This is a genomic window from Leifsonia psychrotolerans, assembly GCF_013410665.1.
Taxonomy (GTDB): Bacteria; Actinomycetota; Actinomycetes; order Actinomycetales; family Microbacteriaceae; genus Cryobacterium; species Cryobacterium psychrotolerans_A.
The window spans coordinates 2414761-2530103 of sequence record NZ_JACCFM010000001.1 but is presented as its reverse complement, the minus strand read 5'-3'; the positions used below and the strand labels follow the sequence as shown (position 1 = coordinate 2530103).

The window sequence follows — 115343 nt, the reverse complement described above, 5'->3', positions numbered from 1 at the left end:
GACGACTCGGATGCGGCAGCCGTGCACGAGATCGAGGCCTTCGGTCCGGTCGCCTCGGTGATCGGTTACGACAGCGTTGCCGACGCCGTGCGCCTGGCGAATCGGGGCGGCGGCTCGCTCGTTGCGACGATCGCGAGTGCTGATCCGGCCGTGGTGGCGGAGCTTTTTGCGGGCATCGCGCCGTTCCACGGTCGGGTGCTCGTGCTTGACCGGCATAACGCGCGCACGAGCACCGGGCATGGTTCGCCCGTGCCGCACCTCGTGCATGGAGGACCGGGGCGCGCCGGCGGTGGGGAGGAGCTGGGCGGTATCCGTTCGGTGTTGCACTACATGCAGCGCACGGCCGTGCAGGGAACGCCGGCCTCGCTCACCGCGTTGACCGGTCAGTGGCGGGCGGGGGCGCCGAGTGTGACGGACGGGGAGCATCCGTTCCGGAAGACGCTGGCGCGACTGAAAATCGGCGACGCGGTCGCCTCGGGACTGCGCGAGGTAACGCTCGACGACATCGCGCACTTCGCTTCATTCACGGGTGACACGTTCTACGCACACACGGATGAGGCGGCCGCCGCGGCGAATCCGTTCTTTCCCGGCCGGGTGGCGCACGGGTACCTGCTGCTGTCATTCGCGGCCGGACTCTTCGTCGACCCCGAGCCGGGGCCGGTGCTGGCGAACTCCGGCCTGGAAAATCTGCGGTTCATCACTCCCGTGTCGCCCGGCGACAGCGTGCGTGTCACGCTCACAGCCAAGCAGATCACCCCGCGTGAGACGGAGGAATACGGCGAGGTGCGCTGGGATGCCGTGCTGCAGAATCAGCGTGACGAGATCGTGGCGACCTACGACGTGCTGACCCTGGTGGCGAAGGAGTAGCCACCCTGCGACCACGGCGGCGCGTGCCCTGACCGCGGGGTGCTGACTATCCGCTGAAGCTCACGTCTTTCGTCTGGGAGACGCTGGCGATCCGACCGGGCGCGTCTTGGTATTGCCAGTAGAGATTGATGTGTGCGATTGTCACCTCGGGCGGCGGGGCGCCCCAGGCGGTCAGATCGTTCGTCGTGTGCGCGTCGCCGACGAGGATGACGTCGAAACCGCGGGTAAACGCGCCGTGGATGGTGGAACGGATGCAGGCATCCGTTTCAGCGCCGGTCACGATCAACCGGCCCACGCCGGCGTCGGCCAGCACGTCCGCCAGGTCGGTGCCTTCGAATGAATTGCCGTACTGCTTGTGCACCAGGGGCTCCGGTTCGTGGCGGGCAAGCTCGCTCACGTACTGCCACGCTTCGCTTCCCGGTTCCATCTCTTCGGACGAGTGTTGCACCCAGACGATCGTCACGCCCTCGTCTCGTGCCTTCTCAACCAGTGTGCTGATATTCGCAACGACCGCATTCCGTCGATAAGCCTCACCGACGACACCGTTCTGCACGTCGATGACGACGAGTGCGGTGTTCGGCCGGTCGTGCAGGGTAGTCATGACGGTCTCCGTGGTCGGGGCGGTAACTCTGCCCCGTCACGATATGCCGATCCACCGCACTCTGCCACAGGTTGTGCACAGAGGGTCAGTGCCGGTCGTGCACCCGCAGGCCGTTGAAGGCGACCGTGATGACGTCGTCGGCGAGTTGGTCGGCGGTGAGTGGGCCTCCCGGCTTGTACCACTCCACGATCGAGTTGATCATGCCGAAGAGCAGGCGCGTGGTCGTGCGCGCATCGACATCCGCTCGCAGCGTGCCGTCGGTGCGGGCCTGCTCGACGAGTGTCGAGATCGCGTTGTCGAACGCGCGGCGGCGGGCGAGGGCATGCCGTTCCAGTTCGGTGTTACCGCGCAAGCGCAGCAGCAGCGTCACGTAGGGCAGTTCGGCGGTCAAGACGCGCACCGCACCGCGCAGCACGAACGTGAGACGCTCGTCGGCGGCGCCCTCCCGGGCACCGGGCAGGGCCAGGATGCCTTCCAACTCGCCCAGCGCACGCTCGAGTGCCAACCGCAGCAGGTCTTCCTTGCCGCTGACGTGATAGTAGACAGCCGACTTGCTGGTGCCGAGTCGCTCGGCCAGGAGCCCCATCGATGTGGCGTCGTAGCCGTAGTCGTTGAAGGCGGCGACCGCAATTTCGAGCACGGCGGGTAGGTCGTAGGGGGAGCGGCCGGCGCGTCCGTTGCCGCCGCCGACAATGCCCGTGCCGGTCCCTGTTCCGGGGGCCAGTCCTGATTCTGCTGAGTGTTTCATTTGCACCCGACTCTAGTCGACCGCACTGCTTGCCTCGGTTAGAGTGGCGTGGTAGTTTTACTGAACGATCGGTAAGTATGCGTTGACGGCGGAGGCTCCTCGAGGGCCTCCCGGTGGCAGGGAGGCCCCATGGACATCCGCTCATCTGGTGAGCCTGAACTGACCCGGGCTGCTCCTGAAGACGTTGCCGCGGTTGAGGGCGCTGCCGCTGCTGAAGGCGCTGCCGCTGCCGAAGATGCTGCCGCGGGCGAGCGCGCCTTTGACGCGATCATCGCCGCCGACAGCCGGGTCGAACCGACCGACTGGATGCCGGAGGGCTACCGGAAGACGCTCGTGCGGCAGATTTCGCAGCACGCACACTCCGAGATCATCGGCATGCAGCCCGAGGGCAACTGGATCACGCGCGCACCCAGCCTCAAGCGCAAGGCGATTCTGATGGCCAAGGTGCAAGACGAAGCCGGCCACGGGCTCTACCTCTATTCGGCCGCGCAGACCCTCGGGGTCGATCGCGAGACCATGTTCGACCAACTGATCACGGGTAGCGCCAAGTACTCGTCGATCTTCAACTACCTCACCCCGACCTGGGCCGACATGGGCTCAATCGGTTGGCTCGTCGACGGTGCCGCGATCTGCAATCAGGTGCCGCTGTGCCGGGCTTCGTATGGTCCGTATGCGCGGGCGATGGTGCGCATTTGCAAGGAAGAATCGTTCCACCAGCGCCAGGGCTTCGAAATTCTGCTCACACTGTCGAACGGTTCGGCCGCGCAGAAGGCGATGGCCCAGGAATCCGTGAACCGCTGGTACGCCCCGGCGCTGATGATGTTCGGGCCGCCCGACGGGGATTCTCCGAACTCTCGCCAGAGCATGGCCTGGAACATCAAGCGCTTCAGCAACGATGACCTGCGGCAGCGTTTCGTCGACATGATCGTGCCGCAGGCCGAGATCCTCGGCCTCACCCTGCCCGATCCGGCGATCGCCTGGAACGAGGAGCGCGGGCACTACGACTTCGGCGAGCTGGACTGGGCCGAGTTCCATGAGGTTCTCGCCGGCCGCGGCCAGGCCAATGCGGTGCGGGTTGCCCGCCGCCGCGCCGCCCACGAGGGCGGGGCGTGGGTGCGCGAGGCCGCGCGGGCGTATGCCGACAAGCAGGCTGCGGCATCCGTGAATGACACCGAGTTTGAGGCCGCCGAAACCCGGCACGTCGCAGAGAGGATCGCCTCATGACCAGCCCCGGAGATTCCGGCACGCGCGAACAATGGCCACTGTGGGAGGTCTTCATTCGCTCGTCGCGGGGGCTGTCCCACGTGCATGCCGGTTCGCTGCACGCGCCCGACGAGATCATGGCCGTGCGCAACGCCCGTGACCTCTACACCCGTCGCGGCGAGGGCGTCTCAATCTGGGTCGTGCCAGCCTCGGCTATCACCGCGTCGGACCCGGATGCGAAGGGTCAATTTTTCGAGTCGGCCCAGGGCAAGGATTACCGTCACGCCACGTATTACACGGCCTCCGAAACGGTGCCACACCTATGAGTGCCCCCGTCTCGCACCTCAGTGACCGGGCGGTTGTCACACCCGAGTCCATCGCGGACCGCGTCTCGCAGTCCACTCTCGTGGCGTCGGATGCCGTTGCCGAGTATGCACTGGGCCTCGGCGATGATGCCCTGATTCTCGCCCACCGGCTCGGTGAATGGATCGCCAACGCCCCCGAGCTCGAAGAGGATGTCGCGCTCGGCAACATCGGCCTCGACCTGCTCGGGCATGCGCGCAGCCTGCTCACGTATGCCGGATCGGCCGGGGGTCACAGCGAAGACGACCTGGCCTACTTTCGCGGCGAGAGCGAGTTTCGCTGCCGCCAACTGTTCGAACAGCCCATCGGCGATTTCGGGCAGACGATCGCGCGCCAGTTCATCGCCTCGATCTATTTCGACCTGCTCTATCGGCAGCTTGTTGGATCGACCGACGAGATGCTCGCGGCGATCGCCGCCAAGGCCGTGAAAGAGGTCGACTATCACCTTGACCACAGCATCCAATGGTTGCTGCGGCTGGGGCTCGGCACCGAGGAATCCCGCTTTCGAATGCAGCGCGGGCTCGACGCGATGTGGCCGTTCGTCGATGAACTTTTTCGTTCGGATGCCGGTGTGGCCGGCGTCGATGCTGCTGCCGGAGCCGATTCGGCACGTTCGGACACGGTACGTTCCGACTCGGCACAGGGAGACCCCACCGCGCTGGTCGGCATCGCCGCCGACCTCGAGGGGATGCGCGCCGAATTCGAGACACGATCTGTGTGGCATATCGAGCAGGCCGGTCTCAGCGTTCCCCGCACTCCTCCGGCCCGCGGAGGTGGCCGCCGGGGAGTGCACTCCGAAGCGTTCGGGCCGCTTCTCGCCGAGATGCAGGTGCTGGCTCGCGCTCACCCCGGAGCATCATGGTAGCCACCGACACACGCATGGCCGTCGACCAGTCAGCGACTGAGAAGTCATCGACTGAGCGCGCCGAGGCTGAGCGCGCCGAGGCTGAGCGCGCCGCCCGGCCGATCCCGGTCGACGCGGCATCCCGCGCGGCCTGGGAGATCGCGGCGACCGTCTGCGACCCCGAAGTTCCGGTACTCACAATCGAAGACCTCGGCGTCTTGCGCCGGGTGACCGTGCTCACTGATGCGGTGGGGCTGCCCACTGCGGTCGAGGTCGAGATCACCCCCACCTATTCAGGCTGTCCGGCAGTCGATGCCATCCGTGACGACGTCACCGCTGCGCTCACCCTGCACGGCTACCGGAACGTCACGGTCACCATGGTGCTTGCTCCGGCCTGGACCACGGACTGGATGAGCGAGGCCGGCCGCACCAAGCTCGAACAGTTCGGCATCGCGCCGCCCCAGCCCCGCGACGCGGGGGGACCGGTCAGTCTGGGGCTCGGCATCCGGTGCCCGCACTGCGGCTCGCTGCACACGCGCGAACTCTCCCGTTTCGGATCGACCTCGTGCAAGGCGCTCTATGTCTGCCAGCGCTGCCAGGAACCGTTCGACTACTTCAAATCCCACTGATCGAGGAACACCCACGATGCCCCTCCCCAGCACCCCTTCCGCACAGCCCGCAACGGATGCGGCGGCCTCCCCGGCAACGGATGCCGCGGCATCCGCCGGCACCCTGACTCCCGTCCTCACGACTCGGCGTCGCGCCCGCTTTCACAGCCTGCAGGTGGCCCGGGTGCGTGCGCTCACGACCGACTCGATCGAGGTCACGTTTGCGGTGCCCGACGCGCTCGCCGGCAGCTACGACTACGCGCCGGGTCAGTACATCGCGATTCGCACGTCGCTCGGCGGTGAGGAACTGCGGCGCAGCTACTCGATTTGCCAGGCGCCTGTGCAGGGCGAGCTCAAGGTCGCCATCAAACGTGACCTCGGCGGACTCTTCTCAACCTGGGCGATCGAGAACCTCGCACCCGGAATGTCGATCGATGTGATGAGCCCCGAAGGCGCGTTCACGGCGCAGGTGCGTGTGCACGCGCATCCGCACTATGTGGCGATCGCGGCCGGCTCGGGAATCACTCCGGTGATGGCTCTGATCGAAAGCACGCTCGCCGCCTCACCCCTCTCACAGTTCTCACTCGTCTATTCCAACCGCACCGCCATGGACACGATGTTTGTCGATGAGCTGGCCGATCTGAAGGATCGTTACCCGACACGGCTCGCGCTCTATCACGTGCTCACGCGGGAACGCCGCAGCTCAGAATTGCTCTCGGGCCGGTTGGATGCCGACAAGGTGCGCACCATTCTCGATGCGCTGATTCACCCGAGCGACGTCGACGAATGGTTCATCTGCGGTCCGTTCGACCTGGTGCAGCTCTGCCGCGACACCCTCGCCGACCTCGGCGTCGATGTGTCGGCCATCCGTTATGAGCTGTTCACAACCGGTCGTCCCGAGAACCCGGGCGGGCAGTCCGGACGCCCGGTCGTCGTCAACGCCGACGACGAGGTGCACACCATCACGTTCCGACTCGACGGCACCACGGCCACCGTCACGAGCCCGGTGCACAGCAACGAGAGCGTGCTCAACGCTGCGCTGCGGGTGCGCGGCGACGTGCCGTTTGCCTGCGCCGGCGGTGTCTGTGGCACGTGCCGTGCCGTGCTCACCGAGGGCACCGTCGAGATGGTCGAGAACTATGCACTCGAGCCCGACGAGCTCGCGCGCGGTTTTGTGCTCACCTGTCAGGCCATTCCCACCAGTAAGAGGGTGAGCGTGAATTACGACGCTTAAGCTTCAATCACGTGGGCATCGGGCGTCTCCTTCACATTGGGCGCTGTCGTCTCTAGAACTGTCGTTTTCGCCGCCCCGACCGCCCGGGGCAGGCACCACCGTGATTCACATTCTCGTCCGACCCACCGACACAGCCAGGAGACCACATGCCCGTCGAGCTCACCCTCACCGGCGACACCGCCGAGATCGTGCTGAACAACCCGTCGAAGTTGAACGCGCTCGACGAGAGCGCGATCGCCGAGTTGTCGGCGGCGCTCACCCGCGCCGAGCAGGCCGGCGTGCGGGCGGTGCTGCTGCGCGGCGAGGGCCGGGCGTTCTGCACGGGGCGTGACATCTCGGCCGTAGATCCTGCGACGGATGACGCGCGCGGCTACCTCGACACCGTGGTCACCCCACTGTTGCGCCAGCTCGCCGCGTTCCCTGCGCCGACGTTCGCCGCGGCATCCGGGGCCTGTCTCGGCGTCGGCCTGGGGCTCTTGATCGCCACGGATGTTGTCTATCTCGGCGAATCGGCCAGGATCGGTTCGCCGTTCGCCACCCTCGGCGCCACCCTCGACTCGGGCGGTCACGCACTGTTTGTGGAGCGTCTGGGCGCGCACCGCACACTCGACCTCATCTACACGGCCGAGCTGATGCGCGGGACCGAGGCGGTGGCGGCCGGGCTTTTCAGCAGGGTGGTTGCGGATGCCGAGCTTCTTGAGTTCACTCGGGAGCGTGTGACCCGGGCGGCACAGGGCGCGACTGAGGCGTTCCTCGCGAGCAAGCGGCTCGTCGCCCAGGTGCGGGATGACCGCGTCGGACTCTGGGAGTCACTCGCAGCCGAGAATGCAGCGCAGGGCGAGCTCAGTGCCAGTGCCGACTACAGCGAGGGCTTCGCAGCGTTCCAGCAGAAGCGCCGCGCGGTTTTCACCGGCGGTCGCGCGGATCGCACGTAGCCGAACCGGTACCGTCGCCGAACCGGTACCGTCGCCGTTGCCGAAACAGGCTGAGGTGCCGGTTTGTACAACACAGGCCGGATTGCAGAGTGGTGGAGCAGAATGCTTGTTTTCGCTGCGTGAACGGATGCGTCGCCGCGCCGGACGCCCGTTTGCCTGGAGCCTACGCGACCGGATGCGCCTGGTCGGCCTCCGCCAGCTCGACCGGCTGCCCCGAGGCGATCGACTCGAGGGCGGCGCGCGCGATGCGCACGGCGATTACGCCATCCGCTGCGCTGACCCGGGGCACGAGCTCGCCGCGGATGCCCTGCACGAATTCGCGCAACTGGGTGAGGTAGGGGTCTTCGGACGCGACGGAGCCAGACGGTGATTCTGACGACGAGCCGGGCTGCGCCTCGTGCCGAGAGTCGTGTTGGATCGCGCCCGTCGTTCCGACGAGTGAGAACGTCGTGCTGAAGGGGGTTCCCGGCGCCCCCCAGATTCCGGTGACCGAGCTGATTGCGCCCGAGGCATGCGTGAGAATGACCTGTGCCGAGGTGACCGACGAACCAACGATTGCCGGTGAGCGGACGGCGTACACGCGCGTGACCGGCCCCGAAATCCAGGTCGCGGCATCGAAGTCATGGATCATCAGATCGAGAACCACGCCGCCCGAGCGTTGCTCGTCGGCGAACCATGGCGCCCAGCTCGGAAATTCACCCACGCGACTGAAACGCGCGAGCGAGACCTGGCCGATCGCGCCCGCATCCACCGACTGCTTGGCCTGCAGATATTCGGGGAAGAACCGCACCACGTGTGCCGGGTAGAGTGGCACCCCCGCCGCGGACGCTCGCGCGCTGATCTGCTCGGCCTCGAGTGCGGTAAGCGCGAGTGGCTTCTCGCAGATGATCGCGACGCCCGCGTCGATGCCGGCAGTGATCAGCTCCGGATGCGTCGGCGTCGGGGAACAGACGTCCAGCACGTCGCAGGAGGCGAGCAGCGCCTCAACACTGTCGCAGGCCGTCGCGCCGAAGTCGTCGACGAGATTCTGGGCTCCGCGCGGCGAATAGGCGAAGAGCTGCACGCCGAGCTCGCGCCAGGCTGCGGCGTGCGTCTGGCCCATGCCGCCGGATCCGACGATGCCCACGCGAAGGTCTGGAAAGTTCATTGTTGAACCCTAGTCCCGAATGCCGCGCGTGGTGGAGACGTGTAGTCGTGCGTGAGGTCGCGCAGATGACCCCTCGCGGGCCGGGGGAAGGGTCATCTGCGCGACCTCACGGATGATGCCGCACCGCGATCGCGACGCCGGCCGACGAGCGGATGCCCGGGGTCGGCTCGACTCAGACGGTGCCGAGCAGCAGCAGCGGCTCCTCGATACAGCGCGCGACGTACGTGAGAAAGCCCGACGCCACGTCGCCGTCGCAGACCCGATGGTCGAAGACGAACGAGAGCTGCACGACTCGGCGTACGGCCAGCGCGCCGTCGACGACCCACGGCCGCTCGATAATGCGGCCGATGCCGAGCATCGCCACCTCGGGATAGTTGATGATGGCCGCAGAGCCGTCGACCCCGAATCCGCCGTAGTTGTTGAGCGTGAATGTGCCTCCGGTGAGGTCTGCGGGCGGGAAGTCGCCGCGCTCGCTCGTGGCGACAAGGGTGGCGATCGCATCCCGTAATTCCCGAGTCGTGAACGTGTGGGCGTTGTGTACGACCGGCACCATCAGTCCGCGCCGGGTTTGCGCGGCCAAGCCCAGGTTGATGCCGCCGTGCTGGATGATCTCCTGCCCGTCAGCGCTGAGCGACGAGTTGAGAATGGGGTACTGCTGCAGCCCCGCCACGACGAACCGCGCGATGAGCGCGGTGATGCTGAACCGCTCACCCGTGGCCTTTGCCAGGCGATCCTTCGCGACGAACAGCTCGGTCGCGTCGACGTCGAGCCAGATCGTCGCCTCGGGAATCTCCCGCCGCGATTGGCTGAGCCTGGCCGCCACCACCTTGCGCAGTCCGGTGAGCGGAATGCGCAGGTCAGTTGCGCCGCTCGTGCTCGCGACGGGCATTCCCCCAACGGATGCTGCGGGGCCGGCTGGTGCGTCCCCGTTCGTCGGCTCCGCGGCGCGGGCCGCGATGGCCGCGTCGACGTCGGCCTTGAGCACGAGGAAACCGGTTCCACTACCGAGTAGCTGGCTGGCCTCGAACCCGTGATTCTTGGCCAGCTTGCGCACCAGCGGCGAGACCACGGGGGAGCGCCGGGTCTCCTCGAGCAGCAGCGCGCCCGCTGCCGGTGGCGGTGCCGGTACCTCTGCCGAATCCGTTCCCGTCCCGAGCCCGCGATTGCCGAAGCGACCGCCGGCCGGGCGCGTGAGCCGCACCGTGGATTCCATGGTGCCATAGCCGACGAGCACCGCGCCCGAGCCGACATTCACGGCCAGGCCCGTGTCGGGCAGACGGTCATCGGCTCGCCCGGCATCCGTGGCTCCGGCAATCCCGCCTCCGACAATCCCGCCCGCGGCGGCACTGCCCGCTTCAGCGGGAACCACGGTGATCAGCGGCATGCCCGCATGCACAACCTGGCCGAGGGCGGCGTGCAGAGTTACCACGCGTCCGCCGTAGGGGGAGGGCAGCTCGACGACGGACTTGGCCGACTCCACCTCGACCACGATCTGGTCGATGGCGATCACATCGCCCGGGGCCACACGCCAGGCCACGACCTCGGCCTCGGTGAGACCCTCGCCAAGATCGGGCAGCAGAAAGTCGTTGCGCAGCGCGTCATTCGGCGCAGGGGGAGGGGTCGCGGATGTCGCGTGCATGATCACCATTCCCAGGTGTCGAGCGCGGCGAGCACGCGTTCAGCGGTGGGCAGGTAGTGCTCTTCGAGCTTGGGGGCCGGATAGGGGATGTCGAAGCCGGCGATGCGCAGAACGGGGGCCTCAAGAAAGAAGAAGTTGCGTTCGGTCACACGGGCTGCAACTTCGGCACCGTAACCGCCGAATTGCGCCGCCTCATGGATGACCGCCGCGCGACCGGTCCTACGCACCGAGGCGCTGACCGTCTCGTCGTCAAACGGCGACAGGCTGCGCAGATCGATGACCTCGATAGAGAGGCCTTCCTGGGCTCCGAGATCGGCCGACTGCACCGCCGTCTTCACGGTCGGACCATAGGCCAGCAGTGTGACGTCGCTGCCCGTGCGCACGACCTGCGCGCGTGTCATCGGGAGGGTCTGCGCGGGCAGTGTGACGGCATCCTTCACCCAATAGCGGCTTTTCGGCTCGAGAAAAATCACCGGGTCGTCGCTGCGGATTGCTTCGCGCAGCATCGAATAGGCGTCGGCCGGGTTCGACGGGGTGACGACGGTGAGGCCGGGGGTGTGCGTCCAGTAGGCCTCCGACGAATCCGAGTGGTGCTCGACGCCGCCGATGCCGCCCGCGTAGGGGATGCGGATCACAATCGGCAGCGCAATGCGGCCCTTCGTACGGTTGCGCATCTTCGCTAGGTGCGAGGTGATCTGCTCGAAGGCAGGGTAGCTGAAGGCGTCGAACTGCATCTCGATCACCGGGCGCAGGCCGTAGATGGCCATGCCGATGGCGGTTCCGACGATGCCGGATTCGGCCAGGGGCGCATCCCAGACCCGCTCGTCGCCGAATCGGGCGTTGAGGGCATCGGTCACACGGAAGACGCCACCGAGCGGGCCGACATCTTCACCGAACACGACGACGGATGCGTCCTCCGCGAGGGCGTCGCGCAGCGCGGCGTTCAGCGCTCCGGCCAGGCTGAGAGAGGCGGGAGCGTCGCCCGGACTGGACGCCGGTGAACTGGCCGGCTGCTCGGCCGGGTCGCCTGTGGGCACGACATCCGCGGGGGCGGTATCGGTGCGCTGGCGTCGAGCCGCCGATGCGCCGGGCTCCGCCGTGACGGGCGTGGAATGGTGGAGCATTGTCATGCCGTCCCTCCTGCTGGGGTTGTGCCTGCTGGGGTTGAGCCGGACTCCGTGTCGACGGAGGCCAGCTCGCGGGACAGGAACTCCCGCTGTTCGCGAAGTGCCGGGCGCGGTTCGGCGTAGACGTGGTCGAACAGTTCGAGTGGGTCAAGAACCGGTGTCTCGTTCATGGCGTCGCGCGTCGCGGTGGCAAGATCCTCGGCGGCGGAGGCGATGCCCAAGCGCACCTCGTCGCTGAGCGCTCCTGCGTCGGCGAGGTACTTTTCGAGCCGAGCGATGGGGTCGAGGCCGCGCCAGTGATCGACCTCGGCCGCATCGCGGTAGCGGGTGGGGTCATCCGAATTGGTGTGCGATTCCATGCGGTAGGTGAGGCCCTCGATCATCGTCGGTCCACCGCCGGAGCGGCCCCGTGTGACGGCGGCGCTGATGACCGCGAACATCGCCGCGACGTCATTGCCATCGACATAGAAGCCGGGCATGCCGTAGCCGATTGCGCGGTCGGCCAGAATTCGCGCGTGGGACTGCTTTCGAACCGGAACGCTGATCGCGTACTGATTGTTCTGAATCACGAACACCACGGGCGCCTGCCAGACCGCCGCAAAGTTGAAGGCCTCGTGCGCGTCGCCCTCGCTCGTGGCACCGTCGCCGAGAAAGGTGAGAGCCACGGTGTCGTCCTGCTTCAGCGTGGCGGCTGTGGCCAGGCCCACCGCGTGCAGTGCCTGGGTCGCCAGCGGCGTGGACTGCGGTGAGATGCGGTGGACGTGCGGGTCGAATCCGGTGTGCCAATCGCCGCGAAAGAAGGACAGAATCTCGACTGGGCTCACCCCGCGGGTCAGCAGTGCGATGGTGTCTCGGTAGGTCGGAAACAGCCAGTCCTGGTCACCGAGCGCGGCAACGGCGGCAATCTCGCAGGCCTCTTGGCCGAGTGCCGAGGGGTACGTGGCGAGGCGGCCCTGGCGCGTGAGCGCCGTCACCTGGGTGTCGAAACGGCGGGCCAGAACCATCTGGCGGTAGAACCCGAGCAACGTTTCGATCGAGGGAAGTTCGAAGCCCGCAGTCTGCTCCCCGATGACCGCAGCGCCACTCTCGTCGATCAAACGGATCGGTATCCGTGTCGGCACAATCGGGGTGCCCACCGGGCCAGCATCATTGCTCATACAGCCCATCGTGGGACAGACGGATGCCTTCTGCTAGCGGGTGAGTACGGCTGGCAACAGATGGCTCGGTTCACCCGAATCGGGTGCCATCTGTAGCGCCAGGGTGGGGTTAATCGGGCCAAACGTCCGCGGGCCCGGGCAGGCGCAGGCAGCCGAGCGGGTCAGGCGGGCCAGCGAGTCAGGCGACCGGGCAGGCGCAGGCGGCCCAGCGGGTCAGGCGGGCCAGGCGTTGGGGTTCGAGCCGGGCGCCGATCCGATTCGCTCGTCGAGCACGAGATGGGAACGGGTCGAGACAACGCCGGGCATCTCGTGGATCTGCTGCAGAATCACCGCGCTGAGCTGTTCGTTGTCGGGGGCGCTCACGGTGACGAGAAAGTCGATGTCGCCGCTCAGCGCCAGCACGGATTCGACGAACGGCAGTGCGGCCAGCGCCGATGCGATGCCGGGCCAGGGGGCGTCGCCGATTGTGACGATCACGAGGGCTGTGACGTTCAACCCGATGGACTTGCGGTCGACGTTGACCGTGAACCCCGTGAGCACGCCGGTGGCGATGAGGTTGTGCACGCGCTTGTGGGCGGAGGTGCGGGAGACGTGCACACGTTCGGCCAACTGGCGCATCGAGAGACGGGAGTCACCGCTCAGCTGCGCGATGAGAGCACGATCCACGCTGTCGACGTTCATCCGCTCAGCGTACCGCTCGACGTTCGGTGGGCCGTCCGTCTGCCCCGGCCCGAGTTCAACGACCGGCCCGATCCGCCTGGCCTGCCCGACTGGCCCGGCCGGCCTGAAGCGCATCGCGAATCGAGACTTTGCGCGAATACTCGATCGAGCCGTAGCGGAACAGACGCACGGCCAGGCGCAGCACGATCGCCGACAGGAGCCAGAGCTCGGCGATGATGATCACCGCCTGCCAGAGCGGCAAAGTGCCGAAGGCATTACGCAGCAGTGCCGTGACCGGCGCCGAGAAGGGGAAGAACGAGAGCAGCTGCACGATCCAGGCGTCGGGGTCGCTGATGATCAACGCGATTGTGTAGAACGGCACGAAGATGAGCACCATGAGGGCGCCGTAGATCGGGCCTGCATCCTTCACGGTGGGCATTGCGGCGCCGAGAGCGACCAGTGTGCCCGTGAACAGGGCGAAGCCGCCCAGCAGAACGAGCGCGCCGACGATCATCTGTTCCGGTTCGAACCGCAGGTCGGCGAGGTCGAGGTTGGGCAGGTTCAACTCGTTGCGAAAGAACAGATAGCCGAGCGCGAACGGAAGCGCGAAGACCAGCATCTGCACCACGCCGATGAGCAGCAGCGAGATGATCTTGCCGAGAATCAGACTGGTTGGATTGATGGTCGTCAGGATCATCTCGGTGACCCGGTTCTCTTTCTCTTCCAGCGTCGCGCTCAGCATCTGATTGCCGAGCAGCAGAATGACGGCGTAGAAGATCGCGAGAAACACGATCGGCGGAATCGCGGCGTCGATGCCACCCGAGATCTGTCCGTTCGAAAAGGTCACGGTATTCGTCGTGAAGTTGGCCTGATTCAAGGCGACCAGTTCGGGCGAACCGATTGCCCGGCCCGCGCTTTCCTGCAGGATCGCCTCCGCCACCGAGGAGTACTTGCCATTCGCGAACAACCCCACGTCGACGCCGTACACCTGTATCGTCTGGGTCGCCGGGTCCTTCGGATAGACGAAGAAAGCCTCGATCGTCTCCGCTCGAACGGCCTCGATCCCCGCCTGCGCACTGGGTGCCCGGGTGCCGCCCAATCGGGCGACGACGCTGGGCGACACGAAACCGGATGCGTCGGTGTACTCGAACGAGAAATGCGCCTGCTTCTGGGCCTCGCTCGCCTTGTCGGTCGAGGAGTTCGACGCGAGCACCAGGCCGAAGACCACGAGCACCACGACGGGCACGAACAGGGTCGCGACCCAGAATCGACGCTTGGTGATGGTGCGGAAGAACTCAAACCGCACGACGATGCGCAGGTTGTGGGAGGCCATGATCAGCGTTCCTTCCCGGCCGGTTCTTCGCCGTACACCTCGATGAAGATGTCTTCCAGCGAGCGTCGCACGGGCGTGAACAGGCTCACCCGCACGCCGGCGTCGATGAGGGAGTGCAGGATGTCGGCGGCATCCGCCCCGGGCAGGGGGTCGAGGGCAGCGCGCCCGTGCTCGTCGCGCACCAGGCGGTACTGCTCCGATGGCGGGATCGCGCCGACGTGTTCGACCAGCAGCACGGTTGCGCCAAACTGTTCCTGCACCTCGGAGACGGTGCCGTATGCGCGCGAGACGCCGTCTTTCAGCAGCAGCACACGGTCGCAGAGCCGTTCGACCTCTTCCATCTGATGCGTGACCATCATCACCGTCGAGCCGGCGCGCTTCTGATCTTCGATGATCTCCATCAGCAGGCGGCGGTTGACCGGGTCGAAGCCCTTGGTGGGCTCGTCGAGAATAAGAAGCTCCGGCTCGTTCATGATCGTCACCCCGAGCTGCACCTTCTGCTGCTGCCCGCTGGAGAGCTTGTCGAGCCGGGTCTTTTCGTGTTCGGCGAGGCCCACGCGCTCAAGAAATCCGCGCGACCAGATTCGCGCGGCCTCGCGCCGCAACCCCTTGAGCGTGCCGAAGTAGACCATGACGTCGATCACCGACTCCTTCTTATAGAGTCCGCGCTCCTCAGGGAGGTAGCCGAGCCGGCTGGTGTTCTCGGGCTTGAAGGTGCGGCCGTCGATGTGCAGCACGCCGCCGGTCGGCTGGTAGATGCCGAGGAGCGCCCGGATCGTGGTGGTTTTACCCGAGCCATTGCTGCCGAGAAAACCGAAGGTCTCGCCCCGGCGAATCTGAAATGACAGGTCGCGGATGACGGTGCTGCCGCCGAAGTCCATGCGAAAGTGACTCACATCGACGAGGGGTTCGGCGGCGGTGGTACTCACGGCCTCACGCTACTCCCGGGCCTCGAGGCGGGGAAGTGGGTGCGGCGGGGTGGACCGGATGCTGGGCGCAGGGTGGCCCGGATGCTGGGCGCAGGGTGGCCCGGATGCTGGGCGCAGGGTGGCCCGCGGGGCGCAGGGTAGAGCGCGCGCCCAGCGGGATAACCTGCGCGCAGCGTCGCGAACGAGCTATGGACTCGGCAGCGGGCTCGGCAGCAGGCTCGGCGCTCGGCAGGGCTGGCCGCCGGTCAGGTTGAGACAATCGTCGAAGAAAGCCGGGAACGGACCCTCCACGGAGGGACCGAACCAGGCCGTGTAGAACGTCCAGAAATTCAGGTTGCCGAAGGTGGAGCATCCGTCGCCGTCGCTGCCGGCGCTCGCCAACACCGCGGCGTTCGGCTGGTACGGCGTGTAGTTGTAGAGGTTCGCGGTGGCCTGGTTGCGAATGGTGACCGGCGCCGAACCGCAGGTCGCATTCGGGTGAAAGCCGACCGTGACGGTGCCAATCGCGTAGGCCCGGTCAGGATGCTCGGTGTACTGCCGGAACTGCCAGGCTGCGTTGTAGAGCTGGTTGAAGAAGCCGAAGTATGTGGTGTCGCAGTCGGCCGTGTCGGGGCAGCCGTAGCCCGTGGCCCGCAGATAGCCGGATGCGCTGGGCCGGGTCAGCAGGGACTGCTCCTTCTGTAACAATACGAGCAGCACCCGGGGGCTGATTGTGCAGGCCGCGGCGACCTTCGCGATGATGCGGCTGGCCGACTCATGGCGGGCACCACGATAGGCGGCACAGTGTCCGTCGCCCTGTGCGGGCTGGGTCGTCGTGGTTTGCCGGTAGTCGGTCAGACAGAGGGAGCCGTCTTTCGGGCGGCAGTTCTGGCCGCGCAGGAACGCCTGAATGTCGGCCTGCGTCATCGCATACGGGTTGTAGAAGTCGTAGTCGCTGATGATGAGACCCGGGTCGAAGTCGGCCGGGTCGATTTTCGACGGCGATGTGGGGGATGCCGCGCGGGCGTTCATCGTGAGGGCGCTCGCTGGCTGGGCCAGGCCGATTCCGCTCACTGCAAGCGTGAGAACGACGGCGACCGCTGCAAGCCGCGGGGAGAGCCACGGGGTGTGTCGATGGGTGAGTCGAGTGAACGTCTTCATCACAGTCGACCCTAGCCGCCTCGGTCACTCCGAGCCTGGGAAGCGCGGTGGGGAGTCGCCGCGTCGACTACCCGCGTCGACTACCCGCTTCCGGACCCGGTGGCGGCACTCGCCTGCTGCGTCACGAAGGCCTGAAACGCTGCCGCGTCATCCAACGCTCCCGTGTACTTGACGCCGTTGACGAGCACGGTCGGCGTGCCCTCGACCTTGGGCACTGACGTGTTCGGAAGCGGCCCGTTCAGGGCCCGGGTGGTCGCTGAGGCGACCCAGTCGGTGAAGGTGCCGTTTGAGATGCAGTCCGGAATGCTCGAATCTCGAGCCCCGGCATCCGTCACCAACGTTGTCAGTTGGGCGTTGGTGAGTCCCGTGCTGTCTTCCTTCGGTTGGTTGGTGAAGAGCGCCGTGTTCACGTCGAGAAACTTCGCCGGCTCGAAGTTCGCGACGCAGGCGGCGGCGTTGGCGGCCCGGGTGGAGTATTTGGTGCCGAGCGATCCGCTGTCGAGGAGCGAAATCGGGTGCACCTCGAGGGTGGCGTTGCCGGCCGTCAGCCAGCTCGAGATTTGAGGCCCATTCGTCGATTCAAATTGGCCGCAGTAGGGGCAGAGATAGTCGACATAGGTCACGATGTTGACGGTGTTGGCCGGCGCCGATTCAGGTGTGGCGATGGGTTTCTCGTTCGCGGTCAGGGCCGGGGTCGCAACGACGCTCACCGTCGTGCCGTCACCGGTGAACAGAATGCCGTCACTGGCCATATTGAGCGGGCCGCTCGACGAGCCGGGAGCGGCATTGTTCACGATCACGAGCGCAATGACGGCGACGATGGCGACGAGGACCACCGTGATTCCGCCGCGCCAGGCCCACTGCCTGCGCTGCTCCTTCTTCTGTGCGGCCTTCAGCTGAAGCCGGGCCTTCTCCCGCGCGGCCTCCCGCAGATCTTTGCGTGGGGGGCGAGGCTCGCCGGGGCTCGTACCGTTCATTCTGCGCATCCGCCGTTTCGTCGACACAACCTGTGCCCTCGACGGTAGGCAGGCTTTCTTCGAGCCGGTTGGCTGTCAGCTTGGTGTGCGCTGTGAACGACCCGTGTGCTCCGGAGCAAATTCTCACTAAAACCAGGTGCTGAGCCACGGGGTGTCGACGGAACGGAAGGCCTGATCGACACGGATGGCGGCGTCAGCGCTGTGCGCAGTGACCCGGCCGGCCCGGCGCAACTGCTCGGCGCTGGTATCGCCCAGGTACACGGAGGCGAGGTCGGCGGCCGAGAGCTCGACGTGCGCGGCGCCGTCCCGCACTGCGTTGGCGAGGTCGGCGGCCGAGAGCTCGACGTGCGCGGCGCCGTCCCGCACTGCGTCGTCGAGGGCGTCGTCGTCGAGGGCGGCGTCGGCGAGGCGCAGCGTCGCACCCCGGCCCGAGGAGTCGACGCTCAGCAGATAGTCGCCCGTCACCAGGCCGAGGGTATCCGTCACACTGAAGACGATGTCGCCGGGCGCAGAGAAGGTGCGTGCGGCGAATGCGGCGGGAATATCGAGCAGGCGCAGCCAGAGATGATCACGCTCATCCGTTTTGACCAGGGCGCGCGGGTCTGAGATCTGCCAACCCACGGTTTCGCTCACTCGTCGCAGCGGTGCCCGCACTTCGCTGACCAGATCCATTTCGATCAGGAAGCGCCAGAGTGCGGCCGCGGCGTCGTCGGTTGCCGCGATCAGGTCGAGCAGTTCCAGCCGGGCCGGGTAGGAGTCGTTGGGGAGCGTCACGCGGTACAGCGCGAAGCCGGCCGGGTCGCCGTCGGCGTCGTCATAGCGCACCGCACGGATGCCGCGGGCCGACTCATTCCCACCCTCCGCCGCGGGCGAGAGTCCGAGGAGGTGCCGCCATCGGATGTCGCTGCGGTCGACTTCGCCGGGCGCGGCGAGTCTGGCGCGTTCGAACAGGGCGGGGCCGTCGCGGAGCAGTGACTCCCGGGTCACGAACTGCACCCGGCCGGCCGGGATGGGGCCGATCCAGCCGGCGCGTGCCGTTCGGATCGTGTAACCGGCTTGACGGGCCGCCGGCCCGAAGCCATACCGGCCGTAGATCGTTGCCTCTGACACGGTGAGCATGGCCAGCGGCAGGCCGAGGGCGGCGGCGGCACGCAGCTCGGCGGTGAGGAGTGCGCGGGCGATGCCGCGGCGGCGGTGCGTGGGCGAGACAGTCACCGAACTGATGGCCCAGGCTGCAACCGAGGCGCCGCCGGGCACCGTCAGCCCCATCTCCCAGGACTGCACCGTGGCGATCGGGGTGTCGGGATCCGCGCCTGAGCGATCCCAGACGCCGGTGATGCGGTCGGTGCCGAGCTCGGCCACGTGGGCCTCGAGCGCGGCGGCTTCGGGGGCGCTGTCCAGAAAGCCGCGCTGGTCGGCTGAGATCCAACGACGGGCGGCGTCGGAGTCCGTTGGATCGACGAGTCCGAGGTGCAGCCCGTCGGCGGCCAGAGCAGCGTGCGAGGTCGGGTCGAGGGGCAGGCGTGCGGTGTCAGTCACGGCCTCAGAGTATCCGGGCCGGCGATCGTGGCACAGTGCGGAGTTCGTGACCGACGGGATGAACCTTTCCCAGACCTGGCATGCTGAAGCCATGACCCGGCGTCGAATCCTGATCGCACCCGACTCTTTTAAGGGAACAGCCACCGCTATCGAGGTGGCACGCGCGCTCGCCGCCGGGTGGGCCTCGGTGCATCCGCTCGACGATCTGGTTCTTCTTCCCATGGCCGACGGGGGTGAGGGAACCCTCGATGCCTTCGAGGTCGCGTTTCCGGGCGCCCGGCGCATGCCGCTCACGGTGCAGGGTCCCGACAACCGGCCGGCCGACGCGCACTGGCTACTGCTGCCCGATGGCACGGGAATCGTCGAGCTCGCCAACACGAGCGGCATCACCCTGCTCGAGGCGTTGCTGCCTCTCGACGCCCACACTCTCGGCTTTGGGCAGGCAATCGCCGCAGCGCTCGACCACGGCGTCGACCGGTTGCTGCTCGCACTCGGGGGCAGTTCATCGAGCGATGGCGGGGCCGGCGCGCTCACCGCTCTCGGCGCGCTGTTCCTCGATGCGATGAATCGTCCGGTGCGACTCGGCAATCGGGGGCTGGGGGCCCTCGCCACGACCACGTTCAGCAGCCTGCGGTCGCTGCCGCCGCATGGCGCGCAGATTCTCAGCGATGTGACGAACCCGCTGCTCGGGGAGCAGGGCGCGGCGGTCGTGTACGGCCCGCAAAAGGGCGCGAACCCGGCACAGGTCGCCGGGCTTGAATCGAATCTGCGTCGCCTCGCCCGTCTGATTCCGGTCGACCCGACCCTGCCCGGAACCGGTGCGGCCGGCGGCACGGCGTTCGGGATGCTGGCCTGGGGCGCCCGGCTCACCTCGGGGGCGAGGGCGGTGGCCGACGTGCTCGGGGTGCCTGCTGCGCTCGCCGGGGCATCCGTTCTCATCACGGGTGAGGGGCGTTTCGACGCCCAGTCTGCGGCCGGTAAGGTTGCGGCCGTGCTGGCGGCGCTGTCGACGGATGCCGGTGTGCCCGCCCTGCTCGTCGCCGGGAAAATCGAGGCAGAACCGACGGGTTTCGTGGCTGCGCAGTCGCTGACCAAGGTGGCGGGCAGCAGTGCTGCTGCGATGGCGGATCCGCTGCGCCATCTGCATACCGCGGGGGCGGCGCTCGCCCGGGCACAGCTGCCGCAGCATTCTCGATAGGCTGGCGATTTCATCACTGTGTACTACGACTGGAGAGCGCATGCTCAAGGGAATTGACCCGCTACTCAACGGCGAACTGCTGAAGATCCTCGACGAGATGGGGCACGGCGACGTGCTGCTGCTCGTCGACCGCAACTTTCCGGCCGCAGCGTCGGGTCGCCCGGTCATTCGGCTGGGGGAGGCTTCGGCCGTGCGTGCGATGAACGCGATTCTCAGTGTCTTCCCGCTCGACGTCTACGTTGAGACGCCGCTGGAGCGCATGGAGGTCGACGACGACCCGAGCATCGTGACCGAGTCGCAGGCCGCCGTGCTTGAGCTCGCGCGCGAGGCGCACCCCAAGCCGCTCGAGTTCGGAATCGTTCCCCGCCTCGAGTTTTACGAGCGTGCCAAGAAGGCCTACGCCGTGGTGCACATTCTCGAGACCCTGCCGTACAGCTGTTTCCTGCTGCAGAAGGGCGTCGTCTTCGTCGACGACTAGCGGATGCTGAGCGGAGGCTGGGTCAGATGCGATGCGCCGCATACTGCGCGCGGATGACCGGGTGAAAGTCGGGCGCCGGCCGGCCGGCGAGCGAGACTGACCAGCTCGGACGAGCGCCGCTGTGCGCCCACGCCGCCTGGGCGGCTGCGCCATCCGCCACATATTCGCCAGGCGTCGGCACGAACACGGGCACGTCGAAGACCTGCGCGGCTATTGCCTGCACGGCCGGGTTCTGGGCGGCTCCGCCGATGAGCAGGATGCGATCGGCGCGCACTCCGAGTGCGAGCACGGCGTCGAGGCCGTTGGCCAGACCGCAGAACAGTCCCTCGATCGCTGCTCGGGCCAGGTTGGGCCGGGTCGTGGAGCCGAGGGTCATCCCGAACAGTGACGCCGTGGCATCCGGCAGGTTGGGCGTGCGTTCGCCCTCAAAGTAGGGCTGCAGGACGAGTCCGTCTGCGCCGGGTGTCGCGTCGAGGGCGAGGCGGCCCAGCCCGTCGAAGTCCACGCCGAGCAGATCAGAGACGGAGTCGAGCACGCGTGCGGCGTTGAGAGTCGCGACGAGGGGCAGGAAGCGCCCGCTCGCGTCGGCGAACCCGGCGACGGTGCCCGTGGCATCCGTTGTGGGCTGATCGGTGACGGCGAAGACCGTGCCGCTCGTGCCGATCGAGACGATGATGTCGCCCGCGCTGGCACCCAGGCCGAGCGCGGCTGCGGCGTTGTCGCCCGCCCCGGCGCCGACGATCAGGCCGCCCGGCGTGGTGCCCGCGGGCTCCTCGGCGCCCCGCACACGCGGCAGAATGGCGTCGTGGCCGAGGGCGCGCGTCAGCAGGTCACGGTCGTAGTCGTTTGTGACCGATGAGAAGTAGCCGGTGCCGCTGGCGTCGGAACGGTCGGTCGTCAGTTCTGTCAGCACGGGGCCGAGCGGGCTGCCGGTGAGTGTGCCGCCGGTGAGTGTGCTGTCGCCGGCCGGGCCGTAGCCGCGCAGTCGCCAGGTGAGCCAGTCGTGGGGGAGCGCAACGGCGGCAACCCGCGCCGCGTTCTCGGGCTCGGCATCGCGCAGCCAGCGCAGCTTGGTGATGGTAAACGAGGCGACCGGCAGCGAACCCGTGCGTTGGGCGAACTGCACGGCGCCCACCTCGGAGATCAGATCGGTGGCGGCGGCGGCACTGCGCGTGTCATTCCACAGCAGGGCCGGACGGATGACGTTGCCGTCGGCATCCAGAACCACCATGCCGTGCTGCTGTGCCGCGACAGAAATGGCGGACACACCGCCGAGCCCGCCGGCATCGACGATGGCCGCCTGCAGCGCATCCCACCAGGCGGCGGGATTGACCTCCGTGCCGACCGGGTGGGCGGCACGACCGCGGCGCACGACGATGCCGGTGGCGGCATCCGAGATCACGATCTTGCAGCTCTGGGTCGACGAGTCGATGCCGGCGACGAGTGTCATGCGTTGCTCATTCTCTGTGGGGGTGACGGGGTGACGGGGCGAGGGGGCGCGCAGCGCCTCTCTAACGCGCGCCCATCACGTGCTCGAGGGCGAGCTGCTGCAGGTGCACGAATCCAAAGCCCTTGCCGCCCAGGTACTCGGCCGTGTCGAAGTCCTCGTAGGCGGAGCGGTCCGCGATCAGGTCGTCGTAGCTCTCGCCCGCGGCGAGGGTGGGCACGGCCAGCTCGGGCACGCGTGAGGCGGCCAGGGCCGCCTGCACTTCGGGGTCCGCGCGGAACGCCGCGGCGCGCTCCTTGAGCAGCAGATAGGTGCGCATGTTCGCGGCGGCCGAGGTCCACACGCCGGCAGTGTCTTCGGTGCGCGACGGCTTGTAGTCGAAGTGGCGCGGGCCGGTGTAAGCCTGGCCACCGTTCGGGCCACCGTTTTCGAGCAGGTCGACCAGCGAGAACGCGTTCTGCAGGTCGCCGTGACCGAACACGAGATCCTGGTCGTACTTGATGCCGCGCTGACCGTTCAGATCGATGTGGAACAGCTTGCCCGCATCGAGTGCCTGAGCAATGCCGGCGGTGAAATTCAGCCCGGCCATCTGCTCGTGCCCGACCTCGGGGTTGACGCCGACCAGTTCGGGGCGCTCCAGCGTGTTGATGAACGCGATCGCGTGGCCCAGCGTCGGCAGCAAGATATCGCCGCGCGGCTCGTTGGGCTTGGGCTCGATGGCGAAACGAATGTCGTAGCCCTTGTCGGTGACGTAATCGCCGAGGAGGTTCACTGCTTCGCGGTAACGGCTAAGTGCGCTCCGGATATCTTTGGCTGCGTCATATTCGGCACCCTCGCGTCCGCCCCACATGACGAACGTCTGGGCTCCGAGTTCGGCGGCCAGGTCCAGATTGCGCATGACCTTACGCAGGGCGAAACGGCGCACGGCACGGTCGTTCGACGTGAAGCCGCCATCTTTGAAGACCGGAGCGCTGAAAAGGTTGGTGGTGACCATCGGAACGATCAGGCCGGTGTCGGCAAGCGCCTGCTTGAGGCGGTCGATCTCGGTCTGCCGCTCGGCGTCGGTTGAGCCGAACGCGAAGAGGTCGTCGTCGTGGAAGGTGAGCCCGTACGCTCCCAGCTCCGACAATCGGGTGACGGCCTCGACGACATCGAGGTGGGGGCGGGTCGGCCCACCAAATGGGTCGGTTCCGTTGTAGCCGATGGTCCACAGCCCAAAGGAGAATTTATCTTCGCGGGTTGGCGTCAGCGTCATGATTCTGTTCCTTCAGCGTCGTTGATGATTTGTTGTGATCTAGAACATATTATCGTGAGGGTGCACAATTGGGAAGGGTCGGGTCGTTGATCTCGGGACTGGCCGGCATGCAGAACCGTATCTGAGGCCCGCCGGTACGCTTGATGAATTCGACGCACCGCGTCTAGAGAGGCACCAGTGCAAGGATCCAGCCATGACGATGTGCGGCGACACAATCTGTCGACCATCCTCCGCCTGGTTCACCGCAACGGCGCTTCACCCCGGTCGCAGCTCACTCGACTGACCGGCCTGAACCGTTCAACGGTGGCCGCGCTCGTCTCCGAGCTCGTCGATTTGGGCCTCGCAATCGAACGCGATCCGGACCCCACCAACCAGGTCGGCCGCCCGAGCCCGATCGTCGCGGTGAGCAAGCGCGTCGTCGCGCTGGCCGTCAACCCCGAGATCGACGCCGTCACCGTGGGGGTCGTGGGACTCGACGGGGTCGTTCACCGCCGCATCCGTTGTGCCGTCGAGGCTGCCCCGAGCGCCGCCGCGGCCGTGGCGATCGCAACCGGCGTCATCGACGGGCTGCGGGTCGACATCGAATCGAACCTCAGAATCGTCGGTATCGGAGTCGCAGTGCCGGGCCTCGTGCGCGCCCAGGATGGTCTGGTGCGGCACGCTCCGCACCTGGGCTGGGTTGACGAACCGCTTGTCGAAATGCTTGAAGCTGCAACCGGCTACCCGGTCTTCGCGGCCAACGACGCGAGCCTGGGCGTGCTGGCCGAACGCGATTTCGGAGCCGGGATCGGCCTCAGTGACGTCGTCTACCTCAATGGGGGATCGAGCGGCATCGGCGGTGGCCTGATCGCCGGGGGTGCGGTGGTTGGTGGCGCCGATGGATTCGCCGGTGAGTTTGGGCATGCGCCCGTGTCCAGTAGCATCCGCACAGACTCGAGCGGGGTGAGCGGCACGCTCGAGGCTGAGGTGACCCGCAGCGACCTGCTCGCTGTCTTGGGGCTCAGCAGCGCGGATGCCGATGAGCTGGAACACGCGCTGCTCGCGTCGACCTCGCTCACTGTGCGCGCCGAAGTCAATCGCCAGCTCGACTGTCTGGGTAGCGCGCTCGCCGGAATCGTGAATATTGTGAATCCGCAGCGCATTGTGCTCGGCGGATTTTTGGCATCCTTGAGGGCCGTTGACCCCGAGCGGCTGCTCGCAGCCGTGCGGGCGCGGGCGCTACCGGCCGCGTTCGGCAGCGTGACGATTGCGCCGGCGCTGCTCGGGTCGAACCTGCTCATGATCGGGGCGGCCGAGCTGGCATTCGAGCGGCTTTTGGCTGACCCCGGTGCCTTTCGCGATGCGGAATCGAACCGCAGCTAGAATTACTCCGGCCCTCATCGAATCGATTCGAGCGCGGGAAGGATGTGCGGGACCAGCCTGAACCGTTGGCGGTCCCCTCAATCCCACAGTTCGCCCACCACATCAAGGGATTCGCTCCGTGAGCATTACGCATCACCCCGGGGACGCGCTTTCGCGCGGACAACGCCTCGTCTACATCCTCGTTCTCGGCGCGCTAACCGCTCTCGGTCCGCTCACCGTCGACCTGTATCTCCCCGCATTTCCGGCGCTCGAAAGCGACCTGGGGGTGTCGGCTGCGGCGATTCAGCTCACGTTGACCGGCACAATGCTCGGTTTCGGCTTCGGGCAACTGGTCGTGGGCCCCTGGAGCGACAAGGTCGGGCGCCGTCTTCCTCTGCTTCTGGCGACGGTCTTTCACGTGCTCGCCTGTGTGGGCGCCGCGTTGGCTCAGGATGTCGAGTGGCTGGGCCTATTCCGCGTGCTTCAGGGCTTCGCCGCCGCCGCGGGCGGAGTCGTCGCGATGGCCATGGTGCGTGACCTGTTCGGCGGCAAGCCGCTCGTCAAGATGCTCTCCCGGTTGGCGCTCATCAACGGACTCGCACCCGTTCTGGCCCCCGTGATCGGTTCGCAGCTGTTGCTCGTGACGAATTGGCGGGGAATCTTCTGGGTGCTTGCCGCCTATGGCACGTTCGTGATCGTGGCGGTCAGCGTCTGGATCGTCGAGACGCTCCCCGCATCCGAACGAAACAAGTCGGTCAGTCGCACGCTCGGGCAACGCTACAAAGCGGTGCTTAGCGACCGCGTCTTCGTGGGGGTTGCCATCGTCGGGGCGATGACCTTCACCGGCTTATTCGCCTATCTTTCGGCATCACCCTTCGTCTTTCAGGGGATCTACGGGTTTAGCCCGCAACAGTTCGGCGTGCTGTTCGCGGTCAACTCGGTCGGTGTCGTGTTCGGTGTGCAGGCGAGCGCGTGGCTGATGCACCGCAAGAACGTGGGACCGCAATGGATCCTTGTCGGTTCGACACTGACCATGGCGGCCGCAGCCACGGTCATCGCAGTGCTCGACCTCGCCGGAGTCGGCCTGTGGGGAACACTGGTGCCGCTCTGGATCTTCGTCGCAGCCTGCGGATTCTGCTTTCCCTGCACTCAGGTTCTGGCTCTCAGCGCACATGGCCACGAGGCAGGAACGGCGGCCTCGCTGCTCGGCGCCGCGAACTTCGGTATCGCCGGCCTGATCTCGCCACTGGTGGGCGTGCTCGGCGTTGGCAGCGTCTTTCCAATGGGGGCGATGATGGTCGCTACCTCGGTGGTCTCGATCACTGTGCTCTGGGTGATCGTGCGGCCACGCACGGTGCCTGCACTCTCTCACTAGCGCGCTGACTGAGTTGGTCCTGGGGCTTCGGGGGTGTTGGCTCGTTGTGCTTGGCGCCGGCGGATCGCGGCGAGTAAGGCACGCGGATGCGCCGTTGAGAGTTGGTAGCGGCGGATCGGTCGCGGCAGCGGCTGGTCCGTCGCGGCCGTGGGCGGCAGCCCCGGCGGGTTCAGTCGCAGCGGTTCTGTCGCGGCGGTTTAGTCGCGGCGGTGGGTGTCGGTGCGGTGGCGGTTGGCGTCGCGCCAGGTGCGGGTCGGGTCGATCCAGGCCGGGGCTTTCACTTGGGGGCGGCCGTTGACCATGAGGATCTCCCAGCCGGACGTTTCGATGGTGTGATGATGTCGCCAACACAACGCCACACCATTGTCGACCTCAGTGACGCCGCCTTTGCTCCAGGGGATCACGTGATGAAATTCGAGCCACTGTGCTGGGGCATCGCAGCCGGGAACGCCGCAGCCGCCGTCGCGGGCGAGGATCGCCCGGCGTTGGGCACGGTTGAACAGTCGTTGCGGATCGGTCAGCGTCAGAACCTCACCGTTCTGGCCAAAGAGAACCATTTGGGTGCCTCCGGCACACATCATCTGATCCACCGTGCGAAGGGAGATGGGGGCGTCGACGCCGTCGATCCAGCCGACACCGCGCCCGGCTTCAATATCGTTCACGTTCACATGCACCACCACCGTCGGCGGTGCACCACCAATGCTGGGAGTGTTATCGGCCTGGGCCAACTGGGTGAACATGCCGCGCAGAATATCGGCCCGCTTCTCACCGGCGGTACGGGTGTCGACGTCATCGAACTCATGCCCGGCCGACCCGGGAAGAGGAGCCTCGGCTGAGGCTGAACCCTGACCGTGGTCGTCATGGTCACGGTCGTGCTCACGGTCGTAGTCGTAGTCGTGGTCGTGGTCGCGCTCGTCGTGCTCGTCGTGCTCGTCGCGGTCGTCCGCGTGGTCGTCCTCGCGGTCGTCCTCGCGGCCGTGCTCGTCGCTCAGGTTGTGGTCGTCGTTCAGGTCTTGTCCGTTTAGCTCGGCGCGGTCGTCGCGTGCCTGGTCGCGGGCTTGCTCGGCGGCGGTCGGAAACGCGGGGGTTTTGCGGGCGGCAATGAAGGCGTCGAAGGTGAGGTTCATGATTCCGTACAGATCAGGAGTCACCCCGCCTCGCACCGGGTAGATGCCGTCTTTGAAGCGGCCGAAACTGATCGTGCTCGTCGCCTCACCCTCGACCTCATTCGGCGCCACCCCGTCGGGGTCCAGCGCCGCCTGCCACTGCAACATCTGCACCCGCAGCGAGTCCGCCGAGAACGCAAAGCCCGCGCCCGGCTCACCCTCATTCTCGGCCGTAATCGTTCCCGTCGCCGCAGACACCAGAGCGCGTTCCGCAGCCGCAAGATCATCGGGGGCGACGCGCGGGGAGATCTCGGCCAGACCGGACATGATCACCTCCGCCGCATCCACCCCCAGTGAGCCGTCGGCGACCGCGGCACCGACCGTGGGGAACAGTGCGGGGATGATCGTGCCGACGTGTTGCGTGTCCTGCATTCGCAGGCCGAGCGCGCTGCGCCGTTTCGCTTCACGGCCGGAAATGCGGGTGACCCGGGTGATCAGGTCGATGCCACTCGTGCAGCCCCGCTTCGCCGCGAGGGAGTCCCGGCCCAGCCACCGGCCGGAGCGTTCCTCGACCGTCGCCGCCACAGCCACCCGGCCCGCATCGACCAGCCGGCCGACACCTTCGAACGCACCGAGCACACCGAGGAGGTCGTCGTCGGTGAACCGGTCGGGGCTGACGGTGCCGAGCCCGGCCCACAGTGCCTGCGTCTGTTCGAGAACCGCCAGCACCGCGGCCGCGGTCGGTGCCGACGCACCCGAGGCGGGTGTCGGCTCCGAGGCGGAGACGGGGGGTGGGGAGGTGATTGACATAGCTCTATTCTCCCAAAGAACGAACATGATTACGAGCTTTTCTCAGTATCTGTGCATAACTTCTCGTACCTGTGTCTGTGGAGGGATCGAGAACTTGACCCGGTCGAGACCCCGGCCACGGCCTCGAGGGTGGCGCGCGGGATCTCGACAGGCTCGATCAACGGAAGGGTACGGACTCGAACGCCGAACCGTGGGTCGAGCGTGTCGAGACCGCGGCCCCCGGTCTCGAGGGTGGCTTACGGGATCTCGACAGGCTCGATCAACGGGAGCGCTCGATCAACGGGAGGGTCGAGCTTGTCGAGACCGCGGACACGGTCTCGAGGGTGGCTCACGGGATCTCGACAGGCTCGATCAGCGGTGTGGGCTCGATCAACAGGAGCGCTCGATCAGCGGTGTGGGCTCGATCAACGGTGTGAGCTCGATCGGCGGGAGCGGTCGATCGGCGGGAGCGTGCAGGTCGATCACGGAACCGTCGGTCGAGCTTGTCGAGACCGCGGACACGGTCTCGAGGGCGGCTCGCGGGATCAGCGACGATCGGAGATCTACCATGGGGTAATGAAGACACCTCGACAGCGCTGGGCTATCGCAGGCGGCGCCACCGCAATCTTGCTGTCGATTCTGCTCGGCGCTTTGATCGTGGGAGTCGACCACGGTCATCCCCCGGTGATCGATACGGCCTGGATGAACGTAATGCTCAGCATCCGCACGGAGGTGCTCACCGTTCCGGCCCTCGCGCTGAACTACCTCGGCGGCGGCGTGCTTGGCATTTTCGTGGTTCCACTCACGATCATCGCCGTGCTGCTGATCGCCCGACGCCCGTGGGCTGCGGGCTACTTCCTTGTTGCCACGGTGCTCGGCGCCGCACTGGTGCAGCTTCTCAAGCACTTGTTCGGTCGGGCGCGGCCCACGGAATTTCTCGTGCACGCCGACTACGGTTCATTCCCGTCGGGGCATGTGACGAACGCCGCGATCATGGCGGTCACCCTCGCAGTCATCTTTCCGCGCGTGTGGGGTTGGTGCGCCGGCGCGGTTTACACCGTCATGATGATGCTCAGCCGCACCTACCTCGGCGCCCATTGGCTCACCGACACGATCGGCGGTCTGCTCGCCGGAGCGGGGCTTGCCGTGCTGCTCGGGGCGATCGTCGCCGGCCCTCTCCAGCGTGAGAGCGCACGAGCGGCTGAACGCCGAAAGCAGAGACGGATGCAGTCCTCAGTCTGAGCAGCCTGGTCACGTCGGTCGGCCTGACTACGTCAGATTACGGACGACCACGCCGCCACGAGCGACATAGCCTTGCACCTGACCTCGGACAAAGGAGAACGTATGGTGACCTGGCCAGAAGGTCGCTCTTTCGGGGCGACGATCAGTTTTGACTTCGATGCCGAAGAAGTCTGGATCGGAGAAGACCCCGAGAACGAGCACCGGCCAGGAGTGCTCTCCCAAGGTGCATACGGCCCCAAGGTCGCGATCCCGCTTCTGCTCGCACTGCTCGAACGCCACCAGATCACCGCAACGTTCTATGTTCCTGGCAAGGATGCTGAGCGTCATCCCGACAGCGTGCGTGCGATCATCGCGGCCGGTCACGAAATCGGCCACCACGGCTACACACACCGCTCTCCGAGCGCGCTGACCCCGGCCGAGGAAGAAGCTGAATTGGTGCGCGGACTCTCGGTCTTACGTGCCCTCGGCGCGGATGTCGTCGGTTACCGCTCCCCATCGTGGGACTTCAGCAGGACCACACTCGACCTGCTCATCAAGTACGGTTTCGAGTACTCGTCGAACCTGATGGACGACCTCAAGCCGTACCGCCATCAGAATCACGACCTCGTCGAGGTGCCCGTCTCATGGCTGCTTGACGACGCTCCGCATTTCTGGTTCGCGGGGGACACCTGGACCAAGACCATCCGCTCTCCTGAGGAGGTCTACCAGATCTGGCTCGCAGAACTCGAGGGCATTGCGCTCCTCGGCGGGCACTTCATGCTGACAATGCATCCGCAAATCATTGGCCGACCGTCCCGGCTCGCCATGCTCGACCGTTTGCTCGGCGATATCGAGGCTCGTGGCGCGTGGATCGCCCCGGCACGCCAGATCGCATCCCTCGTATGAGCTCGCGCAGCGTGGCCCCGAACGACACCGGCTCGATCAGCACATGCCCAATCATTGAGGCCCCAGTTGCGATCGTCACGGGCGCTGCCGCCGGCCTCGGCCGCGACATCGCCGAGCGGCTGCACTCCGAGGGATACCGCATTGTCGCGAGCGATATCAGCCCCCGCGTGCACGAGGCATTCGGCCAGGCCGCCACGGCTGGCACTCTCGTGACCATCGAAGCGGATGCCGGCGCTGCAGACTCGGGAACAGCCCTCGTCAACGCGGCACTGGACGCATTCGGGCGCATCGACGCCATCGTCAACAATGCCGGAGTTGGGGGGCCCGGAAGTTTGCTGGAAGACACTGCCGTGGCCGACATCGAAGCGACGTTCAACGTGAACGTGCTCGGCGTCATCCGTCTCTGCCAAGCCGCGATCCCGCATTTGAAGAGCCACGGCGGAGGGCGCATTGTGAACATCGGCTCGCTCTTCGCTACGCAGCCGGTCGTTGAAGGCAGTGCCTACTGTTCGTCGAAAGCCGCCGTGCATGTGCTCTCACAGTGCCTCGCCCTGGAACTCGGCCCGTTCGGCATTACCGTCAACACCGTCGCGCCCGGGTTCATGCTCACCGCAATGCATCTCGACGAGGTGGGATTGCAGGCCGACAGGCTCGGTATCAGCGCCGAGCAGCGCCTGGAACAGTTGCGTCAGAGCGTGCCGGTGCGACGTCATGGCACGGGGGGCGACGTTGCGGGCTCTGTGCTGTGGCTGCTCTCGGACGACGCGTCATACGTCACCGGTCAGACGATCGGCGTCAACGGTGGCATACGGCTCAGCTAAGTCGGCCCAGCTGAACAGGACTGGCGAGCCGTTCGGCGGCCATCCGTCATTTGACGCATGACAGCCGATTGCCGTTCCGCTCTACTGATAGCACAGCACTGCGACATCCGTGTGACGTCGCGAGCCCCGTACGATCCCCCCAACACGAAGGAGTGTTCATGAGCGACAACACTGAAAGCGAGCCGCGCGGTATCTCCCGGCGCAATCTGGTCACCGGTCTCGGCATCGCCGGAATCGGCGGACTCCTCGTCGGTGGAGGCGCAGGCTACGCCATCAAACCTTCGGCAGAAGCGACAAGCTCGACCACGGCTGGCTCGGGGGAGCCGATCAAGATCGGCAGCGTCGCTCCGATCACCGGACCGTACTCGGGTGACGGCCAAGAAATGGTGCGTGGTGCAGAGATGGCTGTCGCAGAAATCAACGCGGCGGGTGGAGTTGCCGGTCGAAAGCTCACTCTTGTGACGGCCGACATCTCAGATCAGGCACCGGAGAACTTCATTCAGGCCGCGCAGCGTCTGGTCTCGCAGGAGAAGGTCGCCGCAGTCTTCAGCGGCTACACGACAACGACATCCGTCGAGTTCCAGACCTATGCCGACGCGGGCATCCCGCTGCTGCACACCAACACGTTGCAGGCCAACACCGATTACGTCGTCGACAACAAAATCAACAACATCTTCCAGTGCTGCCCGACCGAGATCTGGTACGCCAAGGGATTCGTCTCGCTCATGCAATCCTGGATCGACGCCGGCACCTGGACGCCGTCGTCGAAGTCGGTTGCCGTGATCAGCAGCAACGACTCGTACAGCACCTCTATCGCGAAGGTTTTCCAGGATGAGGTCAAGGCGCTCGGCTGGCGCGTCACGTTCTACGAAGAGGTCAGCGTTCCGAACGCCGACTGGGGCCCTCAGCTCGCCAAGGTGCGCAACGACCCTCCCGGACTGATCTTCGTCACCGACTACCTGGCCGGTGACCTGGCCAGCTTTGCCACGCAGTTTGCGTCGTCTCCCACCAACTCGCTGCTCTACCAGCAGTACGGGCCAAGCGTTCCCGAGTACCTCGATCTGGCGGGCGCTGCCGCGAACGGCGTCGTCTGGTCGACCACCATCGGCACATTGCCCGACACGATCGGCCAGAACTTCGCCGCTGACTACGAGAAGCAGTTCAACTCCAAGCCAGGACTCAGCCAATCGGGGGCGCAATACGACATGGTGCGTCTTTGGGCGCGTGCCGCAGCACAGGCTGGCAACCCGGCCGACTTCGCTGCCGTCAATAAGTTTCTGACCGGCACGAACTTCCGTGGCGTCGTCGGCACCTACGCTTTTGATCAGAAAGAACTCACTGCGGTGCCGTTCCCTGACGTCGTGAGCGACCCGAGCCTCGGGATGCCTCACCTCACCTACCAGATCCAGGACGGCAAGCAGGTGCTCATCTCTCCGGCGCCGTACACCGGCGGCGACTTCAAGCTGCCCAGCTGGATGGTGTAGTCGACTCATGGCTGAAGTGCTCCTCGACGCGCGTGGCGTCACCAAGAGATACGGCGGGCTCACTGCGGTCGACGATGTCTCGTTCCACGTGCGACAAGGGGAGACCTTCGGTATCGCTGGACCGAACGGCGCGGGCAAGACCACGCTGTTCGACATCGTCACCGGCATGACTCGGTTGAGTGCGGGCGAGATCAACCTCGACGGCAAGCCCATCCACACCAAGAGTGTGAATGAGATCTGCCACCGCGGAATCGCCCGCACCTTTCAACTGCCGTCGGTGTTCGATACCGAAACGGTTCTGGCCAACGTTGTGGTCGGGGCCCATTTCGGTGCCGGCAACCCCTGGTGGTCAGGCTTCCGCTCGGACACGCGGACTCTGGCCAGGGCAGAAGCCGAGCTGGACTTCGTCGGGCTGTCAGATATCGCCGGTGATGAAGCCGGTCCGCTCGCCGTGTTCGACAAGAAGCGACTCATGGTCGCCTCCGCCCTGGCGAGCGCGCCGAGCATGCTGTTCCTCGACGAGCCATTTGGCGGGCTCACTCCTGCTGAGGTCGACGAACTCGTCGACTTGTTGCGCCGGGTGCGCGAGCGCGGCATCACACTGGTTCTGATCGAGCACGTGATGCGCGCCCTGATGGCGCTCTCCGATCGGGTGCTCATCATGAACCAGGGCAAGACCCTCTTCGAGGGTCTGCCTGAAGAGGTGCTCTCACACGAAGAGGTCATGCGCGTGTACCTCGGCGGCATGGCACCCACATCGAAAGCGAAGCCTCATGACTGAACCCCACAGCGCGGGTGACCCCACCCCCACGGTGCTCCTTGACGTCGTCGACCTGCATGCGGGATACGGTCTGACCGAGGTGCTGCGCGGCATCAACCTGCGGGTTGCCGAGGGTGAATTCTCTGTCGTCATCGGCCCGAATGGTCACGGTAAGAGCACTCTCCTGCGCGCTATCAGCGGCCTCGTCGCACCCCGGAGCGGCAGCATCCGTTTTGCTGGCAGCCGCATCGACACCATGCGCACCGAGACCATTGTCGGGCAGGGCCTCATTCACATTCCGCAGGGCGACATGCTATTTCCGGACATGACGGTGAGCGAGAACCTGGCACTTGGTGCCTTCGTGAAGTCGGCGCAGAAGAACCGTGCGGCCAAACTGGAACGCGTCTACGATATTTTCCCTCGGCTTGCCGAGCGAGCCACTCAACGAGCGCGTACCCTGTCGGGCGGCGAGCGACGGATGCTGGCCATCGGGCGAGGCCTCATGGGCGACGCCCGCATGCTCATGATCGACGAACCGAGCCTCGGCCTCGCGCCCGTGCTCGTCGAAGAGGTCTACCGCCAAATCGCTCGCATCGCGGCAGAGGGAATGACAGTGCTTCTCGTCGAGGAGGACTTCTCCCGCGTGCGTGATGTGGCCGACCACGTCACCCTTGTCGAGAACGGCAGCGTCGTGCTGTCCGGCTCGGTCGATTACGTACTCTCTCACCCGGCCATCGCGGCCACCTATCTCGGGATCGACACATGAACCTGATTCTGCAGACACTCGTCAGCACTGTCGTGCAGGGCTCGATGCTCGCACTCATCACTGTGGGAATGAGCCTGATTTACGGCACACTGCGCGTGCTGAACATGGCGCAGGGCATCATGGTGATGGTGGGCGGTATCGCGGCTTACACGTTCCTGCAACGCTTCGATTGGCCGGTCTGGACGGCACTGCTCGTGGCGGCCGGCATCACCTTCCTGCTCGGGGTGCTGACGTTCTACGTCGGGGTGCGGCCGTTGCTCGGACGACTGGGCGTCGACTTCGAAATGACAGCGTTCATTTCGACGTTCGCGATCGCCACAATCGTGCAGAGCGTCGTGCTCTGGATCTACGGCCCACGTCAGAAGCCGTTCCCCTTTCTGATCGACGGAAAATTCAATCTCACCCCCGAAGTGTCGATCACCTACCACTCGCTCTTCATGGCCGTCTTCGCGATCGGGCTGCTTCTGCTTCTCGGCTTCTTCCTCGTGCGATCCCGCTACGGGCTCGCGATCACCGCGGTGGCCCAGAACCTCGATGCGTCCCGGCTGATGGGCATTCCTGCCCGCAGGGTGTACGTCGTGGCGATGGGGATCGCCTCGGCACTCGCGGGTGTGGCTGGTGTGCTTCTGGCGCCGATCTACTTCGTCTACCCGAATGCCGGCGACCTGCCGCTTCTGCAAGCACTGATCGTCGCGATCTTCGCCGGCTTGGGCAGCATCAGGGGCACAATCATCGCCGCTTACATCATCGGATTCATCCAGGCCGTGGTCTCGATCTATTGGAGCGCTACCTACGCGTTGCCGGTTTTGTACGGGGTCATTCTGATCGTGTTGGTCGTTCGGCCGTACGTTATCGCCGGTAAACCGCAGGAGGCCCGACTGTGAGCACAATACTGAAAGCCGACCCGGCGCTCGTGAAGCCCGCTGCGCGATGGTCACCCGAACGGATGGGGTGGCCGCGTCCGCAGCCGATTTCGCTTGCCCTGCTCGCGGTGGCGGCAGTGCTCCTTCCCTTCGTCGTTCCCGACTCGAGTTGGATCGGGATTGCGACCCTCGGCCTGATTTGGATGACCCTCAACCAAAGCTGGAACCTGGTGCTCGGGTTTGCCGGTGTGTGGAACTTCGGCCAGCTGGCGATCTATGCCGTCGGTGGATATGTCGCCGCACTCCTGAGCCTCCACACATCTCTGCCCCCGCTGCTGTCGCTGCTGATCGGCGGGGTGGCCGCCGCGCTCTTGTCGCTGCTCATTGCCATTCCGGCGCTGCGTCTGCGAGGCATTTACGTGTCGCTTCTGACCTTCGGGTTCGCCGAGGTGGTGCGTCTGCTGATCATCTCAGACCAGTCGAATGTCACAGGAGGGTCGTATGGACTCTCGGGCTTCTCCGGCTTTGGCCTCGAGGCGTTGGATTCGCTCACCCGGCAGCGGATGTTCTATTGGATCGCGCTTGGCGTTGTCGTGATTACGGCCGTCGCCATCTATCTCGTGATTCGCTCCCCGCTCGGCAGCGGACTGATTGCGCTGCGAGACAATCCGGCGCTCGCCGCGGCTCGTGGCATCAACCCGCGCACCTACCAGCTCGTGGTGTTCGGAATTTCCGGCTTCTTCGCCGGGATTGCCGGTGGTCTCTACGCGTTCGTGTTCGGCGTCATCTCACCCACGCTGATGGGTCTAGGCCCGATGACGCTGCTTGTGACGATGCTTGTTGTCGGTGGCCTGGGCACGCTGATTGGGCCAATCGTGGGCACCATCGTAATCACGTTCATTCAGGCCAGGTTGCAGGAGTGGCCCGACATCCGTCTGCTCATCCTGGGGCTGATCCTGCTGGTGATGGTTCTTGCGATGCCGCGCGGGCTGGTGCCCGTCTTCTCGAAGCTGAGTCGTCGTCTCAAAGACTGGATTGCGGCAGGCGATCGCTAGAGCCAGCTGGGTGCTCTATGCCCGAATCCGGCGACACGGCGCGAGCTGTAGAGGTCAACGGGCTGGGCGTGTGGCCCACGACGGGAGCTGGAAGTTCGACGCCGTGCCGAACGGCTCCGGGCCGAGCACCCGGTGGCTGCCCTCTTGAATTTGGTAGACCATGTGTGCCTGACCCATCGACGGATCGAGCGTCACATCTGGGTAGGACAGTGGGGCCTGATCGTGGCCGCCGAGAAAGTAGACTCCGTTGATTCCGCGGTAGGCCGAGCGACGCAGGTACTGCGTGACATCCTTCGTGTGACGTGAATTCGTCGCTGACCATGCGGAGGCCAGCAGGTTCACCTGGTCATAGGATGCACTGGCCTGCGACCAGCCTGGAGCCGCACCGAAACGGGCACCGTAGTGTGCGCGGAAGCGCTGGCCGAGCAGATCGTCGTAGGTGCCGGTGGTCGTCGACCAGATCACCCCGTCGGCGGCTGAGCCGAGGTCGTCCTGGAACCGCGGGATCGACGCCCCATAAATGCAGTACACCAGCGCCGGCAGTCCAGCAGCGCTGAACGCTCGCTGGAAGGCCGCGAGTTCCTGGTCGAGAAAGTGCGTGATCATGACGACGTCCGGATCGAGCCTGGCGATCCGGGCGATGACGGCATCCCAATCGGTGCTGCCGATGGGAGCTCGAATGAGTTCATCCATCGACCAGCCGGCCTTATCGGCCGTTGCGACGAAATCGGCCGTCGTCACGCGGGTGCTGTATGAATCGGCTTCGATACTGACGATGCGGTGCGAACGCGGCTTCCAAAGTTGGCGCGCCTCCAGGTCGGTGAGCAAACGGATCAGCCCGGCCCCGTAGTAGGTCTCCGACGGGCAGGTCTGAAAGATCGCGCCATAGCGGCCGCGGTCCGAACGCACAAGCTGTACCTGCTCGTCGAACGTCGCTGTGTGCAGGAATGGCCGCCCGTAATCGGCGATCAGTTCAAGTGCCGGAGTGTATTCGGCGCTCGTGTAGCTCGTCGTGATGGCGTCGACATCCTGATCGAACAGCAGATCGAGCGCACGCTCGACGCTCGTGCGATCGAACAGGTCGACCTTCGCTGTGACATGTTCGACGCGGCGGCCAGAGATTCCACCGAGGTCATTGAGCTCCTCAACGGCCAACTGTGCGCCGTTCTGCATCTCGACACCGTCGGCGTCGGCGAGCCCGGATGGCACGAGTGTTCCGATCAGGATCGGGCGGCGACGTGGGTAGGCCGGGCGGGGGGTGGCCTGCCGGGTCGGAGCCCCACCGAGCACTGCGGTCTGAAGCTCGACGATGCCGATCGCTGTCACGGCCGCGCCGTCAACGCCGCCGGGCAGCGGAAGGCGCAGCAGCCCGGAGTCGACGGCGAGGGCGGCGAGTCCGCCGCGGGTCTCCTGGTCGAGCTTGGTGAGCAGGCGCTCGATCTGCGTCGACACGGTGCGCGCACTCGTGCCGAGGCGTTCTGCGATCGCGCCGTTCGTCAATCCGAGGGCGACGAGGGTAATAACGTCGATCTCACGCACGGTGACGCCGCGCGGAACGTCGATCTCGGCCACACGCAGAACCACCTGGCCGGCGGCATCGGTGCGAGCCCTGTGCGACGGCGAACGGTCCAGAAACGTCGCCGTCGATTGTGGGCTGTGTCGAGCGCCGTCTCGCAGTAGGTGCACGGCGAGCCAGCGGGTGTCATCACGCCAAAGAAAACGCAGAGAGTCACGCCCGGTGCCGAACATCGCGTGGGCGTAACTGAGCAAGACTTTCGGAATGCCGTCGCGGTCACTGACCGTTGAACGGCCGTCGGAGTGGACGGTAATTTCAGCTGTCAGTTTCGACACGTGGTTCTCCCAGTGGTTCAAGAGCCGCGTTGCGCTCGATCTGTTTCGTTATTGTAGGTCGCTTTCGAAGGCCGTAGAGAAATCGATGACTTGCCAGGTGCTTGAGCACGGCGGGCCGATCGTGAGATGCACCAGGCTCTTCGCCGGGTCGAAAATGACACCGGTCACGGTCGCCCCTTGATCCATCGGGTGGGAGTCCGGATTCGGGTGACAGCACAACGAATCAGGAAAGCCCTCGTGATCGGCCAGACTCTGTTTCCACCAGTTCAGATCACGGGCCGCGGGGCCCGCTGCCCCAGCGGAGAGGTCGGCTGCCCGGCGCAGGCGGTGGGGTGAGTCGGGCATGACGCGCAGGCCGACATCCGTCACGTCGGCGGGGAACGGAACAGTGTCAGAAAAATGATTGGCGTGCAGCAACGGTTCGGCGTGGCGCGGGGTGCTCCAGGTGATCCGGTCGGCGCCTCCGGGACGTGACTCGGCATCGATCGCCCAGCCGTCGCGCGCAGCGATCATGTAGTTCGCCGACGACGATCGGGTGGCCCGTGACAGAGTGGCGACGGCATCGTCGGCGCTCGTGCTGTCAAGCAGCGCGCGCAGCATCACATGGTAGGGAACGCCGGGCTCGCCCGCATCCCCCGACGTCACGAGTGCATTCGTCGTGACGGCGAGGCCGGCGGAGTTCATCCCGAACTTCGCGAGGAGCCCCGCCTCGACGACGGTCATCCAGCGGGGGCCGTCGTCGGGGACCGCATCGATCAGCACTATCGTGTCGGCCGCGAACGGCATCCAATCCCAGTTCTGGCCGAGCAGTTGACCATCGGCCGAGCCGCTGTCGGCGAACGCCGTGCATTCGCCAACGGAGGGCACCGATGCGCCGGGCTCGCGTGCCCGGGCAGCGAAGAGAATCTCTGTGCGCAGGTTCAGAGCCAGCACATCGAGAAAATCAAGGCCGCTGCCGACCGCGATGCCACGCATCTCCTCGAGGTACTGCGGGCCGAACGCACGGATCGGCTCGACGAACAGAGCCGATTCTGCGAGCACCTGGTCCCAGTCCCACCGTGCAAAGTGTGCGTAGACCTCGGCGTACGCAGCACGTGAACGAAGAATGCGTTCTTTGGCTTGACGGCCGTACTGCTGGCCGCGCTCGAAAGCGCTGCCGCGCAATTCGAGAACGGGGACACCCTCCATCTGGGCTGCGGGGCGAAGCGGAATGGTGTCGGTCATGAGACGAGTATCCCTCCGTCGACCGGGAGGACGACTCCGTTGATGTATGTCGCGGTCGGGCCGACTAAGAACAGGCATGTCGCCGCGACCTCGGCTGCCCGCCCGAGCCTACCGAGCGGCACGCGTGCGAGAAAAGCCTCGGTTTCAGCCGGGTGCTGGGTGAGGGTGGTCATCGGAGTGTCGATGACACCGGGGGAGACGGCATTGGTGCGGATGCCGCGCGGTCCCCATTCGGCGGCGAGCTGGCGCGTCAATGAAATGACGGCGCCCTTGCTGGCCGAGTAGTGCACCCCCGGCTCGAACGCATCGCCGCGGTCGGAAGCCACCGAGGTGAGCAGCACGATGCTGCCGCCCCGCGCCACCGCCGACTCATCGATGCCAGCAGCGAGCATCGCCCGACCGACAGCCTGGGCCATCAGGAAGGTTCCGCGGGCGTTGACCGCGAGCAGTCTGTCCCAGTCCTCGACGGCCAAATTTTCGGTGGGCGTCGAGCAATACATCCCGGCACAGTGCACGAGTGCGGTCGGTGGTGCACCCCAGTGCTCGGAGATCGCGGCCATCGCCTGGTTGACGGCAGCCGCATCTGTGACGTCGCAGACATACCCGCTGACGGACGCCGCAGCCTCCGTCACGGGGACGCGGTCGACGGCGGCCACGAGTGCCCCCGCCAAGCGGGCCTGCCGCACGACCTCCGCGCCTATGCCAGAAGCCGCGCCGGTCACGACGATGCGTTGCTGGCTCACAGGCGGTCGTTCCTAATGTCGAACTCGCGTAGTTCGGCGGAGCGGTCGGCGGGATTTCCGTAACCGCCACCGCCGGCGGTTTCGACTCGCACGATAGTTCCAGGCTGCAGGGTCATCGACGTTTTGCTCGGCACATCGAGTTCGTTGCCGTCCGGGCCGACCACGGTAATGGTCGTGGCTGCGGCGTCGAAACCGCCGGCCGCGCCGCGTGGCGCGAACTCCTCACGGGTCTGCTCGGCATAGAAAGTGGCGCGCTGCGGGTGGGAGAGGATCTCATACTCGCGGCGCAGGCCCAGCCCGCCATTGAACTCGCCGACCCCCTGCGAACCGGGCAGGAACTCGCTGCGAAGCACCCGGATCTGATAGTTGGTCTCGACGACCTCGGCGGGCATAACGCCGACGTTGGACATGTAGGTGTCGACGCCGTCGATGCCGTCGCTGTGCGCTGTCGCACCGGTGCCGCCGCCAACGACGTCTGCCATTACCGAGGAGCGACCGGTGAGTGGGGACGAACTGCCGACGTTCATACAGAAGAAGCTGACGGTGCTGCTGGCGACGGCCTTGTCCGGCCACAGCTCGGCGAGGGCGCGAATGAGAGTGTCCGCGAAACGCTGGCAGGTGTTGTGCCGCACCGAGACCGCGGCCGGGGCAACAGGGTTCAGCACACTGCCGAGCGGTGCGTTGACCTCGACGGCACGCATGAGGCCGTCATTTGAACCGAGACCCGGCGCGACCATTGCGCGCACGGCGTAGACGATGCCGGCACGGGCGCTCGCCCACGGCACGTTCATGGCACCGCCCACCTGAGGGTCCGACCCCGAGAGGTCGATGAACAGGCGCTCTCCACGCTTCTCGACTTGGGCGTGCACACGCGTGGGTGGCCCGTCACGGCCGTCATCGTCGAGGAAGCCCTCGGCCTCGCCCACGCCGTCAGGCAGCGCGCGGAGTGCGTTCTTCACTCCGGATTCAACGACATCGAGCATGCGCGCCATGACCAATTCGACGACGTCGAGCCCATAGAGCGTCGCGAGTTCTTGCATCCGCTCGTCGCCCAACCGGCAGGATGCGCGTTGCGCCCGAAGATCACTCACCGTGCTGAGCGGGTCGCGGATATTCTCGGTGATAAGCAGCACGAGGTCGCGGTTCTCGACGCCCGCGATCGACAAGCGGGTCGGGGGCAGAATGAGGCCCTCACCGAAGATGTCCTCGAGCTCGGGCCCTTCGCTGCCGGGGTTCGCTCCGCCGACGTCAATGTGGTGTGCCGCGGTGCCGCTCCAAGCAACGAGCCGATCGTCGATGAAGATCGGGGAAACCACGTTGATGTCCGGCAGATGCATCGCACCCATGAATGGGTGGTTGCAGATGAAGGCGTCGCCGGGGTTCAGCTGATCGCCCCAGGTCGTGAGGATCGATTTGACAACGAGTGACATGGCGCCGAGCTGCGCAGGAATGTAGTCGGCCTGGGCGACGAGGTCGCCGTCGGCGGTGAATAGGGCGCAGGAGAAGTCGTCCATGTCGCGAATGATCGGGCTGTAGCTTGAACGTTTGAGGACACTGCCCATCTCCTCTGCTGCTGACTGCAGTGCAGAGGCGATGACTTCAAAACTGACCGTGTCGACGGTGGTGCTGCTGAGTGACATTTCTTAGTCCTCCGTGATGATCAGGTCGCCGGTGGGCGAAACGACGGCGCTCTGGCCGGAAAGAATGACGGTTGTGGCATCCATCTGCTGAATGATGGCCGGCCCGGCAAACTGGTTGCCAGGAATCAGGCGAGCACGGTCGTAGACGGCGGTCGGCGCGAGGCCACCCGAGCCAGGAATATGCACATCGCGGTGAGCGATGAGTGCCGCGTCAGCAGCCGCCGGACCGCTTTCGGCCAGTGGGGTCTGACTCGGCCGGTCAAACGCACCCACAACGGCGAGGCGCACCGTGACGAGTTCGACGGCTTCTTCACGGTTGGCGTGACCATAGAGCGTCTCATGAATGGCATGGAAGCGGTCGGGCAGATCCGCCAAGCCGGCGGCATCCCAGCTGTCGAGCGGAACGTTGAGTTCGAACCCCTGGCCGAGATAGCGACAGTCGATCGAGCCGGTCAGAGTGATGTTCTCCTCGGCGATGCCGTCGGCGAGCAGCTGGGAGATGGCGGTGGCGGATGCCGATTCGAACCAGGCACCCCTCTCCGCGAGGCCACTCTCAGAGAACGTCTTCAGCACGGTCTGTGAGTCGTCGACCCGAAGACCAGCCACGAGAAGACCGTCGGCCGAGAACAGGCCGGGCTGCTCTGGAATCAGCGCGCTTTTCAGGCCGAGGTGGCGCAGCAGAAGACCGGCATGCAAGGGGCCGGCGCCGCCGAATGGCACCAGAGTGAACTCGCGCGGGTCGAGGCCGCGTTCGACGCTGACCTTGCGCACGGCACGCACCATGTGTGCGAGCGAAATGGCGAGAATGGCCTCTGCAGCCTCGATGGTCGTCATGCCGAGCTTCTCCCCGATTCGGTCGACGGCCGCGATGGCTGCCGGGCGGTCGAGCACAAGGTTTCCGGCCAGTTCGCCGCAGCCAAGCGTGCCGAGCACAACATGCGCGTCAGTCACGGTGGGCTCGACGCCGCCGCGCAGATAGCTGGCTGGGCCGGGAACAGCCTTCGCTGACTGAGGGCCAACACGGAGACGCCCGGTCGGGTCGACCCAGGCGATGCTGCCGCCGCCCGCGCCGATGGTGTGGATGTCGACGGTCGGGGAGAGCAGAACGTGGTCTTGAATGGTCTGGGTGGCGGCGAAGGGCGCCTTCGATCCGCGCACCAGACAAATGTCGGCGCTCGTACCGCCCATGTCGAGGCTGATCACGTTGGCGAGTCCGTTGGCTTCGGCGATGGCGATGAGTCCTGACACGCCGCCGGCCGGGCCGGACAGCACCAAGCGGTGGGCCTGCGCCTCGGCGCGGCCGGCCGGAACGCAGCCGCCGTTCGATTGCATCACGACGAAGGGAGCGTTGAGGCCGCTCGATTCGACGGCCGACACGGCACGCTCGAGATAACCGCCGACGACCGGACGAAGCGCCGCGTTGATGGCTGTTGTCGCGGTGCGCGGGTACTCACGAAACTCGCGCGCGACCTCGCTCGAGAGCGTGACCGGAGTGTCGGGGAGGGCCTGTCGGAGGGCCTTGCCGAGCTGGCGTTCGTGAGCGTCGTTCAGGTAGCTGAAGAGCAGGCTCACCGCGATGGCCTCGGGTGCCAGGGTGACGGCTTGGGCCACGACCCGGTCGATCTCAGCTTCGGTGAGCGCTTCGAGCACGGTGCCCGCGCTGGTCAGGCGCTCGCTTACCTCGAGGCGGTATTCGCGTTCGACGAGCTCGCTGGGGCGCTTCGGCGTGAGGCTATAGACGTCGGGGCGGTTCGATTGGCGGTAGCCGAGCACGTCACGAAAGCCGCGGGTCGTGAGCAGCGCGACGGTGGCCAGATTGCCGGTCAAGGTTGCGTTCGTGGCGACGGTGGTGCCGTGGCACAGCAGTGACACTGCATCGATCGGCAGGCCCTGTTCAACGAGTGCCACGACAGCATTGCTCAAGCCGTACGACGGATCATGTGGGGTTGACGCCACCTTGGCCACAACCGAGCGGCCGTCGCTCGAGCGAGCGATCGCATCCGTGAATGTGCCGCCGGCATCGATGCTGACAGTCCAAGTGGGACTACTCACAGGTCACTACCTTTCGAAACGTACCGCGCACGGGGTACACGGTCGGAGCACAGCGTTGTCTTCCGTGTAGCCCAGTACAAACGATGGAGGGTGCTGCCGTCATGCGTCAGATGACGGATGGGCGCAAATCGGCCCGAGAGCTTCATAACAAATTGACACCAGTACTTGTCTGACATCCGGTTGGGGGGTTATATTTCTAACTCCGAGTGAACAAAGTGTTTGATGAGGTCAAACACGACGTTCACTAATTTCCCAGACGAAGGAGTCCGGATGACCGAGGTCGAAGTGCACTTGGGGCGTCGAATCGCGGAGTTTCGCGAGCTGCGTGGGCTGACCTTGCGCGGCCTGGCCGCAAACGCGGGCGTGAGTTCCAGCTTTCTCAGCCAGTTGGAGAACAGCCGGGCAAGCGCGAGCATCTCATCGATGCGCAAGATCTCCGAGGCTCTCGGTGTCTCTGTCGCCGACCTGCTGGGCAGCCACAACGGCCACGCACGTGGCGTCGTGCGCGCACAGGACCGCCCCGAGTATCCGTCGGGCGCCGGTTCGACGAAGTTCGTCATCGCGCAGCCGCCGATGCGCAACCTCGAGATCTACAAGGGCGTCTTCGAACCGGGCGGATCCACCGGAGACGACCTCTACTCACACGGCAAGTCGCAAGAGATCTTCATCGTGTTGCACGGAACCGTCGAACTTTCTCTTGGCACCGAGGTCATCCGGATGAATGCGGACGACAGCATCGAATACCTCAGCTCGGTGCCGCACCGAGTGATCAACGTTGGCGACGGCCAAGCCGAAGTCATGTGGGTCACGAGCCCGCCCACCGCCTAATTTTCCCTCTGAAATACCGAGCGACCCCCGCTCTCCGAAAGGACACAATGAAAAAGAACACCCCCGTGCGCGGACTCATGCTCAGCCTCGGCGCCGTTGCCGTTGCCGCATCGATGATCGGATGCAGCGGCGTCGGCGGAGGCGCGGTCACAGTCGACCTCGGCAGCGGCCCGGCCCAGGCCGGCACCGTCAAGGCCGGCGCTCTTTCGGGAGTCACCCTGACTCTCTCGTCGTACGGCGGTGCCTATCAGGACGGTCAGGTCTCAGCGGCATCCGATCCCTTCGCGAAGGAATCGGGCGCCACCATGCTGAGCGATGGCCCCACCGAATACTCCAAGATCAAAGCGCAGGTCGACAATAAGAACGTCACCTGGGATGTCGTCGACACGGATGCCATCTGGGCTGCGACGCAGTGCGGAGACGATGGCCTGCTGATGAAGATCGACACCACAATCGTCGACACCTCGAAGATTCCCGATGGACTCGCCGGTGACTGCTATGTGCCTGCCATGCAGTATGGCTACACCATCATGTACAACACCGAGAAATACCCGGTCGCTCCGACCGGTTGGAACGACTTCTTCGACACCACGAAGTTCCCGGGCTCCCGTGCCGTCGTCGGCTTCGACGATGTCGGACCCGGACTCCTGGAGGGCGCCCTCCTCGCCGACGGCGTTGCGCAGGACAGCCTCTACCCACTCGACACCGAGCGTGCCTACGCCAAGCTCGACACGATTCGCAAGAACCTCATCTACTGGACCACCGGTGCTCAGTCGCAGCAGATGATCGAGTCTGGCGAGGCCGACATGGCATTCGTCTGGGCGGGACGAGGCTACGGGGCCGCCGCGAACGGCGCACCGTACAAGCCGATCTGGAACCAGGCCTTCGTGGTCATGGACTCGCTGGCCGTTCCGAAGAACAGCAAGAATCCCGACGCGGCATTTGCGTACATCAACTACTACCTGGGTGCGGCCCAGCAGGCGAAGCTCACCGAGCTCACCTCCTACTCGCCCGTCAACGTCGACGCCCAGCCGGAGCTGGACGCACTGGCGAAGGGATATCTGATCACGGACCCGGCCATCGCGACGCAGCTCGTGGTCCCCGACACCGCATGGTGGGGAACGAACTACGACGTCCAGCTGGAACGTTGGATGAAGTGGCTGCACGGTTAACATGAGCTCCTCCCGAACTGTCGGGCGAGTTGTGGAGAGGGGGCGTATCGGCCAGCGGCTGGTGCGCACCCCCCTTCGAACCCTCGTCCTCGTGTTGCCGGCGCTGGCCATCCTGATCGGCGTCTTCGCGTATCCACTGGCCCAGAGCATGTGGCTCAGTGTGAGCGATCCGAGCCTGGACTTCTCGAACTACGTGTGGGTGTTCGGCACCGCCGGAAACGTCGCCGTCATCCTGCGCACGTTCGGGATCGCCCTCGCGACCACCGTCATCTGTCTGGCCCTCGCCTATCCGTATGCCTACCTGATGACCATCGCCGGCCCCCGCGGCCGGGCGGCGCTCATCATCATCGTGCTGATCCCGTTCTGGACGTCGCTGATGATTCGATCGTTCGCCTGGATCATCCTGTTGCAAGACAACGGACTCGTGAACCAGCTTCTCGGCGTTTTCGGAATGGGCCCGTTCCAGCTCATCCGCACCCCGACAGGCGTGCTCATCGGTATGGTGCAGGTGCTCCTCCCCTTCATGGTGCTTCCGCTCTACGCGGTCATGAGCGGGATCGACAGCAGGCTCTCGGATGCCGCGCGCAGTCTCGGCGCCCGTCCCGTCACGGCCTTCCTGACCGTCTTCGTGCCGCTGTCGATGCCCGGCGTGCTGGCCGGTGCACTCATGGTGTTCATCCAGTCGCTCGGCTTCTACATCACCCCGGCGCTGCTCGGATCGCCCTCGGAGAGCATGATCTCGCAAAGTATTTATGGGCAAGTGAATGGGCTCCTCCAATGGGGCAGGGGTGGCGCACTCGGGGCTGTCCTGCTTCTGCTCACCCTGCTCCTGCTCGGCGTCCTCGCGCTCATCATGCGCGCGACCCGCCGCACGACCGGAAAGGACATGTTGAGCCTGTGATCAAACCACATCCCGTCACGCTGACGATCCTCTGGATCTTTGCCGCGCTTCTCGCCGTCTGGCTGGTCGCTCCGACGCTGATTGTCATCCCGCTCAGCTTCACCGACAAAGCCTCACTCGTCTTCCCTCCGAGCGGCTACTCGATGCGCTGGTACGAGTCCTTCTTCACGAACCAGGCCTGGATCACGGCACTCGCCAACTCATTCCTGGTGGCACTGCTCGTCGTCGTCTTGGCGACGGTGACCGGAACCATGGCCGCCATCGGGCTGAGTAAGATGCGTGGGCGTCGGGCGGCCGGCATCCTCACTCTGGGGCTGCTCGCGCCTATGGTGGTCCCCGGCATCATTACCGCGATCGGAATCTACGCGGTCTTCCTGCGGATGCAGTTGCTCGGCACACTGGTCGGATTCGTCGTGGCGCACACGGTTATCGCGCTGCCGTTCGTGATCATCTCCGTTTCGACCAGTCTCCGTGGGTTCGACACGCGTCTCGAGCTGGCCTCCGGAAGCCTCGGTGCCGGCCCCGTGACCACGTTCATGCGGGTCACGCTTCCGCTCATCCTGCCCGGGATCATTTCGGGAGCACTGTTCGCATTCGTGACATCCTTCGACGAAGTCGTCACGTCATTGTTTATCAAGAGCCCGTATCTGCAGACGCTTCCGGTGCTGATGTACCAGAGTGTGACGCGCGACACGGACCCGACACTCGCGGCTGCAGCCACGATGATCCTCATCCTCACCACCGCCATCGTCCTGATCGGGCTCTTCTCGATCGGAAGGAAAAAGAATGTCAAGGGATAACACCGACCGGGGCACGCAGATTCGCCTCTCCGGCGTGACCAAGCACTATCCGAAATCGGTCGCCGTCGACAACGTGAGCTTGACCGTTGAACCCGGCGAGTTCATGACGTTCCTCGGACCGTCAGGGTCGGGTAAGACGACGACCCTCAACCTGATTGCCGGATTCACCGACCTCACCTCCGGTTCCGTCGAACTCGACGGCCGACGCATCGACGACGTTCCCGCCCACAAGCGCGGCCTCGGTGTCGTATTCCAGCACTATGCGCTGTTCCCGCACATGACGGTGGCCGATAACGTGGCGTATCCGCTCCGGCGGCGCAAGGTCGGCAAGGCGGAGGAGCGCCGGCTCGTCGCGGCGTCGCTCGAGACCGCCGGGCTGTCCCGTTTCGCGGATCGCTATCCGGCGCAGCTGTCGGGCGGGCAACAGCAGCGGGTCGCCCTCGCTCGCGCACTCGTCTTCGACCCCCAGGCTCTGCTCCTCGATGAGCCCCTCGGTGCGCTCGACAAACAGCTGCGGGAGCGTCTCCAGCTTGAGCTGCGTCGGATCCACCGGGAGGTGGGCCGCACCTTCGTCTTCGTGACTCACGATCAGGAAGAAGCACTCACCCTCTCCGATCGGATCGCCATCTTCAACGAAGGCAGGATCGAACAGGTTGGGACGGCAGCCGAACTCTACGAGCGCCCGCAGTCACTCTTCGTCGCCTCCTTCATCGGAGAATCGACGATTCTGCGTGGTGTGGAAGGAGAACACACCGCAACGGTGGTTCGCCCGGAGAAGCTTGAGCTCCACGCCAGTGTTGACAACGTTCCCGATGCGCACGCCCGGGTGCAGGTGCGGCTTCTGCAGAGCGTCTACCTCGGGTCTGGCTGGAAGCACGAAATCGGCTTGCCCGATGGATCGACCGGAGTCGTCCGGGACGCGGGGGAGAGAAGCACCAGCTCCCGGCCCGGCGAGTCCGCCCTGCTGAGCTGGCACCCTGAGCACGCCGTCATTCTGGACGACTCGAACGCAGCATGACTACCCTTTCACTGAATGAGAGTTTCCAATGAGTACTGATTCCCCCGCCAACTCCACGATGATCAATGGCGACGTCTCGTTCTGGTGGAACCAGATCGGCCGCGACGCGCCCCGCGCCCCGCTTCCCGGTTCGTTGACGGCCGATGTCTGCATCGTCGGTGCCGGCTACACGGGCCTGTGGACCGCCTACTACCTCAAGAAAGCCGCTCCGCACCTGCGCGTTGTCATCCTCGAGCAGAAGTTCGCGGGTTATGGAGCCTCGGGCCGCAACGGCGGTTGGTTGACCAACGCGGTGACCGGTGGGCGCAGCCAGTACGTGAAGACGCACGGTCGCCCGGCGGCCGAGAACTTCCAGACCGAGATGAACCACACCGTCGATGAGGTGATCCGGGTCGCCGCACTGGAGGGAATTGACGCCGATATCGTCAAGGGCGGCGAGTTCAATGTCGCCTACGATGCACCCCAGCAGGAACGCCTGGTCGCCGCTGCGCGCGCCGAGCAGGCCTGGTCCATGACGGATGTCGACCTGCTTTCGGCCAAGGAAGCCGCCGACCGCATCAACGTGGTCGGCACCACCGGTGCCATGTGGCATCCGCACTGTGCGCGCATTCAACCGGCCAAACTCGCCTCGGGACTCGCCCGGGCCGTCGAGGCGCTCGGCGTCACGATCTACGAAGACACCCACGTGAGCGAAATCCTTCCGCACCGTGCCGTGACCGACCGCGGAACCGTTGAGGCCGACTTCGTCGTGCGGGCGACAGAAGGCTTCACCGCCGGGCTGAAGGGCCTGCACCGGGCCTGGTTGCCGATGAACTCGTCGCTCATCGCGACCGAGCCACTGAGTGCCGCAATCTGGGATTCGATCGGCTGGGACGGCCGCGAGACCCTCGGCGACTTCGCTCATGCCTACATGTACGCGCAGCGGACGAGTGACGACCGCATCGCCATCGGCGGGCGCGGCGTGCCCTACCGCTTCGGGTCGAAGACCGACTCAGACGGCCAGACGCACGCGAGCACCGTGGAAGCGCTGCGCGGCATCCTCACCCGCTTCTTCCCAGCGACGGCCGGTGTGGCCATCGACCACGCCTGGTCCGGCGTGCTGGGCGTGCCGCGTGACTGGGCTGCGACGGTCGGGCTCGACCCGCAGACCGGCCTGGCCTGGGCTGGCGGCTATGTCGGCACGGGCGTGACAACGACCAACCTGGCCGGCCGCACCTTGACCGACCTGATCCTCGGCACACCGAGTGCGTTGACCGAACTGCCCTGGGTCAACCACCGTGTGCGCAACTGGGAGCCGGAGCCCCTCCGCTGGCTGGCGGTCAAGGCGCTCTACCAGGCTTATGGCATGGCTGACCATGCTGAACTGACGAGGCGCACCACCACGTCGCCACTGGCGAAAATCGCCGACATGGTATCCGGCCGCGGGCACTGAAAGCCACAAACAGAGGATCTGAACGAGTATGACTGAACTGACTGACGCGACGACACTGACCGTGAGCTTGAGCCCGGTGCCCCTCGTGCTCCTGGCGGATGCCGTGACCACCACCCTGGGCGAGGCCCGCCCGAAACCCACCGCGACGACGCCCGGCCAGCGTGAGTCGAGCGTTGTCGCGTGGACCTCGCCGGACGGCGTCACAGAAACCGGCGTCTGGGAGGCCAGTCCGGGCAGCTTCACTGCAACGCGTGACGGCTATCACGAGATCTGTCAGATTCTCTCCGGCCGGGCAACAATCGAGAGCGACGGCGGCCAAACCACGGAGGTGAGCGCGGGAGACCTCTTCGTCATGCCGACGGGATGGAGCGGAACCTGGCACGTGGCTGAAACGTTGCGCAAGACCTACGTGACCGTCACCGTCGTCTAGAGCCTGGCCGTACCGAACTGCGGAGATTCTCGGGCGACGCACGAATGGGCGCGTTTTCACGCTGAATAGCAAGAATTTCCGCAGTGTGGCACGACACCCTCGGCACGATGGAACCCGATGCCGCTCGTCGGTGCCGATACAACGGGGGAGACTTCAGCCGGACCCCGAACTATGCTGTTCCGCATGACCCCGAGTGATGCTGTGGATCCGGTGGCTGCCGCCCAAGCCGACGCTGACGCGGCGCTTGCCGCAGTCGTGAAGGCGCAGGCCGAGGCGGATGCCGCCGTGCAGAGGGCTCGGGATGCGGCCGCGGCCGCACCGGTCGAGACTCCACCGGCCCCACTCGATGAGACTCTCGTCGCCGGCATCCGCGCCGGGTATTCTTTCGACGCGCCGGCGCTCGAACTGGGCGCTCTCGTCAACGGGGACACCCGGCCAGACGTGCCGATCCGCATTCCGCTGGCCATGACCAACCGGCACGGCCTGGTGGCCGGCGCTACGGGAACGGGCAAGACCAAGACGCTGCAGGTGCTCGCCGAACAGCTCTCGGCTCATGGTGTGGCCGTCTTCGCAGCTGACATTAAGGGCGATCTTTCGGGGATCGCCACGGCGGGTGTGCCCACCGACAAACTTCTGGCCCGCACCCAGGGCATCGGCCAGACCTGGAACGGAACGGCCACCCCCACCGAGTACTTCTCACTCGGCGGCATCGGGGCCGGCATCCCGATCCGCGCGACGGTGGCCGGCTTCGGTCCGCTGCTGCTCTCGAAGGTACTGGGGCTGAACCCCACACAGGAATCCAGTCTCGGCCTCGTTTTTCACTACGCGGATGCCGCGGGCTTGCCGCTGCTCGACCTGACCGATCTGCGCGCGGTGCTCAGCTTCTTGATCAGTGACGCAGGGAAGGGCGAGCTCACCGGACTCGGTGGGCTGTCGAGCGCGACGGTGGGCGTGATTCTGCGCGAGCTCATTACATTTGCTGACCAGGGCGCCGACGTCTTTTTCGGTGAACCCGAAATTGATACGAGCGAATTCCTGAAGATCACGGCCGACGGCCGTGGTGTCGTGAGCCTGCTCGAGGTGCCCGGCGTTCACGACAAACCGGCCTTGTTCTCGACGTTTCTGATGTGGTTGTTGGCCGATCTGTTCAACGATCTACCCGAAGTCGGCGACCAGGACAAACCCAAGCTTGTCTTCTTCTTTGACGAGGCGAACCTGCTGTTCACGGACGCGTCGAAGGATTTCTTGGCGCAGATCACGCAAACCGTGCGACTCATCCGCTCGAAGGGCGTCGGAATCTTCTTCGTCACGCAGACGCCGAAGGATGTACCGAGCGACGTACTCGCCCAGCTCGGCTCGCGGGTGCAACATCAGCTGCGTGCATTCACGCCGGATGATGCGAAAGCGTTGCGCGCGACAGTCTCGACCTATCCCAATTCGGGCTACGACCTCGCAGAGGTGCTCACGAGCCTCGGCACGGGCGAGGCGATCGTGACGGTGATGAATGAGAAGGGCGCCCCGAGCCCCGTCGCGTGGACGAGGTTGCGTGCTCCGGAAGGATCGATGGAGCCGACCCCGGCCGCTCAGATCGCTCAGGCCGTCGCCGCGTCGCCGCTGCTGGCGAAATACGGCACCCCGATCGACCGGGATTCCGCCCGCGAGATGTTGGCGCGCAAACTGGATGCCGCACACGCGGCGGCCGTCGCCGCCCAACAGGTGCTCGATGCGGCGAAAGCCGAAGCCGAGCGTGAGAAGCAGCAGCAGGTGCAGGCAACTCAGCAGGCCAAGGCCGCACAGAAGGCGCAGGCGGAATACGACAGGCTTCTGAAGCAAACCGGCGGAGCGAGTCGCACGACGGCCACGCGCACGAGTTCGCGAGCCCAGAAATCAGTCCTTGATCAGGTGCTCGGCTCGCAAGTCACGAAGACGATCCTCACGGGTGTCGTGGCGGGCATCTTTGGAACTCGCCGTCGCCGATGAGAGATTCCACGCCTGGCAGTGGCAGTTTCAGAGGGCGGCACGGGCGCGGAGCGGACGTTCGAACCAGTAAAGCAACTCGGGATGAGTATGGTGAACTTCTGCCAGAGTCAGCGGCTCACCGGCTGGAGAAAGCGGGATACCGATTCGGTCGATAACACTCTCCATCTCGCTGCGCGACCAGAACTGACCGCGCATGCGCAGAATCATTCGACCATTGGGCCCGGTCACAAAGAGATGTGGCAGAACGTCGAGCGTGTTGGGCCGGTAGATGTCGATCAGCTGGATGCAGTCGATGGCGGCAAGGGGCGTCTGGGTGGTTCGGCCGAGAAATCCGCGCTCGCTGAGCTGGTCGTCCTGAATCCGGATTTCGGTGCGACGAAACGCAGTGAGGCCGAGAGTCACCCCGAGCACGATCGTCAGCATGGCGACGGTCACCGCGACCCACGGGCCGTCGGGAATGGTCAACCAGTAGATCACCCCAAAGATCGGCACGAGAAGGGCCGCGAGAGCAAACGCCCAGTGCGAAAAGTGTCGCCAGTGTGGTCTCAAACGAAGTGTCGTCTGAATCGATAGCTCGTCGCTTGGCATTGTTCCCCCCGGATACTTCCCGTTGAGTATGCCTTACTTTCCTGGTGAGGTACTGAATTGAGGGTGGGGAATCGAATTCCATGCTGGAGATAGGCTCGAAGCATGACCGCTGGGCCGTTGGACTTTCTGAAATCTGCCGCCGTCGGTACTCGCGTTGTCGTGAGGCAGCGCATTCCCGGCGGGTTCACCGATGCGCTGGGCTATCTGCGTGCGCTCGATGACACCGCGTGCGTGGTCGAGACCAAGCGGGGAATGGTGCGCGTCATCCTGGCCGACGTCGTCGCGGCCAAACCGGTTCCCCCGCCGCCCGAGCGCCGTGGGGTTCAGGGCGCGTCACGAGCGCCCTGAACCCCCTGATCAGCCGAAATACACTGCGTCAGCGACTCCCTTGATCGCAGCTCGAAGATTGCTCCCGGCCGTTCCGGACGCTTCCTCCTGGAAGTACCACCAGAATCCGCCCCCCACACTCGTTGGATACGCCAGCGCCGCGGAGTAGTACTGGGTGGCCAGAGCCGGCCGTGCAGCTCCAGCCGCTGCTTGAGTGGAACTGGCGTTCAGGTGCGTGAGCGACCAGAAATACCGAGACGTGTCGGTGTAGAAGTAGTCAAATTCGCCCAGCCCGATCGGTGTGCTTCCGAACATCGTCGCTAACGCTGTCATCGCCTGATCGAATCCGGTCCCGAGCGGGGCATCCTCGATGTACGTCGACAGCAGCACCACGTCAAGCTTGCTGGCGTAACCAGTAGCGATGAGGTTATTCGTGGCCCACGTGAATGTGGAGTTCAACGGATAGTTGCTCGTCGCAACTTGCCAGTAGAGCGTACCGACGGTGGATGCGGCGGTGTGAGCGTGCACGTAGTCTGCTGCCGCCGCTACTTTCGTGGCTATGTGCCCGGAGCCGTAGCTGTAAACACCGGTGGATGGATTGGTGTCGATCCACTCGCCGTTGATCTCATTGCCCACCTCCCACGCGTCGATATTCAGAGCGGCGTTCGAGTTGTTGGAGAAATGATCCACGTACAGCTTGAAACGTGCTTGATACTCGGCCGGCGTGCAGTGGGTGGGAGAGGAGACCGGGAGGCAGGCTCGTGCGGATGTCGAGTCGAACGGCATTCCCATCACGAGGAGCTTCTTTGCGTGTGCGTTCTTGACCGCGGCGTCGTAATCCGCCGGTGTGGTGCCAATATCGAAAACGATCCGTACCCAGCCATACTGCGGGTTGGCTGTGACACCCGTGGGGGTTGTCGCAGTCTGGGCATATCCCAGGATCGTGTTCGTATTACTTCTGGTGGCGTCATCGAAAGTCGTCCCGAGCCAGGGGCTGCCGAGTGAGTTCTCGTCTTTGTACTTGGCGAGCTGCTGTCCATAATCCTTGAGGAGAATGTCGTATGCACTATGGATATCGCCGAGCACCGTCCACCCGTACTTCCCCCGAGCGCTCTCAGTTGCAGCGGCCATCATCGTTGAATAGTCAGTTGTCAGCTGGGCCTGGGCAGAGGTGAATGCTGCACTCGCCACGAACGTGGGTGTTGCGGAGCTTCTCGTTGCGAGCGCAGTATCGAACCGCGTTTTCAGATCGCGAGCGGCTTGGTACGTGAAGTTCACCGTGGCGGAGGCGCCAAAGCCCGCACCGCCGTTGTCAAGAGTCACCTGCGAGTAGCCGCGGCTCGAGGATGTCGGCCAGGTGATCGCCACCGCTGCGGCACTCGCGCTGGGAAGCGCGAATGTCAGGTTGGTTGCGTTGATCGTGGGCGTGAGCGGAGCGTTGCCCGGGTTGAGATCCTCGAGAGTGGTCGGGTTCACGAGCGCCGTCACAACCTTGTTTGCATACCCGTTACTCAGATTGTCCGCTTTATTTCGTGCGAGGTCATATGCGGACTGTCCCGAAAGCGCCGCACCTGTCGCATCGTAGAAGCTCACGGTCAGGGCCCCGCCGAAGGCATGCGCGCTGGGAGCGCCCTCGAGGGCGCTGGCCGACACAACTCCCACGGCGAGTATCGCGGCTACCCATCGGGCAGATCTGGATACCGTGAGTCGTGTGTGACCCGGTGATTCGGTCCGAGGTTTCATGATGTTGAATTCCCTTCTCGTTGTTGTTCCTCTGCTGTTGTTCGCCACGAGATGATGAGTGCGCTGTGGGCGCCAACGATCGCCGAGGGCGAATCGATTTCGCTGTGGTGAATAGGCGGGAACACCTGCCGGGCGCCCGTGGCGGTCGCTGGAAGGTGAACGACGTCGGAGATGTCCGTACCGCTGTGGTTCGTGATGCAGAGAAGGCCCCCTGACGGGCCGGTGAGCAGCGAGGTAGTGACGTCGGGGTGGTCGATTCCTCGAGGCTCTCCCGTTCCGGAGATCTCCCGAATCACGCTGTAGATGAGCCAAGAGGAATCGTCTGGTGAGTGCGCATCCGGTGTCGCAGCGAGAAGAAGTTCGATGGGGTACGCGCACGTGATGGTGTGGCCTTCGCCTCGTTTGGCCATGGTGAGAGCGGGGCGGCCATCCTGATCAACAGCGAGGACAATCGCATCCGTGGCCTTGAAGAGGACGCCGCGAAGGTGAAGATCCGCGCTTCCTGCTGGAATCCGAATCTCAGTTCCGGCCGTCACCTTCCCAATTGACTGCACGAAAGTCAGGATCACCGTGTCGTGCACCGGAGCGCGGTCGACGATCGACACGCCAGAGAGAGCTTCAAGGTCCTGGACAGCGCTTTCCGCAGAGCAGGACAGATAAAGCGTGCCGCCCCCCTGCACGTATGTGTGCGCCTCACTCCAGAAGGTCGTGCGCACGTGCAGAAGCGAGTTGGTCGTCGTGGTCAGCGGTGCGGGGACGAGTGCCACGGGCAGCTCAGGCCACCGTGCGTCGAGTTGCTCTCGACAGAAGTCGATGGTCAGCCCGGCGCGGGCGCCCAAGACGAAGCTGTTCAGCCAGCCGCGCACGAGAGGCTTGACGTCGCGGTTCGGATACCAGGCCCGCTCGGCAGGCAGATACGGGCCCGCCGGCATGGAGCTCAACCCGTAGGATTCCTCGCCATAAGGGTGGACGTACTCGTGCGGCACCGGCACGAAGGCGTCAGTCATCGGGCCGTTGCTCGCGAAAGCGTCAAGATCAATCTCACCGAGTGTGCGTGCGAGGTCGCTCAGCGCACCGAGACGTGGCCGGGGCGTGCCGTCATGTTCCGTCACGCCGAACTGAGTCTCATGCGGCATCCGCACATAGGGCGCTCGGCTGTAGGCGGCGGGTTCGGCGTCGGTCCAGCACCAGGCATAGAAGCCAATCGCGCCTCTTCCGAAGCTGGACCAGCAGAGCAGCCGATCGTAGGCTGCTATCGCATCGGGGTCGAACTGATTGCTCGAAGCGCCGAATTCGTGCACCATGACTTTGCGCCCGGCACCGGCCGCCAGCGCCGTCTCGAAGGCGGCAGAATGAGTCATTCGTGTCGAGAGGAGACGGTCGGGGTAGAGCTCAGGCGAATAGATCGCGTAGGGGTGCACGCAGCTGAAGTCGAGGAGCGGGGCAATGACGTCGGCTCGGAATGGGCCGTGGTCGACCTCTTGCGAGGCCGTCCCGACTGTAATGAGATGCTCGGGATCTTCGGCACGGATGGCGGCGACGATTCGCGCCGTCCACGCGCGCGCCTGATCGTCCGAGGTGTCTTCGGCGAACAGCCAGAATGGGGGTTCGTCGGTGAGATCCCAGGCGACGAGGCTCGGTCGATCTCGCCAGCGCCGAGCGAGGACGCCCGCGTGCCGTTCTTGGAGAACCAGTAGTTCCTCGTCTGAGTGGGGATTGCGGCCTGATGCCCAGGGAAGATCCCAGTACGCGTCGCCCACCTCACCACCGACGAAGAGCGCGGGGTGAAGAGTCAGACCGTGGCGTTCGGCAGCGTCGAAGAGTGAGTCGATGACCTGGAGGTGGGCTTCGTCCATGCATCCCGGAGCGGGCTCGATGGCGGCCCAGATGAGGTCGATGCGCACCGTGTTCATTCCCGCAGCCGCCATCGCTCGGAATGACTGATCGAAGTCTGCCGCTCCGACCCGCCAGGGCCAGTCAGGACCGGACGGCGGCACGTAGTGTGCTCCGACGGGAACGTATGGGACGTTGCCTGCGCGTAAGTAGTGCGAGCCTTCGTGGTGCACGACAACGGAAGGTGCTGGCTTGTGGGCGTCGTTCATCTCTATTCCTCCACGGTGGTCTTGTTTCCGACACGAAACACGCCTGGTTCGCCACCGCGCCTGGTCGAGAGTATCCAGGCGAGCAGCTGGGCAGGAGCCGCAGCGACGGCCTCATCCAACAGCGGGGAGACGGATTCGATCTCGAGATGCCGGTAGCGGAGATGACTCTCGGTTCCGGTCGGGCGGCCCACGGTGAGAACCGACGCCCCCACGGCCAGGAGATCGCGAACGAGTCGCGTCTCCAATGGCGCTGTCGATTCTTCGGTGACGATGATCAGGGCGGCTAACTCCGGGCCCGCCATCTCGATCGGTCCATGACGGAATTCGGCGCTGTCAAGGGCGATGGCTGGGGCCTGTGCTGCTTCTTTCAGGACGAGGGCGCCCACCTCGGCCGTCGCGAGAGCGGTACCGCGCCCGAGCGTGACGAGGCGCGGGCGATCGTCGTACCATTCTCCGAGCAGTGCTGCTGTCCCTTCGGGGCTGAACAGAAGTCCGTCCAGGACGGAGGCAGCGCGGCCGGTGAGATGCACGGTAGAACAGAGCACATCCTCAAGCTCGAGGTCCTGAGTGATGGCGCCGGATACGGCATGCAGCATCACCATCGTTGCGGCGAACGATTTGGTCGCGGGCCCCTGCTCCCCGCCCGCGTTCATGTTCAGGTGAACGTGTGAGAGCAGCGAAAGCGGGTTCTCAATGCCGTTCGTGACGCTGACGAGGTTCAGATCGTTTCGACGGTGAAGTGTCTCGGCGAGGCGCACTACCTCGGCGCTCATCCCGGATTGGCTGACAATGATAACCGTTGCTCCAGCCTCGATGGCTTGGCTTTGGAAGTGCAACAGTTCGGCTGCGTGAACGCATGTGGTTCGGATGCCGACTCGTCCGAGCGTGCTGGCCATCGCCTGGAGGGCATCGAAGGAACTGCCCATCCCAGTGAGTACCAGTTGCGGTTTTCCTCCGGAAAGAGAAGAGCGATAGTAGTCCCGGATGGCTCCGAAGGCGGCCGCCTGCGAGCTGAGCAACGCTGCCGCAGCGCGCATGGCCGCCGGCTGGTCGGTGATCTCTCGTAAGAACAGATCGCGCTGAACTTCGGGTCGTGCTGTCGTGGGTTGAGTGTTCATAGTCAGTCCTTTACCGAGCCTGCGGTGAGGCCCTCGATGAATCGGCGTTGCAGGAAGATGAAGGCGAGGATCATCGGCAGCGCCGTGACGACAGCGCCCGCCATGGTCTCGGGCCAGTTGACCGTGTTCTTCCGTGAGAGGAGTGCCAGGCCAACCGGGAGCGTGCGGGATTCGTCAGACCCGGCGACGATGAGAGGCCACAAGAAGTCGTTCCACGCTGCAAGCCCGGTGAAGATTGTCAGTGTTGCGATGGCGGGCCAAGCAATAGGGAGCACGATTCGTCGCAGGATCGCAAATTCACCTGCCCCATCGAGCCGTGCTGCCTCGAGCATGCTGTCCGGGATCGACAGGAAGAACTGCCGCATCAGAAAGATCCCGAAAACCTGGACGGCAGATGGAGCGATGATTCCCGAAAGCGTGTCGGCACCCAGAGCAGGAAAGATGCCGTGCACCCAGACCATCATGCGATACAGCGGAATGAGATTGACTTGCATGGGGATCATCAACGTCATCAGCAGAAGCCCGAACGTGATCGACCGGCCCGGGAACGGAAGTTTCGCAAAGACATAGGCGGCGCACGAGTCGAAGATCACGTTGAGCACGACCACGACGACAGTCACGACGACGCTGTTCGTCAGATAGGTGCCAAACGGGATCAGCGTGAACACATCCCGATAGGCGTCGAACGTGATCGGATTCGGAATAAGACCCGAGCCGGGGCTGAAGACATCTTCCGGCCGCTTGAGTGAGGTACTCACGGCCCAGATGCCCGGAAGCAGCATCAATCCTGCCGTCACGAACAACGTCAGATAGACCAGCCACTGTCGGCGAGGCGAAGCCTTCCGTCGGGGCATGGTGGGGATGGTCTCGACGTGCGCGGACCGCTCAGTCGTGGTGGTCATGCTCGTCTGCCCAGCCGCAATTGTACGATCGAGGCGACACCGAGCACGAGAACCAAAACATACGCGGAGGCGGAGGCGTGGCCGAGGTCGAGTGCGCGGAATCTGTCGACGAGGTAGTACACGACGGTTGTGGTTGATCCGATCGGGCCTCCTTGGGTCATCACGAAGACCTGGTCGAAGACTTGGAATGCACCGATCACTCCGACGACGAAGACGAACAGAGTAGTGGGCCGTAACGCGGGCAGAGTCACGGCAAGAAAGCTCCTCCAGGCTCCGGCTCCGTCGATCTTGGCCGCTTCGTAGAGATCCGCTGGGACCGTTTGCAGTGCGGCGAGGAAGATCACGGTCTCGAATCCAAAACCTTGCCAGATGCTGGCCACGGCGACAGCGGGGAGTGCTGTGGCCGGATCTGATAACCAGTCGTGCCCGGGTAACCCGATCGTTGCGAGGGCGGCATTGAGGAGTCCTCGTTCGTTCAGCAGCATCTTCCAAAGGGTCGCCACGACGACAAGCGAAATAGTGACGGGGATGAAGTAGGCAGCCCGGAAGAACCCCCGACCGCGAATCTGACGATTGAGCAGGAGAGCCGACGCCAGCCCCAGCGCTGGGCCGACTGTCATCGTGATCAGCGCGAACAGGATGGTGTTCAGCCACGCAGTGCGAAAAAGCGGATCCATGAACAAATCCGTGTAGTTCGCGAACCCGACCCACTGCGGGTCCGTGATGCCGTTGTACTGGGTGAAACTGTAGACCAGCGAAAAGCCCATCGGAATGAAGAAGAAGATGGCAGTGGCGACAAGGGCGGGGCTGACCAGAAGGAGGGCCGGCCCGTATCTGCGCAGAGCGTCACGCCGCGTTTTCCGCGGACGCTCTGAAGGAGCCGTCGTGGTCGGCAGCGCCTTAGTGGCTGAGAGCAGCATCGACGGTTTTGGCAGCGTCGGAGAGCGCCTTTTCAGACGAGGATGTGCCCAACAGCACAGCGGTCGATGCGTCGGTGAGCGTGGAATCAATGCTCGACCAGTTCGCCACGTAAGGGAACGATGTCGCGGTCTTCATCGCATCCTGGAAGATGGTGAACGGAACCTGGCCACCGAAATAGGGGTCGGGCTCGCGGAGTGCCGGCTGGGCGAGTCCGGCGAGCGTGGCCGGCGCTGCTCCCGCGGCGGTGTAGACCAACTGTTGCTGTTCCGGAAGAAGAAGGAATTGGGCCAGTTCCCAGGCGCCCGATTTATTTTTGGCGTTTGCGGGTATCGCGAGCCCTGTCCCGCCGAGGTAGCTGCCTTGCGTCTTGGAGATCGGCGACGGGGCGACGGCCCATTTGCCCGACTGTGAGGCCGCACCGTCCTTGAGGATCCCCATCATGTAGGGCCCGTTCAAGAACATCCCGATTCTCTCGTCCTTGATTCCGGCTAGCCCGGAGGAGTCGCCCTCTGAATTGCCCCAGTAAATGGCCCCGCCTGACTTCAACAGGCGAGTCTGGTAGTTCATTGCCCCGATGCCCGCTGTCGAGTTGAATGCTGCCTTCGTGTTGTCCTCGCTGAGGATCGAACCCCCATTTTGAAGAAGGAGCTGATCGAAGTGGAAGGTGTCGGGCAGGAGTTGCAACGCATATTTGTCGGGTTTGCCATCGTTGTTGGTATCTTCGGCCATCGCCTGGCTGGCATCCACCATTTCATCCCACGTCGTCGGAACCGGGATTCCTTTCTGGTCGAGGATGTCCTTGCGGTAGTAGAGCGCATAGGCGTCAAAGTCGTACATTGCAGCGACAGTCTTGCCCTCGAACGTCATGGCCTGATTCGCTCCGGCGTTGTATTGACTGGCGAAATCCTCACCGTTGAGCTTTCCGCCGGAGAGCGGAGCGAGGTCAGACAGTACGCCGTTAGCGGCATAGCCGGGCACCCAGGTCATGTCGATGGTGGCCAGGTCGGGCGCATTGCCTGACGACACAGCGACCGAGAATTTGTCCTGCATGGTCTCGTAGTCGAAGGCCTGGTAGTTCACCTTCACGTCGGGATGAAGCGCGCTGAACTTTTTCAGTGCTTCTTTGAGTGGTGTGGATTGGCCGTAGTAGTCCCACACCGTCACCGACTGGTTCTCGCCGGACGGGGTGGATGCGGCACAGCCGGATAGCGCGGTGACGAGCGATGCGATCACAGCGGCTGCGGTGATCATCCGGCGTTTATCATTCGAATTCTTCAACTGCAAACTCCTTTGTTCGTGGTCGGTCGGGTGATCGATCTGAGGTTCAGTCGTCGGGGTTCGTCACGAGCGCAAGTCCCGCGCGTTGGCGTCGGATCTCGATGCGGTATCGCGCACGATCGCCCCGCACAACGCTGCGACAGTACTCGACGGGAATATCGTCCTTGGTGAAAGAAACCATCTCCAATAAGAGAACCGGAGCGCGACGGTCTTGCTCGAGCAATGCTGCCTCGTGCGTGCTCGGCAGCGAGGGCTCGAGTGTCTCCTGCCCGTGAGTGAGTTCGAGCCCATACACATCCGCGAGGATGTCGTACAGGGAGCCCTCGCCGATGCCGGTCTCCAAAAGCCCCGGTGCGAGGTGCGCCGGAATCTGGACCTCTTCCAACAGCAAAGGTTCACCGTCGATCAGGCGCACTCGTTCGATTCGATACACCGCGGATCCGGGTTCGATACCGAGATGGTCCGCGACGAGCGAGGACGCCTCGGAGAGTCGTGCGTCCACCAGCTTGTTCTGAAGATTCAGTCCGCGGGCTCGCATCTCGTCCGTAAAGCTGGTGAGTGCTGCCAGGTCACGCTCGAGTGGCCGAGTGCAGGCGAAGGTGCCCTTTCCGCGCATTCGGACGATGCGGCGTTCCCGGACGAGCTCATCCAACGCTCGCCGCACGGTGATGAGACTGCATTCAAACGTTTGGGCCAGGTCGCTCTCGGTCGGCATCCGGTCGCCCGGCGCCCACTCACCCTTATCGAGCGACGCGCTGAGGGCCGCATAGACCTGGTGGTGAAGCGGAACGAAACCACCGTGGGTTGGGGTGGCAATCAAAGCGCGCATGTTCTCGGGGGACGCCTTTGCAGCACCCGAATGCGCTGTGTTTACTTTCGCCGCTGTGTTTTCTTTCACGACTGCCTCACTTACTTATAATGTTATAGCGTTTGAATCTTATAATGAAGTATGGTGATGTGCATGAACCCTGTCAAGCGCACTCACGATTCCGTCCTCGCCGTCGACATCGGCGGCACCTGGACGCGTGCGGCTGCCGTCACGGAAGCCGGCGACATCGTGGCCTCCGCACGAGCGGCAACCGTCTCAACCGGGAGTATCGAGGAGGTCAGGAGTGTGTGGAGGTCCGTTCTCGCCGAGTGCGAGGAGGCCCTCGCAGGCATAGGCCACTCGGCCGCGTTCAAGGGGGTGGGCGTTGGTGTCACTGGTCCAGTAGACCGAGAAACAGGCGTGACCTTCGTGCCGCCGAACACCGGTAATGCCCTCGCCAACGTGGAACTCGGTGCCGAATTCACCACACTCACCGGGCTTCGCACGGTTGTTGAACGAGATACCAACGCCGCGGCTCTCGCCGAGCAGCGCTACGGCGCCGCACGGGGGTCGTCCTCTTTCGTGTATCTGACGATATCCACCGGTGTCGGGGGCGCGATAATCGACAACGATCGTCTGCTGCTTGGCCATAATGGCGCTGCCGGGGAACTCGGCCACGTGGTCGTCTCACCCAACGGGCCGATGTGCGGGTGCGGACGCCGTGGTTGCATCGAAGCCATCGCGTCGGGACCGGCGCTCGCGTCAGCGGCGCTTTCAGGTGCGGCCGACCCGAGTGCTACTGGGCTTGCGGCACTGATTTCCGAGAATGGTGGTCACCTCACCGGATTAGATGTTGATCGAGCCGCACACGGCGGGGACCCTCTCGCGATCGCCATTCTCGCACGAGCCAAAAGCGCGGTGAGTTCGTGGGCAACGGATGTGACCAACATCTTCAACCCGGAGCTCATTGTCATCGGCGGGAGCGTTGCGGCAGCGCATCCCGACTGGATCGTCGAGGCCGCCTCGGCCATCCAACAGAACGCCCTCATGCCTTCCGGCTCAACAGCGAAGGTTGTTGCTGCCTCGCTCGGCGACGACGGCGTGCTCCTGGGGGCGGCGCTTGCCGCGTGGTCACAGGTACGCGCTGAGAATTCGTGACACAGGCGCGGAATACACGCTCATCCCGGGTGAGTGGATGCCATTAACGCAGAAATGCCCAACCGGAGTTGGGCATTTCGTTGGCGGAGAATGGGGGATTCGAACCCCCGAGGGCTTTCACCCAACACGCTTTCCAAGCGTGCGCCATAGGCCACTAGGCGAATTCTCCAGTTGAACCTTCCCCGAAGGGAACGACCTCGAAGAATCCTACCTGTTTCTGACGGCCCGTGCGGACGCTCGGCCCGCACAGCGCTTTCGGATAACGGTCGGACGGAGCAGCGCGCCGGCTGCTTTCGAGCTCACGTGCTGTTTTCGTGCTCCGCGTTGGCCGTCGGATGCTCCAGGCGCGACACGCAAGCATGCCCTGATTTTGGAGCGAACGATTCGTCACCTAAACTGAGGAACGGCTCCTCGTGTGGTGTCATCCAGGCCAACTCCCCCAGGACGGAAACGTAGCAAGGGTAACCGGGCTCTGGCAGGTGCGCGAGGAGTCATTATTTTGCCCATCGGGGCCGTGAGCTTTGAACCAGCCCTGAGAAGTAGCTGGGTGTGCAGGCGCGCATGGCGGCGACGATAACGTAGACACGTGGCACGAAGCATCTACATTACGTCCGTCGAGGGACACAGCGGCAAATCAACCGTCGCCCTCGGGACCCTCGATACCCTCTCCCATCAAGTCAAGCGCGTCGGCGTCTTTCGCCCCATCGCCCGCTCGACGGCCGAACGCGATTACGTCGTCGATCTGCTGATCGGTCATGACAGCGTCGACCTCGCCTACGACGAGTGCATCGGCGTCACCTACGACGAGGTGCACGAAGACGCGGATGCCGCGCTGTCTCGGATCGTTGAACGCTACAAGGCCGTCGAAGCCCAGTGTGACGCGGTCGTCATCGTCGGCTCGGACTATACCGATGTCGGAAGCCCCACCGAACTGAGTTTCAACGCCCGCATCGCGGCCAACCTCGGCGCCCCCGTGTTGCTCGTTCTCGGCGGACGCTCCAGCCAGGTGTCGGGTGAACGCCTGGGTCAGGCCGATCCGCGCAGCCCCGCCCACATGCACGACATCGCCGAACTGGCCGTGCACGAACTCACTGCGGCGCACGCCACACTGCTCGCCGTGATTGCCAACCGAGCGGATGCGACCCAGCAGGATGCCGTGCGCGACGCGATCCTTGACGCGAAACCCGGTGTGCCCGTCTGGGTGATTCCGGAGGATCCCTATCTGATCGCTCCGAGCATGGAATCGATCATGAAGGCGACGCAGGGCACGCTCATCAAGGGCGACCCCGAGCTGCTGGCCCGTGAGGCGCTCGGCGTGGTCGTGGCCGGGATGAGCATGGTCAATGTGCTGCCGCGCCTCATCCAGGGTGCGGTTCTCGTCGTCGCCGGCGACCGCACCGAGGTGCTCCTGGCCGCCATGATGGCCCAGACATCCGGCACCTTCCCGTCGATTGCCGGCATCGTGCTGAACGGCGGCTTCGAGCTTCCCGAGCCGATCGAACGCCTGCTCGACGGTCTGCCGCAGACGCTGCCGATCATTCGCACGGGCCTCGGCACCTACGACACGATCGTGGCGATCACGCGCACGCGTGGAAAGCTCGCCGCGGATTCTCAACGCAAATACGACGCGGCGCTGGCACTTTTTGAGCAGCACGTCGACGCATCCGCGCTGCTGGCCCTGCTGCGGGTCAGCCGCACCGAGGTAGTCACGCCACTGATGTTTGAGTTCGGGCTGCTCGAACGCGCGCGTTCACACCGCAAGCGCATCGTGCTGCCCGAGGGCGGCGACGACCGCATCCTGCGTGCTGCGCACACGCTGCTTGCCCGCGAGGTCGCCGATCTGACGATTCTCGGCGAGACGTTTGAGGTGCGTTCGCGGGCCATCGAGCTCGGCCTCGACCTCTCGAAGGCGGAGGTGCTCTCGCCATACGACCCGGTTCTCGTGATGCGCTTCGCCGAGGAATATGCCCGACTGCGCGCTCACAAGGGCATCACGCTCGAGCAGGCGCGTGAGCAGGTGAGCGACGTGTCGTATTTCGGCACCATGATGGTGCACCTGGGCCTGGCCGACGGCATGGTCTCGGGCGCGGTGCACACGACGGCGCACACCATCCGCCCGTCGTTCGAAATCATCAAGACGAAGCCCGATGTGAAGGTCGTCTCGAGCGTGTTCCTGATGGCGCTCGAAGACCGCGTGCTCGTGTACGGGGACTGTGCCGTGATTCCCGACCCGGATGCCGAGCAGCTCGCCGACATCGCCATCAGCTCCACCGCAACGGCCGTGCAGTTCGGCATCGAACCGCGCGTGGCGATGCTGTCCTATTCGACCGGGGAATCCGGGTCGGGCGTCGACGTCGACAAGGTGCGCACGGCCACGGCGATCGTGCGCTCGCGGCGCCCCGATCTGCTGGTCGAAGGTCCGATTCAGTATGACGCGGCAACGGATATCATCGTCGCCGCATCGAAGATGCCGCTGTCCGAGGTGGCCGGTCGGGCAACAGTGTTCATCTTCCCCGACCTCAACACGGGCAACAACACATACAAGGCCGTGCAGCGTTCGGCCGGCGCCGTCGCGATCGGACCGGTGCTGCAGGGACTGCGCAAGCCCATCAACGATCTCTCGCGCGGAGCACTCGTGCAGGACATCGTCAACACCGTGGCGATCACCGCGATCCAGGCGCAGGAGGACTGAGCCGATGAGCACGGTCTTCGTGGTCAACTCCGGCTCGTCGTCGATCAAGTACCAGTTGATCGATCTGGACACCGAGAAGGCCCTCATGACGGGCCTGATCGAGCGCATCGGCGAGCCGGGTTCGTTCATCGCCGACCATGCCGAGGGAATGGCCGTCGTTCTGGCGAAGCTCGGCGACATCGATGACCTGCTCGCGGTCGGACACCGTGTCGTGCACGGTGGAAGCGACTTCGACGGACCGACGCTGATCACCGCCGAGGTGGAACGCGAGATCGACGCTCTGTCCCGTCTGGCCCCGCTACACAACCCGGCCAATCTGCTCGGCATCCGGGCGGCTCGTGCCGCACTACCGAATGTGCCGCACGTTGCCGTCTTCGACACCGCCTTTCACCAGACCATGCCACCCGAGTCTTACACCTACGCGATTCCGAAGGCGATCGCCCACGAGTACAAGGTGCGTCGCTACGGTTTCCATGGCACCTCGCACAAGTATGTCTCTGAGCAGGCGGCGATTGTGCTCGGCAAGCCGCTGACGTCGCTGCGTACGATTGTGCTGCACCTCGGCAACGGGGCATCCGCGACCGCCGTCGACGGTGGAAAGTCGATCGACACCTCGATGGGGATGACTCCGTTGCAGGGACTCGTGATGGGAACGCGGTCGGGCGACATTGACCCGGCGGTGCTCGTGCACCTGAATCGTGCGGCCGGCATGTCGATCACCGAACTCGATGTGATGCTCAACCGCGAGAGCGGGCTACTCGGGTTGACCGGCTCGGGTGACATGCGCGATGTACAGACTGCGGCGATCGCCGGAGACGAGGATGCCGAGCTGGCGCTGCAGGTGTGGCGACACCGCATCCGACACTACATCGGCGCTTACTACGCCCAACTCGGAGGGCTCGACGCGCTGGTCTTCACGGCAGGCGTGGGGGAGAACAACGGATTGCTGCGGCGCCGGGCCCTGGCCGGACTCGAGCACCTGGGCATCATGATCGACAACGATCGCAACGAGCTGGCGTCGAAGGCCGCTCGGGTGATCTCGCCGGTCGGCGCCCCGGTCACCGTGATGGTGATTCCCACGAACGAAGAGCTTGAGATCGCGCGCCAGGTGGCGTCGATCGTCTGACTCGTTTCGCCGAGTTCGCCCGTTGCGGTCAAGTTTCCCCAGCGTGCGGGATGAACTCGACCGGAACTGGGATAACGGGCGCCGTCAGCGCCGTGTGAGGGTGGCACCGGACGCAGCCGGCCGGCAAACCCTAAGCTGGCAGGGTGGATGCACAGGCGAACCGCGAACCGTCGGCCGTGACGCTGTGAGTGACGCCGTGATCGACGTCGTAATTGTCGGCAGCGGGCCGAATGGGTTGGCCGCCGCCGTTGTACTCGCCCGCGCCGGGCTTTCCGTCCGGGTATTCGAAGCCGAGGAGAGCATCGGCGGAGGCGCGCGAACCCTCGAACTCACCGAGCCTGGTTTTCGGCACGACTGGGGTTCTGCGGTTCACGCTATGGCGTTCGCCTCGCCGTTCTTTCAGCAGTTCGGCATCGAGAAGCGCGTTCCCTTCGTCGTGCCCGACGTTTCCTATGGGCATGCCCTCGACGGGGGCCAGGCCGGAATCGCCTGGCGTGATCTGGCTCGCACCTCCGACGGCCTGGGTGTTGACGGAGCAGCCTGGTTGCGCCTGCTGAAGCCCCTTGTCGACAACGGGCAGCGGGTCGCCGAGTTCGTGACGTCCCCCCTGCTGCCGCTCCCGACGCATCCACTCACCGCGCTGTCTTACGGTCTGCGTGCGATCGAGCAGGGGTCGCCGTTGGCGGGCTTACGCTTTCGGGGTGACGTTGCTCCGGCCATGCTCGCGGGTGTGTACGCTCATTCGATCGGACGCCTGGCGACCCTGGGTGCGGGGGCAGCCGGGATGCTCTTGGCCACGCTGGCGCACAGCGTCGGTTGGGCGATTCCCGTCGGAGGTTCGCAGGCGATCACGGATGCGATGGCAGCCGACTTCGAGGCGCACGGCGGCGTCATCGAGACCGGGCATCGCATCGAATCACTTGACGAATTGCCGGCCGCGCGTGCCGTGCTCTTCGACACCTCGGCCCGACAGCTTGCGCAGATTGCCGGGGAGCGGCTGGATCCGTCGTATCTGCGCGCTCTGCTGCGATTTCGAATGGGTAATGCCGCGTCGAAGGTGGACTTCGCGCTCACCGCGCCGGTACCGTGGGCGAACGCCGATCTCAGCCGCACGGGAACCGTTCATATCGGGGGACTGCGTGCCGAGGTGGCAGCGGCCGAAAGCGCGGTGGCGCGCGGTCAGTATGCTCGGTCGCCCTATGTGCTCGTGTCGCAGCCGAGTCTGTTCGATTGCACCCGGGCACCCGCAGGGATGCACACGGTGTGGGCGTATACCCACGTTCCGGCCGGTTCTGACCGCGACATGACCGAACCGATCACCGCACAGATCGAAAGGTTCGCGCCAGGCTTTCGCGATGTGATCCTGGCCAGTCACGCCACCCCGGCGACCGAGTTGGAGCGAGCGGATGCGAACCTGATCGGCGGCGATATCGCAACCGGCGCGGCAAGCTTCGCGCAGCTCCTTGCGCGGCCGGTCATGTCCTCGCAGCCGTGGCGCGCGGCGCCCGGGCTCTATCTCTGCTCGGCCGCGACTCCGCCGGGGCCCGGTGTGCACGGTATGGGCGGATTCCATGCCGCACGCCTGGCCCTGCGCCAGACGTTCGGCCTGCCGATGCCGTCGCTCGGCAGCTGAGCTGCTAGCCCCGGGAGCTGCTAGCCCCGGGCGGGACGGGTGCGACGCCACGCAAGACCGAGCATCCCGGCGACGATGAGGCCGAGGGCGAGCCACGGGGCGCCACCGGTGTCGCTACCGGTGCTCGCGAGAGCCTTCTGTGGGTTGGACATCGGCACGACGACGGTCGTTGGCGGAGTCGGCGCAGCAGTCGGTACGTCGGGCGTCGGCGGCACGACGCTCGTCACGGTCCACTGGGCGTAGAAGGTGGTTGGTCCGGTGATGGTGTCGGTTGCGAAGTTCCACGGTGTGCCGTCGGGGGTGGTGCTCCAACCGATGAAGGTGTAGCCGGTGCGGGTCGGCGCGGCTGGTTCGGTGAGGAGCCCGTCGTGGGCCGCGGTTGTGTCAGCGACCGCGGTTCCGTCTTGGCTGTTGAAGCTGACGGTATAGCTGTCGGCGGTCCACTGGGCGTGGAGGGTGGTTGGTCCGGTGATGGTGTCGGTTGCGAAGTTCCACGGTGTGCCGCCGGGTGTGGTGCTCCAGCCGGCGAAGGCGTAGCCCGTTCGGGTCGGCTCTGCTGGTTCGGTGACGAGTCCATCGAAGGTCACTGTTGTGTCAGCGACCGCGGTTCCGCCGTGGGTGGTGAAGATCACGGTGTAGCTGTCGGCGGTCCACTGGGCGTAGAGGGTGGTCGGTTCGGTGACGGTGTTGGTTGCGAAGTTCCACGGCGTTCCGCCCGGTGCGGTTGTTGCCCAGCCGGCGAAGGTGTAGCCGGTGCGGGTCGGCTCTGCTGGCTCGGTGAGGAGTGCGTCGTGGGTCGCGGTTGTGTCAGCGACCGCGGTTCCGCCTTGACTGGTGAAGGCGACGGTATAGCTCTTGATCACCCACTGGGCGTAGAGGGTGGTCGGTTCGGTGACGGTGTCGGTTGCGAAGTTCCACGGCGTGCCGCCGGGTGTGGTGCTCCAGCCGAGGAAGGTGTAGTTGGTGCGGGTCGGCGCGGCTGGTTCGGTGAGGAATTCGCCGTGGGTCGCGGCTGTGTCAGCCACCGCGGTTCCGCCTTGACTGTCGAAGCTCACGGTGTAGCTGTTGATAACCCACTGGGCGTAGAAGGTGGTCGGGCCGGTGATGGTGTCGGTTGCGAAGTTCCACGGTGTGCCGTCGGGTGTGGTACTCCAGCCGGCGAAGGTGTAGCACGGGCGGGTTGGCGCGGCTGGTTCGGTGATGAGTCCGCCGTGGGTCGCGGTTGTGTCAGCGACCGCGGTTCCGTCTTGGCTGTTGAAGCTGACGGTATAGCTGTCAGCGATCCACTGGGCGTAGATGGTCGGTGATGCCGTGATCGCTGTAGCAGGATCCCAGAGAATTCCGCCGGCCGCAGTTGTCGCCCAGCCGGCGAACGTGTGATGGGCTCGCGTCGGCGACTGCACCACCGCGTTCAACAGCGGTCCGGCGATGATGTCGGCAGACCCCACGGCCAGACTCGGCGCAAAGAGCTGCATGATCTGAGCCGGCGTTGAGCCATCATTGCGATCGAATGTCAGCGACGGAAGATACGTCAGAGGCACGCCATTGGTTGCGGAGCGGGTGAAGGACTTGGTGTTCACGATGATGCCGGTATTGATGGTCGTGCCTTGAATGCTGGACACCGATTCGCTCGTCACGATAACACCGTGATTCACGATCGCGCCGGCACCCATCAGCCCGCCGGTGTTGGTGACAAGGGCACCCACCGGGATCGTCATCGTGGCGCCCGGCGTCACGCGCAGTTCTCCTGCATTCGACAGGGTGCCGAACTGCGAGGACGCGGTTCCCGACCCGCCGATCGCGGAACCGGTGTAGGAAAAGTGCGGGTTGAGCCTGACAACTGCGCCGACACCAATGGTGACAGCGACGCCGGGTTCGTTTCTTCCGCCGCCGATCGACGTCCCGTCATGCCCGGGGTTGGAACCCACAATGGTTGGTACGGCGGCATCCGCTTGGGAGATGTGGATGGTCAGCGGAGTCGGCCCTGTTGCCCCGCCTCGACCGCCGATGCCGGGGGAATAGATGCCGTGTCCGTCGGCAAGAACGGTTCCGCCGGAGATCGTGATGCTGCCGCCCGACCGGGTGGTAGCGGATGCCGCAGGGTCGACTTCGCCGGTGCCGATTGCTGCGCCGCCGTAGAGGCTGCCGACCGCGGTGACGGTGCCGCCGCTGATCAGAATTGTGCCAGCCGCTCCGTTTCGTCCGCCGCCGATACCCGACCCGAAGTTGTCCACTGTTGCCTTGACCGTGCCGCCACGAATCGTGGTCGACCCGCCGGACCCGCCGGTTCCTCCACCGATGGCCGCCCCGCCACCCGGGCGAGCCTTGGCGATGACGTTTCCACTCTTGATGACGATTGTGCCGGCATCCTGGCCTCTCGAGCCGCCGATTCCTGCCGAACCGGGGGCGCCGATGGCACTCAACGTCCCGGTAGTCCCCTCCACCGTGAGGCTTGCTCCGGATGCCACTTCGAAGCCGGCGCCTTCGCTCACCCCATCCCACGGGCGGGTCGACGTCAGACTAAAGGCACCGAGCTGCACGGTCACCGTGCCCGTCGACGGGACCGCAAGCCCCAGGGTGCTGATGCTATTGGCGAGGGTGATTGTGGTGCTTGTGCCGGCAGAGGCAAGGAGCGCGGAATCCAGCTCGGCGGCAGTGCTCACGGATGCAGTGAGGGGAGCGGCCATCGCCGGCAGCGCGGGAACGAGCGCGAGCCCCGCCGCCAGAAAAGTGGCTGTGCCGAGAGCGCCAAGCTGCATGGTGCGCGCGCGCGGATGAGCGGTGGTCATGGATTCCCCCAAGTGTCGAAGCCCCCGATGCAACGTGAACGACCATGCACAACGTGAGTCAGAACTAAATGATAAGGAACTGTCCTCTGAAATGCGGACAGAAATGCTCGGTATAAGGGAGTTTCGATCCCCCAAACCAGGGGTGAATTTCGCTAGTCTCGTCACCCATTGAAGGGGAAGCCCCGTTCGGACTACACTCGGGCGCTCTGTCAGCGGCGCCGACTACGATTGAGCCGTGGTTACAGCCCTGTATCGCCGTTATCGGCCAGAGACTTTTGCAGAGATGATCGGTCAGTCTCAAGTGACCGATCCGTTGATGACTGCCCTGCGTACCAATCGGGTCAATCACGCCTACCTTTTCAGCGGCCCGCGCGGCTGTGGCAAGACAACATCGGCGCGCATTTTGGCCCGCTGTCTCAACTGCGCAGAAGGCCCGACCGACACCCCGTGCGGTGTTTGCCCGAGCTGTGTCGAGCTCTCCCGCGACGGTAGCGGCTCGCTCGACGTCGTCGAGATCGATGCGGCCAGCCACAACGGTGTGGATGACGCCCGCGACATCCGCGAGCGCGCCATATTCGCTCCCGCTCGTGACCGCTACAAGATCTTCATCCTCGACGAGGCGCACATGGTGACCCCGCAGGGCTTCAATGCTCTGCTGAAGATCGTCGAAGAGCCGCCGGAACACGTGAAGTTCATCTTCGCGACGACCGAACCCGACAAAGTGATCGGCACTATTCGTTCGCGCACCCACCACTATCCGTTTCGGTTGGTGCCGCCGGCGCAGATGCTCGAATATGTGCAGGAGATGTGCGAGAAAGAGGGTGTGCAGGTGGCGCCCGGCGTGCTGCCCCTCGTCGTGCGGGCCGGAGGAGGCTCGCCGCGCGACACCCTCTCGCTGCTCGACCAGCTCATGGCCGGCTCGGTCGACAACTCCGTCGAGTACGAGCGTGCCGTCGCGTTGCTGGGTTACACGCACGCTGCCCTGCTTGACGAGGCAATCGATGCCATCGCCACGCGCGACTCGTCAGCCGCTTTCGACGCCGTCGACCGGGTCATTCAGACGGGGCAAGATCCGCGCCGTTTCGTCGAAGATCTGCTCGAGCGCATGCGCGACCTGATCGTCGTGGCCGCGACCTCGGTGTCGGCTGCCGCCGCGGTGCTGCGCGGCGTGCCGCAAGACGACATCGACCGAATGGCGGTGCAAGCTTCCAAGTTCGGTGCCGCCGAGTTGTCGCGCACCGCAGACATCCTGAACTCCGCGCTGACCGAGATGAGCGGTGCGACCTCGCCGCGCCTGCACCTCGAACTGATGATTGCACGCGTGCTTATTCCAGCCAGCGACGACTCAACCCGTGGCGCGCTCGCCCGGGTAGAACGCCTCGAGCGCCGGATCGGCGTCGATGGGGTGCCCGCGGCGGGCTCGGCGGATGCGACGGATGTGGCGCGTGCGACGGGTGCGTTCGGTTCGTCCGGTTCGGGCACCGTTCCGGCGCCCGTTCAGGCGGCCCCGGTTCAGCCTGCGCCTGATCCTGCTCGCGCGTCTGCGCCGGTCCAGGCCGCGCACACCGCCCCCGGCGTCGTCACAACAGGAACAAACGCCCCAAATGGGCCAATTCCTCCTGTTCTGGCGACCGCAGTACCAGCCGCAGCTGCCGCTACGGGACCGACTGCGACACCAGAGGCTCCAGCGGCGATGCGAACCGCGCCGAAACCGGTCGGCCCCGTTACTCTGCAGCAGATTAAGGACGCCTGGCCAGAAATTCTCGAGGCCGTGAAGACGGCCAAGCTCAGCGCCTGGCTCGTCGTACTCACGGCCAGCGTGCTGGAGCTTCGCAACGACGACATTCTGGTGATGTCGTTCCCGAGCGACGGTGACGTCACCAGTTTCAAGCAGAAACAGCCCACGAGCAGCGGCGTGAGCGACTACCTGCGCACCGCAATCGTCGATGTGCTGGGCCTCCGTGTGAAGTTCATCGTGGGTTCCGACGCTGGCGCGGCGGCGACGCGACGGCCGGTCGAGGGCGCGGCGTCGGGTGGTCCGCTGCCCACGCCGACCGTAGACGGATCGGCCGGGGCTTCCGCACCCGCAGCTTCAGTCCCGGTGGCTTCCGCGCCGGCTCCGAATTCGGCGCGCTCTGGTCCCACGCCGGTCGGCGCCACCGGAGGCAGAGACACACGCGCAGCCGCAGCCGCAGCCGCAACTGCAGGCGCAGGGAGCTGGGCCACGGTGGCTATCCCCGGATCTGGTGCATCGACCGCTCCCGCAGAGGTTGCTCCTGCAGCAACGGCTGCCGCGACCTCCGACGCTCCCGCGGCCGCACAATCGGGCTCGATGCCGGCGGACAGATCGGCGCCCCCGGTCTATTCCGGTCCACACTCGGACTCGGTGCCACCATTCGACGATGAGCCACCGCCATTCGACGACGATGTTCCGCCCGAGACTGAGCCGCCCACCGACCGTTTCGTAGCGCCGGATTCGAACGAATCGCTGTCGCAGCGGTCGGCGCCGTCGACTTCTGCTGCTGCGTCGGGACCAGACTTGAGCCAGGCACCCAGTGGAGTACCCACTCAGGCCCCCCGCCAAACAACACCACGGGCATCCGCCCCCACCTTCGGCGAGAAGCAGCGCTACGGCGAATCGGTGGTGCGCGAAATTCTCGGTGCCACATTCCTCGAAGAGCAGCCGCACAACTCTGCCCCCCGACCCCGAGGCGACTAACCCATGTATGAAGGAATTGTTCAAGAGCTGATCGATGAGCTGGGCCACCTGCCCGGGATCGGCCCGAAGTCCGCGCAACGTATCGCATTCCATATTCTGCAGACGCAAACGTTCGATGTGACCCGATTGGCCAATGTGCTGCTTGAGGTGCGCGAGAAAGTGCGTTTCTGCTCGATCTGCGGAAACGTGTCAGAACAGCAGACCTGCACCATTTGCCGAGACCCGCGCCGCGATCCCTCGCTCATCTGTGTCGTCGAAGAGGCGAAAGATGTTGTGGCGATCGAGCGCACCCGCGAATTCCGGGGTCTGTATCACGTGCTCGGCGGTGCAATCAGCCCCATCGATGGCATTGGCCCCGATGACCTGAGCATTCGCCAACTCATGCAGCGACTGGCCGACAGCACAGTGCACGAAGTCATCATCGCCACCGACCCGAACCTTGAGGGTGAAGCTACCGCCACCTACCTCTCCCGGCTGTTGAACACTCTCGAGATCAGGGTCACCCGACTCGCCTCGGGGCTGCCCGTCGGCGGAGACCTCGAATATGCCGACGAGGTGACCCTCGGTCGCGCCTTCGAAGGTCGTCGCGTCGTCGGAGCCTGAGCGCCCCGACGATAAACGGGCCCAGATCGGCTGATCTGCCCAAACTGAGGGCTTTGTAACATGGCCGGCAGGGAATATGCCAGCATTTAGGATGGAAGTCCGAGCCTCGCTCGGACTTCCCAACCCCAGGAGCGCCACGTGAGTTTGATCGTGCAGAAGTTCGGCGGATCATCCGTCTCAGATGCTGAAGGTATTCGCCGCGTTGCCAAGCGCATAGTTGAAACCCGAAAGGCCGGCCACGACGTGGTCGTCGCCGTGAGCGCCATGGGCGACACGACCGACGAACTGCTCGACCTCGCGCACGAGGTCACGCCAATTCCGGCCCCGCGTGAACTCGACATGCTGCTCACCGCGGGTGAGCGCATCTCGATGGCGCTGCTCGCCATGGCGATCAAGAGCATGGGTCATGACGCTCGCTCGTTCACCGGCAGCCAGGCGGGCATGATCACCGACGCGCAGCACGGCTCTGCGCGCATCGTCGACGTCACCCCGGTACGTCTGCGCGAAGCGCTCGACGACGGCGCCATTGTCATCGTCGCCGGCTTCCAGGGCTTCAACCGCGACACCAAGGACATCACGACCCTTGGCCGTGGCGGCTCCGACACGACGGCGGTGGCTTTGGCCGCCGCCCTCAAGGCCGACATCTGCGAGATCTACACCGACGTCGATGGCGTGTACACCTCCGACCCGCGCGTCGTTCCCCGCGCGCGCAAAATCGATCGCATCACGAGCGAGGAGATGCTGGAGCTCGCCGCAAACGGCGCCAAGGTTCTCTATATTCGTGCCGTGGAATATGCGCGTCGCCACAATGTGGTGTTGCACGTTCGCTCCTCGTTCAACAACAACGAGGGCACCATCGTTTACAACCCGGAAAGCTCCGAAGGCGCCACACCGAACGCCGACGGCACAGTGTCGAAGAGAGAAGAGACTGACGTGGAAAACCCGATGATCGCCGGAGTCGCCGCCGACCTGAGCGAAGCCAAGATCACGATCGTCGGCGTGCCGGACATTCCCGGCAAGGCCGCCCAGATCTTTAAGATCGTCGCGAAGACCAACGCCAACGTCGACATGATTGTGCAAAACGTGTCGTCCGCAGTGACCGGCCGCACCGACATCTCCTTCACGGTTCCGATGAACGACGGCCACCGTGTGCTTCAGGCGCTCGAGGCCGAGAAGAGCGAGGCTGGCTTCGAATCGCTGCAGTACGACGATCAGATCGGCAAGCTCGCTCTCGTCGGCGCCGGCATGCGCACGAACTCGGGTGTCTCGGCCAAGCTGTTTGAGGCGCTCTCGGACGCGGGAATCAACATCGAGATGATCTCGACGAGTGAGATTCGCATCTCGGTCGTCACCCGTGCCGATACGGTCAACACCGCGTTGCGCGTGGTGCACACGGCCTTCGGCCTCGACGCTGACGACGTCGCCGAAGTGCACGGCGGCACCGGCCGCTAATCACCGGCCCGTCGCAGTTTTCGGAATTTGCCAGAACGTAGAAATGTAAGTGAGGAAGCACGTGACCAGCACCGCAGGAATCAATATCGGCGTCGTCGGAGCCACCGGACAGGTCGGTGCCGTGGTGCGTCGCCTGCTCGAAGAGCGTAACTTTCCCGTCGCGAGCATTCGATACTTCGCCTCGGCTCGTTCAGCCGGAAAGGTTCTGCCCTGGAAGGGCACGGATGTCGTCGTCGAAGACTCCGCAACGGCCGACATCGGAGATCTCGACGTCGCAATCTTCTCGGCCGGGGCCACCCTCTCGAAGGCTCAGGCTCCGCGGTTTGCCGCGGCCGGCGTGACGGTCATCGACAATTCGTCGGGCTGGCGCATGGATCCCGACGTCCCGCTGGTGGTCAGCGAGGTCAACCCCGAAGCGATCAAACTGGCCGTGAAGGGGATTATCGCGAACCCGAACTGCACGACCATGGCAGCGATGCCCGTGCTCAAGGTGCTCCACGACGAGGCCGGTCTCGAACGGCTCACCGTGAGCACCTACCAGGCCGTCTCCGGCAGCGGCCTCGCCGGTGCCGAAGAGTTGGTGCGCCAGGTGCGTGCCGTAGCCAACGACGCCGATCTGCTGAATCTTGTGCACGATGGCACTGCCGTCACGCTTCCCGAGCCGACGATCTACGCCCGCCCGATCGCTTTCGACGTGATTCCGATGGCCGGCTCGGTCGTTGACGACGGTTCGAACGAGACCGACGAAGAGAAGAAGCTACGCAACGAGTCGCGCAAAATTCTTGATTTGCCGTCGCTCCGGGTCAGCGGAACCTGCGTACGAGTGCCGGTCTTCACCGGTCATTCGCTCTCGATCAACGCCGAGTTCAGCCGCGCGATCTCGCCCGAACGCGCCACCGAGCTTTTGCAGAGCGCTCCCGGAGTGACTGTCACGGACATTCCGACCCCGCTGCAGGCCGCCGGCCAGGATGCCAGCTTTGTCGGTCGTATCCGTCAGGATGAGGGCGCACCGGATGGTCGTGGTCTGGCGCTCTTCATCACCAACGACAATCTGCGTAAGGGTGCGGCGCTGAACGCCGTGCAGATTGCAGAGCTCGTCGCTGCAGACCTTCTGGCCGGCTGAGCCCGTTCGACCGCGGCGGCACGGGGTTGAACCGCCATCGACGGGCCGGGGATGCACACCACCTGCAGACATACCAAGCGTCCGCTTGCTTGTTGGGTTGACTTCGGGTTAACCTGGGGGTCAGGCGGTTTAAGGAGATAACGATGAAGTTGATCGTCCTGGTCAAAGAAGTACCCGATACCTATGGCGACCGCACGCTGAACCCAGCGACCGGCCTGGCCGAGCGTGCTGAGGGCGAAAACGTGCTCGACGAGATCTGCGAGCGCGCGCTTGAAGTGGCGCTCGGCTATGCCGACGGAAACCCCGACGCCGAAGTCGTTCTGCTGTCCCTTGCACCGGAGAGGGCGCAGGCCACACTTCGGAAGGGCCTGGCGATGGGGGCGGGCTCCGCCGTCCAGATCCTCGACGAGGCGCTCGTCGGTGCCGACCTCGGCCTCACGGCGGAAGTGCTCGCTGCAGCGATCACTCGGATCGGGTTCGATGTCGTCATCACCGGCAACCAGTCGACCGACGGGTCGGGTGGAGTACTCGGCGTGATGATTGCCGAGCTCCTCGGAGTGCCCGCCGTGACGAACCTGACGTCGGTGCAGTTTGAGGCAGACACCGTTTCGGGCGAGCGCGCCACCGATGGTGGCGCGATGCGGATCTCGGCTGCGCTCCCCGCCGTCGTCTCGATCACCGAGAGCCTGCCCGACGGACGTTTCCCGAGCTTCAAGGGCATCATGGCCGCCAAGAAGAAGCCCTACGAGATGCTGAGCCTGACCGATCTCGGAGTTGACCCTGGCGAGACGACGACGCCACGCTCGATCATGATCTCGCTCGCGGAGCGCCCGGCTCGCACCGCCGGCACCAAAATTGTCGATGACGGCGATGCAGCCGAGCAGTTGGTCAACTACCTCGTCGCGAACCGCCTGGTCTAGGAGCTCCGGAATGAATGAATTTGCCGTGGACTCGGTCCTCGTCGCGCTCGATGTCACACTCGCAGGTGAGCTCGCCTCGTCCGCAGCTGGTCTGCTGGGGGCGGCAGCCGAGATCGGCACGCCGATCGCTGTGATTGTTGCACCGCAGAACCGTCTTGTGGAGCTGGCCACTCGCGCCGCCGAGCTGGGCGCGACCCGGGTGCTCACTGCGCCGGCTCACGCGGAACGGCTGGGGTCGGGGGCGATCGATGCGCTCGCTGCGGCCGCCGACGCGGTCCGGCCCACCGCTATCCTCGTCTCGCATTCGGTCGAGGGGCGGGAGCTTGCCGGTCGATACGCGGCGAGAAGCCGTTCGGCTCTCGCGATCGACGCCGTGGGTGTGGCGCGCGACGCCGAGGGAATCGTCTCCCACCATTCGGTATACGGGGGCGCCTATAACGTCGTGTCGGCCGCGACCTTCGGCGTGCCGATCATCACGGTGCGCCCCGGATCGATCGATGCCCGCGCGGCGGCCCAGCAGCTCCAGCAGACAGAGCTCGCTGTAACCGCCTCGGGCGTGGCTGCCACGGTCGAATCGGTCACCCCTCTCGTTGAAACGAGCAGCCGTCCGGAACTGCGCAGCGCCCGCACCGTCGTCTCCGGAGGTCGTGGCCTCGGTTCGGAGGCGCAATTCGCGCTCGTCGAGCAGCTTGCCGATGCGCTGGGTGCCGGCATCGGGGCCTCGCGCGCCGCGGTCGATGCAGGGTACGTTTCGCAGAGTCACCAGGTCGGACAGACCGGTGTGTCCGTGTCACCGCAGCTCTATATCGCTCTTGGCATTTCGGGAGCCATTCAACATCGCGCCGGTATGCAGACCTCGAAGTACATCGTCGCGATCAACAAAGACGCCGATGCTCCGATCTTCGAGATCGCCGATTTCGGGATCGTCGGAGACCTCTTCACGGTTGTGCCGCAGCTGGTGCAGGCACTCGAGGCGAAGGCCTCCTAGATGATGTCGGCTCAGGGCGTACTGCGCCGCGGCTTGCCGCGCACGCCCGGGGGAGACCCCTGGCCGGTCGGCGACGGCGCCCCGGCGTCGGGAGCGCCGGTGGCGGGCATCGAGAGTGCCGCGGCTGAGGCCATCTCGACTGCGGTCGTTACCTCTGCTGACCCGAGCCAGACAATCGTCGCGCCCGTATCGACCGAAGCCGTCGCGCGGACGACGCCCCCCGGCGGTCCTCGACGGGGGCTGCCCCGGGTCGAGGGTGGCGACCCGTGGCCGCAGGGCTCTGCGGATACGTCGGTCACCCCTGCGCTCCTCGTTCCGGTGGCGGCTGCGCCCACGCCAGTCACCGCGGCCCCCGTTGAAAACGCGCCTGTCGCGGCTGAAACCGGTGCGGTCGGCACGCGACGGGGCCTCCCGCGTGTCGCCGGCGGTGCACCGTGGCCGGCCGGAACGGCGATCACGCCGCACCCCGCGCCGGAATCGGCCGTCCTGCCGGTCATGCCTCCCGTGGCGCCTCCCGTTGGACTTGCCGGTGTCGTGCCCGCGGCGCCGGCAGCTCCAGCCGCGCCGGCAGCCGTAGCTCCGTCCACAGTTCCAGCCGCGGCCCCAGTCGCGGCGCCGAAAGCGGCACCCGTGACCGTGTCCGCTGTCGAAGCCGTCGTGCCGGCCGATGCAATCGCCGCTTCGGCTCCGGTCGCGCCGGCAGCTCCGGCAGCTCCGGCAGCTCCGGCAGCTCCGGCAACTCCGACCACCTCTGCTCCGGCGACACGCACGCCTGCACGGTCAGCGCCCACGAAGCCGGCCGATACCTCGACGAACCCTGTCGCAGCCCTGTCTGATCGCCAGCGCGTCGGCGTGGGTCTCGTGTGCGCATTCGCACTCTTTGGATTCGCCGCTGCGGTGGTGCTCGCCGCACGGTGGTTCATCGGTCTTGACGGTGTTGCCGCATTCGTTGATCGGTATCCGGGCGCCGCCGAACTGCCACACTCGGCTCCCGTCGGGCTGCCCGCCTGGCTCGGCTGGCAGCACTTCCTCAACCTCTTCTTCCTCGTGCTGATCGTGCGTTCCGGCCTTCAGGTTCGTGGGCAGCGGCGCCCGCCCGCGTACTGGTCGTCGAGACGCAATCCGCAGCGGAAGATCAGCATTATGCTCTGGTTCCACCAGTCACTCGACGTGCTCTGGATGGCGAACGGCCTCGTGTTCGTCATTCTGCTCTTTGCCACGGGTCAGTGGATGCGCATCGTGCCGACGAGCTGGGACGTGTTCCCGAACGCGCTCTCCGCTGCGCTGCAGTACCTCAGCCTGGACTGGCCTGTCGAGAACGGTTGGATCAACTACAACGGACTCCAGCAGCTCGCCTATTTCGCGACCGTGTTCATCGCGGCCCCCCTCGCTATCGCGACGGGAATCCGCCTGTCGGGTTTCTGGCCGACGAACAATGCGAAGCTCAACGCGGCGTATCCGATCACGCTCGCCCGCAGCCTGCACTTCCCGGTGATGCTGTATTTCGTCGGCTTCACCGTGATCCATGTGACGCTCGTTCTGACGACCGGCGCGCTCCGCAACCTCAACCACATCTACGGTGCGCGCGACGAGGTGAGTTGGTTCGGGGCTCTGATGCTGCTGGTCTCGCTCACGGTCATTGCGGCGTCCGTGATTGCAGCTCGGCCGATGGTGCTCGCGCCGCTCGCTCGGACCATGGGGAACGTCGGCTCGCGCTGACCTCATTCTGCTCGACTCGTCCACACTGACGAGCGGACGGGACACCGTCAGCTGGAACCGGGCGCCGATGGGGCGACCGTGACTCCCCGAGTTCCTTACCGGTATCGGCGCGGGATCGGCGCTGCGGCGATGAGGGCGCCGAGCAGGCAACTCGCGGCGACCACAGCGAACGCTGTCGTGAGCCCCTGCTGCGAGAGCGCTCCGTTCACGTTCGCGTCGGGGAAGCTGCCCAGCAGAAACGCGAGTGCGGCGCCGCAGATGGCGCCGGAGAGCGAGCGGATGAGTCCGTTCACGCCGTTCGCCGAGGCGACCTCCGTCAACGGAGCCGCTTCGGTGACGAGCGCTGGCATCGCGGCGAAGGCGAACGAGGTGCCCGCGCCGATGACGACAGCGCCAATCACGACGGTGCCGAGCTGGTGCGGAGCGAGAACTCGAAAGAGAAAACCGGCGGTCATGATGAGCGCGCCGCCGACCAGCGTCGCGCGAGGACCGATCTGATTCAACGCCCGGCCTGAAACAGGAGAGAGAGCAACCATCGTGATCGCAAACGGCAACAGCACGAGCCCTGCGGTGATCGCGGGCAGCCCGAGTCCGTAGCCTGTTGAGATCGGCGCCCGTGCCTCTTGCACGGTGAGGAGATGGTTCGCGAACATGCCGAGTGCGGCGAAAAATGTTGCCAGGTTGATGCGCATCATGCGCGGCCGCGTCGCGAGTCGGAGATCAATCAGCGGATGCCGTGAGCGCAACGAAAACAGAATCCAGATGCCGAAAACCGCGAGGGTGACGGCCGCGGCGAGAATCGTCTCTGCGCTGCGCACGCCCCACTCCGTACCCTTTGAGACGACAAGCAGCAGCGCGGTGAGCCACACGGCGAGCAGGATGGCGCCGATGACGTCGAAGCGTCGGTTGAGTCGCTCGGGCGCCTCGGGTACGACCACGAGAATGGCACAGAAGAAGAGGGCACTCGCGACGGCGGAACCCCAGAAGATCAGCGGAAGCCCGCCCCAAGCCAGGAGAACACCCGAGAGGGGGAGGCCCAACGCCGAACCCAGGCCGACCGTCGCGCTCATGAGCGCGATGCCCATGTTCGCCTGTTTGCGCTCGACCTGGCTGCGAATCAAGCTGATGCCGATCGGCACGATGGCGCTGGCGAAACCCTGCAGGGCACGGCCGATCAACACGGTCGTGAAGGTCATTCCCGCGGCAGCGATGATTGAGCCGACGCAGAGCAGACCGATTGAGACGAGCAGCATGCGCCGCCGCCCATAGATGTCGGCCATCCGTGAAACCACGGGTGTGCCGATCGTGCCGGTCAGCAAGGTGATGACGATGATCCAGGTTGCGTCGCTGGCCGTGATGCCGAGCACCGACGGAAACTCGGGGAGCGCAGGCACCGTGAGAGTGAACTGCAGAGAGCTCGCCATCGCACTCGCCGCGAGCACCCCGATGATCAGGCGACTTCGGCCGTTCTGCGCAGCCCCTGCCCGGTCGCTCACGCGGTCGCCATCCGCTCATTTGGGGCCGAGCCAGACGCGCCCAGGCACGAATGGCCCTCAACCCCAAACCAAGCAATTGCTAGAGTGGCGGCATGGGTGACGACGTCCGGAGTGAGCTGCAGGTGACGAGCCACGCGCAGGCCGAGGCGTGGGGTACGGGGCGTGTCGCGGCAGCCGAGAAGATCGATGAGGGCTGGTGGGCGCTGGCACTGCCGATCGCCGAGGGCACGCTGGCTTCCTCGTTCGGCTACGCGTTGATGGGCGCAGACGGCGTGCATGTGATCGACCCGGGGTGGGCGTCGGACGAGACCTTCGACTACTGGCGCACTTTTCTGGCCGAGCACGGCCGACGCGTGCAGGACATTGAGACAATTCTGGTCACGCACAGCCACCCGGACCACCTGGGGCTGGCCGGCCGACTGCGCGAAGCCTCCGGTGCCACGGTGATGATGACGGCCGCGGAGTCTGCTGTGCTGAACGATGTCGCGGTCGGCATGGGCGGCTCGGATGAGTGGATGCGGGTCGAGCTGCTGCGCTGGGGAGTGCCCGACCACCTGCACTCGGCGATGCTCGGCGAACTCCACGCGGCGCACTTCTCGACGCCGCTGGCACCGGACCGAGTGATTGCCGACGGCGAGGAGATTCTGCTTGCAGACCGCACACTGCGAGCCCACGTGACTCCCGGGCACACTGATGGGCACCTCTGCCTCGAGGACCCCGGCGCCGGGTTGCTGTTTTCGGGCGACCACGTGCTGCCGCGCATCTACTCGGGCATCGGGCTCGGTCAGCTGCCGGGCAGCGAGCCGCTCGGCGCATACCTGCGTTCGCTCAGTCGCATCAGTGAACTCGATCAGTGCGAAGTCCTGCCCGGGCACGAATTTCGCTTCCGCGGGTTGCGACTGCGCTGTGCGCAGATCGCGGCGCATCATCTGCGCCGCACAGCGGCTGTGCAGGAGGTAGACCGGCGGATGAGCGGTGCGAGCGTCTGGGACGTCACCGGCCATCTGCTCTGGACGCGAGGGTGGGACAACCTCCGCGGATTCGAGAGGCAGTCGGCGCTGCGACAAACGGAGTTGCACCTGGCGGCTGTGCGGAGCGGGGACGCGGAGACGTGGCTGACCGGCGGCGTGATTAGTCACGCCGGATAGTCCGCTTCGCCAGCAGCCACTCGCCGGAGACGCGCACAAACTCGTCCGCATACTGGCCCAAGGCCGCGAGCAACGGCGTCTGGTCCGTGTGCGTGTAGTAGAGAAAGATGCTGTCAGCCCGAGCCGAGTCCCCGTCGACGACGACCGCGGCGCGCTGCACGGCGTGGCAGGTGTGCGATCCCGGTCCCTGCACTCCGGCTGTGCGACGGTCGCGCACGCTCTCGAGCAGCGACTCGCGACCCCGCACAATCTGCGGGTCGAGCGGGAGGCCATGTGCCGCAACGAGCTCCCAGACCGGCTCATCCGAGAAGCAGGCCAGGTACTCCTCGGGAGTGCCGCTGTCGGCAAGCTGGGCCACGCGCGCGAGCAGATCGTTGATTTCGCTGCGGTCGGCGGCGTCGGCGAGGCGGTGGTCTCCGACGCTCACGCCAGCGCGTCCGCGCCGGTGATTGCGTGCGCTGCCGCCCATTCGGAGGAACCCCAGTTGGCGAGGTGGTCGTGCAGCAGCTCGGGGATGCGCACCGTCGATTGCTCCGGAGAGACGGTGACGAGCGTGCTCACTGCGCGGGCAACGAGCACATCGTCGCTCACACGCCGCATCGTGAAATCGAACGCGAACGACGATGTCCCGACGGAGCCGCGGCGCAGTTCGATGCGGATCTGATCGAAGAGCCCGGCCGCTGCGAGGTACTCGCACGACGTCGCGCGTGAGACGGTCCACCATCCGAAATCCTCTTTGAGTCGATCCTGACGCAGCCCCTGAAAGAAGAGGAACTCGGATTGCAGCGCCTCCATTTTCGGGAACCAGGCGGCGTAGTACAGGATGCCGGCCGGGTCGGTGTCGCCGTAACTCAGTCGCACGAGGTGCGAGTGCAGAACGGGATTTTCACTCACTGCGTCACCGTCCAACCGCCGTCAACGGGAAGGAAGACGCCGTTGATATAGCTGGCTGCGGGCGACAGGAGGAAGAGGGTCGCGGCTGCGATGTCATCGGCCTCGCCCATGCGGTGCAGGGGGATTCGCTCGAGGATCCGCTCGCCCATCTCGCTCGTGGCAAAGCCGGCGAGTCGGGGGGTGTTTGTCATGCCGGGGGCGACCCCGTTGCTGCGAAATTCGCCCGCGCGGTGAGCCGCGAGGTGCCGAACGTAGCCCATCAGGCCGGCCTTGGACGCGGAGTACCAGGCGTTGGCCGTGCCGACAAGGTTGCCGGCGACCGAGGCGGTGACAACCATCGCGGCGCCGGACTGGGGCGCATACGGCACCCAGGCCTCGGTGACAGATTGCACGCTGCCGACGCAGATCCGCACGGCATCGCCAAAGTCAAGCTGCGCGGTCGAGGGGGGGCCCGCATTGTTGTGCAGGAAGCTGATGGGGCCGAGTGCCCGCGCAGTGCGTTCCATCGCGGCATGCACCGCTGCGGCGTCGGACACATCGGCGACCTCGCCGTGCGCCGTGCCACCGAGGGCGATGATCGCCTGGATTGTCTCATCAACCCCGGCTGGATTTAAGTCCCAGACCCCGACCGACAGGCCCTGACGTGCGGCCTGGAGGGCGGTGGCGCGGCCGATGCCGCTGCCCGCTCCGGTGATGACGATTGAATCGCCGGCCGTGAAACCGTAGTGTGCATCTCCCATGATGACCCCTTAATCTAACAAGCATTTGCTTGATACGGAGCCTATTCCGCTCGTCACGAAAACGCTAGAGCGAATCGGGGGCCGGGCGGCTAGCTGTTCTTCCCGCACTGCTAGCGCTCGCTGAGCACGAAGCCGGTGAATCCGTTGTCGATCACTGCCTCCGCCCGGGCACAAAATTGGTCAAACCCACCGGCATAGGGCAGAAAGGCGCGCGCCTTGCCGGGCAGATTTGCCCCGGTATACCAGGAGTCCGACGAACCGAACAGGGTCGCGTGCGCAACATCTTGCGTGTGCTGCGTCCACGCTTCGGCCGCGTCTGCACGGGCCTCTGCTGACGAATAGCCGGCATTCGTGCAGTAGTCGATGAGCTCCAGGGCAAATCTGCCCTGCTGTTCCGACGTGAGGGCCATGTTCGCGAAAACGCTCGGAGTGCCCGGGCCATTGAGTACACAGAGGTTGGGGAAGCCGGGCAGTCCGACCCCCAGGAGGGTGATCGGACCGTCGGCCCACTCGTCCCGCAGAAGCCTGCCGTCGCGGCCGCGAATCTCAATCGACGTCAGGGCGCCCGTCATCGCATCGAATCCCGTTGCGTACACGATGATGTCGAACTCTCGCGCGCCCGCTGTGGTCGTGATTCCCGCGGGCGTCATCTCAGTGATCGGCTCGGTGCGCAAGGAAACGAGGTGCACGTGCGGAAGATTGTAGGTCTCGTAGTAGCCCGAGTCAGTACAGATGCGTTTCGTGCCGAGCGCATGCCCGACCGGGGTGAGCGCACTGCGTGTCGTGTCGTTGGCGATGCGCTCCGCGAGCTTGCGTTCGAAGAAATCCCGCGCCGCATCGTTGATCTCGCGCTCAATTGTCTGGCCGCGAAAAGCCTTCGCGAAGAGTACCCCGCCGCGCTGCCAGGCCTCGTTGAACACCGCCTCACGAGCTTCGTCGTCGAGGTCCGCAAATGGCTCGAGGTGCGATGACCAGGGTGATCCGGCAGGGCTCTTCCACGAGAGCTCCCGGCGCCGGGCGAGGCCGGTCTGCTGCGTTGCCCACTCGGCATCGTCGAGGTCGAAGTTGAAAGCGGGAACGCTGTAGTTCGCGGTGCGCTGATAGACCACGACTTCTGCTGCGTCCTCGGCGATCAGCGGGATCACCTGGATGCCCGAGGCCCCAGTGCCGATGACGGCCACCCGCTTCCCGGTGAAATCTACGGGCTCGCTCGGCCACGCCGACGTCTGCAGGATCTGACCGGCGAAGCTGTCGCGGCCGGTGATCTCTGGCACAATGGGCGTCGAGAGCGGGCCCGTCGCCATGACAAGCCAGGCTGCCGTGGCGCGCCGACCATCGTCGGTATCAACGTGCCAGCACTGCGCTGTCTCGTCCCAGCTCGCACCGGTCACGCGGGTGTTGAAGCTGTAGTGGGTCCGTGCCTCGAAGCGATCGGCGACGTGCTCGAGGTAGCGCAAGATCTCTGGCTGGGTCGCATAGCGCTCACTCCAGCGCCACTCGCGCTCCAACTCGGGGTCGAAAGAATAGGAATAGTCAATGCTCTCGACGTCGCAGCGAGCGCCCGGGTACCGATTCCAGAACCAGGTGCCGCCGACGCCGGGCGCGGCTTCGATGCCGTGTACGCGGAGGCCGCGGCGGGCGGCGTGGATGACAGTGTAGAGGCCGGCAAAGCCGGCGCCGACGACGATGACGTCATGGTCAAAGGCGTTTTCTTCAACAGCGCGCGTGCTCATGTGATGTCCTCCGAGTTGCGAATGAAAAGGTGGTGAAAGTCGGACCACAGGAGCTCGCGCGCGGCGCGCGCCGGGCCGAAGTCTCCGATGGTGAGAAAGCCGTGGAACTGGTCGGGGTGGTGACGAAGCAGCACGGGGACACCGCTCGCGCGCAACTTCTGCGCGTACGTGCGGCCTTCGTCGCTCAGCGGGTCGAGCCCAGCGGTCACGAGAATGGTCGGTGGAAGCCCGCGGTGATCGGCGGCGTGTGTTGGGTTGATCCGCCAGTCCGTCTGCGGCAGGGCGCTCGATTCGAGATAGTTTCGCCAGTAGAACCCGAGTGTGCGGGCGGTGACGAAGAACCCCTCCGCGCGCGTGGTGTGCGAGTCGCTCGACATCGTTGGATCGAGGAACGGGTAGAGCAGCACCTGGCCGGCGAGAGCCGTCTGGCCGCGATCGCGCAGCATCAGTGCCGCGACGGCTGCGACGTTCGCGCCCGAGCTATCGCCGGCGAGCACGACCCGGCGCCCGAGCCCTGTTGTCAGCAGCCATTCGACCGTGGCGACGACGTCTTCGGCGCCCGCGGGAGCGCCGTGCTCCGGGGCAAGGCGGGTCTCGACTGACACCACGACGGCGGCTGTGTGTTTCGCCCACGATCGGCAGAAGCTGTCATGGCTCGCGATGGAGCCGTGCAGAAAGCCGCCACCGTGCGAGAAGACGGTGACGAGTCCCGAGCGGTGCGCGGGCTGCCGAAGCTGCGTTGGACGGTAGACCCGCACGCGGATGCGCCCTGCAGGGCCCGGGATATCGAGGTCACGCGTCACCGCATCGGCGAAATTCTCGGCGGGCCGCACGCGCGCGTCGACGGCGGCACGGGCGGCGAGGGGCGACAACCTGGCCAGGTCGGGGAATCCCTCGTTGAGGCGGTCGAGCATTCGCTCAGTCTCGGTCATACCAACTCCTCCGCATTAGACGCCGTACCCACCGTCGACATCGATCTTCTGGCCCGAGATGAACTGGGCACGGTCCGAAGCGAGGAAGACGACGACTTGGGCGATGTCCTCGGCCGTACCGAAGCGGCGAAGGGGAATGTTCTCGCGGGCGACGTCGAGGGCGCGCTCGCTCATGTCGCCGTTGGCGATCAATCGCTCTGCCATACCGTCGGTGAGCATGCCCGGGCCGACGCAGTTCACCCGGATGCCGAACCGGCCTTCCTCGAGCGCGATGCCGCGTGAAAGCGCCTCGACGCCACCCTTGGGTGCGGCAGAAAGCCCGTCGCGGGCGGGGTAGCGCCGTGTTGCCGCGGTTGTGACGACGGTGATGGAACCGTGTGAGTCACGCAGGGCGGGCAATGCGGCGTGCACCACGGCGAAGTAGCCGACGAGGTCGTTACGGATCTGCTCCTCGAATTGAGCGGGAGTGACCGTCGAGAGGTAGCTGAGTGGCACGTGCGGACCGGCCGCATGGACGAGCGTGTGCACGGCGCCGTGACGGCTCAACAGATCGGCGACGATCTCGGAGGAGCGCGCGGCATTGGTCACATCAAGCTGGTGCGCTTCGACGTGGTCACCCAGTTCCGCAAGTAAGCTCTCCGGCCGTCGCGACCGGTACGTGAGGGCGACGCGCGAACCCGCCTGCACGAGAAGGCGCACGATCGCCGCGCCGATACCGCCGGAGCCGCCGGTCACGAGGGCAATTCCCGAGTGCGTGTCGAATTCATTTTCAGAGAGTGCGGAGCCAGGTGCCATGGCCGTCACGGTAACAGGCTCGCCCCGAAAATCCAAGCAAATGCATGGTTGGTTTTTGGTACCCGGATCGTTACCGATGCTCCGGGCTGACGCATTGTGAATTTGCGGAGTCGTGTGATTGACTAAGCAAGCGTTTGGTTGTCAATTGCTCGCGTCGGCCCCGGCGCTGCTCTCAACGGTGAGAAAGGTTCAATCGATGTCAAGGTTTAAATTCACAGTGGGGTTGGCCGCGATGGCGGCTGCAACGCTGACACTCGCGGCGTGTGCAGGCGGAGCAGGGAGCACGGCCGACTCCGGCGGCCCGGCCGATTCTCCGGTGAAGGTGGTCGTCTTCGGCGGTCTCGGCGCAGAGGGAATTCTGCAAAACAACGCGACAACCTCGGTCACCGCGGCGAAGGCCTCGGTTGCCGCCGTTAACGCACTGGGCGGCGTGCTCGGCCGCGACGTCGAGCTCACCGTGATCGACGACACCGCCGACCCGACGGTTGCCGTCACTCGTCTGCGCGAATTGCTTGCGAGCGACAGCCGCCCCGACGTCGTGATGAACTCGGGGCCTTCGACCGTCTCCGAAGCGATCATCCCCATCCTGTCGCAGGAGAAGATCCTCTCGTTCAACATCGGCCCCACGGCCACAACGGGTGACCCGAGCGTCAGCCCGTACAACTTCGATCTCTCGCCATCGGCCGCCGACTATGTCGGTTCGTTCGTCGACGAGATCAAGACCCAGAAATACAAGAAGGTCGCCGTGCTGCACGGTTCGAGTGCATACGGAGAGCTGTTCGGTGGCCTTGCCGCTTCGAAGAGCGAAGAGGCCGGACTGACCGTCACCGGTAATCAGGTCTACGACGTGGCCTCGCTCGATATGACGCCGCAGCTCGAGGCTCTCAAGGAGCAGAAGCCCGATGTTCTCGTGCTTGACGCCTACGGGGCCCCGCTCGGCTATGTGCTGCAGGGCATCGAGCGTCTCGGCTGGGATATCCCGATTCTTGGCAACACGTCTGTCTCGGCCACCGGTCTGATTGCAACCGAGGCTCCCGCTGGCGTGCTCGGCACGGATCAGGTGAAGAACCTCACCATGCAGGTGTTCAAGAGCACCAAATTCAACGCTGACGACGCCGCGGTGAATGACGCCGTGAAGCTCATGGTCAGCTCGGGTGAGATCAAGTCGTCGCTGATCCTGGCCTACAACTACGACGCGATGCTGCTCGTCCGTGCGGCCGCCGAGAAGGCGGGCTCACTCGACGCGGAGGCGCTCGCCACCGCGATGATCGACCCGGCGGTGCAGAAGAGCGCCAACACGGTCATGCTCGGCCTGTACTCCTTCACCGACAAGGCGCACTCACCGCACGTCGGACCGGAGCAGTACCTCTTTATCGCTCCCGGTCCGCTGGTCAACGGCCAGTACCAGTAGCACCATTTCCACGGGTGGCCTGGGAGAACACTCTCTCGGGCCACCGGCACATGCTCGGTGAGTGAAAGAAGGACTCGAACGCCATGACGATAATTTGGTCTGGCCTCGCGTTGGGTGCGGTGTACGCACTCGTCGCGATCGGCTACAACATCGTCTTCCTGTCCCAGAAGACGTTCAACTTTGCGCAGGCCGCGCTCATGATGCTCGGTGCGTTCCTCGCCTACCTGGGTATCGCGGTCTGGAACCTGCCCTGGTGGCTGGTTGCCATCGGCGCGGGCATCATCGTCGGTGCCATCGCCGCGCTCGAGGAACGGGTCGCGATCCGCCCGGTGAAAGACGCCCACAACCTCCTCGTCACCACCCTCGGCGCTTCCTTCATCATCGAGGGCGTCGCCCAGGTGATCTGGGGCGGCGAACCTCGTCGGGTACCGTTCTTCCTCGGCGATGGAGTGCTCGACATTGCGGGAGGCCGGATCTATCCGGTTGAGCTCGCCCTGATCCTGTTCGTCGTGCTGCTGGTCATCGGACTGCAGCAATACTCCAAGCGCAGTCTCGTCGGCATTGCGCTGCTCGGCATGAGTGAAGATCGCGAGGCCGCGCAGCTGCGCGGGGTGAATGTGCGCCGACTCGCCCTCATCGCGTTCGTGTTCACCGGCGTTCTGGCTGGCATGGTCGGCGTGCTCGTCGGCCCCAAGACGTTCGCAGTTGCCACGCTGGGTGCCTCTCTTGCAATCAAGGGCTTCGTTGTGCTTGCCATCGGCGGTTTCGGCTCGATCGGTGGCACTCTCGTCGGCGGGTTGATTGTCGGTCTCGCCGAGGCGTTGGCAAGCCGCTACATCGGTGCCGACTTCGCCAACATCAGCGTCTTCGTCATTCTCATTGTGATCTTGGTGGTCAAACCGACGGGGCTCTTTGTCCGTCGCAAGGAACGGGTGGTGTGACAGATGGCTTCACTGTGGCTTAAACTCCGGGCGCTTCCCGGATGGATCTGGCCGCTCGCCTGCGGTGGGCTCCTGCTGTTGCTGCCCACGCTGGGATTGAGTTACGGGCTGACTCGTCAGGTTGAACTGACCGTGCTGCTCGCGCTCGTCGTCTCGGGCCTGAACCTTGCGCTCGGCTACGCGGGCGAGCTCGCCATGGGCCAGGTCGCCATGTACGCGGCCGGTGCCTACACGGCCGGTCTGTTGGGCAAATCCGGTATCACCGAGATCGGACTGCAGCTTGTCGCCGGCACGCTCGCGGCCCTCGTGGTCGGCCTCATCTCGGGAATTCCCGGACTGAGGCTCGGCGGCTGGTCGCTCGCAATGACCTCGTTCTTTCTCATCCTGCTGGTTCCCGACGTGCTTTCAATTTTCAAGGGGGCGACCGGCGGCCGCAACGGCCTTGCCGGGATTAAGGGCGGAACTCTCTTCGGAGAGCCGGTCAGCGGAGAGCTGTTCTACCTCGTGCTGATTGTCGTCGGTATCCTCTGGTTCGCCGTGATGCGCAACCTCGTTGTGTCCCAGCACGGCACCGCGCTGCGCGTGGTCAAACAGAGTCCCGTTCTGGCCGCATCGGTGGGCATCTCCGTGTTCAGGACGAAGCTCATGGCCTACATGATGGGGGCGATCCCCGCCGGTCTCGCCGGCGTGATGTTCGCCAACATGGACCTGTTCATTTCGCCAGAAGCGTTTGCGTTCTCGTTCGCGATGACCGCATTGGCCGCGTCAATCTTTGGCGGTTCGGCGAGTGTCTTCGGCGCGTTGATCGGCGCGACGGTCTTGCAGTTCGGCATGAACCAGGCGACGAACTTCCAGGAGTACGGCCTGATTATCACGGGCGCGTTCCTGCTCTTCGGCGGTGTGGCCTTTACCGGAGGCATCTCGGGTCTGGCGATTAATGTCATGCGCCGAATTGACGCTGCGGCGCGAGCGCGACACGGCACGACCGAGGTCGCCTCGGTTGCCGCCACGATCACCCCACTTGCCGGAGCGAGCCTCACGGTATCCGCTCTGTCGAAGGCATTCGGTGGCAACCAAGCGCTGAGCGAGGTCAGCTTGACCGCTGCCCCCGGTGCGGTGACGGCGTTGATCGGTCCGAATGGCTCGGGCAAGACGACGCTGCTCAACATGATCTCGGGCTTCTATCAAGCGGATTCAGGAACGGTCGAGCTCGGCGGCGAGCAGATTCAGGGATCCAGTTCCTACTCGGTCGCCCGCTCGGGCGTCTCGCGCACCTTCCAGACCCCGAACGTGCCCGCGAAGCTCTCGGTGATCGACGTCGTCGAGTCGGGCTATTACGCCACGAATCGCGCCTCACTGCTTGCCTCGATTCTGCGCCTGCCGAGTTTCTGGCGGACGAAGCGCACGTCTCAGCATGAGGCGCAACGCGTGCTCGCACTGGTCGGGCTCACCGCGCAGCAGCATGAGCTCGCTGACTCGTTGCCACTCGGGAACCGTCGACTGCTCGAGGTGGCCCGCTGCCTCGTGAGTTCGCCCCGCGTGCTGCTGCTTGACGAGGTAGCCTCGGGTCTCGATGAGGACGAGATCGAGGTGCTCGCGACCTTGATCCAACGACTGAGCGCCGCCGGTCAGACCGTCGTGCTCGTCGAGCACAACTTCCAGCTGGTATTGCGTCTGGCCGATGACATTTATGTTCTCGCGCAGGGCAAAGTCATGGCGCACGGCAGCTCGGCAGAGATTGAACACGACCCCCGGGTTCGCGAGGAATACCTCGGGATCCGAGCCGAGGAGTTCGCGACCGGAGGAAGTGATGAGTAACGAGGTACTGCTCGAGGTATCGGGCATGCAGACCGGCTATGGCGATCTGAAGGTCGTCCGCGACGCGTCATTGGTTGTGCGGCGTGGCGAGATCACCGTCTTGCTCGGTCGCAATGGCGCGGGGAAGACCACAACTCTGCGCGGGATCACGGGCCTCAACAAGGTCACCGGGGGAGTGCTGAACTACCTCGGCGAGGACATCACCGGTGTTCCTGCGCCGAAGCGTGTGGCTCGGGGCATTTCCTATGTGCAGGAAGGAAAGCGGATTTTCCACGAGCTCACCATCGAGCAGAATCTCTTGCTCGGCGGCTACTCGACGGGAGTGCGCAAGCGGGCGTTGTCGAAGTTCGTGCAGGAGATCTATGAGCTCTTCCCCATCCTGGGTGAGAAGCGGCACCTCATCGCCGGAAGCATGTCGGGTGGCCAGCAGCAGATGCTCGCCATCGGCCAGGCGTTGATGGCGAAGCCGCAGCTGCTCATTCTCGATGAGCCGAGCCAGGGGCTCGCTCCGGTGATCGTGAAAGAGGTCATGGAGCGCGTGCATGCACTCAAGGACACCGGTATCGGGATCCTGCTGATCGAGCAGATGGTGCAGGACTCGGTCGCGATCGCGGACGAAGTCACCGTTCTCGAGATGGGTCAAACGGTGCTGTCGCGTCCGGCGGCCGAGGTCACCATCGAAGACCTGCAGCAGGCATACTTCGGTTCGGTCTAGCCGCCGAATCAACGAAGCGGGGCGGCACCTCAGTGGAGGTGCCGCCCCGCTCGTGTCTCTGTGGCTGGCGGTTACACCGCGTTCGGTCGGTTCGTCCAGCCGCGTCCCTCGGACTTCAGATACCATCCGGATGCGGCCAGGGTGCCGCCGTCAACGGGGATCGTGTGGCCCGTCACGTAGCGGGCGTCGTCGGAAGCGAGGAAAGCCACGACGCCCGAGTGATCCTCGGGGGTGCCAAAGCGTCCGAGGGGTACCCAGGTGCGCACGGCATCCGGATCGCGGCCTTCGAGCATCGCTTCGGCTGAGGTCTGAGCGGTGTCGGTCAGGTCGGGCGCGATCGCGTTTACGCGGATGCCGCTCGGCGCGAGCTCGACGGCCAGACTCTTGGTGAAGGCCGAGACGCCCGCCTTATACGCCGAGTAGACGGCGTTGCCGGGGATGCCGCGGAACGCCTCGACGGTTGAGACGTTGACGATCGAGCCTGAACCCTGTGCAATCATGCGGGGGACTACGAGGTGACTCACCGTCAAGACATGCCAGAGGTTGATGCGGTGCAGTGCCTCCCATTGCTCGGGGGTGCTCTTGTGGAAGACGGCCTTTGCGGGGCGAAAGTCACCCACGTTGTTGACCAGGATGTCGATCGTGCCCGTGATGATGTCGAGGGCGGCGCCGAGCGCGGCGACCCCCGCATCGCTGGTGACGTCGGCGACGACGACGGTGCACTGGCCGCCGGCCCTCTCGATGTCGGTTCGGGTCGCCAGCGCCTCGGCCTCGTCGTTGTCGACGAGGAGCACGTGGAAGCCATCGGCGGCGAGGCGGCGGCTCACGCCACCGCCGATACCGGCGGCTCCGCCCGTCACAATGGCGGTGGCCTGGGGAACATCATTGTTCGTCATGGAACAAACCTAGCATTTGTTTGGTATTCTCAGAAGAAGCCGTATTCAATGGAGATAGGGGGTCGCATGTCCGTGTCAATTGACCTGTCAGGCAAGGTAGTCATGGTGACCGGCGGTGGTCGAGGCGTGGGTCGGGGAATTGTTTCTCGATTCCTCGAGGCCGGCGCGACGATCGAGATCTGCGGGCGCACTGAGCCCGAGGATCTGCCCGAGGGGGTCACCTTCCGCGCGCTTGACGTGCGTGATCCGGAACGAATTGAGGAGTGGGTCGCCGACGTGCTCGCGCGCCACTCGCGCATCGACATCGTCGTGAACAATGCCGGCGGATCCCCGTTCGGCCGCTACGAGGCTGGCTCACCGCGCTATCTGCGCGCCGTCACCGACCTGAACTTCCTGTCGGCGGCATTCCTGTGCCGCGCCGCGTACCCGGCCCTGCGCGAGTCGCGCGGATCCATCGTGAACATCACCTCGATCAGCGCGCGCCGGCCGAGCCCGGGAACCGCGATCTATGGTGCCGCGAAGGCAGCGCTCGAGAGCCTCACGACCAGCCTCGCCACTGAGTGGGCACCGCATGTGCGTGTGAACGCCGTGAGCTGCGGCCTCGTCGCGACCGAGGCTGCGCGGTCGCACTATGGCGACGCCGAGCAATATGCCCGCGTCGCGGCGACCATTCCCCGTGGCCAGCTCGCCGAACCGACCGAAATCGGGGATGCCTGCCTCATGCTCGTCTCGCCGCTCGCGGCCCACATCACCGGGGCCATCCTGCCGGTCGATGGCGGCGGCGAGTGGCCCGCATTTCTCGCACACACACCCAACGCTGACGCGATCCTTCGCGCCACCACTATAGAAGGAGTCACCCCATGACCGAAGCCGTCATCGTTTCCGTTGCTCGCTCGCCGATCGGGCGCGCCTACAAAGGATCGCTCGCAAGCATGCGCGCCGACGACCTCGCCGCGCAGATGGTGCGGGCCGCGCTCGACCAGGTGCCCGCTCTGGACGCCGCCACCATCGACGACCTCATGATGGGCTGTGCCCAGCCTGCCGGTGAGCAGGGGTACAACATCGCCCGCATCGTCGCCCTGCAACTCGGCCTCGACACGGTGCCGGGCACGACCGTGCAGCGGTACTGCTCGTCGTCGCTGCAGACCACTCGAATGGCTTTCCACGCCATCAAGAGTGGCGAGGGCGAGGCATTCATCTCGGCCGGCGTCGAGACGGTGTCGCGCTTTGGCTCCGGCAAGTCCGACGGCATGCCCGACACGAAGAACCCGAGCTACGCCGCAGCGATGCAGCGCACTCTGGACCGTGCGGCCGCAGCCGGATCGACCTGGAGCGATCCGCGCGAGGCGGGCGAGCTGCCCGACATCTACATCGCCATGGGCGAGACCGCCGAGAATGTGGCCCAGGTGCGCGGTGTCTCGCGTGCCGCACAGGACGAATGGGCTGTCATTAGCCAGAACCGGGCCGAGGCAGCCGCGGCCCGTGGCTTCTGGGTGCAAGACATCACCCCGGTGACCCTGGCTGATGGCACGCGCGTAGCGACCGACGACGGCCCGCGCGCGGGCGTGACGCTTGAAAAGGTGTCGTCGTTGCAGCCGGTGTTCCGGGAGGGCGGGACGGTCACGGCCGCCAACTGCTGCCCGGTGAACGACGGCGCCGCAGCCCTGGTGATCATGAGCGACCGCAAAGCGAAGGACCTCGGTCTCACCCCGCTCGCGCGCATTGTCTCGACCGGCGTCTCGGCGCTCAGCCCCGAAATCATGGGCCTCGGCCCGGTGCAGGCGGTCCAGCGAGCGCTTGCGAATGCGAAGATGTCGATCGGCGACATCGACATCATGGAGTTGAACGAGGCGTTCGCGGCCCAGGTGCTGCCGTCGATCGACGATATCGGGATGAGCGCCGACCGTGTGAACGTAAACGGCGGCGCAATCGCGCTGGGCCACCCGTTCGGTATGACCGGTGCACGGATGACCGCAACCGCCATTCACGCTCTGCAGGAGCGCGACGAGCAGTTCGCGCTCGAGACCATGTGCGTGGCCGGTGGTCAGGGCATGGCGATGGTGCTCGAACGCTTGAGCTAGGACGGATGCACAGAAGGGGCTGGCCTCGCGGCCAGCCCCTTCTGTGCGTTCGGCGGCGTTTAGCCGGCGGCAGCCTCGCGCAGCTCGGCCTTCTGGATTTTGCCGGTCGCGTTGCGCGGAAAATCGTCGACGAAGATGAAGTCGCGCGGCACCTTGAAGTTCGCGAGCCTCTCACGGCAGAACGCCTCGAGATCGGCCGAATTCGGCCGTGGATCCGCATCGTGCAGCAGCGCCACGTAGGCACGACCCACGTGTCCGAGACGGGCATCCGTCACCTCGACGACGGCCGACTCGTTGACGGCGGGATGCCGCCGCAGCACGTTCTCGATCTCGGCCGGGTAGACGTTGAAGCCGCCGACGATGAACATGTCCTTGATGCGATCGGTGATCTTCAGGCAGCCATGCTCGTCCAAGCGGCCGACGTCACCCGTATGGAACCAGCCGTCGGAATCGATCACGGCATCCGTTGCCGCCTGATCCTCGAAATAGCCGAGCATGACGTTTGAACCGCGAATGAGGATCTCACCGTCGGTATCGACGGGCAGGTCGGCCCCATGCTCGTCGACGATGCGCAACTCGGTATTCTCGACAGCCGGCCCGGTGGTCTGCGCGGCGTGCGCCAGGCTCTCGCCCGGGCGGGACAGCGTCGCGACGACGCATTCGGTCAGCCCATAGGCCTGGGCGACGGTCCTGAATCCGAGCACGTTCACCATGTCGTGGAACAGCGAGTCGGGGGCAGCGGTCGCGCCGGCGATCGCGAATCGCAGTGAGGAGAGATCGTAATCACCCCGTCGAGGGTGGTCGATCAACGAGGTGAAGATGGTGGGGACCCCGGGCAGCACCGAGATGCGCGCCTGCGCGATGAGGGCGAGCAACGCCTCCGGCTCGAACACGTCGACCGGGTAGATGGTCGCTCCGGCGACAAGCGACGTGATCATTCCGGCCTTGTAGCCGAAGCCGTGAAAGAACGGGTTCACGACCGCATAGCGATCGTCGCTGCTGAGCTGGGCGCCCTTCACCCAGGCATGCGCGACGCCCAGGGTCTGCCGGTGCGCACTCATGACGCCCTTGGGGCGGCCGGTCGTGCCGGAGGTGTACAGGATGTCTACGACGTCGTCGGGGTGTACGGCGTCGAGCGCGGCCTGCAGGGTCTCGTCCTGCACCGTCGCGCCGGCGGAGAGAAACTCGGACCAGGTGAGGCAACCGGGCGCCTCGACCTCGTCCATGTTCACGATCACGCGCAGGTTCGAGAGGTCGGGGGTTTCGGCATCGTCGGCGTCGAGTGCAGTCGTGAGCATGCCCGAAAAGGAGCGACCCAGAAACCCGTCGGCGAGCACGAGAGCGCTGGCGCGCGAACGATCAAGAATCTCAGCCGCTTCCCGTCCCGTGTAGCGGGTGTTCAGCGGCACGACGGAGGCGCCGATCGCTTGGGCGCCGAGCATGGCCAGGATGAATTCGGTGCGATTAGGGGCCCAGAGTGCAACGCGATCGCCGTGAATCACCCCGTGAGCGAGGAATGCTCGAGAAACCTCGTGGACCAGGCTTCGCAGTTCGGCGTAGCTAATGGTGCGTTCGCCCTCTACGATTGCCGAGTGGTGCCCCAAAGCTGCTTGATCGTTCAGCAGCGCCGGGATGGTCAGGGCGGATGAGATGTCGGACATCAGTGTCCTTTCAAATTAGGTCGTGAAGTGGGCGTTGAGTCTGCGTTACTCTGATCGAGTTATCGAATACTAAGCAAACGCTTGACCGAGAGGGGAATGGCCATCATGCCAGCGAAAGCGAAAATTGATCGCACGGATCAGAGTTCTGACCGGCGTAACCAGATTCTGGCGATCGCTGCCCGGTTGTTCGCGAGCCACGGCTACGCGGCGACCACTGTACGTGACATCGCAGACGAGGCGGGCATCCTCTCGGGGAGTCTGTACCACCACTTTTCCTCCAAGGAGGCGATCTTTCAGGAGATCCTGCGCAGCTTCATGACCGGGCTGCTGGAGCAGATCGAAGAAATCGCTGCCGAAGGCCGCGGCCCTCGCGAGACCCTCGACGGACTCATCCGCACCGCATTCCGCGTGATGGAGGAGCAGAGCGACGCGGTCGGTCTCTACCAGAACGAGTCCACGATTTTGCAGAGCCAGGTCGGCTTCGAGTTCCTCTCCGAGGGATCGGCGCGGATCGAGCATTTCTGGCGGGAACAGATCGAGGCCGGACAGGCGCAGGGCGTGTTTCGCGATTCCTTCGACTCGGCGATCGTATACCGCTTCGTGCGAGACGCGGTCTGGTCCACGGTGCGCTGGTACCGACCCAACGGACGGTACACGGCCGAGACGCTCACCCAGAACTTCCTCGATCTGTTCCATAGTGGTGTGCTTGCCGAAGAATCCTAGTTCGGCACCTCGCGGCTGCGAACGCCGCGAGGGTCGACGACGTCGCGGATGAGTCGGAGCTCCTCCGCGCTGGGGATGCGCGTGGTCGGTGCTGCCGACACATCGATGGTGAAGCCGGTCTCTGCAGCCACCTCGGCGGGGTCAACGCCGGGGTGAATTGAGCGGACGGCGACTCGGCCATCCTCGTCGAAACCAAACACCGCGAGGTTTGTGATGATCGCGCCCAGGTGATGGAATCGGAGCGACGTGCCCACCGCGCGAGCGCGGTCCGTGCCCACGCCCGAGACCATGTCGACCTTTTCGACAAAGATGCGCGCACTGTGCCGGGCCACCCAGTAGTCGACCCGGTGGTTCGCCGTGTTGCCGGGAACGCCGCGTACGCCGATGAGTTGACGCTTCGGCTTGTCCCAGTCGCCGATGAGCGAGATGTTCTGGTTGCCGAAGGCGTCGATCTGGCTTGCACCCATCATGCTCTGGCGACGACCGGTGGCGAGAATGTCGAAGATGCGCCGGAACGGAGCCCAGCCCTCGATCGTGCCGCCGGCTGCGGCCGACTTGCCGAGTGGGGCGGGCTCGCTCATGAGGAACGCCTCGCCATCGGTCAGCACGATGTCGGGGGCGGTGGTGAGCTTGGCGAGTCGAGCGCCCAGGGTCGGGATGATGCCGACCGCATGGGCCAATAACTCGCCGGACTCGAGGTAGGTGTCGGCGCAGGCCGCAATGCATACCTCGGCGATGGTGGCCTGTTCGGTACTCATGACTTGTCCTGTTCTGCGTGAAAGCGGGCCACGGCGGCGTGGTAGCCGGCCTCATCGGTGTTGAGGAAGTCGGCCGTGAATTTCGCCCAGGCCTCAGGCTCCTTCGCAGCGGCGACGTAGTGGCGTTGGAAGGCCTCGTCGCGCGGGTAGTCGGGTTCGCAGCTGGTGAAGTGGGCGCCGTTGGGTGCCTCCACAACCTGGTCGACATACATCCGGTTGACGAGCAGCGTGTGGAAGCTGCCCTCGCTGAGCAGATCCTCGGTGGGCACGACCTTTTCGGCCGACAGGATCGAGCGCTTCGCAGCCATCGTCAACAGATCGTCGAAGTAGGGGTCCGGCCCGAGGAACTGCCCGTTGCCGCCCGAGTCCGCACGATTCACGTGCACGAGCGCGACATCGAGCGAGAGCGCGGGTACAGCGACATAGACGTCGTCGGAGTAGGGCGAGGCGATCGTCTTGATGCGCGGGCTCGCCGGCAGCACGTCGGAGCCGAGGCCGGCTCGGACGGGCAAGAAGTCGAGGCGCGCTCCGGCGGCACGAAGCCCGGCCACGAACATTCCCTCGTCGTGCTCTTCGATTTCAAGCTCCCCACCGCGCTCGCGCGCCGCGGTGAAGAGGGGGTCGAGAGGGATGCTGTCGAGCGTGACGAAACCGTAGATGAGTTTCTTGATTTTGCCGGCCTGGGCGAGCAATCCGACATCGGGGCCGCCGAAGGCCACGACCGTGAGATCAGTGACGTCACTGCGCAGCAGCGCCCGGATCAGCGCCATTGGCTTTCTGCGCGATCCCCACCCGCCGATCCCAATCGTCATACCGCTCTCGATCGAGGCCACGGCCTCGTCGAGGCTCGTCAATTTATCGGGCATCTTTGCTCCTTCGACGTTCTCACTTCGTTGCGTACTGGCGTGTTTACGTGTTCCCGCCAACAATAAACCTAGCGCTTGTTTGGTCTTTGCGCTAGCGTCGGAGAAGCCAAGCGGGTCAAGGGAGACAGGATGCACACCGTTCGAGCGGATGCGCGCACGATGCACGCCGCATCCACCCTGCGCGCCCGCAAGCGGCTGATCTCAGCGAGCCGGACTCAGCCGGCGGTGGCGGGGTGAGGCTCCTCGAGCAGCTCAACGCGCAGTTCGTCGGGTCCAAGCACGTACACGTAGCGGTACCCCTCGAGCGGCCCGGCGGTTCCCACCAGGGGTTCCCACAGCGGTGCGTAGCCCAGCGCGGCGAGGCGCGAGAGGGCGTCGTCCATGCTGGGCACCACGATGGCGGGGTGCGTCGAGCCGGCTCGGTTGTTGTCGGGCAGCAGCGGCTCGCCGCCGGCATTCCGATAGTCCGCAAGTTCGAGCACCGTCTCGCCGTCGGCGAAGCCCACAAAGGTGATCCAGATTTCGGCGCCCACCTGTCCCGTCACGGCTTCGACAACCGGTCCGCGCCGGACCAGCGGCCCGACGACGTCGCCATCCGCCAGAGCGCGGTAGAACTCGACCGCCTTCGCGGTATCACTCACGGTGATGCCCATGTGGTGCAGTCGCGTCATTGTCAAACTCCCCTTTTCGTTTACCTCCCAGCACGTTAGCCGAAAGGATCTCCCTGTTGAATTCACCTCATACTCACGAACCGGTCATCTCGCTCGAAGGCAAGGTCGCCCTCATCACCGGCGCTTCCGGGGGGCAGGGCCGCGCCCATGCTCGCCTGATGAACGCGCTTGGCGCACGGCTCGTGCTCACCGATCTTGACGCGGCAGGGGCAGAATCGCTCGCCGCAGAATATGGCGACCGGGCGATCGGTCTCGGCCACGACGTCTCATCCGCGGAGGCGTGGGCGGATGTCGCTGACGCAGCACGGGTGGCCTTCGGCCGTGTCGACGTTCTCGTGAATAATGCCGGCATCTGCGTGCCCAAGCCGTTCGTTGAGACGAGCGAGGCGCTGATCATGACTACCCTCAGCGTGAACCTTGTCGGTCCCATGCTGGGCGTGCAAGCGATCCTGCCGCTCATGCAAGACAACGGGGGATCGATCGTGAACATCGCCTCCACGGCCGCGCTCAAAGGGTACACAAACCTCTCCGCGTACTCGGCCTCGAAGTGGGGGCTGCGCGGTGTGACGCGCACGCTCGCACACGAACTCGGCGAGTTCGGCATTCGAGTGAACGTCGTCTGCCCCGGTTCCATCGATACGCCGATGGCGAGCGAAGAGACGAGGCAGGGCCGGGGCGCCGTCGCCCGCATTCCGATCAGCCGCATTGGCCGTCCCGAGGAGGTCGCAAACCTGGTTGCCTTTCTCGCGAGCGATGCCAGCAGCTATTGCACGGGCCAGGAATTCACGGTCGACGGTGGACAGGTGGCTTAGCGATGCCCTGTTACGAAATTGACGGTGTCGTTCCGGTCGTCGACCCGACAGCGTTTGTTCACGAAAGCGCGATCCTCATCGGGGATGTGATCGTCGAGGCCGGCTGCTACATCGGCCCGAATGCGAGCTTGCGCGGCGACTTCGGTCGGATTCTCGTGGGGGCCGGCAGCAATGTGCAAGACAACAGCGTGATTCACGCCTTCCCCGGAGCCGACGCGGTTCTCTCGCCGGGTAGTCACATCGGTCACGGCGTGACGCTGCACGGTTGCACGATTGGCTCCTACGCGCTGATTGGCATCGGCAGCATTGTGTTGGATGGGGCCGAGATCGGGCACGACGCGCTGATTGGCGCAGGGTCACTGGTCACTGCGGGGAGCCGGATCCCGGCCGGGGTGCTCGCACACGGCCGCCCGGCCACTGTCGTGCGGGAGCTCGACGAAGACACCCTCTCGTGGAAGCGGGACGGCGTGCGGATTTATCAGGAGCTGGCTCAGCGCAGCCTGGGCACTCTGCGCCGGGTCGAGCCGTTGGCGCAGCCGGAGTCTGATCGGCCGCGGGTGAGCACGGGACCCGACGTGTCGCGACCGCTGCACGAGAGTCGCGCCGACGGGCCGCCCGGCCGCTAGGGGTGATGCTCAACCCGTTTCGGGCGTCGGTGGGCGAGTCCTGGTTGGTGTCGCGTGATGTGCTGGCTCACCAGTACGAATTCCAGCGCGACCCGAATTCAGTACACCTGGAATGCCGATGCCTGAGCGCGCTGAGTGGCCGCGGCTTGAGCGTTCAGTCCCGTGCACCACTGTGGATATACGCGGAATCCGCGCTTGCCCGCCCGACTGCCTGCCATGACGCCAAGTTCCACGAGATGTGCAGCGGTGAATCGGAACACACCGCGGCCGCCCTCCTGCTCCACGAACACGAGCAGGCCCACGGTGGAGTCGTCATCTCCGAACGGCGTCGTCTTCCCGTCGACATTACGCCGCCAGAAAGCAAGGAACGCGCCAGGCTTGCACGGAGTGGTCCTGGCCGTCCGAATATGCCATGCCTCATCGCCGATCTGCGCGACTCCCGCCTCGTAGTCGCTGTTCTGCAATTCAGGAGTCACCACAACGGCTACCCCTACCTCGGACGCATAGCCCTCGAACGCCCTGAACCGCACACGGCCACGCTATCGCGGACCGAGCCAGACCGATGACAGAATGGCCACCGCTCTACCGTGAGCAATACGCACTAGGCGGAGGTGCGGTCGAGCCCGAGCGACTGCGCCACACGGGCGCGCTGCTCGCCGGGGGAGCCGAACAACTGCGCCGTGGCGTGCGCACGCTTGAAGACCAAGTGGGCATCATGTTCCCAGGTGATGGCGATGCCGCCGTGCAACTGGATGGTCTCACTCGCGATCGCAGTGAGTGAGTCGCTGCACCAGGTCTTCGCGAGCGAGGCGAGTTGGCCGAGTTCGGCGGAATCGTTCGCTGCCGCCCAGGCCGCGGCCCGCGAGGTCGTACGGGCGGTTTCAAGTCGCACGTGCAGATCGGCCATGCGGTGCTTGAGCGCCTGATACGAGCCGATCAGGCGGCCGAACTGGGCGCGCTGCAGTGAGTAGGCGACCGTCATGTCCAAGCCGCGTGCGGCAGCCCCCACCTGGATGGCGGTGAGCGCCGTGAGCGCGAGATCGCGCAGGCGATCGAGAAAGGGGGTATCCGCTTCACAGGCGAGCAGCGTCGCCGCGCTGGCATCGAATCGATACGTCGCGAACGACAATGCAGGGTCGAGCGCCGGGGTGGACTCTTTCGTCAGCGCCCCCGTGTCGGTCAACTCAAACAGCGCCGGGCCGCGCGGGGTGGCGGCGATGACGAGCACGAGGTCCGCAGCGATGCCGTCGATCACGAGCGGAGTCTCGCCGCTCAACCGCCACACGCCGTCCGTCTCCTGCGCGCTGACGCCGACGTCAGCGGGGGACCAGCGGCCGGTGGGGTCGGCCCAGGCGAGTGCCGCGATGCGGGATCCGTCGGCGACGGAGGGAAGGAGGCGTGCGCACGCCTCGGCGTTTCCCGAGGCCAACACCGCTTGCGCTGCGAGGGCGACCGAGCCGAAATAGGGCGACGGGGTGAGAGCGTAGCCGAGTTCTTCGAGCACAATGTGTGTCTCGAACGTCGAATAGCCGGCGCCACCGTACTCCTCGGGGATCGCCAGTGATGCCGCTCCGATCTGGTCGCAGAGCACCGACCAGAGCTCGGCGTCGAAGGGCGCGTCGTGCGCGATTGTGGCCCGCACCGACGCGCTGTCAGATTTGCTTGAGAGCAGCTCGCGGATGAACTCCGCCAACTCCCGCTGCTCGTCGCTGAGCTCAAACTGCATGGTGACTTCCTTCGACTCGGTGGTACTCAGCTGGCCAGGATCTCGCGGGCGATACGCGCACGATGCGCGGCTGGGGTGCCCCAGACCGCGCTGAGCGCGGGGACCTGCGTGAGCCAGAGGCTGAGGTCGTGCTCGGCCGTGTAGCCGATCGCGCCGTGTACCTGCAGCGAGACGCGCGCCGCGAGCGCGGCAGCGTCGGCGGTGGTCACTTTCGCGGCCGATATGTCGCGGGAACGGGTGGGGGCGTCGGTGTCGACGGCGAGTGCGGCCTGCCAGAGCAGGGGCCGCGCGAAGGCGAGTGCAACGGCAACATCCGCGAGCTGGTGCTTCAGCCCCTGGTACTCGCCGATCGGGCGGCCGAACTGCTCGCGGATCTTCGCGTAGTCGACGGCCTCGCGCAGGAGCCGGTCGCCGGCACCGAGCAACTGAGCCGAGCCGGCGAGGGTGGCCTCGTCGAGTGCAGCATCGACAATGGCGGCGTCGCAGCTGCGGCCGTCGCCCTCGGGGGCAAGCCGGAAGAGGTGGCGCTGAGGCGACATCGAGTCGAGAGCGTCGAGTGGTCGCGCCGCTCGGATCTGTGTCGCGTCGACGACGAAGCGCAGGGCGGCCACGTCGGCGTCGAGCGCGTACGGCGCAATACCGGGCACCGCCGCCGTCGCGACGGCGCCGCCCATGATTGCGGTGCGTTCTTCGGCAGTAACCAGCTTTGGGAGCAGGGCGATGGTTTCAACGTAGGGTCCCGGCACCGAGTGGTAGCCGAGGCGCTCGAATACGGCGATGAGGTCGCCGGCGGAGCCGCCCATGCCGCCTTCGTCCTCGCTGATGCGCAGGCCGCCGAGCCCAAGCTCGGTGAATTGTGCCCAGAGGGCGAGACCGGGGGCGGAGTCGCCCGCGCCCCAGGCACGGGCCAGAGAGGTGCCGCCCATTCCGAGGGCGATGTCATCGATCGCCTCGGCGAACGCGAGCTGCTCGTCAGTCTGCATGAAACGCATTAGTTCTTCCTCCGCTCGCCGCGGGGCAAGCCCAAGATTCTTTCGGCGATGATATTCCGCTGGATTTCGTTGGTGCCGGCGTAAATGGGGCCGGCGAGGGCGAAGAGGTAGTCGTCGACCCAGTGGCCGCCGTCGATTCCTGCGCCGCTGCGTACCTCCGCCTCGGGCCCGCGCAGGCGCAGGCCAGTCTCGTGAAGCTCACGATCAAGCTCCGACCAGAAGATCTTGTTCAGGCTGCCTTCGGCGCCGACGTCGGTGCCCTCGAGCACGCGACTGACGGTATTCCACGTGAAGAGACGGTACGCCTCGGCGCCGATCCAGGCATCGACAACCGCATCGCGGGCATGAGGATCCTGGGCTCCGGTGCTGGTCCACTGCTCGCGCAGTCGATCGGCTGCAGCGAGGAAGCGCCCGGGGGAGCGCAGCGACAGGCCACGCTCGTTTCCCGCGGTGCTCATCGCAACATTCCAGCCGGCGCCGGGGGCGCCGAGTACATCGGAGTCGGGCACGAAGACGTCGTCGAAGAAGATCTCCGCGAAACCGGTTCCGCCATCAAGCTGCTCGATCGGCCGAACAGTGATGCCGTCCTGTACCAGCGGGAAGGTGTAATAGGTGAGCCCGCTATGCCGGCTGGCCTCTGGATCCGAGCGGAAGAGACCGAAGCCCATCTCCGCCCAGACCGCGCGCGAGCTCCAGATCTTCTGTCCGTTCAGGATCCAGCCCCCGCGTGCCTCGTCGCGGGTCGCCGTGCTGCGGATCGCGGCCAGGTCGGATCCTGCCCCGGGTTCTGACCACGCCTGCGCCCAGATCGTGCTGCCATCGGCAAGACCGGGCAGCCAACGCTGTTGCTGCTCGGCGGTTCCGTGGCCGAAGATGATCGGAGCGAGCAGCGAGATGCCGTTCTGTGCCACACGGGTCGGTGCGCCGGCGCGGTAGTACTCCTCTTCGAAGAGCACCCACTCGATGATGCCGGCATCGCGGCCGCCGTACTGCTCGGGCCACGAGATGACCGACCAGCGGTCGGAGGCCAGGGTTCGCTCCCACTCGCGGTGTGCCGCGAAGCCGTCTGCGGTGTCCATGGACGGCAGCGGTTCGGCCGGAACGTTGGCGGTGAGCCAAAGGCGTGCCTCATCGGCAAAGGCCTGCTGATCTGGGGTGAGATCGAGGTTCATGTTCTCTCTTTCCTCGTCGTCGGGAAGTGGGTTGGTGCGTTGAGGCGACGTTAGGTCGTCTCTGCGCGGTTGCGGATGAGCTTCACGTCGACGCCGGCGAGTGAATCGCCGTGTGTCTCGGCGTTGTGCGCGTGCGCGGCGTGATGCAGACCGAAGACCGAGTCCATGCCGGCGCGCAGGCCCTGAAGGTCCTCGGCCTGGTTCACGGCCTTCTTGGTGAGGGCGAGCCCGAGGCGGGGCATGCCGCTCATGCGCCGCGCGATCTCGAGGGTGCGAGTCTCGAGATCCTCTGCTGGCACGACGTGGTTGACCATGCCGAGTTCGTAGGCGCGCTGGGCGGGCATCCGATCGCCGGTGTAGAGCATTTCCTTGGCGGCCCGCGGATTCGTCACCCAGGGGTGTGCGAAGTACTCGACGCCCGGAATGCCCATCTGTACGACGGGATCCTGGAAGAAAGCGTTGTCGGCGGCGACGATGAAGTCGCAGGACCAGGCGAGCATGAGGCCACCGGCGATGCAGGCGCCCTGCACCATCGCGATCATAGGTTTGGGAATCTCGCGCCAGCGCCGGCACATGCCAAGGTAGACCTCGGACTCGCGCGCGAAGCGGGAGTCGACTCCGGATGCGCCGACGTGGTCCCACCAGATCACGGCCTTGCGCTCAAAGCTCTGGTCGACGTCGCGGCCCGGGGAACCGATGTCGTGACCGGCGCAGAAGTTCTTGCCGTTGCCAGCCAGTACGATTACGGCGACCTGATCATCGTTGGTGGCCTTGATGAAGGCGGCGTCGAGGGCGTAGGTCACGGCAGAGTTCTGCGCGTTTCCGTATTTCGGTCGGTTCAGGCGCACAAACGCTACGCTGTCGCGGACCTCGTATGTAACGACGGGCTCGTGTTCGGCAGACATCCCGAGCTCCTCTCTGAACTCGTTGTGGGTGATGATCGGGAGGACCCGAATATTACCCAAACAATCGCTTGGTTTCTTGCTACTATACGGGAAGCACCGATCGATGGCCACAGCCAGATCAGCGAGGAGACGAAGACGTGAGCCTAACCACTTCAGCGGCAGACGAACAGCTCCGGGCGGATGTCCGGGGATGGCTCGAGAGCAACCTGTCCGGCCGTTTTGCGAGCCTGCGTGGCCTCGGCGGCTCGGGCAAAGAGCACGAGGCCTTCGAGGAGCGCCTCGAGTGGAATCGACACCTCGCCGCACACGGCTGGAGTTGCGTCGGCTGGCCTGAAGAGTTCGGCGGGCGCGGGCTGAGCCTCGCCCAGCAAGTGATCTTTCACGAGGAATACGCGAAGTCGGGTGCGCCCGGGCGCGTGAACCACCTCGGTGAAGAGTTGCTCGGCCCCACGCTGATTGCGCTCGGCACCCCCGAGCAGCAGGCCCGCTTCCTACCCGGGATCGTCGCGGTGGAGGAACTCTGGTGTCAGGGGTACTCCGAGCCCGGCGCCGGATCCGACCTGGCTGCGGTGTCGACCCGGGCCGTGCTCGACGGGGGCGAGTGGGTGATCAACGGCCAGAAGGTGTGGACCTCGCTGGCTCAGCACGCCGACTGGTGCTTCGTTCTTGCCCGCACGGGTGAGGGCGAGCGCAAGCATGACGGGTTGTCGTACCTCCTGGTGCCGATGCGTCAGCCCGGCGTCGAGGTGCGACCGATCATCCAGCTCACCGGCACGAGCGAATTCAACGAGGTCTTCTTCGACGATGCGAAGACCGACGGCGACTGCGTCGTCGGTGAGGTCGGCCGTGGCTGGTCGGTCGCGATGGCGACACTCGGCTTTGAGCGCGGCGTCTCCACACTGGCCCAGCAGATCGGCTTCCGACGGGAGCTCGATGGCATCATCGAGCAGGCACGAGCGAACGGGGCACTGGCTGATCCGGTGCTGCGTGATCGGATCGTGCAGGCACACCAGGGCCTCGAGGTGATTCGGTTGCACGCCCTGCGCACCCTCGGCGGCGAGCAGGGCTACGACGCCTCGGTCACCAAGCTGCTCTGGGCCGGCTGGCATCGCTCGCTCGGTGAGCTTGCACTGGATGTCGTCGGCCCGGCTGGGCTGACCGTGGGTGCGGACTACGCGCTCACGGACGAACAAGCACTCTTTCTCTTCAGTCGCTCCGACACCATTTACGGCGGATCCGACGAGATCCAACGCAACGTCATCGCCGAGCGCGTGCTCGGCCTACCCCGAGAGGCACGCCCATGATTCCCCGCCCCACCCCCGACTACGTTCCCGCCCACGGCCTGCTTGCCGGCCGCCGCATCGTCATCACCGCTGCCGCGGGGGCGGGGATCGGATCGGCGACGGCGCTGCGCTGCCTCGAGGAAGGCGCAGCGCTCGTCGTGATCGGCGATACCCACCCGGCCCGGCTGCAGGCCGCGCATGAGGAACTCGCCGGGAAGTTCGGCGCCGATCGTGTGCGCTCGGCGGTCTGTGATGTCACGAACGAAGACCAGGTACAGGCGCTGCTCGACGTCGCCGAAGCCGAGGGGCCGATCGACGTCATGATCAACAACGCCGGACTCGGCGGCACCGCGTCGATCCTCGACATGACTGACGATGAGTGGCAGCGCGTGCAGGACATCACGCTCACCGGCACATTCCGCTGCGTGCGCGCCGTCGGTCGCCGCATGGTTGCGGCTGGGACCGCCGGTGTCATCGTGAACAACGCCTCCGTGATCGGCTGGCGTGCGCAGGCCGGGCAAGCACACTACGCGGCGGCGAAGGCCGGAGTGATGGCGCTTACCCGCTCGGCCGCTGTCGACCTGGCCGAGCACGGCATCCGAGTGAATGCCGTCTCGCCGAGCCTGGCCATGCACCCCTTCCTTGAAAAGGTGACCACCCCCGAGCTGCTCCAGGAGCTGAAGTCGCGCGAGGCCTTCGGGCGCGCGGCAGAGCCGTGGGAAATCGCCAATGTCATGGTTTTCCTCGCCAGCGACTACTCCTCATACATGACCGGAGAAGTCGTCTCGGTGAGTAGCCAGCACGCCTAAACCCCACCCGTCTGACCCAAGCCAATGGAGGCCCCATGACGACCGCATACATCGTTGACGCTGTTCGAAGCCCTGTGGGAAAGCGGGGCGGCAGCCTTTCGGGCATCCACTCGGCCGACCTCGGAGCCCACTCGCTCACGGCACTCGTCGAGCGCACCGGGGTGGACCCGGGCGCAATCGACGATGTGATTCTGGGCTGCACCGACACCATCGGGTCGCAATCGGGCAATATCGCCCGGTCGGCTCTTCTCGTGGCGGGCTTCCCCGAACACGTGCCCGGCGTCACGATCGACCGCCAGTGCGGCTCGAGCCAGCAAGCTGTGCACTTTGCGGCGCAAGCCGTGATGTCGGGGACGAATGACCTCGTCATCGCTGGAGGCGTGCAGAATATGTCGGCCATCCCGATCTCCTCGGCGATGCTCCTGGGTCAGCAATTTGGTTTCTCGACGCCGTTCGCCGAGTCGCCGGGATGGCGGGAGCGCTTCGGCGACCAGGAGGTTTCGCAGTTCCACGCCGCCGAGATGATCGCCGAGAAGTGGGGCCTCAGCCGCGAGGCCATGGAACAATTCGCGCTCGAGAGTCATCAGCGAGCAATTGCGGCCACGGACGCCGGCTATTTCGCCGCTGAGATCGCACCGCTGAACGGGCTGACCTTCGACGAGGGCCCGCGGCGCGGCACCAGCCTCGAGCGCATGGCAGCGCTTCCGACTCTCTCAGAGGGGGGCCGCACCACGGCCGCGGTCGCCTCGCAGATCAGCGACGCGTCGAGCGCGGTGCTCATCGCCTCCGAGCGCGCGCTCACCGAACACGGGCTCACCCCGCGCGCTCGAATTCACCACCTCTCGGTGCGCGGTGCGGATCCCGTATGGATGCTCACGGCACCGATCCCGGCGACGGCGTATGCACTCGAGCGTTCGGGTTTGTCGATCGATGACATCGACCTGTTTGAAGTGAACGAGGCGTTCGCCGCCGTCGTGCTTGCCTGGATGCAGGAGACGGGCGTTGAGCGGGATCGCGTGAACGTGAACGGTGGCGGCATCGCGCTCGGCCATCCGATCGGCGCCACCGGCACCCGTCTCATGACCACCATGCTCAACGAGCTGGAACGTCGCGGCGGCCGCTATGCCTTGCAGACGATGTGCGAGGGCGGGGGACTCGCCAACGTCACCATCATCGAGCGGCTCGGTTAGGTCCACGACGTAAAATGGCCCGGGCCGATCGCCCGGGCCTTTCGTTGTGCCCTAATGCACCAGCAGTGCGGCTGCGGCCGTGAGGTAGCCCGCAGCCTCGCGCACCGTGCGGGTGATCAGCTCGTCGCAGCTCGGCAGATCATCGATCAAGCCGACCACCTGGCCGGCGGCGAGCATACCCGCCTGGGTGTCACCGTCGACGAGGCCGGCTTTGAGTAGCATCGGTGTGTTCGCAGCGAGCGCCATCTGCGCGAGACTGCGCCCCGAGGCCTGCTTCATGGCTGCGCCGTCACGCACGAACTCGGGCCACGACAGTCCCGAGAGTTTCTTGAACTCAAGCGAGCGGCGCGCGGTCGACAGGAGGTGCTTGACGCCGCTTTGCTGCTCAAGCTCGGTGATGAACTCGGTGCGGAGCAGGCGGTGGGGCATACCGTCCGCCTTCGTCGTGACGACGGTGCCCGCAAGATCGGCCTCGAGGTAGCGACGCTTGATCTCGTCGGGCACGGCGCTGTCGCTCGTGAGGAGGAAGCGGGTGCCCATGCCGATGCCGACGGCACCCGAGGCGAGCGCGGAGGCCAGTCCGCGGCCGTCGTAGAAGCCACCCGCCGCGATCACAGGAATGTCGACGGCGGAAACGACCGAGGGGATGAGGATGCTGGTGGGGATGGCACCCGTGTGGCCGCCACCCTCGCCCCCCTGAATCATCACCGCGTCGGCGCCCCAGGCCGCAACTTTCTCGGCGTGGCGCACCGCCCCGATCGATGGAATCACGACAATGCCGTGCTCCTTGAGCTTCTCAATCAGTTCGCGCTTCGGTGCCAGCGCGAATGACGCCACCTTGACACCCTTGCGAATGAGGAGTTCGGCGCGCGCCGACGCGTCGCCCGCATCCGCACGCAGATTCACGCCGAAGGGACGATCGGTGCGTTCGAGCACCTCCTCGATCGACCGCTCAAGCTCCTCGATCGTCATGGTGGCGGAGGCGAGGAAGCCGAGGCCGCCGGCGTTCGCGGTCGCCGAGACGAGGCGGGCACCGGAAACCCAGCCCATTCCTGTCTGCACGATGGGGTGATCCACACCGGTGAGTTCGGTGAGTCGGGTGCGGATGACTTGGGGAATGCTCACGGCGTGGGGACCTCTCGTTCGCGAAGGGTGCGGGGATCAATAGTCTCTCGGATCAAACGGAGCTCTTCGAGGCTCGGGATGCGGGTCTCGGGGATGTCGTTCGGTATGGCCAGCGCAAACCCGGTGGCCGTCTGTACCTCGCTCAGGGTAACCGTCGGATGCAGACTGACGATGCGCATGGTGCCGCCCGGCCCGCCCAGATCAAACACGCCGAGGTTTGTGATGATGCGGCCGAGCTGGTGGAACCGGAAGGTGCCGCGGTCGGTGCCGACACCGGTCACGACGTCGACGCGCTCGACGAAGACACGGGGTGCGTGCCGGGCCACCCAATAGCTCGTCGGGTGGTTCACGGTGTTCGTCGCTGCGGCGCGCGCCCCGAGGAGTTGACGGGTCGGCTGCTCGCGGGGGCCGATGGCCGAGAGATTCTGGTTGCCGTGCCGGTCGATCTGAGCGGCGCCCATGATGACGTGGCGGCGACCGCTCGCAATCAGGTCGAAGAGCGCGCGGTAGGGCAGGTAGCCTTCGGGCTCCCGGAATGGCTCGTCGATGGCGGGAGTATCGGCGAAGAGCGTGGCTTCGCCATCGCTGAGCAGAAGCTCGGGAGAATGCGTGAGACGGGCGAGGCGGGCGCCGATGCCGGGGATGATGCCGATCGGACTCGCCAGGATCTCACCGCTGCCGAAAAACAGGTCACCACAGGCGGTTGCGGCGATTTCCGCGCGGGATGCGGCGCTCATGCGCCGAGATCCGCTCGTGCGCCGAGCCCGCGGGCGAAAGCCTGCCACGCCGCGTCGGAGTGTGCGGTGTTGGCATACTCTCGCTGCGCACCCTCGTCGCGACCATAGTCAGGAAGACAACTCGTGAATCCGGCGCCACCGGGGGCATGGACGACGTGGTCGACCATGGTGCGGTTGAGCAGAAGGGTGCGCACGGACTCACGCTCGGTGAGTTCCGCGGTCGGCATGATCTGCTCGGCGCTGACGATTGTGGTGCGTGCAGCGAGGGCGAACAGGTCATCGAAGTAGGGATCGGGTCCGAGGCACTGTGCGTTTCCGCGCGCGTCGGCCCGATTCAGGTGCACGAGCGCAAGATCGAGCGGGATCGCGGGCATCGCGAGCAATTCCTCGCCGTCGGCGTACGGCGATGTGATGGTGCGTAGCCGGGGGTTCATTGTGACGGCATCCGAGCCGAGCCCCGCGCGCGTCACCTCGAACGGCAGCCGGTGGCCCGCGGCACGCAGGCCCGACACCAACATGGCCTCATCGAGTTCGTCGTTCACGATGCGCCCCGCCTGCCGTGCCGCAGCGAAATGCGGATCGACGGCGATGGAGTCGAGCGAGACGAAGGCGTGCACGATCGTGCGTGCCTGACCGGTGCGACACAGCACTCCGACATCGGGGCCGCCGAAGCTCACGATCGTGAGGTTCTTCGCCCCGGAACGCACGACTTCGCCGAGGAGAGCAAGGGGTTTGCGGCGCGAACCCCAGCCACCGATCCCGATCGTCATTCCGTCGGTGATCAGGCCGGCGACGTCGGCGAGCTCCCGAAGCTTGCCGGTCACGTTGTCAGTTTCTCGCCGGTCGTCACGAATGCATCGCGGTGTTCGTCGGCGACGCCCGCGAGATTGAGCTCGAAGGTGAAGCCCTGCTCGAAGCGGTAGCTGCGGTTCACGTCGATCGGATCGATGCCGTTGAGTGCTTCCTTGGCGGCACGGATGACGCGCGGATCCTTCGCCGCGATCTCGGCGGCGAACGCGAGTGCGGTCTCGTCGAGTTGGTCACGCGGCACCACGGCCTGCACTGAGCCGAAGGATTCCAGCCTCGTTGCGGTGATCGTGCGGCTCGTGTAGTACATCGCCCGGAGTTGGTGTGCGGGAACGAGACGGGAGAGGTGGGTGGCGGCGCCGAGCGCCCCACGGTCGACTTCGGGCACACCGAAGTAGGCATCGTCAGACGCAATGATGACGTCACTGTTGCCGACCAGTCCGACGCCGCCACCGACACAGAAGCCGTTGACGGCGGAGATGACGGGGACCTTGCACTCGTAGATGGCCTTGAAGGCCTCGTAGCAGCCGCGGTTCGCTGCGATGAGAGCGGTGTGGCCGTTCGTCTTCTGCATTTCCTTGATATCGACGCCCGCATTGAATCCGCGACCCTCGGCGCGCAGGATCACCACGCGGGTCTCGGGGTCAGCGCTTGCTTCGTTCATCGCGTCGGCGATGGCGAACCAGGCTGCGGTGGGCAGCGCATTGACCGGAGGGTAGTTCATCGTGACGATGCGAATGCCCTGGCCGTGGACGGTGGAGGTGATGCTCACGGTGACCTGCTTTCAGTCTGCAGCACCAGCGCTGCAGTCGTGTAGCCAAACTAGCAGTTGCTTGGTAATCTGGGAAGTGCTGCGACACTGTCAGTGATGACCCGCCCGCAGCGAGGTTGGCGGAGCTCCCGCCCACGTACTCGAGGAAGAGGACACGAGCATGGCTGGAATTCTTGAAGGACGGGTCGCTATTGTGACCGGGGCCGGGCGAGGCCTGGGCCGCGAACACGCGCTCGAGCTGGCGCGACACGGCGCGAAGGTCGTCGTGAATGACCTCGGCACCTCGCTCGACGGAGACGGCGTTTCGCACGGGCCGGCGGCCGAGGTTGTCGAGATCATTCGGGCCGCGGGTGGCGAGGCCGTCGCAAACGGCGCCGACATTGCCAATTTCGCTCAAGCACGGGGTCTCATCGATCAGGCGATCGCCGAGTTTGGCCGACTCGACATCCTGGTGAATAACGCGGGCTTTGTGCGTGACCGCATGCTCGTGAATGCGGAAGAGGACGAATGGAACGCGGTGCTGCGTGTGCATCTGGGTGGCCACTTTGCGACCCTGCGGCACGCCGCAGCGTACTGGCGCGCTGAGGCGAAGGAGGGCCGCCAGCCCGATGCCCGCGTCATCAACACCTCCTCCGGTGCCGGGCTGCAGGGCAGCGTCGGCCAGGCCGCGTACTCCGCGGCAAAGGGCGGCATCGCCTCGCTCACGCTGGTCGCGGCACAGGAGCTCGGGCGCTACGGCGTGACCGTGAACGCGATCGCGCCCTCGGCACGCACCCGCATGACCGAGGGCCCCTTCTCGACTGCGATGGCCGCCCCCGAAGAGGGCTTCGACCGCATGAACCCGGCCAATGTCTCGCCGATCGTGGCCTGGCTGGCGAGCCCGGAGGCGAGCGACGTGACCGGGCGCGTGATCGAGATCGAGGGGGGCCGCGTCTGCGTCGAGGAGGGGTGGCGGCATGGGCCCTCGCGCGACCTCGGTCGACGCTGGGACGTGGCAGAGGTGGGCGGCCACGTGCGCGAGTTGCTCGCAGAAGCAGCCGTTCCCGAAGCGGTGTACGGCGCATGATCGCAGGGGAGTGGGCCGGGCGCAGTCTCGGTGAACGCAGCGTCGCATACGACAATCGCGACGTGATCCTGTATGCGCTCGCGGTCGGTGCGACACGCGACGACCTCGATCTCGTCTTCGAGGATCGGCTGCGCGTGCTGCCGACCTTCGGGCTGACGCTCGCCCAGTGGGCGCCCGACGTGCTCTCCGACGCGGGAGCGTTCGACCATCGCTCGGTGCACGGCTCACAGGTGCTCGATGTGCAGGCGCCGATGCCGCGCGAGGGCGAGATCCTGCTCGCGGCTCGGGTCGGGAATGTCTGGGACAAGGGCACCGCTGCCGTGTTCGAAGTGGTCGTCGAGAGCGA

At 65.3% G+C, this 115343-nt stretch carries 105 protein-coding genes, 1 tRNA gene, 1 other RNA gene and 1 pseudogene (2 of these 108 only partly in view); 56 read left to right on the top strand and 52 right to left on the bottom strand.

All coding sequences use genetic code 11. The features are described from left to right. A protein-coding gene (gene paaZ / locus HNR05_RS11580; RefSeq protein ID WP_179579153.1) for a phenylacetic acid degradation bifunctional protein PaaZ crosses the window boundary here: on the top strand, window positions 1–867 show its end. 1227 nt of this gene lie to the left of the window's left edge; the window shows 867 of its 2094 coding nt (coding positions 1228–2094); the start codon falls outside the window, past its left edge; its stop codon occupies window positions 865–867. Between the two features lie 46 nt (window positions 868–913). Here the strand turns inward: paaZ and HNR05_RS11575 are convergent, their stop codons facing one another. Continuing rightward, window positions 914–1468: an isochorismatase family protein gene (locus HNR05_RS11575; protein WP_179579152.1), complete on the bottom strand. Its 555-nt coding sequence runs from the start codon at window positions 1466–1468 to the stop codon at window positions 914–916. 85 nt (window positions 1469–1553) lie between these two features. Further along, complete coding sequence (locus HNR05_RS11570; RefSeq protein WP_179579151.1) at window positions 1554–2216, bottom strand: TetR/AcrR family transcriptional regulator; 663 nt, start codon at window positions 2214–2216, stop codon at window positions 1554–1556. A gap of 129 nt (window positions 2217–2345) precedes the next feature. Here HNR05_RS11570 and paaA point away from each other — a divergent pair, with 129 nt between their 5' ends. The 6 genes from paaA to HNR05_RS11540 all read left to right on the top strand — a co-directional run bounded on the left by paaA (window position 2346) and on the right by HNR05_RS11540 (window position 7403). Further along, window positions 2346–3440, top strand: coding sequence for a 1,2-phenylacetyl-CoA epoxidase subunit PaaA (gene paaA, locus HNR05_RS11565; protein ID WP_179579150.1), 1095 nt, complete (start codon window positions 2346–2348; stop codon window positions 3438–3440). Continuing rightward, window positions 3437–3745: a 1,2-phenylacetyl-CoA epoxidase subunit PaaB gene (gene paaB, locus HNR05_RS11560; protein ID WP_179579149.1), complete on the top strand. Its 309-nt coding sequence runs from the start codon at window positions 3437–3439 to the stop codon at window positions 3743–3745. Before paaA ends, paaB begins: the two co-directional genes overlap by 4 nt. Then, on the top strand, window positions 3742–4647 hold the full coding sequence (gene paaC, locus HNR05_RS11555) for a 1,2-phenylacetyl-CoA epoxidase subunit PaaC (RefSeq protein ID WP_179579148.1): 906 nt from the start codon (window positions 3742–3744) through the stop codon (window positions 4645–4647). Before paaB ends, paaC begins: the two co-directional genes overlap by 4 nt. Further along, window positions 4641–5255, top strand: a complete 615-nt coding sequence (gene paaD / locus HNR05_RS11550; protein ID WP_246318394.1) for a 1,2-phenylacetyl-CoA epoxidase subunit PaaD — start codon at window positions 4641–4643, stop codon at window positions 5253–5255. The genes paaC and paaD overlap by 7 nt, the downstream gene beginning before the upstream one ends. 16 nt (window positions 5256–5271) lie before the next feature. After that, complete coding sequence (gene paaE / locus HNR05_RS11545) at window positions 5272–6468, top strand: 1,2-phenylacetyl-CoA epoxidase subunit PaaE (protein WP_179579147.1); 1197 nt, start codon at window positions 5272–5274, stop codon at window positions 6466–6468. A 146-nt stretch (window positions 6469–6614) separates the two neighbouring features. Further along, window positions 6615–7403, top strand: coding sequence for an enoyl-CoA hydratase/isomerase family protein (locus HNR05_RS11540; protein WP_179579146.1), 789 nt, complete (start codon window positions 6615–6617; stop codon window positions 7401–7403). Between the two features lie 163 nt (window positions 7404–7566). Here the strand turns inward: HNR05_RS11540 and HNR05_RS11535 are convergent, their stop codons facing one another. The 10 genes from HNR05_RS11535 to HNR05_RS11490 form a co-directional block, all read right to left on the bottom strand. Continuing rightward, window positions 7567–8550, bottom strand: a complete 984-nt coding sequence (locus HNR05_RS11535; protein WP_179579145.1) for a Gfo/Idh/MocA family protein — start codon at window positions 8548–8550, stop codon at window positions 7567–7569. Between the two features lie 172 nt (window positions 8551–8722). After that, entirely contained in the window at window positions 8723–10198 is a 1476-nt protein-coding gene (locus HNR05_RS11530; RefSeq protein WP_343062560.1) for a dihydrolipoamide acetyltransferase family protein, read from the bottom strand. Next, entirely contained in the window at window positions 10192–11319 is a 1128-nt protein-coding gene (locus HNR05_RS11525; protein WP_246318393.1) for an alpha-ketoacid dehydrogenase subunit beta, read from the bottom strand. The genes HNR05_RS11530 and HNR05_RS11525 overlap by 7 nt, the downstream gene beginning before the upstream one ends. After that, window positions 11316–12473 (bottom strand): pyruvate dehydrogenase (acetyl-transferring) E1 component subunit alpha, encoded by a 1158-nt coding sequence (pdhA, locus tag HNR05_RS11520; protein WP_218868879.1) that lies wholly within the window; start codon window positions 12471–12473, stop codon window positions 11316–11318. Before pdhA ends, HNR05_RS11525 begins: the two co-directional genes overlap by 4 nt. Window positions 12474–12686: 213 nt before the next feature. Then, complete coding sequence (locus HNR05_RS11515) at window positions 12687–13154, bottom strand: Lrp/AsnC family transcriptional regulator (protein ID WP_179579143.1); 468 nt, start codon at window positions 13152–13154, stop codon at window positions 12687–12689. Between the two features lie 55 nt (window positions 13155–13209). Next, entirely contained in the window at window positions 13210–14466 is a 1257-nt protein-coding gene (locus HNR05_RS11510) for an ABC transporter permease (RefSeq protein WP_179579142.1), read from the bottom strand. A 2-nt stretch (window positions 14467–14468) separates the two neighbouring features. After that, complete coding sequence (locus tag HNR05_RS11505; RefSeq protein WP_179580867.1) at window positions 14469–15347, bottom strand: ABC transporter ATP-binding protein; 879 nt, start codon at window positions 15345–15347, stop codon at window positions 14469–14471. A 234-nt stretch (window positions 15348–15581) separates the two neighbouring features. Next, the gene (locus HNR05_RS11500) at window positions 15582–16535 is read right to left on the bottom strand and encodes a LasA N-terminal domain-containing protein (protein ID WP_179579141.1); all 954 of its coding nucleotides are present in this window, start codon (window positions 16533–16535) and stop codon (window positions 15582–15584) included. An 80-nt stretch (window positions 16536–16615) separates the two neighbouring features. Then, a complete protein-coding gene (locus HNR05_RS11495) occupies window positions 16616–17512 on the bottom strand; it encodes a DsbA family protein (RefSeq protein WP_179579140.1) in 897 nt (298 codons plus the stop codon). 126 nt (window positions 17513–17638) lie between these two features. Beyond that, complete coding sequence (locus HNR05_RS11490) at window positions 17639–19051, bottom strand: GNAT family N-acetyltransferase (protein WP_179579139.1); 1413 nt, start codon at window positions 19049–19051, stop codon at window positions 17639–17641. Window positions 19052–19109: 58 nt separating this feature from the next. Here HNR05_RS11490 and HNR05_RS11485 point away from each other — a divergent pair, with 58 nt between their 5' ends. Both HNR05_RS11485 and HNR05_RS11480 read left to right on the top strand, forming a co-directional pair. Then, window positions 19110–20249, top strand: coding sequence for a glycerate kinase (locus tag HNR05_RS11485; protein ID WP_246318391.1), 1140 nt, complete (start codon window positions 19110–19112; stop codon window positions 20247–20249). Between the two features lie 40 nt (window positions 20250–20289). After that, window positions 20290–20727, top strand: coding sequence for an RbsD/FucU family protein (locus HNR05_RS11480; RefSeq protein ID WP_179579138.1), 438 nt, complete (start codon window positions 20290–20292; stop codon window positions 20725–20727). Window positions 20728–20749: 22 nt separating this feature from the next. Here the strand turns inward: HNR05_RS11480 and HNR05_RS11475 are convergent, their stop codons facing one another. Further along, on the bottom strand, window positions 20750–22177 hold the full coding sequence (locus HNR05_RS11475; RefSeq protein ID WP_179579137.1) for a xylulokinase: 1428 nt from the start codon (window positions 22175–22177) through the stop codon (window positions 20750–20752). A gap of 61 nt (window positions 22178–22238) precedes the next feature. Beyond that, window positions 22239–23429 carry a xylose isomerase gene (xylA, locus tag HNR05_RS11470; protein WP_179579136.1) on the bottom strand — a complete coding sequence of 397 codons (1191 nt, stop codon included), beginning with the start codon at window positions 23427–23429 and terminating at the stop codon, window positions 22239–22241. A 177-nt stretch (window positions 23430–23606) separates the two neighbouring features. Between xylA and HNR05_RS11465 the strand changes: the two genes are divergently transcribed. Both HNR05_RS11465 and HNR05_RS11460 read left to right on the top strand, forming a co-directional pair. Continuing rightward, window positions 23607–24791, top strand: coding sequence for an ROK family protein (locus tag HNR05_RS11465; RefSeq protein ID WP_179579135.1), 1185 nt, complete (start codon window positions 23607–23609; stop codon window positions 24789–24791). Window positions 24792–24909: 118 nt separating this feature from the next. Beyond that, the gene (locus HNR05_RS11460; protein WP_179579134.1) at window positions 24910–26145 is read left to right on the top strand and encodes a Bcr/CflA family efflux MFS transporter; all 1236 of its coding nucleotides are present in this window, start codon (window positions 24910–24912) and stop codon (window positions 26143–26145) included. A 197-nt stretch (window positions 26146–26342) separates the two neighbouring features. On the opposite strand, the gene HNR05_RS11455 is transcribed toward HNR05_RS11460, so the two are convergent. Further along, a complete protein-coding gene (locus tag HNR05_RS11455) occupies window positions 26343–28061 on the bottom strand; it encodes an HNH endonuclease signature motif containing protein (protein WP_179579133.1) in 1719 nt (572 codons plus the stop codon). Between the two features lie 369 nt (window positions 28062–28430). After that, window positions 28431–28610: a hypothetical protein gene (locus HNR05_RS11450; RefSeq protein WP_179579132.1), complete on the bottom strand. Its 180-nt coding sequence runs from the start codon at window positions 28608–28610 to the stop codon at window positions 28431–28433. 6 nt (window positions 28611–28616) lie between these two features. Here HNR05_RS11450 and HNR05_RS11445 point away from each other — a divergent pair, with 6 nt between their 5' ends. From HNR05_RS11445 to HNR05_RS11410, 8 genes are all read left to right on the top strand, one after another. Further along, complete coding sequence (locus HNR05_RS11445; RefSeq protein WP_179579131.1) at window positions 28617–29282, top strand: phosphatase PAP2 family protein; 666 nt, start codon at window positions 28617–28619, stop codon at window positions 29280–29282. 102 nt (window positions 29283–29384) lie between these two features. After that, window positions 29385–30167 carry a polysaccharide deacetylase family protein gene (locus tag HNR05_RS11440; protein WP_179579130.1) on the top strand — a complete coding sequence of 261 codons (783 nt, stop codon included), beginning with the start codon at window positions 29385–29387 and terminating at the stop codon, window positions 30165–30167. Then, window positions 30164–30988, top strand: a complete 825-nt coding sequence (locus tag HNR05_RS11435) for an SDR family NAD(P)-dependent oxidoreductase (RefSeq protein WP_179579129.1) — start codon at window positions 30164–30166, stop codon at window positions 30986–30988. The genes HNR05_RS11440 and HNR05_RS11435 overlap by 4 nt, the downstream gene beginning before the upstream one ends. Window positions 30989–31146: 158 nt before the next feature. Next, on the top strand, window positions 31147–32472 hold the full coding sequence (locus tag HNR05_RS11430; protein ID WP_179579128.1) for an ABC transporter substrate-binding protein: 1326 nt from the start codon (window positions 31147–31149) through the stop codon (window positions 32470–32472). A gap of 7 nt (window positions 32473–32479) precedes the next feature. Then, window positions 32480–33253, top strand: a complete 774-nt coding sequence (locus HNR05_RS11425; protein ID WP_179579127.1) for an ABC transporter ATP-binding protein — start codon at window positions 32480–32482, stop codon at window positions 33251–33253. Next, the gene (locus HNR05_RS11420; RefSeq protein WP_179579126.1) at window positions 33246–33998 is read left to right on the top strand and encodes an ABC transporter ATP-binding protein; all 753 of its coding nucleotides are present in this window, start codon (window positions 33246–33248) and stop codon (window positions 33996–33998) included. The genes HNR05_RS11425 and HNR05_RS11420 overlap by 8 nt, the downstream gene beginning before the upstream one ends. Further along, window positions 33995–34882: a branched-chain amino acid ABC transporter permease gene (locus HNR05_RS11415; protein WP_179579125.1), complete on the top strand. Its 888-nt coding sequence runs from the start codon at window positions 33995–33997 to the stop codon at window positions 34880–34882. Before HNR05_RS11420 ends, HNR05_RS11415 begins: the two co-directional genes overlap by 4 nt. Beyond that, on the top strand, window positions 34879–35916 hold the full coding sequence (locus HNR05_RS11410) for an ABC transporter permease subunit (RefSeq protein WP_179579124.1): 1038 nt from the start codon (window positions 34879–34881) through the stop codon (window positions 35914–35916). The genes HNR05_RS11415 and HNR05_RS11410 overlap by 4 nt, the downstream gene beginning before the upstream one ends. 54 nt (window positions 35917–35970) lie before the next feature. Here the strand turns inward: HNR05_RS11410 and HNR05_RS11405 are convergent, their stop codons facing one another. The 5 genes from HNR05_RS11405 to HNR05_RS17615 are packed head-to-tail and all read right to left on the bottom strand — an operon-like array spanning window position 35971 to window position 43426. Further along, window positions 35971–37767 carry an ABC transporter substrate-binding protein gene (locus tag HNR05_RS11405; RefSeq protein WP_179579123.1) on the bottom strand — a complete coding sequence of 599 codons (1797 nt, stop codon included), beginning with the start codon at window positions 37765–37767 and terminating at the stop codon, window positions 35971–35973. Window positions 37768–37815: 48 nt separating this feature from the next. Beyond that, on the bottom strand, window positions 37816–38991 hold the full coding sequence (locus HNR05_RS11400; protein WP_179579122.1) for a C45 family autoproteolytic acyltransferase/hydrolase: 1176 nt from the start codon (window positions 38989–38991) through the stop codon (window positions 37816–37818). Continuing rightward, window positions 38988–39734 (bottom strand): SDR family oxidoreductase, encoded by a 747-nt coding sequence (locus tag HNR05_RS11395; RefSeq protein WP_179579121.1) that lies wholly within the window; start codon window positions 39732–39734, stop codon window positions 38988–38990. Before HNR05_RS11395 ends, HNR05_RS11400 begins: the two co-directional genes overlap by 4 nt. After that, window positions 39731–41374: a hydantoinase B/oxoprolinase family protein gene (locus tag HNR05_RS11390; protein ID WP_179579120.1), complete on the bottom strand. Its 1644-nt coding sequence runs from the start codon at window positions 41372–41374 to the stop codon at window positions 39731–39733. Before HNR05_RS11390 ends, HNR05_RS11395 begins: the two co-directional genes overlap by 4 nt. A gap of 3 nt (window positions 41375–41377) precedes the next feature. Then, a complete protein-coding gene (locus HNR05_RS17615; RefSeq protein WP_179579119.1) occupies window positions 41378–43426 on the bottom strand; it encodes a hydantoinase/oxoprolinase family protein in 2049 nt (682 codons plus the stop codon). A 270-nt stretch (window positions 43427–43696) separates the two neighbouring features. On the opposite strand from HNR05_RS17615, the gene HNR05_RS11380 reads away from it, so the two are divergent. The 8 genes from HNR05_RS11380 to HNR05_RS11345 all read left to right on the top strand — a co-directional run bounded on the left by HNR05_RS11380 (window position 43697) and on the right by HNR05_RS11345 (window position 51987). Further along, window positions 43697–44254, top strand: a complete 558-nt coding sequence (locus HNR05_RS11380) for a helix-turn-helix domain-containing protein (RefSeq protein WP_179579118.1) — start codon at window positions 43697–43699, stop codon at window positions 44252–44254. 47 nt (window positions 44255–44301) lie between these two features. Further along, a complete protein-coding gene (locus HNR05_RS11375; RefSeq protein WP_179579117.1) occupies window positions 44302–45426 on the top strand; it encodes a polyamine ABC transporter substrate-binding protein in 1125 nt (374 codons plus the stop codon). Window position 45427: 1 nt separating this feature from the next. Further along, window positions 45428–46327 carry an ABC transporter permease gene (locus HNR05_RS11370; protein ID WP_179579116.1) on the top strand — a complete coding sequence of 300 codons (900 nt, stop codon included), beginning with the start codon at window positions 45428–45430 and terminating at the stop codon, window positions 46325–46327. Next, complete coding sequence (locus tag HNR05_RS11365) at window positions 46324–47127, top strand: ABC transporter permease subunit (protein ID WP_179577141.1); 804 nt, start codon at window positions 46324–46326, stop codon at window positions 47125–47127. The genes HNR05_RS11370 and HNR05_RS11365 overlap by 4 nt, the downstream gene beginning before the upstream one ends. Next, the gene (locus HNR05_RS11360; RefSeq protein WP_179579115.1) at window positions 47114–48145 is read left to right on the top strand and encodes an ABC transporter ATP-binding protein; all 1032 of its coding nucleotides are present in this window, start codon (window positions 47114–47116) and stop codon (window positions 48143–48145) included. The genes HNR05_RS11365 and HNR05_RS11360 overlap by 14 nt, the downstream gene beginning before the upstream one ends. 58 nt (window positions 48146–48203) lie before the next feature. Then, a complete protein-coding gene (locus tag HNR05_RS11355; RefSeq protein WP_179580863.1) occupies window positions 48204–49577 on the top strand; it encodes an NAD(P)/FAD-dependent oxidoreductase in 1374 nt (457 codons plus the stop codon). Window positions 49578–49605: 28 nt separating this feature from the next. Next, window positions 49606–50007, top strand: coding sequence for a cupin domain-containing protein (locus tag HNR05_RS11350; protein ID WP_179579114.1), 402 nt, complete (start codon window positions 49606–49608; stop codon window positions 50005–50007). A 183-nt stretch (window positions 50008–50190) separates the two neighbouring features. Beyond that, complete coding sequence (locus HNR05_RS11345; protein ID WP_179579113.1) at window positions 50191–51987, top strand: helicase HerA-like domain-containing protein; 1797 nt, start codon at window positions 50191–50193, stop codon at window positions 51985–51987. A gap of 27 nt (window positions 51988–52014) precedes the next feature. Here HNR05_RS11345 and HNR05_RS11340 read toward each other — a convergent pair whose 3' ends face one another. Further along, the gene (locus tag HNR05_RS11340) at window positions 52015–52575 is read right to left on the bottom strand and encodes a YdbT family protein (protein ID WP_179579112.1); all 561 of its coding nucleotides are present in this window, start codon (window positions 52573–52575) and stop codon (window positions 52015–52017) included. Between the two features lie 102 nt (window positions 52576–52677). Between HNR05_RS11340 and HNR05_RS11335 the strand changes: the two genes are divergently transcribed. Continuing rightward, a complete protein-coding gene (locus HNR05_RS11335; protein WP_179579111.1) occupies window positions 52678–52923 on the top strand; it encodes a putative acetyltransferase in 246 nt (81 codons plus the stop codon). Between the two features lie 9 nt (window positions 52924–52932). Here HNR05_RS11335 and HNR05_RS11330 read toward each other — a convergent pair whose 3' ends face one another. The 7 genes from HNR05_RS11330 to HNR05_RS11300 form a co-directional block, all read right to left on the bottom strand. After that, entirely contained in the window at window positions 52933–54555 is a 1623-nt protein-coding gene (locus HNR05_RS11330) for a hypothetical protein (RefSeq protein WP_218868878.1), read from the bottom strand. Window positions 54556–54641: 86 nt separating this feature from the next. After that, window positions 54642–56747: a glycoside hydrolase 5 family protein gene (locus HNR05_RS11325; protein ID WP_179579109.1), complete on the bottom strand. Its 2106-nt coding sequence runs from the start codon at window positions 56745–56747 to the stop codon at window positions 54642–54644. A gap of 2 nt (window positions 56748–56749) precedes the next feature. Beyond that, window positions 56750–57865 (bottom strand): SIS domain-containing protein, encoded by a 1116-nt coding sequence (locus HNR05_RS11320; RefSeq protein ID WP_179579108.1) that lies wholly within the window; start codon window positions 57863–57865, stop codon window positions 56750–56752. A 2-nt stretch (window positions 57866–57867) separates the two neighbouring features. Further along, window positions 57868–58767, bottom strand: a complete 900-nt coding sequence (locus HNR05_RS11315; RefSeq protein ID WP_179579107.1) for a carbohydrate ABC transporter permease — start codon at window positions 58765–58767, stop codon at window positions 57868–57870. Next, the gene (locus HNR05_RS11310) at window positions 58764–59687 is read right to left on the bottom strand and encodes a carbohydrate ABC transporter permease (protein ID WP_179579106.1); all 924 of its coding nucleotides are present in this window, start codon (window positions 59685–59687) and stop codon (window positions 58764–58766) included. Before HNR05_RS11310 ends, HNR05_RS11315 begins: the two co-directional genes overlap by 4 nt. After that, window positions 59668–60966, bottom strand: a complete 1299-nt coding sequence (locus HNR05_RS11305) for an ABC transporter substrate-binding protein (protein ID WP_179579105.1) — start codon at window positions 60964–60966, stop codon at window positions 59668–59670. Before HNR05_RS11305 ends, HNR05_RS11310 begins: the two co-directional genes overlap by 20 nt. Window positions 60967–61012: 46 nt before the next feature. Next, a complete protein-coding gene (locus tag HNR05_RS11300) occupies window positions 61013–61864 on the bottom strand; it encodes a UTRA domain-containing protein (protein WP_179579104.1) in 852 nt (283 codons plus the stop codon). Between the two features lie 63 nt (window positions 61865–61927). Here HNR05_RS11300 and HNR05_RS11295 point away from each other — a divergent pair, with 63 nt between their 5' ends. Further along, window positions 61928–62932: an ROK family protein gene (locus HNR05_RS11295; protein ID WP_179579103.1), complete on the top strand. Its 1005-nt coding sequence runs from the start codon at window positions 61928–61930 to the stop codon at window positions 62930–62932. Between the two features lie 81 nt (window positions 62933–63013). On the opposite strand, the gene HNR05_RS11290 is transcribed toward HNR05_RS11295, so the two are convergent. Further along, window positions 63014–63101 (bottom strand) — tRNA-Ser (locus tag HNR05_RS11290). 233 nt (window positions 63102–63334) lie between these two features. Between HNR05_RS11290 and ffs the strand changes: the two genes are divergently transcribed. The 4 genes from ffs to HNR05_RS11270 all read left to right on the top strand — a co-directional run bounded on the left by ffs (window position 63335) and on the right by HNR05_RS11270 (window position 68383). Further along, an RNA gene (gene ffs, locus HNR05_RS11285) (signal recognition particle sRNA small type) lies at window positions 63335–63431 on the top strand. 87 nt (window positions 63432–63518) lie between these two features. Beyond that, window positions 63519–65624 (top strand): phosphate acetyltransferase, encoded by a 2106-nt coding sequence (gene pta / locus HNR05_RS11280; RefSeq protein ID WP_179579102.1) that lies wholly within the window; start codon window positions 63519–63521, stop codon window positions 65622–65624. Window positions 65625–65628: 4 nt separating this feature from the next. Next, window positions 65629–66750 (top strand): acetate/propionate family kinase, encoded by a 1122-nt coding sequence (locus HNR05_RS11275; RefSeq protein ID WP_179579101.1) that lies wholly within the window; start codon window positions 65629–65631, stop codon window positions 66748–66750. 184 nt (window positions 66751–66934) lie between these two features. Then, window positions 66935–68383, top strand: coding sequence for an FAD-dependent oxidoreductase (locus HNR05_RS11270; protein WP_179579100.1), 1449 nt, complete (start codon window positions 66935–66937; stop codon window positions 68381–68383). A gap of 20 nt (window positions 68384–68403) precedes the next feature. Here the strand turns inward: HNR05_RS11270 and HNR05_RS11265 are convergent, their stop codons facing one another. Beyond that, complete coding sequence (locus tag HNR05_RS11265) at window positions 68404–71172, bottom strand: InlB B-repeat-containing protein (RefSeq protein WP_179579099.1); 2769 nt, start codon at window positions 71170–71172, stop codon at window positions 68404–68406. A 235-nt stretch (window positions 71173–71407) separates the two neighbouring features. Here HNR05_RS11265 and HNR05_RS11260 point away from each other — a divergent pair, with 235 nt between their 5' ends. The 7 genes from HNR05_RS11260 to HNR05_RS11230 all read left to right on the top strand — a co-directional run bounded on the left by HNR05_RS11260 (window position 71408) and on the right by HNR05_RS11230 (window position 80696). Next, a complete protein-coding gene (locus tag HNR05_RS11260; RefSeq protein ID WP_179579098.1) occupies window positions 71408–73891 on the top strand; it encodes a DNA polymerase III subunit gamma and tau in 2484 nt (827 codons plus the stop codon). Window positions 73892–73894: 3 nt separating this feature from the next. Continuing rightward, the gene (gene recR / locus HNR05_RS11255) at window positions 73895–74494 is read left to right on the top strand and encodes a recombination mediator RecR (RefSeq protein WP_179579097.1); all 600 of its coding nucleotides are present in this window, start codon (window positions 73895–73897) and stop codon (window positions 74492–74494) included. Between the two features lie 138 nt (window positions 74495–74632). Further along, window positions 74633–75946, top strand: coding sequence for an aspartate kinase (locus HNR05_RS11250; protein ID WP_179579096.1), 1314 nt, complete (start codon window positions 74633–74635; stop codon window positions 75944–75946). 61 nt (window positions 75947–76007) lie between these two features. Beyond that, a complete protein-coding gene (locus HNR05_RS11245; protein WP_179579095.1) occupies window positions 76008–77069 on the top strand; it encodes an aspartate-semialdehyde dehydrogenase in 1062 nt (353 codons plus the stop codon). A gap of 143 nt (window positions 77070–77212) precedes the next feature. Continuing rightward, complete coding sequence (locus HNR05_RS11240) at window positions 77213–77989, top strand: electron transfer flavoprotein subunit beta/FixA family protein (RefSeq protein WP_179579094.1); 777 nt, start codon at window positions 77213–77215, stop codon at window positions 77987–77989. 10 nt (window positions 77990–77999) lie between these two features. Beyond that, a complete protein-coding gene (locus HNR05_RS11235; RefSeq protein ID WP_179579093.1) occupies window positions 78000–78977 on the top strand; it encodes an electron transfer flavoprotein subunit alpha/FixB family protein in 978 nt (325 codons plus the stop codon). Beyond that, window positions 78978–80696, top strand: coding sequence for a cytochrome b/b6 domain-containing protein (locus HNR05_RS11230; protein WP_179579092.1), 1719 nt, complete (start codon window positions 78978–78980; stop codon window positions 80694–80696). A 95-nt stretch (window positions 80697–80791) separates the two neighbouring features. Here the strand turns inward: HNR05_RS11230 and HNR05_RS11225 are convergent, their stop codons facing one another. Continuing rightward, on the bottom strand, window positions 80792–82192 hold the full coding sequence (locus tag HNR05_RS11225) for an MFS transporter (RefSeq protein ID WP_179579091.1): 1401 nt from the start codon (window positions 82190–82192) through the stop codon (window positions 80792–80794). A 92-nt stretch (window positions 82193–82284) separates the two neighbouring features. On the opposite strand from HNR05_RS11225, the gene HNR05_RS11220 reads away from it, so the two are divergent. Continuing rightward, window positions 82285–83340, top strand: a complete 1056-nt coding sequence (locus HNR05_RS11220) for an MBL fold metallo-hydrolase (protein WP_179579090.1) — start codon at window positions 82285–82287, stop codon at window positions 83338–83340. Here HNR05_RS11220 and HNR05_RS11215 read toward each other — a convergent pair. From HNR05_RS11215 to HNR05_RS11190, 6 genes are all read right to left on the bottom strand, one after another. Next, window positions 83324–83767: a nuclear transport factor 2 family protein gene (locus HNR05_RS11215; protein WP_179579089.1), complete on the bottom strand. Its 444-nt coding sequence runs from the start codon at window positions 83765–83767 to the stop codon at window positions 83324–83326. The genes HNR05_RS11220 and HNR05_RS11215 overlap by 17 nt on opposite strands. Continuing rightward, window positions 83764–84234 (bottom strand): acyl-CoA thioesterase, encoded by a 471-nt coding sequence (locus HNR05_RS11210; RefSeq protein WP_179579088.1) that lies wholly within the window; start codon window positions 84232–84234, stop codon window positions 83764–83766. The genes HNR05_RS11215 and HNR05_RS11210 overlap by 4 nt, the downstream gene beginning before the upstream one ends. Further along, window positions 84231–84974 (bottom strand): SDR family NAD(P)-dependent oxidoreductase, encoded by a 744-nt coding sequence (locus HNR05_RS11205; protein WP_179579087.1) that lies wholly within the window; start codon window positions 84972–84974, stop codon window positions 84231–84233. Before HNR05_RS11205 ends, HNR05_RS11210 begins: the two co-directional genes overlap by 4 nt. 110 nt (window positions 84975–85084) lie before the next feature. Beyond that, a complete protein-coding gene (locus HNR05_RS11200) occupies window positions 85085–86707 on the bottom strand; it encodes a flavin-containing monooxygenase (RefSeq protein WP_179579086.1) in 1623 nt (540 codons plus the stop codon). Continuing rightward, window positions 86704–87639 carry an alpha/beta hydrolase gene (locus HNR05_RS11195; RefSeq protein ID WP_179579085.1) on the bottom strand — a complete coding sequence of 312 codons (936 nt, stop codon included), beginning with the start codon at window positions 87637–87639 and terminating at the stop codon, window positions 86704–86706. Before HNR05_RS11195 ends, HNR05_RS11200 begins: the two co-directional genes overlap by 4 nt. Before the next feature lie 15 nt (window positions 87640–87654). Next, entirely contained in the window at window positions 87655–88434 is a 780-nt protein-coding gene (locus HNR05_RS11190) for an SDR family NAD(P)-dependent oxidoreductase (RefSeq protein ID WP_179579084.1), read from the bottom strand. Window positions 88435–88630: 196 nt separating this feature from the next. Here HNR05_RS11190 and HNR05_RS11185 point away from each other — a divergent pair, with 196 nt between their 5' ends. From HNR05_RS11185 to HNR05_RS11170, 5 genes and pseudogenes are all read left to right on the top strand, one after another. After that, complete coding sequence (locus tag HNR05_RS11185; RefSeq protein ID WP_179579083.1) at window positions 88631–89845, top strand: ABC transporter substrate-binding protein; 1215 nt, start codon at window positions 88631–88633, stop codon at window positions 89843–89845. Window positions 89846–89928: 83 nt separating this feature from the next. Beyond that, window positions 89929–90786 (top strand): branched-chain amino acid ABC transporter permease, encoded by an 858-nt coding sequence (locus HNR05_RS11180; protein WP_179579082.1) that lies wholly within the window; start codon window positions 89929–89931, stop codon window positions 90784–90786. A gap of 3 nt (window positions 90787–90789) precedes the next feature. After that, window positions 90790–91668: pseudogene (locus HNR05_RS18070) on the top strand (branched-chain amino acid ABC transporter permease); the annotation flags it as partial. A 60-nt stretch (window positions 91669–91728) separates the two neighbouring features. Beyond that, on the top strand, window positions 91729–92604 hold the full coding sequence (locus HNR05_RS18065) for an ABC transporter ATP-binding protein (RefSeq protein WP_425485104.1): 876 nt from the start codon (window positions 91729–91731) through the stop codon (window positions 92602–92604). Beyond that, complete coding sequence (locus HNR05_RS11170; RefSeq protein WP_179579080.1) at window positions 92597–93319, top strand: ABC transporter ATP-binding protein; 723 nt, start codon at window positions 92597–92599, stop codon at window positions 93317–93319. Before HNR05_RS18065 ends, HNR05_RS11170 begins: the two co-directional genes overlap by 8 nt. A 71-nt stretch (window positions 93320–93390) precedes the next feature. Here HNR05_RS11170 and HNR05_RS11165 read toward each other — a convergent pair whose 3' ends face one another. Continuing rightward, entirely contained in the window at window positions 93391–94215 is an 825-nt protein-coding gene (locus HNR05_RS11165) for an SDR family NAD(P)-dependent oxidoreductase (protein ID WP_179579079.1), read from the bottom strand. A gap of 66 nt (window positions 94216–94281) precedes the next feature. Between HNR05_RS11165 and HNR05_RS11160 the strand changes: the two genes are divergently transcribed. Together HNR05_RS11160 and HNR05_RS11155 are read left to right on the top strand one after the other, a co-directional pair. Next, entirely contained in the window at window positions 94282–95079 is a 798-nt protein-coding gene (locus tag HNR05_RS11160; protein ID WP_179579078.1) for an SDR family oxidoreductase, read from the top strand. Continuing rightward, a complete protein-coding gene (locus HNR05_RS11155; protein WP_179579077.1) occupies window positions 95076–96296 on the top strand; it encodes an acetyl-CoA C-acetyltransferase in 1221 nt (406 codons plus the stop codon). The genes HNR05_RS11160 and HNR05_RS11155 overlap by 4 nt, the downstream gene beginning before the upstream one ends. A 59-nt stretch (window positions 96297–96355) precedes the next feature. Here HNR05_RS11155 and HNR05_RS11150 read toward each other — a convergent pair whose 3' ends face one another. Beyond that, window positions 96356–97957: an AMP-binding protein gene (locus HNR05_RS11150; RefSeq protein ID WP_179579076.1), complete on the bottom strand. Its 1602-nt coding sequence runs from the start codon at window positions 97955–97957 to the stop codon at window positions 96356–96358. A gap of 96 nt (window positions 97958–98053) precedes the next feature. On the opposite strand from HNR05_RS11150, the gene HNR05_RS11145 reads away from it, so the two are divergent. Then, the gene (locus tag HNR05_RS11145) at window positions 98054–98680 is read left to right on the top strand and encodes a TetR/AcrR family transcriptional regulator (RefSeq protein ID WP_179579075.1); all 627 of its coding nucleotides are present in this window, start codon (window positions 98054–98056) and stop codon (window positions 98678–98680) included. Here HNR05_RS11145 and HNR05_RS11140 read toward each other — a convergent pair. The 3 genes from HNR05_RS11140 to HNR05_RS11130 all read right to left on the bottom strand — a co-directional run bounded on the left by HNR05_RS11140 (window position 98677) and on the right by HNR05_RS11130 (window position 100975). After that, window positions 98677–99438: a CoA-transferase subunit beta gene (locus HNR05_RS11140; protein WP_179579074.1), complete on the bottom strand. Its 762-nt coding sequence runs from the start codon at window positions 99436–99438 to the stop codon at window positions 98677–98679. The two genes, HNR05_RS11145 and HNR05_RS11140, sit on opposite strands and share 4 nt — an antisense overlap. Then, window positions 99435–100304, bottom strand: coding sequence for a CoA transferase subunit A (locus HNR05_RS11135; protein ID WP_179579073.1), 870 nt, complete (start codon window positions 100302–100304; stop codon window positions 99435–99437). Before HNR05_RS11135 ends, HNR05_RS11140 begins: the two co-directional genes overlap by 4 nt. Before the next feature lie 215 nt (window positions 100305–100519). Further along, window positions 100520–100975, bottom strand: coding sequence for a VOC family protein (locus HNR05_RS11130; RefSeq protein ID WP_179579072.1), 456 nt, complete (start codon window positions 100973–100975; stop codon window positions 100520–100522). A gap of 56 nt (window positions 100976–101031) precedes the next feature. On the opposite strand from HNR05_RS11130, the gene HNR05_RS11125 reads away from it, so the two are divergent. Both HNR05_RS11125 and HNR05_RS11120 read left to right on the top strand, forming a co-directional pair. Beyond that, the gene (locus HNR05_RS11125) at window positions 101032–101787 is read left to right on the top strand and encodes an SDR family NAD(P)-dependent oxidoreductase (protein WP_218868874.1); all 756 of its coding nucleotides are present in this window, start codon (window positions 101032–101034) and stop codon (window positions 101785–101787) included. Window positions 101788–101789: 2 nt separating this feature from the next. Further along, entirely contained in the window at window positions 101790–102413 is a 624-nt protein-coding gene (locus HNR05_RS11120; RefSeq protein WP_179579071.1) for a gamma carbonic anhydrase family protein, read from the top strand. A 98-nt stretch (window positions 102414–102511) separates the two neighbouring features. On the opposite strand, the gene HNR05_RS11115 is transcribed toward HNR05_RS11120, so the two are convergent. The 5 genes from HNR05_RS11115 to HNR05_RS11095 form a co-directional block, all read right to left on the bottom strand. Then, the gene (locus tag HNR05_RS11115; protein ID WP_343062559.1) at window positions 102512–102889 is read right to left on the bottom strand and encodes a MepB family protein; all 378 of its coding nucleotides are present in this window, start codon (window positions 102887–102889) and stop codon (window positions 102512–102514) included. Between the two features lie 125 nt (window positions 102890–103014). Next, complete coding sequence (locus tag HNR05_RS11110; protein ID WP_179579069.1) at window positions 103015–104139, bottom strand: acyl-CoA dehydrogenase family protein; 1125 nt, start codon at window positions 104137–104139, stop codon at window positions 103015–103017. 26 nt (window positions 104140–104165) lie between these two features. Further along, entirely contained in the window at window positions 104166–105131 is a 966-nt protein-coding gene (locus tag HNR05_RS11105; protein WP_179579068.1) for an acyl-CoA dehydrogenase family protein, read from the bottom strand. Beyond that, entirely contained in the window at window positions 105131–106303 is a 1173-nt protein-coding gene (locus HNR05_RS11100) for an acyl-CoA dehydrogenase family protein (protein ID WP_179579067.1), read from the bottom strand. Before HNR05_RS11100 ends, HNR05_RS11105 begins: the two co-directional genes overlap by 1 nt. Before the next feature lie 50 nt (window positions 106304–106353). Beyond that, the gene (locus tag HNR05_RS11095; protein ID WP_179579066.1) at window positions 106354–107208 is read right to left on the bottom strand and encodes an enoyl-CoA hydratase; all 855 of its coding nucleotides are present in this window, start codon (window positions 107206–107208) and stop codon (window positions 106354–106356) included. Between the two features lie 137 nt (window positions 107209–107345). Here HNR05_RS11095 and HNR05_RS11090 point away from each other — a divergent pair, with 137 nt between their 5' ends. The 3 genes from HNR05_RS11090 to HNR05_RS11080 are packed head-to-tail and all read left to right on the top strand — an operon-like array spanning window position 107346 to window position 110490. Continuing rightward, on the top strand, window positions 107346–108512 hold the full coding sequence (locus tag HNR05_RS11090; protein WP_179579065.1) for an acyl-CoA dehydrogenase family protein: 1167 nt from the start codon (window positions 107346–107348) through the stop codon (window positions 108510–108512). After that, window positions 108509–109300 (top strand): SDR family oxidoreductase, encoded by a 792-nt coding sequence (locus HNR05_RS11085; protein ID WP_179579064.1) that lies wholly within the window; start codon window positions 108509–108511, stop codon window positions 109298–109300. The genes HNR05_RS11090 and HNR05_RS11085 overlap by 4 nt, the downstream gene beginning before the upstream one ends. 35 nt (window positions 109301–109335) lie before the next feature. Further along, a complete protein-coding gene (locus HNR05_RS11080; RefSeq protein ID WP_179579063.1) occupies window positions 109336–110490 on the top strand; it encodes an acetyl-CoA C-acetyltransferase in 1155 nt (384 codons plus the stop codon). Window positions 110491–110541: 51 nt separating this feature from the next. Here the strand turns inward: HNR05_RS11080 and HNR05_RS11075 are convergent, their stop codons facing one another. From HNR05_RS11075 to HNR05_RS11060, 4 genes are read right to left on the bottom strand one after another with little or no spacing between them, the layout of a single operon-like run. Then, window positions 110542–111615 carry an NAD(P)H-dependent flavin oxidoreductase gene (locus HNR05_RS11075; RefSeq protein WP_343062557.1) on the bottom strand — a complete coding sequence of 358 codons (1074 nt, stop codon included), beginning with the start codon at window positions 111613–111615 and terminating at the stop codon, window positions 110542–110544. After that, window positions 111612–112352 (bottom strand): CoA-transferase subunit beta, encoded by a 741-nt coding sequence (locus HNR05_RS11070; RefSeq protein WP_179579062.1) that lies wholly within the window; start codon window positions 112350–112352, stop codon window positions 111612–111614. The genes HNR05_RS11075 and HNR05_RS11070 overlap by 4 nt, the downstream gene beginning before the upstream one ends. Further along, a complete protein-coding gene (locus HNR05_RS11065) occupies window positions 112349–113176 on the bottom strand; it encodes a CoA transferase subunit A (protein ID WP_179579061.1) in 828 nt (275 codons plus the stop codon). Before HNR05_RS11065 ends, HNR05_RS11070 begins: the two co-directional genes overlap by 4 nt. Further along, window positions 113173–113931 carry an enoyl-CoA hydratase family protein gene (locus HNR05_RS11060; RefSeq protein ID WP_179579060.1) on the bottom strand — a complete coding sequence of 253 codons (759 nt, stop codon included), beginning with the start codon at window positions 113929–113931 and terminating at the stop codon, window positions 113173–113175. The genes HNR05_RS11065 and HNR05_RS11060 overlap by 4 nt, the downstream gene beginning before the upstream one ends. Before the next feature lie 160 nt (window positions 113932–114091). Here HNR05_RS11060 and HNR05_RS11055 point away from each other — a divergent pair, with 160 nt between their 5' ends. Together HNR05_RS11055 and HNR05_RS11050 are read left to right on the top strand one after the other, a co-directional pair. After that, window positions 114092–114997, top strand: a complete 906-nt coding sequence (locus HNR05_RS11055) for an SDR family oxidoreductase (protein WP_179579059.1) — start codon at window positions 114092–114094, stop codon at window positions 114995–114997. Then, window positions 114994–115343 carry the 5' end (the start) of a MaoC/PaaZ C-terminal domain-containing protein gene (locus HNR05_RS11050; protein WP_179579058.1) on the top strand. The gene runs 433 nt beyond the window's last position, so 350 of the gene's 783 nt are visible here — the first part of the coding sequence; it begins with the start codon at window positions 114994–114996; its stop codon lies beyond the right edge, outside the window. Before HNR05_RS11055 ends, HNR05_RS11050 begins: the two co-directional genes overlap by 4 nt.

Bases quoted from the DNA above. Each gene is read 5' to 3' on its own strand.
- HNR05_RS11485 (WP_246318391.1), top strand. From the start codon at position 19,110: ATGAACCTTTCCCAGACCTGGCATGCTGAAGCCATGACCCGGCGTCGA.
- HNR05_RS11415 (WP_179579125.1), top strand. From the start codon at position 33,995: ATGAACCTGATTCTGCAGACACTCGTCAGCACTGTCGTGCAGGGCTCG.
- HNR05_RS11190 (WP_179579084.1), bottom strand. From the start codon at position 88,434: ATGGCACCTGGCTCCGCACTCTCTGAAAATGAATTCGACACGCACTCG.
- HNR05_RS11120 (WP_179579071.1), top strand. From the start codon at position 101,790: ATGCCCTGTTACGAAATTGACGGTGTCGTTCCGGTCGTCGACCCGACA.
- HNR05_RS11310 (WP_179579106.1), bottom strand. From the start codon at position 59,687: ATGCTGCTCTCAGCCACTAAGGCGCTGCCGACCACGACGGCTCCTTCA.
- HNR05_RS11080 (WP_179579063.1), top strand. From the start codon at position 109,336: ATGACGACCGCATACATCGTTGACGCTGTTCGAAGCCCTGTGGGAAAG.
- HNR05_RS11095 (WP_179579066.1), bottom strand. From the start codon at position 107,208: ATGTCTGCCGAACACGAGCCCGTCGTTACATACGAGGTCCGCGACAGC.
- HNR05_RS11275 (WP_179579101.1), top strand. From the start codon at position 65,629: ATGAGCACGGTCTTCGTGGTCAACTCCGGCTCGTCGTCGATCAAGTAC.
- HNR05_RS11235 (WP_179579093.1), top strand. From the start codon at position 78,000: ATGAATGAATTTGCCGTGGACTCGGTCCTCGTCGCGCTCGATGTCACA.
- HNR05_RS11340 (WP_179579112.1), bottom strand. From the start codon at position 52,575: ATGCCAAGCGACGAGCTATCGATTCAGACGACACTTCGTTTGAGACCA.
- HNR05_RS11265 (WP_179579099.1), bottom strand. From the start codon at position 71,172: ATGACCACCGCTCATCCGCGCGCGCGCACCATGCAGCTTGGCGCTCTC.
- HNR05_RS11445 (WP_179579131.1), top strand. From the start codon at position 28,617: ATGAAGACACCTCGACAGCGCTGGGCTATCGCAGGCGGCGCCACCGCA.
- HNR05_RS11480 (WP_179579138.1), top strand. From the start codon at position 20,290: ATGCTCAAGGGAATTGACCCGCTACTCAACGGCGAACTGCTGAAGATC.
- HNR05_RS11535 (WP_179579145.1), bottom strand. From the start codon at position 8,550: ATGAACTTTCCAGACCTTCGCGTGGGCATCGTCGGATCCGGCGGCATG.
- HNR05_RS11170 (WP_179579080.1), top strand. From the start codon at position 92,597: ATGAGTAACGAGGTACTGCTCGAGGTATCGGGCATGCAGACCGGCTAT.
- HNR05_RS11055 (WP_179579059.1), top strand. From the start codon at position 114,092: ATGGCTGGAATTCTTGAAGGACGGGTCGCTATTGTGACCGGGGCCGGG.
- HNR05_RS11435 (WP_179579129.1), top strand. From the start codon at position 30,164: ATGAGCTCGCGCAGCGTGGCCCCGAACGACACCGGCTCGATCAGCACA.
- HNR05_RS11110 (WP_179579069.1), bottom strand. From the start codon at position 104,139: ATGCAGTTTGAGCTCAGCGACGAGCAGCGGGAGTTGGCGGAGTTCATC.
- HNR05_RS11320 (WP_179579108.1), bottom strand. From the start codon at position 57,865: ATGAACACTCAACCCACGACAGCACGACCCGAAGTTCAGCGCGATCTG.
- HNR05_RS11455 (WP_179579133.1), bottom strand. From the start codon at position 28,061: ATGTCAATCACCTCCCCACCCCCCGTCTCCGCCTCGGAGCCGACACCC.
- paaB (WP_179579149.1), top strand. From the start codon at position 3,437: ATGACCAGCCCCGGAGATTCCGGCACGCGCGAACAATGGCCACTGTGG.
- HNR05_RS11475 (WP_179579137.1), bottom strand. From the start codon at position 22,177: ATGACACTCGTCGCCGGCATCGACTCGTCGACCCAGAGCTGCAAGATC.
- HNR05_RS11315 (WP_179579107.1), bottom strand. From the start codon at position 58,767: ATGACCACCACGACTGAGCGGTCCGCGCACGTCGAGACCATCCCCACC.
- HNR05_RS11240 (WP_179579094.1), top strand. From the start codon at position 77,213: ATGAAGTTGATCGTCCTGGTCAAAGAAGTACCCGATACCTATGGCGAC.
- HNR05_RS11420 (WP_179579126.1), top strand. From the start codon at position 33,246: ATGACTGAACCCCACAGCGCGGGTGACCCCACCCCCACGGTGCTCCTT.
- HNR05_RS18065 (WP_425485104.1), top strand. From the start codon at position 91,729: ATGCGCCGAATTGACGCTGCGGCGCGAGCGCGACACGGCACGACCGAG.
- HNR05_RS11085 (WP_179579064.1), top strand. From the start codon at position 108,509: ATGATTCCCCGCCCCACCCCCGACTACGTTCCCGCCCACGGCCTGCTT.
- HNR05_RS11200 (WP_179579086.1), bottom strand. From the start codon at position 86,707: ATGAGCACGCGCGCTGTTGAAGAAAACGCCTTTGACCATGACGTCATC.
- HNR05_RS11390 (WP_179579120.1), bottom strand. From the start codon at position 41,374: ATGTCACTCAGCAGCACCACCGTCGACACGGTCAGTTTTGAAGTCATC.
- HNR05_RS11575 (WP_179579152.1), bottom strand. From the start codon at position 1,468: ATGACTACCCTGCACGACCGGCCGAACACCGCACTCGTCGTCATCGAC.
- recR (WP_179579097.1), top strand. From the start codon at position 73,895: ATGTATGAAGGAATTGTTCAAGAGCTGATCGATGAGCTGGGCCACCTG.
- HNR05_RS11070 (WP_179579062.1), bottom strand. From the start codon at position 112,352: ATGAGCGCCGCATCCCGCGCGGAAATCGCCGCAACCGCCTGTGGTGAC.
- HNR05_RS11145 (WP_179579075.1), top strand. From the start codon at position 98,054: ATGGCCATCATGCCAGCGAAAGCGAAAATTGATCGCACGGATCAGAGT.
- HNR05_RS11375 (WP_179579117.1), top strand. From the start codon at position 44,302: ATGAAAAAGAACACCCCCGTGCGCGGACTCATGCTCAGCCTCGGCGCC.
- HNR05_RS11165 (WP_179579079.1), bottom strand. From the start codon at position 94,215: ATGACGAACAATGATGTTCCCCAGGCCACCGCCATTGTGACGGGCGGA.
- HNR05_RS11500 (WP_179579141.1), bottom strand. From the start codon at position 16,535: ATGAAGACGTTCACTCGACTCACCCATCGACACACCCCGTGGCTCTCC.
- HNR05_RS11450 (WP_179579132.1), bottom strand. From the start codon at position 28,610: ATGGTAGATCTCCGATCGTCGCTGATCCCGCGAGCCGCCCTCGAGACC.
- HNR05_RS11100 (WP_179579067.1), bottom strand. From the start codon at position 106,303: ATGAACCTCGATCTCACCCCAGATCAGCAGGCCTTTGCCGATGAGGCA.
- HNR05_RS11540 (WP_179579146.1), top strand. From the start codon at position 6,615: ATGCCCGTCGAGCTCACCCTCACCGGCGACACCGCCGAGATCGTGCTG.
- HNR05_RS11220 (WP_179579090.1), top strand. From the start codon at position 82,285: ATGGGTGACGACGTCCGGAGTGAGCTGCAGGTGACGAGCCACGCGCAG.
- HNR05_RS11360 (WP_179579115.1), top strand. From the start codon at position 47,114: ATGTCAAGGGATAACACCGACCGGGGCACGCAGATTCGCCTCTCCGGC.
- pdhA (WP_218868879.1), bottom strand. From the start codon at position 12,473: ATGAGCAATGATGCTGGCCCGGTGGGCACCCCGATTGTGCCGACACGG.
- HNR05_RS11140 (WP_179579074.1), bottom strand. From the start codon at position 99,438: ATGAGTACCGAACAGGCCACCATCGCCGAGGTATGCATTGCGGCCTGC.
- HNR05_RS11355 (WP_179580863.1), top strand. From the start codon at position 48,204: ATGATCAATGGCGACGTCTCGTTCTGGTGGAACCAGATCGGCCGCGAC.
- HNR05_RS11130 (WP_179579072.1), bottom strand. From the start codon at position 100,975: ATGACGCGACTGCACCACATGGGCATCACCGTGAGTGATACCGCGAAG.
- HNR05_RS11105 (WP_179579068.1), bottom strand. From the start codon at position 105,131: ATGCGTTTCATGCAGACTGACGAGCAGCTCGCGTTCGCCGAGGCGATC.
- HNR05_RS11570 (WP_179579151.1), bottom strand. From the start codon at position 2,216: ATGAAACACTCAGCAGAATCAGGACTGGCCCCCGGAACAGGGACCGGC.
- HNR05_RS11180 (WP_179579082.1), top strand. From the start codon at position 89,929: ATGACGATAATTTGGTCTGGCCTCGCGTTGGGTGCGGTGTACGCACTC.
- HNR05_RS11425 (WP_179579127.1), top strand. From the start codon at position 32,480: ATGGCTGAAGTGCTCCTCGACGCGCGTGGCGTCACCAAGAGATACGGC.
- HNR05_RS11510 (WP_179579142.1), bottom strand. From the start codon at position 14,466: ATGGCCTCCCACAACCTGCGCATCGTCGTGCGGTTTGAGTTCTTCCGC.
- paaA (WP_179579150.1), top strand. From the start codon at position 2,346: ATGGACATCCGCTCATCTGGTGAGCCTGAACTGACCCGGGCTGCTCCT.
- HNR05_RS11230 (WP_179579092.1), top strand. From the start codon at position 78,978: ATGATGTCGGCTCAGGGCGTACTGCGCCGCGGCTTGCCGCGCACGCCC.
- HNR05_RS11295 (WP_179579103.1), top strand. From the start codon at position 61,928: ATGAACCCTGTCAAGCGCACTCACGATTCCGTCCTCGCCGTCGACATC.
- HNR05_RS11325 (WP_179579109.1), bottom strand. From the start codon at position 56,747: ATGAACGACGCCCACAAGCCAGCACCTTCCGTTGTCGTGCACCACGAA.
- HNR05_RS11525 (WP_246318393.1), bottom strand. From the start codon at position 11,319: ATGACAATGCTCCACCATTCCACGCCCGTCACGGCGGAGCCCGGCGCA.
- HNR05_RS11335 (WP_179579111.1), top strand. From the start codon at position 52,678: ATGACCGCTGGGCCGTTGGACTTTCTGAAATCTGCCGCCGTCGGTACT.
- paaC (WP_179579148.1), top strand. From the start codon at position 3,742: ATGAGTGCCCCCGTCTCGCACCTCAGTGACCGGGCGGTTGTCACACCC.
- HNR05_RS11515 (WP_179579143.1), bottom strand. From the start codon at position 13,154: ATGAACGTCGACAGCGTGGATCGTGCTCTCATCGCGCAGCTGAGCGGT.
- HNR05_RS11380 (WP_179579118.1), top strand. From the start codon at position 43,697: ATGACCGAGGTCGAAGTGCACTTGGGGCGTCGAATCGCGGAGTTTCGC.
- HNR05_RS11150 (WP_179579076.1), bottom strand. From the start codon at position 97,957: ATGTCCGACATCTCATCCGCCCTGACCATCCCGGCGCTGCTGAACGAT.
- HNR05_RS11160 (WP_179579078.1), top strand. From the start codon at position 94,282: ATGTCCGTGTCAATTGACCTGTCAGGCAAGGTAGTCATGGTGACCGGC.
- HNR05_RS11505 (WP_179580867.1), bottom strand. From the start codon at position 15,347: ATGGACTTCGGCGGCAGCACCGTCATCCGCGACCTGTCATTTCAGATT.
- HNR05_RS11350 (WP_179579114.1), top strand. From the start codon at position 49,606: ATGACTGAACTGACTGACGCGACGACACTGACCGTGAGCTTGAGCCCG.
- HNR05_RS11430 (WP_179579128.1), top strand. From the start codon at position 31,147: ATGAGCGACAACACTGAAAGCGAGCCGCGCGGTATCTCCCGGCGCAAT.
- HNR05_RS11495 (WP_179579140.1), bottom strand. From the start codon at position 17,512: ATGAACGGTACGAGCCCCGGCGAGCCTCGCCCCCCACGCAAAGATCTG.
- HNR05_RS11370 (WP_179579116.1), top strand. From the start codon at position 45,428: ATGAGCTCCTCCCGAACTGTCGGGCGAGTTGTGGAGAGGGGGCGTATC.
- HNR05_RS11440 (WP_179579130.1), top strand. From the start codon at position 29,385: ATGGTGACCTGGCCAGAAGGTCGCTCTTTCGGGGCGACGATCAGTTTT.
- HNR05_RS11345 (WP_179579113.1), top strand. From the start codon at position 50,191: ATGACCCCGAGTGATGCTGTGGATCCGGTGGCTGCCGCCCAAGCCGAC.
- HNR05_RS11135 (WP_179579073.1), bottom strand. From the start codon at position 100,304: ATGCCCGATAAATTGACGAGCCTCGACGAGGCCGTGGCCTCGATCGAG.
- HNR05_RS11185 (WP_179579083.1), top strand. From the start codon at position 88,631: ATGTCAAGGTTTAAATTCACAGTGGGGTTGGCCGCGATGGCGGCTGCA.
- HNR05_RS11530 (WP_343062560.1), bottom strand. From the start codon at position 10,198: ATGGTGATCATGCACGCGACATCCGCGACCCCTCCCCCTGCGCCGAAT.
- paaE (WP_179579147.1), top strand. From the start codon at position 5,272: ATGCCCCTCCCCAGCACCCCTTCCGCACAGCCCGCAACGGATGCGGCG.
- paaD (WP_246318394.1), top strand. From the start codon at position 4,641: ATGGTAGCCACCGACACACGCATGGCCGTCGACCAGTCAGCGACTGAG.
- xylA (WP_179579136.1), bottom strand. From the start codon at position 23,429: ATGACGCTGACGCCAACCCGCGAAGATAAATTCTCCTTTGGGCTGTGG.
- HNR05_RS11205 (WP_179579087.1), bottom strand. From the start codon at position 84,974: ATGGGAGATGCACACTACGGTTTCACGGCCGGCGATTCAATCGTCATC.
- HNR05_RS11155 (WP_179579077.1), top strand. From the start codon at position 95,076: ATGACCGAAGCCGTCATCGTTTCCGTTGCTCGCTCGCCGATCGGGCGC.
- HNR05_RS11400 (WP_179579122.1), bottom strand. From the start codon at position 38,991: ATGACCGACACCATTCCGCTTCGCCCCGCAGCCCAGATGGAGGGTGTC.
- HNR05_RS11195 (WP_179579085.1), bottom strand. From the start codon at position 87,639: ATGACCGAGACTGAGCGAATGCTCGACCGCCTCAACGAGGGATTCCCC.